Here is a 102,250-nt window from a genome sequence, read left to right on the forward strand (position 1 = left end):
TGACCTCCGATCATCAGGTTAAGTCACACGGATGGAACGATGGTGCCGGAGGGGCCACCTTTGTCGGTGGGACCTGTTAGCTTCCTGCGACATGCGTGTCCTGCACACCTCCGACTGGCACCTGGGCCGGGCCTTCCACCGCGAGAGCCTGCTCGAGGCCCAGGCCGCCTTCGTCGACCACCTGGTGGAGACGATCAGGTCGGAGCGCGTCGACGTGGTGGCCGTCGCCGGTGACGTGTACGACCGCGCGCTCCCCTCGGTCGACGCCGTCGCGCTGTGCAACGAGACCCTGCGTCGGCTCGTCGCCGAGAACGTCCACACCGTCCTGATCAGCGGCAACCACGACTCCGCGCGCCGGCTCGGCTTCGGCGCCGACCTGATGGACGCCTCCGGGGTGCACCTGCGCACCGATCCCGCCCGCGTCGGCGAGCCGGTCGTCGTCGGCGATGTGGCCTTCTACGCCATCCCCTACCTCGAGCCCGAGGCCGTCCGCGCGCCGTGGGCCCTGCCCGAGCGCAGCCACTCGGCCGCTCTCGAGCACGCCATGGGCCTGGTCCGCGACGACCTGGCCGGGCGCGGCATGCCCTCGGTGGTGCTCGCCCACGCCTTCGTCACCGGCGGCAAGGGCAGCGACAGCGAGCGCGACATCAGCGTGGGCGGCGTCGCGCACGTTCCGGTCGCCGCCTTCGACGGCGTCGACTACGTCGCCCTCGGCCACCTGCACGGCCGGCAGCGCATGAGCGAGTCGGTCCGCTACTCCGGCTCCCCGATCGCCTACTCCTTCTCCGAGGCCACGCAGGTGAAGGGGTCCTGGCTGGTCGACATCGGACCCGGCGGGTTCCGGGGCGCCGAGTTCGTCCCCGCCCCCGTGCCGCGGCCGATCGCCCGCGTCAGCGGCCGGCTGGCCGATCTGCTCACCTCAGAGCGCTGGTCGGCGTTGGAGGGCCACTGGCTGCAGGTCACCCTCACCGACCCGGTGCGGCCCAAGAGCGCCATGGAGAACCTCCGTCGGCGCTTCCCCCACACGCTGGCCCTGTCCTTCGACCCCGAGGACGCCCCGCAGGCCGCCCCCCGCGCGCCCCGGCTCGCGGGCCGGCCCGAGATCGAGGTGGCGCTCGACTTCGTCCGCGAGGTGCGCGGCGAGCCGGCCGACGACGGCGAACGCCGCCTGCTGCGCGAGGCCGTCGAGGCATGCCGCGCCAAGGAGGCCCTCGCGTGACCCTCCTTCCCAGGGCGGCCGCCGCCCCCATGCCGCCCTCGGTCACCCTGCGTACGCCCCCGCGACCCTCGGTGACCTGGATCAACGTCCCTACCGGCATGCCGATCACCGGGCCGCGACCGTCCTTCATGGAGGTGGGTGTCCCCGCGGCCGGGTGGCACCCGGACACGCGATCGGCGGTGACGGTGATCGACGGCCCGGCGGTCATGCGGCGTACGGGCGCGTGCTCGTCGGTCAGCCGACGTCAGGGTGCACGCGATCTGCCCGCATACGATCAAGCGGGGACGGGCGGCGGCACTGCCTGGGGAGAGGGGGGCGCGCGATGAGGTTGCACCGATTGCGGCTGACCGCCTTCGGCTCCTTCCCCGGGCAGGAGGAGGTCGACTTCGACGCCCTCGGCGAGGCGGGGCTGTTCCTGGTCCACGGCCCGACGGGCGCGGGCAAGACCACCGTGCTCGACGCCGTCTGCTACGCCCTCTACGGCCAGGTGCCCGGCCAGCGCAACAGCGCCCGCCGCCTGCGCTGCGACCACGCCCCGGCCGACCGCGGCCCCAAGGTCGAGCTGGACGTCACGCTGCGGGGCAGGAGGTTCCGCGTCACTCGCTCGCCCGTCTGGCACCGTCCCAAGCTGCGTGGCGAGGGGCTCATCGAAGAGAAGGCCAAGGTCCTGCTCGAAGAGGTCCTGCCCTCCGGTGAGCGCGTGTTCCTGTCCGGGCGCGCCGACGAGACCGGCGAGCTGATCGGCGGGCTGCTCGGCATGAACGCCGACCAGTTCTGCCAGGTCGCGATGCTCCCTCAGGGCGACTTCGCCCGGTTCCTGCGCGCCGACGGCGACGAACGGCGCAAGCTCCTCGAGAAGCTCTTCTCGGTGAAGATCTACAGCGAGGTCGAGCGGTGGCTGGCCGACCACCGCACCACCGCCGGCCAGGAACGCCAGGAACTGCGCCAGCGCGTCGACTCGGTCGTCGACCAGATGCGCGGCGCCGCCGGCCCCGCCCTCCTGACGGCCGTCATCCCCGACGCGGCGGCGGCTCCCGATCCCCGGGAGGAGCCGCTGGAGTGGGCGCGGGCGCTGCTCGCGATGGCGCATGAGGCGTACGTCACCGAGGCGGGTGCGCAGGTGGCGAGCGAGGCGGCGCTGCGGTCCTCGCGCGCCGCGTTCGAGGCGGCACGCGAACTGGCCCAGCGGCAGCGCGCCCACGCCGAGGCGGTCGCCCGCCGCGACGGCCTCGACCGCACCGCCGACGAGCGCTCCGACCTCGCGTCCATCCTCGCCGACGCCGCCCGTGCCGAGGCCGTGCTGCCGCTGGTCCTGCAGGCCGAGCAGCGAGCGGAGGCCGCCGCCAAGGCCGAGGGCCTGGCCGCGGACGCGCTGGCCCGAGCCCTTCCCCTCACCCGCCGCCCCTCCGCCGATCACGACGGCACCGATCACGACGGCACCGGCCACTCTGATACGCGCCACGATCGTGCGGGCACTCCGCATACAGGTACGGAAGACCAGGACGCGACGCACACGGGCATCGGACGGACACGTCCGCCCCAGCCGGGCGATGGGCAGGCGCGCCCGCCCCGACCGGATGGTCCCGAACGGCTGGCCGAGCTGGCGCGCGCTCGTCGCGACGAGATCGTCCGGCTGGAGGAGCTTCGTCCCGAGGAGGCCCGGCTCGCCGGCCTGCGTGAGCAACTCGCCACGTCCGGCAGGCGGCTCGCGGACCTCACGGCGCAGGAGGCCGAGACGGCCGAACGGCTCGCCGCGCTGCCCGAGCTGCGCCGCCGGACCGGTGAGCGTCTGGCGCAGGCCCGCCTGGCCGCCTCCGGCCTGCCCGGCGCCCGCGCCGCCGTGGCCGCCGCCACCGGCGACCTCGCGGCCGTCCGCCGCCGCGACGCCCTCGCCGGGCGGCTCGCCGCCGCCGCGCGCGACCTGCTGGACGCCCTCGCCGCCCTGCCGGCCGCCCTTGTCGCCGGCTCCCGATCGGGGGAGGCCGGCGCCGGCCCACCGGTGGCACAGACGCGGCGGACGACATCCGGAGCCGCCGACACCGACACCGGTACCGACGCCGGGGTCGATGCCGGGGTCGATGCCGACACCGAGGTCGAGGTCGGTGCCGGGGTCGACCCGTCGGCCGGAGGAGTGGCTCTTGGGGCGGCCCAGGCTTGGGCGGGGTCGCTGGAGGAGGTGGCGCGAGGGGCGATCTCCTCGACGGAGTTCGCGGAGGGCGCGGCCGCGGTGGAAGTGGTCACGCGCGATCTGCGCGACCGGCTCGCCGCGCTCGAACGGGCGCACCGTGACGAGCTGGCCGGGCTGGAGCTCCGCCGGGCCGACGAGGCCCGGTTCGAGGAGACCCGCGCCGCGCTGCGCGCCCTCGACGGGGTGCTCGCCGAGCTGGCCGAGCGTGAGGCTGCCCTGGCCGACGCGCGGGCCGGGCTTCCCGGCCGCCTGGAGGAGGCGTCGGGACGGCTCGCCGAGGCCCAGGCCGGGGCGGCGCTGGTTCCGGCGGCCGCTTCCGCCTGCCAGGCCGCCGCGGTCGTGCTGGAGCAGGCGTCGCGCCGCGACGCGCTCGCGGCCGAGCTGGAGGCCGCCGAGGGCGAGCGGCGCCGGGCCACCGACGAGGCGCAGGAGCTGCGCGACCGTCTCCAGCAGATCAGGCAGGCCCGCATCGAAGGCATGGCGGCCGAGTTGGCGCGCGGCCTGGTCCCCGGTGAGCCGTGCGCGGTGTGCGGCTCCGCCGACCATCCCGCGCCCGCGTCGCCGGCCCTGTCCACGCCGACGCTCGACGACGAGCAGGCGGCCCAGGCCCTGTCCGACGCCGCGCAGGAGACCCGCCAGGCGGCCGAGGGCAGGGTCGCGGTGCTGTCCGCGCGGCTCCAGGACGCCACCCTCCGCGCCGGCGGACGGACGGCCGGCGCGGCGCTGGCGGCGCGCGACGAGGCCGATGCCGAACTGGTCCGTCTGGAGTCGATCGCCGGTCAGGTGCCCGCCATCGAGGCGCGGGTCCGTGGCCTCCAGGACGAGCTGGACGCGGTCACCGGCCGGGCCCGCGAGCTCGACGTCATGATCGCCGAGCGGCGCGCCGGCCAGGCCGGGCTGCGACGCGAGCTCGACCGTCTCGGGGAGCTCCTCGCCGCCGCGCGCGGCGGCGACGACAGCGTGGGCGCCCGTCGCGACCGCGTCACCACCGAGACCGCACTACTGGCCGCCGCCGTCCAGGCCGCCGCAGGCGTCGCCGAGGCGGCCACCGCCTGCACCGAGGCCCGCGCCGCCGTCTCCCGCGCCTGGTCCGAACGCGCCGGCGAGGGTGCGCCGGCCGAAGGCGAGATGACCGCGGCCGCGGCCGAGGAGATGCTGCGCGAGGCCGAGGCGGCGCTGGCTCGGCTGCGGGAGGCGGCCCAGGGGGAGGCCGCGCTGGTCGAAGAGCTGACCGGTGTCGAGGAGCAGCTCGCCAAGCTCGGTGAGAGCCTCACGCGCCTCGGGCTTGAGATCGCCGCGGAGCGCGCGGCCGGGAAGACCGCGGCCGCCGACGCCGAGCGGCTGGCGGCCCGGCTGGCCGAAGCCAAGGGCGAGGACGCCACGCTCGCCGCCCGCGTCGACCGGCTCGCCGACGAGGCCGAGCTGCTGCGGGACGCCGTGGAGACCGCTCGCGCCGCCCTCACCGAAGGCGCCGAACGGGATGCCGCGGTGGCACGCGCCGAGAGCGCCGCCGCGGACGCCGACTTCGCGAGCCTCGCCGACGTGCGGGCGGCGACGCGCCCGGCGGCGAGCCTGGAGTCCATGGCCGCGCGGTTGCGGGAGCTGGACGCCGAACGCGCCGCCGTGACCAGGCTGCTGGCCGATTCTGAACTGGCGGCCGCGGCGGCCGCGCCCGCTCCCGATCTGCCCGCCCTCACGGACGACTTCGAACGCGCCGAACGCGAGCACGCCTCGCGCACCTCCGCGCGCGACCAGGCCGAAGGACGGCACGACGAGCTGCTGGCGCTCACCGCGACGCTGGAAGCCGCCCTGGCCGAATGGCGTCCCGCCGAGGAGCGTTACCGCCTGGCCAAGCGCCTGGCGGAGCTGGCCGTCGGCACCTCCTCCGACAACAGGCTCGACATGCGCCTGTCGTCGTTCGTCCTCGGCGAGCGGCTGCGCCAGGTCGTGGACGCCGCCAACGAGCGGCTCGACCACATGTCCGGTGGCCGTTACCGCCTGCTGTTCGACGTGCGCAAGTCGGCGGCCGACCGCAAGCGCTCCGGCGGCGGGCTCGGCCTGCGCGTCCTGGACGGCTGGACGGGCGCCGACCGCGACCCGGTGACGCTGTCCGGCGGTGAGGCGTTCATGACCTCGCTGGCACTGGCCCTCGCGCTGGCCGACGTGGTGACCGCGGAGGCGGGCGGGGTGGAGCTCGGCACGCTCTTCATCGACGAAGGGTTCGGCACCCTGGACGACGAGACGCTCGACGGTGTCCTCGACATCCTGGACGAGCTGCGCGACGGCGGCCGGGCGGTCGGCATCGTCAGCCACGTCGGCGAGCTGCGTGCCCGCGTGCCCGCCCAGCTCAAGGTCACCAAACAGCGCTTCGGCTCGACCCTGGCGACAGTCGTCCCATCCTGACGCGGCGGTGACCGGCGCCCCGGCCCGCTGGTGATCTTCGCTCGTCAGGTGGCGTTGAGCAGGTCCAGGATCTCCAGAGGGGTGAGCAGGTAGCTGCCGATGACCAGGGCCGCGCCGGAGACCAGCAGGAACAGGAAGACGAAGAAGCCGCCCGGGAACGGGGTGAGCCGCGCGAGCTGGTCGGCGTCGGAGTCGGGCGCCCGGCCGCGCCGGCGCTTGCTCCGCAGTTCGAGGATGGGCCGTACGCCGCCGATCAGCAGGAACCACGCGACGAGCTGTGCGCCGACCGCTTGGACGTGCGCCGGGGCGAACCAGGAAAGCGCGAAGACCGCTCCGCCGATCGTCAGGAGGGACACCACGCCGAAGACGTTGCGGATCATCAGCAGCATGCTGGCCAGCAGCAGCATGATGGTCCAGAGCAGGATCGTGATGTACCCGAGGGCGGTGAGCCACGCGGCGGCCAGCCCGAGCAGCGAGGGGGCGACGTACCCGGCGGCGGCCGTGAAGATCATCCCCGGCCCGGTGGGACGGCCCCGGGTCAGCGTGACCCCGGAGGTGTCGGAATGCAGGCGGATGCCCTGGAGCTTGCGCCGGGTGAGCACGGCCACCAGCGCGTGCCCTCCCTCGTGCGCGATCGTGATCAGGCCTCTGGAGATGTGCCACGACGTGGGGTACACGACCACGCCGAAGGCGACGAGCGCGGCCAGAGCGGCGATCCACGTGGGCGGGACCGGCTGCACGGTGGTCAGCCGTGCCCAGAGAGCGCTGAACGTCTGCAGGGTCCACCTCCATCGACCAGGCCACCGGCGGCCGCGCGCGAGAACGCGCGGACATAGCCTCGCATGTCCGCCGACAGCACACGCGCACTGTCCCGCCAGAACAAGATTCGACTTGGGTGATCCGCATCCCCGCCGGCCGACGGCACGGTGCGCGGCGGCGGTCGGGCGCCGTAGCAGGCGCCGGCATCGCCGTACCACGCCCCGCCGACCCGGCGCCGATCACTGCGGCACGTGGCCCGGGTAGAGAGCCGCGGCCGACGAACGTATGTGGGCACGCACTGATCAGTGCAGCAGGTGGCCGGGTGGAGAGTCGCGCCCGGCGACGTATGTGGGCATGCACTGATCAGTGCAGCAGGTGGCCGGGTGGAGGGTCGCGGCCGACGAACGTATGTGGGCATGCACTGATCAGTGCAGCAGGTGGCCGGGTGGAGAGTCGCGCCCGGTGAACGTATGCGGTCACCGCGCTAGGTGGGGCCTCGCGCGGGACGGGGTGAGCGGCGGGGGGTGGGAGGCGGCGGGGTGAGTGGCGAGGTGAGCGGCGGGGGGTGGGGAGGCGGCGGGGTGGGCCACGGGGTCGGGGGTGCCGGGGGCCCGCGCTGATGCGCTCGGTGTCATCGACGACCGGCTTTCGGAGGATGCCGGCGTAACGGCATCGGCGTTCGGGAAAAAGCCCTCTAAGCTGGAGCAGTGCCCTACTCCCGTACACCGGCGACGGGACCCGCCGAGCACCAGCAGGTGATCCGCGGCTTCTTCGACGCCTTCGCGCGCGGCGACACCGACGCCCTGGGACGGTGTTACCACCCGGAAATCAGCTTCGGCGACCCGGTCTTCCTCGAACTGGAGGGCCGTGACCAGGTCGTCGGCATGTGGAGCATGCTCCTCGCCTCCGTAACCGACCTCAAGATCGCGGCCTGGGACATCACGGCCGACGACCATTCCGGCGGCGCGAGCTGGTCGGCCGACTACGTCCTGCGGCGCAACGGCAGGCAGGTGGTCAACCAGGTGAGCGCGCAGTTCCGGTTCGAGGACGGGCTGATCGTCCGCCATCACGACGACTTCGACTTTCGCCACTGGTCGACGCTGGCGCTGGGCAGGCCCACCGGCGTGCTCGTCGGCTGGGCTCCGGCGCTGCGCCGCAGGGTCCGCGACAGGGCGCGCCACCGGCTCGACGAGTACCTGCGAAATGGGTCACTCATATCGGGTTAAGGTCTGACACGGGCGAGTCGACCCGGTCGTAGGTCCGCGACCGCCCCGAGCGTCCAGGGGAGGTGTCCGATGTCGGATCGTCGTGTGCGCGGGCTGAGGGATCTGATGCGCGTGCCGGTCGTGCGGGGAGGCGACCACGAGGTCGCCCCGGAGCATTCGATGGATCCCCGGCCGAAGGAGAACGACTCTCCGGCCGCGCAGCGGAGCGTCATCGACAACGCCATCTACGTCGACGGCAAGCGGGTGGACACCCCGCCGTCCCTGGCCGAGGCGGTGACGGCCCTGCGCGCCCGGCCGGGCAGCATGGCGTGGATCGGCCTGTACCGGCCGGCCGGCTCGGAGATCCTCAAGGCCGCCGAGGAGTTCGGCCTGCACGAGCTGGCCGTCGAGGACGCCATCGTCGCCCACCAGCGGCCCAAGGCCGACCGGTACGGCGACACCCTGTTCCTGGTGCTGCGGGCCGCGCAGTACCTCGACTCGCCGGAGAAGGTCGAGTTCGGCGAGCTGCACGTGTTCGTCGGCGGCGACTTCGTGCTCACCGTGCGCCACAGCGAGGCCCCCGACCTGAGCAAGGTGCGGCGCCGGATGGAGAACGACCCCGACCTGTTGCGCCAGGGCCCGCAGGCGGTGCTGTACGCGATCCTCGACGCGGTGGTGGACGGGTACGCGCCGGTCGTGGCCGGCCTGCAGAAGGACATCGACGAGATCGAGGTGCAGGTCTTCGGCGGCGACCCGGCGGCGCCGCGGCGCATCTACGCCCTGTCGCGCGAGGTCATCGAGTTCCAGCGGGCGACCCGGCCGCTGCTGGACATGCTGAGCAACCTCATCGCCGGCTCGCCGAAGTACGGCGTCGACGGCGAGCTGCAGCGCTACCTGCGCGACGTGGCCGACCACGCCATCACCGTCGTAGAGCGGGTGGACAACTTCCGCCAGATGCTGCAGGACATCCTCATCGTGAACTCCACCCTGGTCAGCCAGGCGCAGAACGAAGAGATGAAGAACGTCACCCAGGCCAGCTACGCGCAGAGCGAAGAGGTCAAGAAGATCTCCTCCTGGGCGGCCATCCTGTTCGCGCCCACCCTCGTCGGCACGATCTACGGGATGAACTTCACCCATATGCCCGAGCTCGGCTGGGTGTACGGCTATCCGTTCGCCGTCGCTCTCATGGGGGCGGTCTGCGCCACCCTCTACCTGGTCTTCAAGCGCCGCGACTGGCTCTGACCGCCCGCGCCGCGACCGGCTCTGACCGCCCGCGCCGCGATCCGGCCGGACCGGGAGGGACGACCCGCGCATTCGGGGTAGGTCCCCGCGTATGGAGGAACGCCTGCTGGAACTGCACGCCATCGCGATGGACGAGTTCGGGCTCCGGGTGGGGATGGTCGAGGGCGACATGTGGGAGGCTCCGACCCCGTGCTCGGAGTGGACCGTCCGCGACCTGGTGAACCATCTGGTGGTCGAGCAGTCGTGGGTGCCGCCGCTGCTGGCCGGGGAGACGGTGGCCGGTGTGGGGGACCGCTTCGCCGGCGACCGGCTCGGCGAGGACCCCGTGGCCCGCTGGACCGACGCCTCCGTCGCCGCGCAGCGGGCGCTGGCCGAGCCCGGCGCGCTCGACCGGGACGTCCACCTGTCCTACGGGACGGTGAGCGCCCGGCACTACTGCATGGAGCTGACCGCCGACCTCGCCGTTCACGCCTGGGACCTGGCCCGCGCCCTCGGCGCCGACGACCGGGTGGACCCGGGGGTGATGAGCGCGGCCTACGAGCACCTGCTGCCGATGAAGGACGCGCTCGCCGGCAGTGGCATGTTCGACGAGCCCGTGCCGGTGCCCGCCGACGCCGACCCGCAGACCCGCACCCTCGCCCTCACCGGCCGCCACCCCTGAGTCGCCACCCTGGGTCGCCACCCCTGAGCCGCGGCCCGCCGGCGGAGCGCCATGTCCCCGGGGCGCGGTCGTCAGCCGAGGAGCTTGCGGGCGGCGCTTTCGATGTCGTGCTCGGACAGCAGCACGTGGGCGGCGGCGTCGCCGAGCGGGACGAAACTGTCGCGCGAGGTCACCCGGGCGACCCGGCCGGTGTAGCCGGCGTCGGCGAGCGCGGCGAGCACCCCTTCGGAGACCCCGCCCGAGGCGCGCGTCTCGTCGGCGATCAGCACCCTGCCGGTCAGGTCGGCCGCGCGCAGCAGGTCCTCCACCGGCAGCGGCGACAGCCACCGCAGGTCTAGCACGCGGCAGCCGTACCCCTCGGCGGTGAGCCGGATCGCCGCGCGCAGGCTCATGCGCAGGCCGTTGCCGAAGGTCACGATAGTGAGGTCGCGGCCGTCGCCGTAGGAGCGGCCCCGCCCGATCGGCACGTGGGTCTCGGCCCACCGCGAGGGCGGGACGTACGCCGACAGCCAGCCGTTGTCGCCGTCGTCCATCAGGTCGCGGGTGTTGTACAGCGCGATCGGCTCGAGGAACACCGACACCTCGCCGTCGGCCAGGGCCGCGGCGACGCAGGTGCGCAGCATCGCCGCCGCGTCGTCCGGCCGGGCGGGCGAGGCGACGACCAGGCCCGGGATGTCGCGCAGCGCCGCGACGGAGTTGTCGTTGTGGAAGTGGCCGCCGAACCCCTTCTGGTAGGAGTACCCGGCGACGCGCACGACCATCGGGTTGCGGTAGGCCCCCTGGGAGAAGAACCGCAGCGTGGCCGCCTCGCCCCGCAACTGGTCCAGCGCGTTGTGCAGGTAGGCCAGGTACTGGATCTCGGGGATGGGCAGCAGCCCGGAGGTCGCCGAGCCCAGGGCCAGCCCGAGGATGGACTGCTCGTCGAGCAGGGTGTCGAACACCCGGCCCGCGCCGAAGCGCTTGAGCAGCCCCCGCGTCACCCCGTACACCCCTCCTTTGCGGGCGATGTCCTCGCCGAACAGCATGACCTCGGGGTGGGCGGCCATCAGGTCGGCGAGCGTGCGGTTGATGGACTGGGCGAGCGTCAGCGGGCCCTCGCGCTCGGGCGGGGCGTCGCCGAACAGGGGCCCGCGGTCGGCGGCGGGCCGCGCCGCCCCGGCCGCCACCTGGGCGGGGTGGCGGGGCGCGAGCGGCTCCATCACCTCGTGCGCGGAGCTCAGCCGGGGCCGGCGGGTGCATTCGAGGGCGAGCTTCAGCACGTGCTCGCGCAGCGACTCGTAGCGCGCGGCCAGGTCGTCGGGCGTGGCCAGACCGGCCTGCACCAGCAGCCGCGCGGTGGCGACCAGCGGGTCGCGGGCGAGGTCGGCGGCGAGCTCGCGGGGCGTGCGGTAGGCGGACTCGACGTCGGAGCCGGCGTGCCCCATCAGGCGCACGGTGCGAAGGTGCAGGAAGGCCGGCGACCGGCGGGCGCGCACGTGCTCGACGGCCTGCCGGGCGGCGTCGTAGGCGTCCGGCAGGTCGCAGCCGTCGGCGGTGAAGCGCGGGATCAGCGGGTGGCCGGCCGCCTCGACCCAGCCGCCGGGGGTGCGGACGCTGATGCCGATGCCGTTGTCCTCGCAGACGAACAGGATGGGCAGCGGCAGCCCCTGGTAGGCGCAGTACGCGGCGGTGTTGAACCCGGTCAGGGCGCTGGCGTGGTTGGCGGAGGCGTCGCCGAAGCTGCACACCGCGACCGACCCGGCGGGCCAGGGGGAGCCGGCGACGCCGAGCTTGCGGGCCCGTTCGATGGCGAAGGCCACGCCGACCGCCCGGGGCAGGTGGCTGGCGATGGTCGAGGTCTGGGGGATGACGGCCAGGCCGGGGTGGCCGAACACCTTGTGGCGCCCGCCGGCGATGGGCTCCTCGGCGGCGGCGGTCAGCCCGAGCAGCACGTCGCGCAGCCCCTCCTCGGCCAGGCGGCCGGCCTGCGCGGACCGGGTGAGGTAGAACGCCCCGGAGCGGTAGTGCAGCAGCGCGGGGTCGGTGACGCGCAGGGCCGCCGCGACCGCGGCGTTGCCCTCGTGCCCGGCGGAGCCGATGGTGTAGAAGCCCTCGCCCTGCTCGCGGAGCCAGCGGGCGGCGATGTCCAGCATCCGGCTGGCGAGCTGGATCTCGAACAGGTCGCGGCACACGGCGCCGGTGAGCGTCGTGCCGGCCCGCACGGGCAGGCCCGGATCGCGGCGGTTTCCGGGGACCATCGCGGCGACCGACTCGATGAAGTGCGTCTCTACTGTGTCGCGGGCCACAAGGCCGATTATGTCGCCATGAACCGTGTCGCGTCCCGTGGCTTGCCGAGACCGGTCCGGTGTCCGAGTGGATCGGTCCATTTGACCAGCATTACTGACAGTTTGTCAGATCGACCAACCACTGCCACCTCCCGGTCGTCTACCTAGAGGAAATGACGTGGCACCCTCAAGCCGCGTTAAGGCAACGGGAAGGACGGATCCCCGTGTTACAACGCATCCGCGCCATCGTCGTGACGATGGCGTTGGGCGCCGGAGCCCTCGCTCTGGTGTCCACGCCGGCCTCGGCGACGGCACAGGCCGCGCCCACCGTGACCTCGGTGGACGTGAGCCCGAGCACGGTCGTCGTGTACGACAAGGACGGAAAGGCGGTGACCTTCAGCTTCCTGGTCGACGGGGCCACCACGGGCGGCTTCACGCTGAAGCGGCCCGACGGGTCGACCGTCGACGTCGAGGCCAAGAAGGTCGGCGACAGCGACGGCAAGCAGAAGTGGCAGGGCACCCGCACGTTCACCCGGTCGGACGCCTCCGGCAGGTGGAGCGTCACGGCCAAGGCGACCAGCGTCGTCGGAACCGGGACGGCGAGCGAGAGCTTCCGCGTCCTGCAGATCTGGCACACCCACCTCTCGGACTTCCGCATCGGCCCCGACCCGGCCGACGAGGGTGACCGGCTGGTGGCCCGCGGGCGCCTGTCGGTCGAGCGTGCGAGCGGCTGGGACGGCTCCCGGGGCAAGAAGGTCGACCTGCTGTTCAAGGCCGACGGCTCCCGCCGCTGGAAGGTCGTCGGGCACGACTGGACCGACCGCGGCGGCCGGTTCTGGATCAGCACGGAGGCGGTCGAGTCGGGCTGGTTCCGCGCCGCGTTCGACGGCGCCCCCGGCGTTCGGGGGACGAGCAGCCGTCCCGAGCACGTCACGGTGCACAAGGTCGTCAAGCCGGCCGCCACGCGGGTCGTCCGCTTCAACGCCTCGCCCGAGCCGGTGAAGTACGGCAGGTACCTCACCAACCGGGGCACGCTGCAGGTCTGGGACGGCGACCACTGGACGGCTTATGACCACACGAAGGTCGCGCTGTACTTCAAGCGGGCCCACCACTCCAAGTGGGAGTACGTCAAGACGGTCGGCACCAACGGCGCCGGCGCCTTCTCCACCAAGGTGAAGGCCTGGCACTCCGGCTACTGGAAGGTCGTCTTCAAGGGCGGCGATGACACCAAGTCGTCGACCAGCAAGGCCGACTACGTGAAGGTGAAGCGGTAGCACCAGCGGTCGGGGCGATCGCCGGAAACGGTGATCGCCCGTGACGGCGATCGCCGGGAGACGGCGATCATCTGAGATGACGACGGCCCGGGAGCCCTGCTCCCGGGCCGTCCGCGTCCCGCCTGCCGCCCGGAGTGCGCGCGGTCGGTCCGTGCGGTCGGTCCGTGCGGTCAGTCCGTGCGGTCAGTCCGTGCGGCGGAACTGGGCGATGGCGACGCCGAGCAGCGCGACGCCCATCAGCGCGACGATCGCGAGCTCGACGCCGGTGGTGACCCGCCAGCCGAACCAGTGGACGCCGGGGTTGAGCGCCTCGACGGCCCGGGGGCTCACGTTCAGGTGGCTGAAGACGGCGTGGCGCATCGGGTCGACCGCGTAGGTCAGCGGGTTGATCTTGGTGAGCACGGCCAGCCACGCCGGCAGGTTGGCCAGCGGGAACATCGCGCCGGACAAGAAGATCATCGGCATGATCGCCATTTGCATGATCCCAAAAAAGGACTGCATATTTTTCATCCGGGCGGCCAGGCTCACGCCGAACGCGGTGATGGTGAAGGAGGCCAGGAACATCTCGCCGAGCAAAGTGAGGATCAGCGCGGGGGAGTAGGGGACGTGCACCAGGCCCGCGAGGGCCAGGATGATGACGCCCTGCGCGGTCGCCACGATGCCGCCGCCCAGGCACTTGCCGATCACGATGGACGCGCGGCTCACCGGGGCGACCAGCATCTCGCGCAGGAAGCCGAACTCGCGGTCCCACACGATGGAACCGGCCGAGAACATCGCCGTCGTGATCACCGTCATCGCGATCACGCCGGGGTAGATGAAGGTGCGGAAGTCGACCCCTTCGCCCGGTCCCCGCGAGACCAGCGTGCTGAGGCCGGTGCCCATGACGAACAGCCACAGCACGGGCTGCACGAGCGTGGACACCATGCGGGTGCGGTCGTTGACGAACCGCAGCATCTCGCGGTGCAGGACGATCCTGACCGCGCGCAGGTCGTGCCGCACGCTGCGTCCGGGGACGCGCACGCGGACCACTCCGGGAGCGGTGACGCCTGTGGTCATCGGTTACCTCCTCGCCATCGCGCGCATCCACGTCGACGCGCCGCCGCCCTCGGCCTCGGCGTCGCGGATCGTGGAGCCGGTGTAGTTCATGAAGACGTCGTCGAGCGAGGGCCGCGACACGTTGACCGAGCGGATCGGCACGCCCAGCTCGGCGAACAGGCGGGGCACGAACGCCTCGCCGGAGGCGACGGCGAAGGTCACCACGCCCTCCCGCAGGGCGGCGTCCAGCTCGAAGCGCTCCTTGAGCGAGGTGATCGCGAGCTCGTCGTCGGCGGTGTGGATCTGGACGCGGTCCTTGCCGACGCTGGCCTTGAGCGCCTCGGGGGAGTCGACCACGACGATCTCGCCGTGGTCGATGATCGCGATGCGGTCGCAGTACTCCGCCTCGTCCATGTAGTGCGTGGTCATGAAGATGGTGATGTCCTCGGTGCGCCGCAGCCGGTTGATGTAGCCCCAGATGGCCGAGCGGGTCTGTGGGTCCAGCCCGACGGTCGGCTCGTCCAGGAACAGCACCCGGGGGGAGTGCAGCAGGCCGCGGGCTATCTCCAGGCGGCGCTTCATGCCGCCGGAAAAGGTGTTGACCTTGGCGTCCTTGCGGTCCCAGAGCGCGACCATCTCCATGACCTGCCTGATGCGCTCGGCGACCGCCTCGCGCGGCACCCCGTACAGCTCGGCGTGGAAGCGCAGGTTCTGCTCGGCCGTCAGGTAGCCGTCCAGCGTCGGGTCCTGGAAGACCAGCCCGATGTTGCGCCGGACCTCGTCGCGTTCTCTGACCACGTCGTGCCCGGCCACCGACGCCTGTCCGCCGGTCGGGCGGGCCAGCGTGCACAGCATGCTGATCGTGGTGGTCTTGCCGGCGCCGTTCGGCCCGAGGAACCCGAACACCTCGCCGGGCCGCACCTCGAAGTCGACGCCCTTCACGGCCTCGAAGTCGCCGTAACTCTTGCGCAGCCCCCGTACGGCGACGGCGGGCTCCTCGCTTGTCGTCATCGTTCCGTCTCCTCCTCGTCACCGTCGTCGGCGAGGATCGCGAACACCGACCGCCTGGTGCTCTTGAGCAGCTCGCGCGCCGCCGCCACCTGCCGGGGGCTGGCGACCTGGGCGAGCTGGCCGAACGCCTCGCCGAGCCGCCCCCACAGCATCCGCAGTTCCATCATGTCCTCGGGCAGCGTCCGCGCCACCTCCGACCAGGGATCGCCGAGGGCGCGGGCGTCCAGGTGCCGGCGTCCGTCCTCGGTCAGGGCGTAGGTGCGGCTGCCGCCGGACTCCTCGCCGGTGATCAGCCCCTCGTCCTCCAGCTGCTGCAGGGCGGGGTACACCGATCCGGGGCTCGGCCGCCAGACTCCCTGGCTGCGGTGCTGGATCTCCTGGATCATCTGGTACCCGTTGCGGGCCCCCTCGCCCAGCAGGGACAGCAGGGCGGCCCGTACGTCGCCGCGCCGCACCCGCGGCGGGAAGTGCGGACCGTCGGGCAGGCTCCGGGAACCCGCGAAGTTCCAAGCGTCCATCTCACCGATCTTCCAACTATCGAGATACGTTAACGATATATCTAGATAGTTGACGAGACAAGCCCTAATTCGGACATGGGGGAGGTTACGACGCGCCGTGTAGGGCGGGCGTATGGCGGCGAGGCGGGACCGCCGGCCGGGTGGGAGTTAGCGCCCGTTAACGAGGCCGGCCAGGGCGGCGCGGGCCATGTCGTGCAGGAGGGCGGCCATGGCGTCGCGGGGCAGTTCCCCGGCGCTGTGCGGGGTGGAGTTCAGCAGCCCGAACACCGCGTGCGTGGCTGCGCGCAGCCGCGGCGGCGGCACCCGGGGGTACAGCTCGCTCAGCACCGTCACCCACTCCTCGACGTAGAGCCGCTGCAGCCGCCGGATCCGGCGCCGCTCGGGCTCGGGGACGTTGCCGAGCTCGCGGTCGTGCACGGTGATCAGCGCCGGATGGTCGAGCGCGAACTCGATCTGCCCGCTGAGCAGGGCGTCCAGGGCCTCTCGTCCGTCGGCGGCCCGGGTGGCGCGTTCCACGGCCGAGGTGCGCAGCCGCTCGCTGATGTCCAGCAGCATCTCGGCCAGCAGCGACTCCTTGCCGCTGAAGTGGCGGTAGAGCGCCGGCCCCGAGATGCCGACCGCCCCGCCGATCTCCTCGATCGACACCCCGTGGAAGCCCCGGGCCGCGAAGAGCGCGGCCGCCGCGTCGAGGATTTCCCTGCGGCGAGGGCTCGGAACGCGGGTAGGACTCGGCACAGCGGTCATAAAGCGCAATGGTAGACGAATCAGTTAATGGTGACTAACATCCGAGGCGGTGTTAGCGGACGTTAACCCAGGGAGGTGCGTGCGACCATGGCCCCTGTGCTCCGGACGACGGCGGGTCCGGGCGGCGAGGAGTTCAAGCGCAACGCGGAAGTCAACGAGCGACTGGCCGCCGAGCTGCGCGAGCGCCTGGCCGTCGCGGCCCTGGGCGGTCCCGAGCGGTCCCGGGCCCGGCACGTCGAGCGCGGGAAGCTGCTGCCGCGCGACCGCGTCGGCACGCTGCTCGACCCCGGCTCCCGCTTCCTGGAGCTGTCCCCGCTCGCCGCCACCGGCCTGTACGGAGACGAGGCGCCGGCGGCGGGCATCATCACTGGCGTCGGACGGGTCTCCGGCCGCGAGTGCGTGATCGTCGCCAACGACGCCACCGTCAAGGGCGGCACCTACTACCCGATCACCGTCAAGAAGCACCTGCGCGCCCAGGAGGTCGCCCTCCACAACCACCTGCCGTGCGTCTATCTCGTCGACTCCGGCGGCGCGTTCCTGCCCCTGCAGGACGAGGTGTTCCCCGACCGCGAGCACTTCGGGCGCATCTTCTACAACCAGGCGACCATGTCCCGGCGCGGCATCCCGCAGATCGCCGCCGTCCTCGGCTCCTGTACCGCCGGCGGCGCGTACGTTCCGGCCATGAGCGACGAGGCCGTCATCGTGCGCGGCCAGGGAACGATCTTTCTCGGCGGGCCGCCGCTGGTGAAGGCCGCCACCGGCGAGGAGGTCACCGCCGAGGAGCTCGGCGGCGGCGAGGTGCACTCCCGGGTCAGCGGGGTCACCGACCACCTCGCCGACGACGACTCCCACGCGCTCGCCATCGTCCGCGACATCGTCGCCACCCTGCGCCCGGCCGGCCCGGCCCCGTGGGAGCGGGCGCGGGCGGAGGAGCCGGCGCACGACCCCCGTGACCTCTACGGCATCGTGCCCGCCGACACCCGCACCCCCTACGACGTCCGCGAGGTGATCGCCCGCGTCGTCGACGGCAGCCGGTTCCTGGAGTTCAAGGCCGAGTACGGCCCCACGCTGGTCACCGGCTTCGCGCACGTCCACGGCCACCCGGTGGGCATCGTGGCCAACAACGGCATCCTGTTCGCCGAGTCGGCGCTCAAGGGCGCCCACTTCATCGAGCTGTGCGACCAGCGCGCCATCCCGCTGGTGTTCCTGCAGAACATCAGCGGCTTCATGGTCGGCAAGGCCTACGAGCACGGCGGCATCGCCAAGCACGGCGCCAAGATGGTCACCGCCGTCTCCTGCGCCCGGGTGCCGAAGTTCACCGTCGTCATCGGCGGGTCCTTCGGCGCCGGCAACTACGCGATGGCCGGCCGGGCCTACGGGCCGCGCTTCCTGTGGATGTGGCCGAACGCCCGCATCTCGGTCATGGGCGGCGAACAGGCGGCCAACGTCCTGGCGACCGTCCGGCCCGGCGGCGACGCCGGCGAGGAGGCGGAGTTCAAGCGGGCGATCCGCGAGCGGTACGAGGAGCAGGGCAACCCCTACTACTCCACCGCGCGCCTGTGGGACGACGGCGTGATCGACCCGGCCGACACCCGCACCGTCCTCGGGCTGGCCCTCTCGGCGGCGTCCAACGCCCCCCTCGACCCCATCGGCTACGGCGTCTTCCGGATGTGACCATGACCTCGATGTTCGACACCGTTCTGGTCGCCAACCGCGGCGAGATCGCGCTGCGCGTCATCCGGACCCTGCGCCGGCTCGGCGTGCGGTCGGTGGCGGTGTACAGCGACGCAGACGCGGGCGCCCCGCACGTCCGCGCCGCCGACGCCGCCGTCCGCCTGCCCTCGGGCTACCTCGCCGTCGAGGAGGTCCTGGCGGCGGCCGGGCGCACCGGCGCGCAGGCGGTGCACCCCGGCTACGGGTTCCTCGCCGAGAGCACCGCCTTCGCCCGGCGCTGCGCCGAGGATGGCGTCGTCTTCGTCGGCCCGCCCGCCGAGGCCGTCGAGGCCATGGGCGACAAGATCAGGGCCAAGGCCACCGTGGCCGCCGCCGGGGTCCCCGTCGTCCCGGGCGGCGCCGAGCCGGACGACCTGACCGAGGCCGCCCTGCGCATCGGCTTCCCCGTGCTGGTCAAGCCGTCGGCGGGCGGCGGCGGCAAGGGCATGCTGGTCGCCCGCTCGGCCGCGGAGCTGCCGCAGGCCCTGGAATCGGCCCGCCGCACGGCCGCCGCCGCGTTCGGCGACGCCACGCTGCTCGTCGAGCGGTACATCGCCGGGCCCCGGCACATCGAGATCCAGGTGCTCGCCGACGCGCACGGCAACGTGGTCCACCTCGGCGAGCGCGAGTGCAGCCTGCAACGCCGGCACCAGAAGATCATCGAGGAGGCGCCGTCCCCCCTGCTGGATGAGGAGACCCGGCGCAGGATGGGCGAGGACGCCGTGCGCGCCGCCCGCTCGGTCGGGTACGTCGGCGCCGGCACCGTCGAGTTCATCGTCGCCGGCGACGAGCCGGGGCACCCGGCCTACTTCATCGAGATGAACACCCGCCTGCAGGTGGAGCACCCGGTCACCGAGCTGGTCACCGGCCTGGACCTGGTGGAGCTGCAACTGCGCGTCGCCGCCGGCGAGCCGCTGCCGTTCGCCCAGGAGGAGGTGCGGCTGCGCGGCCACGCCGTCGAGGCCCGCGTGTACGCCGAGGACCCGGCCCGCGACTTCCTGCCCACCGGCGGAACGGTTCTCGCCCTGGCCGAGCCCGGCGACCGGCCCGACGTGCGCGTGGACTCCGGTCTTCGGCCCGGCACGGTCGTCGGCAGCGACTACGACCCGATGCTCTCCAAGATCATCGCCTGGGCGCCGGACCGGGGAGAGGCCCTGCGGCGGCTGGACGCGGCGCTGCGCGCGACCACCGTTCTCGGCGTCACCACCAACATCGCCTTCCTGCGCGCCCTGCTCGCCGACCCCGACGTCGCCGCGGGCCGCCTGAGCACCGGGCTGATCGACCAGCGGCTCGGCGCCCTCCTCGACGCCGCCCAGGGCGGCGGACCCGTCGGGGTGAGCTCCCTCTCGGCGGGTTCCCCCGCGAAGAGCCCCATCTGGGCGGGTTCCCGCACGCAGAGCGTTCCGGATGGCCAGGTCGCCGGCGGTCGCGTGCCGGGCGGCGCGCCGCCGGGCGAGGTGCTCGCCGCGGCCGCCCTGGTGCTGCACGACGAGCTGGCCCGGCGCGCCGGGGACGACCCGTGGGAGGTGCCCGACGGCTGGCGCGTCGGCGAGCCCGCCTGGACGACCTGGCTGCTCGCGGCACGCGGCGAGACGGCCGCCGTCCGCGTGCGCGGCCTGCCCGCCCGAGGGTGCGAGGTCGCCGTCGCGGATGGCCCGGCCGTGGGCGCGCGGCTCGCGCGGGACGGCGACGCCGTCCAGGTGACCGTGGACGGCGTGACTTCCCGCTTCGCCTGCGCCCTCGACGGCGGCGTCGTCTGGCTCGGCCGCGACGGCCGGTCCTGGGCGCTCACGCCGCACGAGGCGGGGGAGCGCGGCGCCGGCGCCGGGCCGGGCGGCGCGGGCGACGGGGTGGTGCGCAGCCCCATGCCGGGCACCGTCCTGCTGGTCAAGGTCGTCCCCGGCGAGCAGGTCACCCAGGGGCAGCCGCTGCTGATCGTCGAGGCGATGAAGATGGAGCACACCGTCACCGCCCCCGCCGACGGCATCGTCGCCGAACTCGCCGTGCGCGCCGGCCGTCCGGTCGACATGGACGCGGTCCTCGCCGTCATCCGCCCCGCGCCCGCCGAGCCGGCGGGCGCCCCGGCCGCCGAGGAGGGATCATGATGCGCGCACCGTTCCGGGCGCCCATGGAGGGACTGCCCGCCCGGGTGACGATCTACGAGGTCGGGCCCAGGGACGGCCTGCAGAACGAGGACACCGTCCTGCCGGCCGCGACCAAGGCCGAGTTCGTCGCCCGGCTCGCCCGGGCCGGCCTGACCACCATCGAGACCACCAGCTTCGTCCACCCCAAGTGGGTGCCCCAGCTCGCCGACGCCGAGGAGCTGCTCGGACGCCTCCAGCGCGAGCCCGGCGTCCGCTACCCGGTGCTGGTGCCCAACGAGCGCGGCCTGGACCGCGCCCTCGCCCTCGGCGTCACCGACATCGCCGTCTTCGGCAGCGCCACCGAGTCCTTCGCCCGGCGCAACCTCAACCGGAGCGTGGAGGAGTCGATGGCGATGTTCGCCCCCGTGGTCGAGCGCGCCCGCGCCGGCGGGCTGGACGTCCGCGCCTACCTGTCGATGTGCTTCGGGGACCCCTGGGAGGGACCGGTGCCGATCGAGCAGGTCGTGCGGCACGGCCGGCGGCTGCTGGAGCTGGGCTGCACGCAACTGTCCCTCGGCGACACCATCGGCGTCGGCACCCCCGGCCACGTCAGCGCCCTGCTGCGCGCCTTCGCCGACGCCGGCGTCGGCCCCGAGCGGCTCGCCGTGCACTTCCACGACACCTATGGCCAGGCCCTGGCCAACACCCTGGCCGCGCTGCGCGCCGGGGTGAGCGTCGTGGACGCCTCGGCCGGCGGCATCGGCGGCTGCCCGTACGCGGAGAGCGCCACCGGCAACCTGGCCACCGAGGACCTGGTCTGGATGCTGTCCGGCCTCGGCGTCGAGACCGGCGTCGACCTCGCATCGCTGGTGGAGACCAGCGCGTGGCTGGCCGGGCAACTCGGCCGCCCGAGCCCCTCCCGAGTCGTCCAGGCCCTGGCCGCCGGGCCCGCCACCACGCGGGCCGGCGCGCCGGAGGCCGGCCAGGCCGCCGGACCCCCGGCGGAGCGACCCTCCGAGCCGGCCACGGGGAGACCCCCCGGGCCGCCGGCCCCAGAACAGGAGTGAAGAGCATGCACCGGCTCACCGACGAGTACGAGGCGCTGCGCAAGAGCGTCGAGGAGTTCTCCCGGGACGTGGTCGCCCCCGTCATCGCCGACTACTACGAGCGCTGCGCCTTCCCGTACGACATCGTCGCCCAGATGGGGCGCATGGGACTGTTCGGGCTGCCGATCCCTGAGGAGTACGGCGGCATGGGCGGCGACTACTTCGCCCTGTGCCTGGCCCTTGAGGAGCTGGCCCGCGTCGACTCCTCGGTGGCCATCACCCTGGAGGCCGCGGTCTCCCTGGGGGCCATGCCCGTCTACCGGTTCGGCACCGCCGCCCAGAAGCAGGAGTGGCTGCCCCGGCTGACCTCCGGCGAGACGCTCGGCGCCTTCGGCCTGACCGAGCCGGGCGGCGGCTCCGACGTGCCGGGCGGCATGCGCACGGCCGCCGCGCTGGACGCCGGTGAATGGGTGGTCAACGGCTCCAAGGCGTTCATCACCAACTCCGGCACCGACATCACCGGGTTCGTCGCCGTGGCGGCGATCACCGGCCGGCGTGAGCGGGCCGACGGGAGCCCGGCACCGGAGATCAGCACCGTCATCGTCCCCTCCGGCACGCCGGGGTTCACGGTGTCCAAGAAGTACTCCAAGGTCGGCTGGTCGGCCTCCGACACCAGGGAGCTGTCCTTCGCCGACTGCCGGGTGCCCGAGGCCAACCTGCTCGGCGAGCGCGGCCGGGGATACGCGCAGTTCCTGCAGACCCTGGACGAGGGCCGCGTCGCCATCGCCGCGCTGTCGGTGGGCCTGGCGCAGGGCTGCGTCGACGAATGCCTGCGCTATGTGAAGGAGCGGCGGGCCTTCGGGCAGGAGATCGGGCGCTACCAGGCCATCCAGTTCAAGGTCGCCGACATGGAGGTGCGCGCGCACACCGCCCGCCTGGCCTACTACCACGCCGCCGAGAAGATGCTGGCGGGCGAGCCGTTCAAGAAGGAGGCGGCGATCGCCAAGCTGGTGAGCTCCAACGCCGCCATGGACAACGCCCGCGACGCCACCCAGATCTTCGGAGGGTACGGCTTCATGAACGAGTTCCCGGTCGGGCGCTTCTACCGCGACGCCAAGATCCTGGAGATCGGCGAGGGCACCAGCGAGGTGCAGCGCATGCTGATCGCCCGGCAGCTCGGCATGCCCGCGTAGGGGGCAGATCGCGGGTCAAGGCCTGATCTGCGGGGGGTGTCCGCGCTGTGACCTGCGCTATCGTGCAACATGGGGGCATCGGGGGGTGCGTCCGGCCGGCTCGCCGAGCCGGTCGCGCCCGCCGCGTGCCGCCTTCGTCGGCCCCTGCCGCGAGAAAGGTCCGTCCCGATGTCCGAGGCCAGTGAAATCATGATTCGGCTGACTGAGGCCTACAACAGCCACGACGTCGAGGCGATCACGCGGTGCTACGCGCCCCGTGCGGTCACCGTCGCGCCGGGAGGCATCGCCGAGGGGCTGGACGAGATCTTCTCCTACTACGCCGACTGGATCGGCGCCTTCCCCGATTCCGTGGTGACCCCCTCTTTGCTGGTCACCGCGGGTGAGAGCACCATTTTGGAGTTCATGGTCACCGGCACGCACAAAGGGCCGCTGATCATGGCGGCGGGGGAGGTGGCGGAGGCGACCGGCCGTCCCATCGCCATCCGCTGCTGCTCGGTGTGCACCATCGAGGACGGCGCTGTGGCCAGTCACCGGCTCTACTTCGACCAGCTCGAGCTGGCGGCGCAGCTCGGGTACGCCATGCCCGGCAAGGACCGCGCGTTCTGATGTTCCCGGCACCCCCGGGCTCGATTCCGGCCCGCCCCTTCGTCCCCCGCGGCACTCCCGCGCCAGGCGTCACGGGGCCCGCGGAAGGCCGCCGAATGGACGAACCCGCCATCGACTCCCTAAAGTCCTTTTCATGACTTCTGATGATCTCCTGGTGCGAAGGGCTGAGAAGAAGGACATCGAGGAGATCTTCGGGCTCACCCGCGAGTTCGCCATGTCCTTCCGTCCCCAGCGATCGGCGTTCGACGCGGCCTTCCCCCGCCTGCTGGAGAACCCCGACGCCCTGCTCCTGGTCGTGACGGTGGGCGGCACGGTGCGCGGGTACCTGCTCGGCTTCGTGCACCTCACCCTGTTCGCCAACGGCCACGTGGCCTGGGTGGAGGAGGCCATGACCCAGCACGGCTTCCGCCGGCGCGGGCTCGGCCGGGCGCTGCTGGAGGAGTTCGAGACCTGGGCGCGCTCCCGCGACGCCGGGTACATCGCGCTGGCGACCCGGCGGGCGCCGGAGTTCTACGCGGCACTGGAGTACGAGTCCGCGGGAACCTACTACCGCAAGGTGCTCAAGGCCGACCGCCCGGCCTGACGCGCGACCGCTCCCGGGCGGGCCCGCTCACGGGCCCGCCGGCGGCCCGGCGGCCGGGTCAGGACGTGAGCTGCGCGTCCAGGCGGTAACCCTCCACCGTGACGTACACCGCGTCGCCCGGCCGGGCGTTGAGGCGCATCAGCACCGGCTGGAGCGAGTCGAACACCGGCTGGCGGTCGCGCCAGACCAGCACCACGGCGTTCTCCCCGGGCCCGGTGACCGACAGCAGCGTGCCCGGGCGCATGCCGAGCTGGGTGGCGTACCCCTCGGGCACGGGCACCGGCTCGCCGCGCAGGTGCTCGGGGGTCACGTCGATGCGCTGCCAGCGGCGCGGGTCGGACGCCGGACCGGGAATCGGCGCCTGGGTGGCCGCGCGCGGCTCGGGCACCAGGTGGGGCCGGGGCGGGCCGGACAGCGCCGTCAGCGCGGCCAGAGCCGTCTGGGCGTCGGGCAGGTTGTCGGCGACCGACGGGATGGGCAGGCCGCCGCGCATCTGGTGGCCGTTGGCCCCGGGAGTGCGACGGGGGAGCGGCGCGAACCCGTTGGTCGTGGTGGCCATCGGCTCCGGCGCCCGCGTCATCGCCTTGGGCAGCTCCTCGATCCACGCCTGGGCCGAGTGCGAGCGGATGCCGACCTGGGCCAGCATCTCGACGGCGTCCTCGCCGGAGGTCTTGTCGCCGAGCATCTGCGCCGTCCGCTCGCGCAGGCGGCCGAGGTCGCCGACGACCAGCCAGCCGTCCTGCAGGCGGCGGTCGCGCATGAGCGCCACCAGCACCCGCCACAGCGGCGTGCCCAGCGAGGGGACCTCGATCGGATGCGCCGGGTCGGCCCCGATCAGCTGCTCCTCGGTGGCGGCGACGCCGAGCCATTCGGTGAGCCGGAACAGGTGCCCGGTCACCGCCGTGGACTCCGGCGAGCGCAGCCACTGCAGCACCCGCTCCTCGGCGGCCCGCTGCGCCTGCGAGAGGACGTCGCGGTCGACGTGCAGCTCGTGGGCCAGCGTGCGCAGGCTGACCGGCTGCTCGGCGAACAGCCGCTCTATCGCGACGGCCCGCTCCAGGGGCGTCCATTCGCGGAACACCGCGTCCACCAGCCGGACCAGCGGGTTGTCCGACACCGGCGGCGGCGGAGGCGTCGCGGGGGCGGGCGGCGCCGGAGGTTCGGCGTACGGGGCGCGGGACACGCCGTTCACCGTGGGGTGCGGCCCGGTGTGCTTCCCGGGGAAGGGCCCGGCGGGCGCTCCCGGGCGCGGCCCGGCCGGCCGGCCCTGCGGCCCGGTGGGATGGCCTGCGCACGGCACGGCAGGCTGCCCCGGCTGCCCCGGCTGTGAGGAGAAGACCGGCTGCCCGGGGACACCCTGCGGGGCCGGGCCGGGCTGCCCGGGGACGCCCTGCGGGGGAAGGCCCGGCTGTCCGGGCTGCGGGACGCCCTGCTGGGGCCCGCCGGGCTGTCCGGGAACGGGGCCGGGCTGCACCGGGTGGGGGCCGGTGCGCTGGGCGGGGTGCGTCGCGCCCGGCGCGCCGGCGGGCGGCGGCACCTGCGGCGAGACGGCCGGCATCCGGCCGAGGACCTCGCGGAACAGCGCGGTGATGATCACCTCGGGCGAGGCGGGGACCGCGGGGACGCGCAGGTCGGCGGCGCTGAGCCGGCGCAGGCGCTGGATGCCGCCCATGCCGCTGACGGCCGACCGGGCGGGCTCGGGCCAGCCGGGCAGCGCCGGGTCGCCGGCGTGGACCTGCAGGGCCGGCAGCACGTCCGTCAGCGCCATGTGGTCCCAGCGGCTGACGGCCAGCCGCGAGAGACGGTCGCAGAGCCACTCGACACCGGTCGTGCCCAGGGCACGGCTGAGGGTGACCGACGCCCACCATCCCCCGGGCAGCCGGGGGTCGGCGAGCACCTCGGCGATCTGCTGAGGCCGGCTCCAGCGCAGAGCCGGAACGAGATCACTCAGGCAGATCATTGAATCGGCGTCCATCGGCTGACCGCATCCTCCCGAGTGTGACGCATGTTGCTAATGGTGCAGCTTACGCCGGAGGCTATCAATTAGCGCCATCAAGGGAGAACATAGCGGCTCGCGCGGCGCCCGGGGGCGCACACGGCCCTCATCGCCACCCCGATCCGCCGCCCTGCCCGCCGTTCTCGCCGCGCCTGCCATGCCCTCGTGCCCCGTGCCCGCCATGCCCCTCCACCGCCGTCGGGCCGGTGACGGCGCCCGCCGGCGGGCAGGTCAGAGGGCCGGGGGACGGGAGGGGGGACGGCCGCCGAGCCGGGCGACCGCGGCGGCGCCGGCCCGGCAGCCCTCATCCAGGGCGGCGGGCGCGGGGCGGCCGGCGAGCAGCGCGGTCAGGAAGCCCGCGGCGAAGGCGTCCCCGGCCCCCGTGGAGTCGACGATCCCCGCCGCGCCGGTGGCGGGGACGGCCGCCGCGCGGTGCACGACCCGCCCGCCGACGGCCAGGACCGCTCCGGCGGCGCCGAGCTTCACCGCCGCCATGCCGTACCGCGCGCTCAGCGCCGCCGCCGCCCGCTCCACGGCGCCGGGCCCGCCGCTCTGGTCCCGTTCGCCGTTCCCGGCGGCGGCGTCGTCCCCGGCGGTCAGGGCGAGGGTGCCGTCCCCGGCGTTCCGGGCGACGGTGTCGTCCCTGGAGGCCAGGGCGAGGGCGCCGTCTCCGGCGGTGAGAGGGAGTGCGTCGTCCCCGGCGGCCAGGAGGAGGGCCTCGTCGCGGTTGGGGATGATCAGCGTCGCGGCGGCGGTCTCGCGCAGGAAGCGGTCCGGGCCGAAGGCGCGCAGCGGCCCGGTCGAGGCGGGGTCGACGCTGATCGGCACGCCCCGGCCGCGGGCCGCCCGCACGGCGCGGCGCACCAGGTCCAGCCCCGGCTCGGCGAACAGCGTGTACCCCGAGATGTGCAGCAGGCCGACGTCGTCCAGCAGGGCGTCGTCCCAGTCGGCCGGCCCGATGTGCCCGCCCGCGCCCCGGTTGGTGAGCATGGTTCGTTCCCCGCTCGCGTCCACCATCGCGATCACGACCGCCGTGGGGTGCGCCGGGTCCACCGACGCGTGCGGCCGTACGCCGGCCGCGCGCAGCTCGGAGATGTGCCACTGCCCGGTGTCGTACCCGACGCGGGTGAGGATGCGCGCGTCCGCGCCCAGATGGGCGGCCCAGGACGCGGTGTTGGCGCCCGAGCCGCCCGGGCGCACGGCGATGTCGGCCGGGGTGTCGGTGCCGGTGGCCACCGGTGTCCGGTGCAGGGCGACGACGTCGGTGACGGCGTCCCCGATGACGAGCAGGCCCGCCACTCAGCCCTCCGCCGCCGGGACGGGGACGGCGGGGGCGGCGGCGGAGGACCAGGCCGCGGCGATGCGGCCGGCGAGGCGGGTGTTGCCCCGGACGGCGGCCAGGTTCGCCTCCAGGGAGGCGCCGCCGGTGCCGCGGACCAGGAAGTCGAGCAGGAACGGGGTGATCGCCTGCCCGGTGACCCCTTCGCGGTCGGCCGCCGCGAGAGCCTCGGCCAGCACCCGGTCGTGCAGCGCCGGGTCGAGCTGCTCGTCGGCCGGCACCGGGTTGGCGACGATCAGCGCGGACGCGGGGCCGCCGAGCCCGTCCTGCGCTCGCATCACCGCCGCGGCCTGCTCGGGGCTCTCCAGCCGCCAGTCCACCGGCAGCCCCGAGGAGTGCAGGTAGAAGCCGGGGAAGGCGTCGGTGCGGTACCCCGCGACGCTCACCCCGCGGGTCTCCAGCCGCTGGAGGGTGGCGGGCACGTCGAGGATGGACTTCACGCCCGCGCAGACCACGGTGATCCGGGTCGAGGCGAGCATGTCCAGGTCGGCGGACTCGTCCTGGTCGGTCGTCCAGCCGCGGTGCACGCCTCCGAGGCCGCCGGTGGCGAACACGCGGATGCCGGCCCGGGCCGCGAGGAACGCCGTGGCCGAGACCGTCGTCGCGCCGCTGGCCCCGAGCGCGGCGGCCAGGGCGAGGTCGCGGAACCCGAGCTTGCGCAGGCCCGGCTCGGTGGCGACGCGTTCCAGCATGCCCGCGTCCAGGCCGACCCGGGCCACGCCGTCCAGGACGGCGATGGTCGCCGGCACGGCTCCGGCCTGCCTGACCAGCTCCTCCAGCTCCACCGCGACCTGGAGGTTGCGGGGCTGCGGGAGGCCGTGCGAGATGATCGTGGTCTCGAGCGCCACCACGGGGACTCCCGTGGCGAGCGCCTCGGCGACCTCGCCGGAGGTCTGGATGATCGTCTCGCCGAGGCCGGTCGTACGCATTCTGGCTCTGGGTCCTCTCCGTCTGTACGCTCTGGTGTCTCCCGGGGAAATGTTCCCCTGATGTGCTGTCTCACCGTACTGTCCCGGTTAGGAGCGTTTGTCATGCACCGGTCGCATTACGACGCCGTGATCGTGGGCGGGGGGCACAACGGCCTGGTCGCCGCCGCCTATCTGGCCAAGGCGGGCCGCCGCGTGCTGGTGCTGGAGCGGCAGCCCTACCTCGGCGGGCTCGCGGTGTCCGCGCGGGCCTTCCCCGGCGTGGACGCCCGCCTGTCCCGTTACTCCTACCTGGTCAGCCTGCTCCCCGGCCGGATCGTCGCCGACCTCGGCCTGCCCGTCACCCTGCTGCGGCGCCGTTTCGCCTCCTACACCCCCGTTGGCGCGACCGGTCTGCTGGTGGACAACGCCGACGCCGCCCGCACCGCCGCCTCCTTCGCCCGCGTGACCGGCGGCGCCGCCGACCACGAGCAGTGGGAACGTTTCTACCGGATGACGGCCGAGGTGGCCCGCCGCGTCGCCCCGACCCTGCTGGAGCCGCTGCTCGACCGCGCCGCCATGCGCGAGGCCGTCGGGGACGCCGAGGCGTGGACCACGCTGTTCGAGCGGCCCATCGGCGAGACGGCGGCCGAGCGGTTCGCCGACGAGGTCGTGCGGGGCGTCGTGCTGACCGACGCGCTGATCGGCACCTTCGCCGACCCGGCGTCCGGCCTGCTCGCCAACCGCTGCTTCCTCTACCACGTCATCGGCGACGGGACCGGCGAGTGGAACGTGCCGGTCGGCGGCATGGGCGCGGTCAGCGGCGCGCTCGCCGACGCCGCCCGCCGCGGCGGCGCCGACCTCCGCACCGGCGCCGAGGTGGTGGCGCTCGACCCCGCCGCCGCAGGTCCGGGCGGCGAGCGACGCGCCGCGGTCACATTCCGGGACGAAGGCGGCGCCGAGCATGCCGTGACCGGCGAGCACGTTCTCGTCAACGCCCCGCCCGCCGTCCTGGCCCGGCTGCTCGGCGCGGCGTCCGGCGAGGAGCCCGAGGGCGCCCAGCTCAAGGTCAACATGGTGCTGTCCCGGCTGCCGCGCCTGAAGGACGGCGCCGTCGACCCGGCGGAGGCGTTCGCCGGCACCTTCCACATCAACGAGGCCCGCGACCAGCTCGACCGGGCGTACGCGCAGGCGTCGGCCGGGCGGATCCCCGACCTGCCGCCCGCCGAGGTGTACTGCCACTCGCTGACCGATCCCTCGATCCTCGGCCCGTCGCTGCGCGCGTCCGGGGCGCAGACGATGACGCTGTTCGGGCTGCACATGCCTGCCCGGCTCTTCCGCGCCGATCCGGACGCCTCCCGGCGGGAGGCGCTGGCGGCCACCCTCCGCTCGGTGAACTCCGTCCTGGCCGAGCCGCTGGAGGACTGCCTGCTCCGCGGCCCCGACGGCGTCCCCTGCGTCGAGGCCAAGACCCCCGTGGACCTCGCGACCGAGGCCGGGCTCCCCGGCGGGCACATCTTCCACCGGGACCTGTCCTGGCCGTTCGCCGAGGACGCCGCCGACGCCGGCCGGTGGGGAGTGGAGACGGCGCACGAGCGCGTGCTGCTGTGCGGCGCGGGCGCCCGCCGGGGCGGCGGCGTCAGCGGCATCCCCGGCCGCAACGCCGCCATGGCGATCTTGACCGCGGGCGCCTGAGAACGGCCCGGAGCCGGATGCCGGCGGCCGGGGCGCCGGGAACGTTCCTACGCCGCCCGGTCCCGGTACGAGCTCGCCCGGCGTCTTTCCGCGCCGGCCCGCATCGACGGCGCGATCGCGGGTAGGACGCCGCACTACCGCTCACCGAGGGGATGATCTCGCATGGACCAGCACAGTTTCGTCGCTCTCCTCAACGAGGACCTGGAGAGCGAGTTCCGCTCGATCGTGCAGTACACGCAGCACACCGCCACGGTGAAGGGGGCCGAGTACCAGAGCATCATCGAAGAGCTCAGGGCCCACCTGAGCCAGGAGCTGGAGCACGCCCTGACGCTCGCCACGCAGATCGCCTTCCTCGGCGGGGTGCCGTCGGTGACGATCCCGAAGATCCCGAACGTGCCGGACGGGGCCGAGGCCCTCCAGCTCGACCTGGACCTGGAGGTCACGCAGCTCGAGCGCTACCGCCAGCGGGTCGGCCAGGCCATGGAGCTCGGGCTGCACGACGTGGCCGAGGCGCTGCGCCCGCTCCTGCAGCAGACGCAGGACCACGTGATGGACCTGCAGGGGGCCCTCGGCCGATGACCTCCCCGGGGACGGCGCGGCGGGGACACACCTGCCTTGCCGCGCCGTCCCGCGGCCCTTCTCACGCCGATGGGCGGGGAGAGGCGGAGTAGGATCTGGGCCGTGCGGGGTGCGGAGAGAACACGAGGCAGCCGGGCCGACCAGGCCGACCAGCGCAGGGCCGAGCTGCTGGAGGCCGCGCGCCGGGTGGTGCTCGAACGGGGCATCTCCAGCACCCGCGTCGCCGACATCGCCAAGGCGACCAACGTCAGCGGCGGCCTCATCCACTACCACTTCGCCACCAAGGACGACCTGATCACCGCGATGCTCCGCGCCACCATCGACGGCGAGGTGGCCCGGCTGCGCGAGCTGGTGGAGGGCGCGGGCACGGCCGTCGACCGGCTCGACCAGGTGCTGTCGTTCTACATCCCGCGCTCGCGCACCGACCAGAGCTGGCTGCTGTGGATCGACGCCTTCGCCACCGGCCTCCGCGAGACGGTCGTGCGCGACAACCTGCTCGAACTGGAGACCGCGTGGATCGGCGCGGTCGAGCGGGTGATCCAGGCGGGCGTCGACTCCGGCGAGTTCTCCTGTGAGGACCCGCGCGGCGCGGCCGAGCGCCTCGACGGCATGCTCGACGGGCTGATCATCCGCTACACGCTCCACCCGTCGGTGCTCTCGCGGCCCCGGCTGCTCGAGCACGCCCGCATCGCCGCCGCCCGCGAGGTCGGCCTGCCCCGCTCGGCCTTCCCCGCCCCCTGATGGAGGCGTTCTCGGCCGAGGGGGCCGGACTCGAGCGGTTCCCTGAGGAGATCCACGCCCTGCCGGGGTTGCGCCGCGCCGACCTGGCCTGGAACCGCATCACCGCGGTCCCGCCGGAGATCGGCCGCCTGCGCGAGCTGGCGATCCTGCGGCTGGACGGCAACCGGCTCACCGGCCTGCCGGAGGAGATCGGGCGGCTCGGCGCGTTGCGCGAGCTCCACCTGGACGGCAACGCGCTGGACGCCTTCCCCGCGGCGCTGCTCGGCCTGACCGGGCTGTCCACGCTGTCGCTGTACGGCAACCGCATCGCCGCGCTCCCCGCGGGCCTGGACCGGATGGCCGGACTGCGGCACCTGTCGGCCGGCGGCAACCGGCTGACCGAGACGCCCGAAGGGCTGTGGCGGCTGACCGGCCTGCGCTCGCTCAACCTGGCCGAGAACGCGCTCACCCACATCCCCGACGCCATCGGCCGCCTGCGCGGCCTGCGCATGCTCGACCTCGGGCACAACGCCATCGAGCACATCCCCGCCGCGATCGGCGACCTGGACGGCCTGACCGACTATCTCTACCTCAGCGACAACGGGTTCACCTCGGTGCCGGCGTCCCTCGGGCGGCTGCGGCGGCTGGCGTACCTCAACCTGACCGACAACCGGCTGACCGAGTTGCCCGCGAGCCTCGGCGACCTGGCCGCGCTGGTGGAGCTCAGGCTGTACGGCAACCGCCTCACCGCCCTGCCCGCGTCGTTCGGCCGGCTGTCCTCGCTGCGTGAGCTGCATCTGCGCGGCAACCGGCTGGCCGCGCTGCCCGAGCAGATCGGCCGCCTGGACGGGCTGCGCGTGCTGGACGTGCGGGACAACGTGCTGACCCGCCTGCCGGAGTCGGTGGGCGGGCTGACCGGCCTCACCCATCTGGACCTGCGCAACAACCGGCTCCGCGAGCTCCCGGGCGCGCTCGCCGCCCTGCCGCGCCTGGAGAAGCTCGACCTTCGCTGGAACAAACTGGACGACCCCGGCTCAGAGCCGCTTCACGCGCTGCGCGGCCGAGGGTGCGCCGTGCTGCTGTGAGGACGGCTCAGGCGGGCAGCGCGGCGAGGAGGTAGGCCAGGCGGGCCGCGGCGCCGTCGATGTCGTCGGTGGTGCCGAGCCGGTAGCCCCACGAGGTGAGGAAGACGCCCTGCGGGCTGCAGGTGACGACCTCGGCCAGCGTGTCGCTGAAGCGGTTGCGCACCCGGACGCAGGGCGGGGTGTCGCCGATGACCTGCACCGACAGGTCGATGTGCAGCCGGGTCGCGGAGGCGAACCGTTCGAGGCAGGACATGGTGTCCAGCATGCGCCCCACCTCCGCGTCAGCCCTGTGGAAGGTCAGGATTGCATGATCTTGCCGACCGGGGCAAGCAATTGTGGAGGTCAAGACGCCGATTGTTTCGCGAAGTCGACGAGAACGCGGACGATCACCTCCCTGGCCTCCTCGCGGAACACCGCCACCTCGCAGAGCTCCTCGAAGGCGCCGGCGTAGAAGGCCACGCTGTCGGGATCGCGCAGCAGCAGGTCCTTGGTGCGCGTCGGGACGCCGACCATGGACTCGTTGTAGATCCAGAACCCGTTGAGCAGGGCGGAGGGAAGCTGCGCCTCGAAGGGGATCACGCCGAACTCGACGTTGGGCAGGGTGGTGACGGCGAGCAGCCGGTCGAGCTGGCCGCGCATCACCTCGTCGGGCGCGAGCCGGTAGCGCAGCGCGGCCTCGGGGAGCAGGAAGCGGAACCGCCGGGCCGGATCGTAGAGGATCTCCTGGCGGCGCATGCGCACCCGGATGGCGGCGTCGATGTCGTCGGCGCCGGTGTAGACCCGGTGGACCTTGGTGAAGATGTTGCGCGCGTACTCCGCGGTCTGCAGCAGGCCGATCACCACGCCCGGCTCGAACACCCGGAACAGTGTGACGCGCGCCTCGAGGTCGCGGACGTCCTCCTGCAGCCCGGCCAGCCCGCTCTTGTGCCGCTGGCGCCAGGAGTCCTGCCGGTCCAGCAGCGCGACCGCCCGGCCGACCAGGTCGGACAGCACGTCCGGCGCGGCCTCGACGGCCTGGCACCACTGCATGACGTCGTCCTCGGTGGCGCTCTGCCGGGCGTTCTCGATGCGGGAGACCTTGGAGGCCTGCCAGTGGAGCCGGGCCGCGAGGTCCTTGCCGGACAGCTGGGCGGCCTCGCGCAACTGGCGCAGCCGGGTGCCGAGGTCCATCCGCGCCTGCTGAAAGCCGCTCACGCTCACCTCCCGTCGGCGACAGAACTCGCCCGAGGGTAGACCCGCCGCCGCGGCCATGCCATAGGGATCTCCCTATTCGTGATCAGCGACGCCCGCCGACGGGCCGGGGACGCCGAGCACCCGGCGCGCGATCTCGACGAGCAGCTCACGGGGGACCTCGACGGCCGACTCGCCGTCCAGCACGTGCCGCAGGTCGCCGCGGGCCTCGGGGTCGGTGAGCGTCACGCCCTGCACGACGAAGGTGCCGCGGTCGGTCTCGTAGAGCGAGGGGCAGGCGCCCGCCTCCGAGGTGGAGCCGAGAAAACGCAGACGCATGACCGACCGTCCTTCCCCCCGCGAGGCCCCCATTTGGCCGCAATTGCGCGCAATTGTAGAGGAAAGAGGGCGTCGCTGTCCCCTATGTCCAGTAGATAACCCGCGCTCCCCGGCTGCCGGTCATGTACCTGGCTGGTCAGTCACCGGTGACGCCGTCCAGCATCTCCCGCAGGATGTCGATATGACCGTTATGCCGGGCGGTTTCCTCGACGAGGTGGTGCAGGATCCAGCGCAGCGTGACCCGCGTCCCGTCCCGGAGCGGCTCCTTGGCCACCGTGTCCAGGCTGAGCGGGGCCAGCAGCTCGCGGTAGCGCGCGCACTGCTCCTCGTACTCCGCGAGGAGCCGGCTCAGGGGGATCTCCAGAGCGATCCGCATCTCGCGGTCGGGATCCTCCTCCGTCCACGGCGCGTGCTCCTCCTCGCCCAGGAGCCGGACCTGGATCCAGGAGTACTCGACCCAGCGCAGATGGCTCACCAGCCCGCTGATCGTCGTCAGCGGCGAGGACTGCAGCAGGGCCTTGCGCGCGTTCTCCTCTGACAACCCCTCACACTTGGCGTGCACGGTGGCCCTCACGTAGTCGAGAAGGGTCTCCAGCGTGGCCCGCTCGTCCCAGGCGGACGGAATATCGGTGCGTGTATTCATGGACGGCAGCATTTCGGACGTGGTGCTCGCTGTCGAGCGATTAAATCATCTGACCTGCGCCTTCGCCGGCCCGGTGGCGTGGGTACGCCTTGCGGACGGGATACAGCGGGATCCCTCAGGACCCCGTCGGGCCGGTCGGGCCTCGTCGGGTCGGCTCCGGTCGGGCCTGGTCGAGTCGGTTCCGGTCGGGTCGGTTCCGGTCCGGTCCGTCAGCTCGGGTCAGGTCTGCGAAGGGGCGGCGGGTTCGTCCCGGGGTATCCAGGACGCCGGCCGCTTCTCCATGAACGCCCGGATGCCCTCCTGGCCCTCTGGCGAGGTGAAGCGCTGCGCGGACAGCTCGGCCATCCGGCGCATCCCCTCCTCCACCGGCAGGGACGGCACGGTGCGCACGAGCTGCTTGGTGATCGCCAGGGCTTCGGGGCCGCCGCGCAGCAGCATGCCGGCGTAGTGCTCCACCGTCGCGTCGAGGTCCCCGGCCGGCACCGCGCGGGTGAGCAGGCCGATCTCGGCGGCGCGGGCGGCGCCGAACACCTCGCCGGTCAGGAAGTACTCGGCGGCGGCGCGCGGCTCCACCCGGCGCAGCACGGTGACCGAGATCATGGCGGGGACCACGCCGAGCCGCACCTCGCTGAAGGCGAACGTCGCGGAGTCGGGGGCGATCGCGAAGTCGCAGGCCGCCACCAGCCCGAGCCCGCCCGCGCGGGCGGTGCCGTTCAGCCGGCAGATCACCGGCTTGGGGCTGTCCCAGATCAGGCTCATGACGCCCGGGAAGCTCGCGGTCACCGGCGCGTCGTGCGGCCGGGCGTCCGGGGCGGGCGCCTGTTCCTTCAGGTCGGCGCCCGAGCAGAACACCGGCCCGGCGCCGGTGAGCACGATGACGCGCACGCCCTCGTCCGCGAGGGCCCGGTCCAGGGCCCGCTCCAGCTCGCCGAGCAGGCGGACCGAGAGCGCGTTGCGGTTGGCGGGGGAGTCGAGCGTGACCGTCGCGACGCCGCCGCGGGCCTGGTAGCCGACCAGCGCGGTCATCGGCCCTCCTCGATGACGGCGAGCACGGCCCCGGCCTCGACCTGGCGCCCCGGCGCCACGTTCAGCGCGGAGACGACGCCCGCCGCCGGGGCGGAAATGCGGTGCTCCATCTTCATCGCCTCCAGGATCAGGATCGGCTGCCCCTCGTCGACCTTCTCGCCGGGGGCGACCTCGACGCGCAGAACGGTACCCGGCATGGGGGCGAGCAGGGAGCCGGGGGCGACGCGCGTCACCGGTTCCGGCAGCCTCGGCAGCGCGACCAGCCGCACCGAGCCGAGCGGCGCGTCCACGTGCACGACGTCGTCGTAGCGGGCGACGGCGAACCGGCTCACCACCCCGCCGACGGCCAGGACGACCTGCTCGGGGGCGGCCGAGACCAGCTCCACCTCCGGCAGGCCCTCGGCCGCCAGTCCGTCCCGGGTGAGCCGGTAGGCGACCTCCACCCGGCCCTCCGGCCCGTCGAAGGCCGCCCGCTGCGGCTGGGAGGGCACGTTGCGCCAGCCGCTCGGCAGCCCGCCCAGCGCCGGCGCCGCGGCCCGGTTGGCGGCGGCGGCCGCCAGCGCCGCGGCCAGCGCGAGAACAGGCAGGACGGCGCCGTCCGGGTCGCCGGCGGGGGAGGGCGCGGAGAGCAGGTCGTGCCGGTCGAGGAACCCGGTGTCGGTGTCGCCCGCGAGGAACGCCTCGTGCCGCAGAACGCGCACCAGCAGGTCGCGGTTGGTGGTCAGGCCGTGCAGGCGGGCCCCGGCCAGCGCGGTCGCCAGCCGCCGCGCCACGGCCGTCCGGTCGGGGCCGCAGGCGATCACCTTGGCCAGCATCGGGTCGTACCGGACGCCGACCACCGACCCGCTCTCCACCCCCGAGTCCAGCCGCAGGCCGCACGGCCCGGCCACCCGGCCCTCAGCGGGCCCGCGGCCGTCCACCGGCGGGGCGAGATCTGATTCGCCACCGCCCACCGGCCGGGAGTCAGCAGGGTCGCGGCCGTCCACCATCCGGGCGTCAGCGGATTCGCGGCCGTCCACCGGCCGGGCGACGGGCGCGGTTCGCGCCTCGCGCGCCGCGGCCGGCACCGTGAAGCGGGCGTCCACGCCGGGGATCTCGAACAGGTGGAGGGTGCCGCTCTGCGGGCGCCAGTCATGGGCGGGGTCCTCGGCGTACAGGCGCACCTCGATGGCGTGGCCGCTCGGCTCGGGCGGCGCGGCCGGCAGGCGCGCGCCCTCGGCGATCTGCAGTTGCAGACGGACCAGGTCCACGCCGTACACGCACTCGGTCACCGGGTGCTCGACCTGCAGGCGGGTGTTCATCTCCAGGAAGGCGACCGTGCCGCCCGCGACGAGGAACTCCACCGTGCCCGCGCCGACGTACCCGATGGCCTCGGCGGCCCGGACGGCGGCGTCCAGCAGCACCGCGCGCACGCCGGGGGAGACCCCGGGCGACGGCGTCTCCTCCACGACCTTCTGGTGCCTGCGCTGGATGGAGCACTCGCGCTCGCCGAGCGTCCACACGGTGCCGTGCGCGTCGGCGAGGACCTGCACCTCGACGTGCCGGGCGTTCTCCAGCAGCGGCTCGGCGAACACGGTGCCGTCCCCGAACGCGGCCAGCGCCTCGCGCCCGGCCGCCGCGACCGCCTCCGGAAGCTCCGCCGGGTCGCGCACGACGCGCATCCCGCGCCCGCCGCCGCCCGCCGAGGCCTTCACCAGCACCGGGAACGAAAGGCCGTCGCCGCCCGCCCCCTCCGTGCCGGAACCCACCGGTTCCCCACCCGTGGGTACGGAACCGGCCGGCTGCTCACCCGCGACCGCGGGACCCGCCGGCCCTTCGCCCGCCGGCGCCGGATGGGCGAAGGTCGGCGACGGCAGGACCGGGACGCCGGCCTCGGCCATCAGGCGCTTGGCACCGATCTTGGAGCCCATCGCGGCGATGGCGTCCGGCCCGGGCCCGACCCAGGTCAGCCCGGCCGAGAGCACGGCGCGCGCGAACGCGGCGTTCTCCGACAGGAACCCGTACCCGGGGTGCACGGCGTCCGCGCCCGCCCGCAGGGCCGCCTCGACGAGCGCCGCGGCGTCGAGGTAGGTCTCGGCCGGCCGCTCGCCGCGCAGCCGGACCGCGAGGTCGGCCTCGGCGACGTACGGCGAGGCGGCGTCGTCGCCGGCGAACACGGCCACCGTCTCGATGCCCAGCTCGCGGCAGGTGCGGAAGATCCTGCGGGCGATCTCGGCGCGGTTGGCCACCAGCAGTCGTCTGATCGGAAACCTTGGGCGTGGACCCCCGGATTCATCCGTGGGATCAGCCCATCCCTCTGGACTGTCGATCATTAGATAGCTCCAAGCTGCATACTGTCCAGGTGGCTGTGACCCTGCGGTCCGGCAGTGACGTTGTCCGCCGGTGCGCGTTCCGTGTCGTGTGGTGCCCGAAGTACCGAAAGCGCGTGCTCGGCGGCCGGACCGGCGTACGGTTGTAGGACCTCATCGGTGAGGCGGTGGAGCAGGGAGCGCGGCTGGTGGAAATGGAGGTCGTACCCGACCGCGTCCACCTCTCGCACGTCCGCCTCTTGGTAGGGGTCGATCCGCGATACTGCGTTCACCGGCTTGTCAACGCCATCTGTGGTCGTTCTTCCCGTGTGCTGGGCGAGGAATTCCCGCGTCTGAGGTCGCCGGTTGCGACTCTGCAGAGGAACTCCTGCTCGGTGGCGACCGTGGGTGGTGCGCCCTTGGCTGTGGTGGAGCGCTACCTCGAGTGGCGGAAGAGCCGGTAGATGCTGACCGGTCGCCGTTACCTGCTGGCCTTCACCCCCGAGCAGGAAGCGTTCGCCGAGTTGATCGCTGATGCCTGCCGTGTGGTGTGGAACACCGGCCTGGAGCAGCGGCGCGCCTACCGGCGTCGTGGGGCGTTCATCGGCTACGTGGAGCAGGCCCGGCAGATGGCCGAGGCCAAGAAGGCCTTCGGCTGGCTGACCCAAGCCCCTTCGCACACACTCCAGCAGACGCTGCGCGATCTGGACAAGGCCTGTAGAACCCATGGAACGTGGAAGGTGAGGTGGCGGTCCAAGCGTAGAAGCGCGCCGAGTTTCCGCTTCCCCGATCCTCGGCAAATCGTGGTGGAGCGCCTCTCGCGCGGGTGGGGGCGGGTGAAGCTGCCCAAGCTGGGCTGGGCCCGCTTCAGATGGAGCCGCACGCTTGGCGGGCAGGTGCGCAACGCCACCGTGGTCAAGGACGGCGGACGCTGGTACATCAGCTTGTGCGTGGAAGACGGTTTGGCCGAAGCCGCCCCGAACGGCAGACCCGCCGTGGGCGTGGACCGTGGGGTGAAGGTCGCGGTCGCCACCTCCCACGGCAAGATGCGCGACCGGCGGTTCGTCACCCCCGGCGAGACCCTCCGGCTCAAGCGGCTTGCGCAGCGTCTCGCGCGACAGAAGAAGGGTTCTCGTCGGCGCGCCGCCACGCGAGCGAAGATCGCCAGGCTGAACGCGCGTATCCGCCACCGGCGTACCGACTTTGTGCTCTGGACCGCCGACCGGCTCACCCGTGACCATGGACTGGTCGTGGTGGAGGACCTGGAGGTCAAGAGCATGACGGCCGCCGTGAAGGGCACCGTCGAGGCCCCCGCAACCAACGTCCGGGCCAAGGCCGGGTTGAACCGGGCCATCCTGGCCAAGGGCTGGGGTGGCTTGCTGACCGGCTTGCAACATAAGGCTCGGTACAACGGCTCCCGTATCGTGCGGGTGCCTGCCGCGTACACCTCCCAGCGTTGTTCGGCGTGCGGAGCGGTGGATGCGAAGTCCCGCGAAAGCCAAGCGATCTTCGCCTGCACCTCCTGCGCTTATATCGGCAACGCCGACGTGAACGCCGCCAGGAACATCCTCGCCGCCGGGCTGGCGGTGACAGGGCGTGGAGACCTCGCCGTCGGGCGGTCTGCGAAGCGCCGACCACCCGAGGTCCAGGCAGCGTGAACGCTCCTCAGCCACGGGAATCTCCCGGCTTCGGCCGCGGGGAGGAGGCCAACATGTGCTCACATCCGGAAGACGCCGAAACCGGCGGGCGCGGGATCGGGCGCGCCGGCGATGGCCGACAGGCACAGGCCGAGGACGGTGCGGGTGTCGCGCGGGTCGATCACCCCGTCGTCGTAGAGCCGGCCGGACAGGAAGAACGGCAGCGACTCCGCCTCGATCTGGGCCTCGACCATCTGCCGCATCGCCGCGTCGGCCTCCTCGTCGTACACGTTGCCGCGCGCCTCGGCCGCGGCCCGCCCGACGATCGACAGCACTCCGGCGAGCTGCGCCGGGCCCATGACCGCCGACTTGGCGCTCGGCCAGGAGAACAGGAAGCGCGGGTCGTAGGCCCGCCCGCACATGCCGTAGTTTCCGGCGCCGTAGGAGGCGCCCATGACGACGGTGAGGTGCGGCACGGTCGAGTTGGAAACCGCGTTGATCATCATGGCGCCGTGCTTGATGATGCCGCCCTGCTCGTACTCCTTGCCGACCATGTAGCCGGTGGTGTTCTGCAGGAACAGCAGCGGCGTGCGCGCCTGGTTCGCGAGCTGGATGAACTGGGCGGCCTTCTGGGCCTCCTCGCTGAACAGCACGCCGCGCGCGTTGGCCAGGATGCCGATGGGGTGCCCGTGCAGGGTGGCCCACCCGGTCACCAGGCTCGCGCCGTACAGCGGCTTGAACTCGTCGAACTCGCTGGCGTCGACGATCCGGCCGATCACCTCGCGCGGGTCGAAGGGGATCTTGAGGTCCTCGGGGACGACGCCGAGCAGTTCGTCCTCGTCGTGCAGCGGGGGCCGCACGCCGTGTGGCGCGGGGCGGACGGGCCGGCGCCGGTTGAGCCGGGCGACGATGCGGCGGCCGATGCGCAGCGCGTCGTGCTCGTCGGCGGCCAGGTGGTCGGCGAGGCCGGAGACGCGGGCGTGCATCTCGGCGCCGCCCAGCGACTCGTCGTCGGACTCCTCGCCGGTCGCCATCTTCACCAGGGGCGGGCCGCCGAGGAAGACCTTGGCGCGTTCCTTGACCATGACCACGTGGTCGCTCATGCCCGGGACGTACGCGCCACCGGCGGTCGAGTTGCCGAAGACCAGCGCGATCGTCGGGACGCCGGCCGCCGACAGGCGGGTGAGGTCGCGGAAGATCCGGCCGCCCGGGATGAAGATCTCCTTCTGGGTCGGCAGGTCGGCTCCGCCGGACTCGACCAGGTTGACCAGCGGCAGGCGGTTCTCCAGCGCGATGTCCATCGCGCGCAGGGTCTTGCGCAGGGTCCAGGGGTTGGAGGTGCCGCCCCGCACGGTCGGGTCGCTGGCGATGATCACGCACTCGACGCCCTCGACCACCCCTATGCCGGTGACCACGCTCGCGCCGACCGGGAAGTCGGTGCCCCAGGCCGCCAGCGGCGACAGCTCCAGGAACGGGGAGTCGGGGTCCACCAGCAGCTCGACGCGCTCACGGGCGAGCAGCTTGCCGCGGCGGTGGTGGCGATCGACGTACTTCGGGCCGCCGCCCGCGACGGCCTTGTCCTGCTCGGCCGACAGCTCGCCGAGCCGGGCGAGCATGGCCGCGCGCCTGGCCAGGTAGCCGGCGCTCGCGGAGTCGAGCCGGCCGCCGATCACGCCCATCCGCCACCTCCTCCGCGTCGTCGCCGCCCCGGCAGGGCGTCCCGGGCGGTCGCGCCCGGCGCCCGTACTCGGTGCCTGGGCTCAGAACGTAGTACACCGCCCCGACACCCGGGCCCGCCGGGGGGATCTTCGGCCCGCGCCGCCGGCCGGACCGCCGATGAGGCGCCGGGATGGCCGTGGAGGAGGTCGCGGGATGGGCGTACCAGGCCGCCGGGAAGGGCGGACCAGGCCGCGGGGAAGGACTCGGGCGGGGACGCGGCGCGGCGTCAGCCGCAGTGGGACCAGCCGCTCTTCCAGGAGGCGGTGCCGTAGGAGCCGCCCCAGATGACGCAGACCTGCTTGGCGGCGACCCGGACCGGGCCCGCGTAGGCGGTGTAGGAGCCGCTGTCGGAGCCCGTCGCGCCGCCCTTGACCTGGAGCAGCACGCCCATCTTCACCTTCTGCGGCGTGACGTACTTTCCCATCGTGACCACGCAGTTCTTGCCTGCGGCGCCGCTGTAGAGCAGGTAGACGGTGGCCGATCCGAGTGAGTGGGAGTCCACGGCCTTGTAGCCGGAGCCGCACACCCCGGCCGCCGTGTACGGGTTCGGCTTGGGGGAGGGTTTCGGGGTCGCGGACGGTTTGGGGCTGGCGCTGGGGGAGGGCTTCTTGGTCGGCGACGGGGACGGCTTGGGGGTGGGCGTCGCCTTCGGAGTCGGCGTGCGCGACGGCGCCGCGGAGGGGCCGCGCGAGGGCGTGGCGGAGTGCCGGGGGCCGGTGGACGGCGGCGCGGGCAGGCCGGTGGCGCCCGCCCTGGCCGTGGGGGTGGCGCGCCGGGTGCGGGACGGCGAGGCGGGCGGCGGCTCGGAGGGCGACTCCACCCCGCCCACGGTCGCGTCCACGGTGGGCCCGGCGCCGGGCGACGCCGTGCTCGCCGGCGCGGCCTGGTTGCCGAAGGAGCCCGACTGCGCGAGCACGACGGTGCCCGCGGTCACGACCGCCGCGGCCAGCCCGGAGGCGATCGCGAGGGCGGCCGTGCGCCCGGCGCGCGGCTTGCCGCCGTGCCGGGTGGCGCCCGGACGCCGCGGATCACCCGCCGCCCGGCCCGGCCCGCCGGCCGCGGGCCCCGAGGGACCGCCTCCCTGACCATGGACGGGCGCCGCCCCGGCGGGACCCTGAGCGTGGCCGGGCGCCTGCCCGGCGGGTGCCTGAGCGTGGCCGGGCCCGGCGGCTGCGGGACCCGGGACGGGCCCGTGGTCGGCGGCGAAGGCGCTGCTCGGGGCGGGGGAGGGGCGGCCCAGGAGGTGGGCGACCAGGTCGTCGGCCTGCGGGCGGCGGGCCGGGTCCTTGGCCAGGCAGGCGGCCACCAGCGGGCGCAGTGGACCGTCCAGGGCGGTGAGGTCCGGCTCCTCGTTGAGGATGCGGTTGATCACGGCCGGGATGGAGTCCGCGCCGAAGGCCGGGCGCCCGGTGGCGGCGAAGACGATGGTCACGGCCCAGGCGAACACGTCGACCGCCGGGGTGACCGCCGCGCCGGCGAGCTGCTCGGGCGCGAGGTAGGACGGCGTGCCGAGGGTGTCGCCGGTGGCGGTGGCCCCCGGGGCGTCCAGGGCGCGGGCGATGCCGAAGTCGATGACGACCGGCCCCTCCGGGCCCATCAGCACGTTGGCGGGCTTGAAGTCGCGGTGCAGGATGCCGGCGCGGTGGATGGCGGCGAGCGCGGTGGCCGTGGAGACCGCCAGGCGGTCCAGCGCGGCGCCCCGCCGCGGGCCCTCCCGGTCGACGAGCTGGCGCAGAGACGGGCCGGGGACGTACTCGCTGACGATGTAGGGCTGATTGCCGGCCAGGTCGGCGTGCAGCACCGAGGCGGTGCAGAACCGCGCCACCCGCTGCGCGACCGACACCTCGCGCAGGAACCGCGAGCGCGCCTCGGCGTCCCCCGACAGCCGGGCGTGCAGCAGTTTGATGGCCACGGGCTCGCCCGCGCCGGCGCGGCCGAGGTAGACCACCCCCTGGCCGCCGTCTCCCAGCCGGCCGACGATCTCGTAGGCGCCCAGCCGGCGCGGGTCCTCGTCCGTGAGCCCCTGTGCCACCCCAGACCCCCGATAAAGCGATATGTCAGCACTTCGCGTGATGAACGGTACCAGTGGGGCCCCAGGTAAAGGGCGCTGTCAGATCGCTTTGCCGGGGTTGAGGATGCCGAGGGGGTCGAACACGCGCTTGATCCCCTGCTGCACCTCGGTCACGAGCGGACCGCTCTCCAGGCCGAGCCAGCGGCGCTTGAGCAGGCCGACGCCGTGCTCGCCGGTCAGCGTGCCGCCGAGTTCCAGCGCCGCGCGGAAGACCTCGTCGGCCGCGGCCCAGACGTTGGGCGGCGGCTCGGGCAGGCCGCGGTCGAAGATGAACACCGGGTGCAGGTTGCCGTCGCCGGCGTGCGCGACCGTGCAGATGTGCGCGCCGTGCCGGGCGGCGGCCTCCTCGATGAGGGTGATCATGTCGGGCAGCGCCGAGCGGGGGACGCAGACGTCCTCCACCAGGCAGGCGCCCAGCCGCTCCTTGGCGGTGTAGGCCAGCCGGCGCAGCCCGATCAGCTCCTCGGTCTCCTCCGGCGTCGAGGACACCGCGACGAAGCCCGCGCCGTTGGCCTCGCACAGCCGCTCCATCTCGGCGGCGTCGCCGGGCAGGTGCCCGTCGGCCTGGGCGATCAGCATGGCCCGCACGCCCGGGTCCAGGCCGATGTTCTTCCAGGCGTCTATGGCCTCCAGGGTGCCCCGGTCCATCAGCTCCAGCAGCAGCGGCTGGCAGCCGGCGGCGACGATCGCGGCGACGGCGTCCCCGGCGGCGCGCGGCGAGGGGAACTCGGCGGCGATCGTGACCGGCGGGACCGACGGCGCCCGCCGCAGCCGCAGGGTGGCGGCGGTGATGACGCCGAGCGTGCCCTCCGATCCGACGAACAGCCCGGTGAGGTCGTAGCCGGTGACGCCCTTGATCGTGCGCCCGCCGGTGGCGAGGATCCTGCCGTCGGCCAGCACGACCTCAAGTCCGAGCGTGGAGTCGCGGGTGACGCCGTACCGCACGCACCGCAGCCCGCCCGCGTTGGTGGCCAGGTTGCCGCCGATCGTCGAGATCTCGTAGGAGGAGGGGTCGGGGGCGTACATCAGGCCGTGCGCCCGGGCGGCCCGGTCGAGGTCGGCGGTGATCACGCCGGGCTCGACGACGGCGACCTCGTCGGCGGGGGACAGCTCGCGGATGGCGGTCATGCGGGCCAGAGACAGCATCACGCAGCCCTCGACGGCCGTCGCCCCGCCCGCGAGCCCCGTGCCCGCCCCGCGGGGCACCACCGGGACGCGGTGCTCGCTCGCCCAGCGCATGGTGGCCACCACGTCGGCGCGCGTCTGCGCCGCCACCGCGCACAGCGGCTTGCCCGGCTCCAGGAAGGTCTGGTCGCGGGCGTAGGAACCGGCCACGTCCGGATCGGTCAGAACCCGGCCGGAGGGCAGCGCGTCGATGAGGGAGTCAACGGGATTCACGTCTGTGACTGTACGTTCTCCGGCCGCGCGTGCCGAGCCGGACCGGAATCCCCCGCCCCGGCTCCGGAGGGCCGGTGCGAAAGCGCCGAAGTGATGTGCACCTGGGGTGGGACGAGGGGCCGGATGCCCGGAAACCGCGACAGGAGCGGGGCGGAACCCCCGGAAACCGCAATCGGATCGGACTCGCCAGGATGACGATTTCGCAACATCCGCTGTCGGCTTTACTACTCCTTTACCTTTTCGTCTAACGTCCGCTTTGCCGAATCTGGGGCGTTCGTTGGCTAAGCGCCGCAGATCTCCACCGTTGGCGTGTCCATTCACGGCACGCCTTGACGTCGCCCGGACACCCCGGGCGGAGGAGGAAACCTCGTTGTCACGCAGAGTCAGGCGTCTCGTCGCCGCGCTGCCGGTTCTCGGACTGGCGGCGGCGGGCCTCGCGGTCACGGGTGCCGCGGCACCCGGTGACACCTCGGTCGCCAAATATAAGCCCAGCGCGAGCGACTACTACATCAACTACGCGCCCCCGAGGGTTCAGAGCGAGAGCGCCTCGAAGGCGGAGGAGAAGGTGGACACCGGAGCGGCCAAGCGGCGCCGCGACGTGCCCACCGCCGAGGAGATCGACCACAAGTTCTCCCTGGGCAACCCGGTCGCCGCCCGTGAGCTCACCAAGCGCGAGCACACGGCCGTCCGCACCGGCAAGAACCCCTTCGAGTTCCTGTACAAGAAGGCCAAGGTCACCCAGCAGGCCAAACTGCTCACCCTTCTGGTCGAGTTCAACGAGAACGCCAACGACGACTTCTCGGGTTTCAGCCACCCCAAGAGCACCGACGAGCCGGACGTCTGCGTCACCGAGCCGCCCGGAACCAAGGTGAACGGGCCGCTGCACAACACCATCCCGAACCCCGCCACCGCCGCCGGCGGCGGCAAGGACAACAACTCGATGTGGGTGAAGGACTTCAACAACGCCCACTACAACAACATGCTCTACTCCAGCAAGGGCATCACCCAGCGGGTCCGCACGGACCTGAAGGACCCTCGCGACGGCAAGCCGGGCATCGACATCTCCGGCTACACCATGAAGAACATGTACGAGGAGATGTCCAAGGGCGCCTACACCGTCACCGGTGAGGCCCTGGGCTGGATCAAGGTCCCGCACTCCGAGGCCTGGTACGGCGCGGGCGCCTGCGGCGCCGCCATCCAGGACAGCTCCGGCCACCCGGACAACCCGCGCGGCACCGCCCAGATGGGCGTCGACGCGGTGAACATCCTGGCACAGCAGAACCCGAGCTTCCCGTGGGCCGACTACGACAAGGAAGACACCTCCGACGCCGACGGCGACGGCAACTACAACGAGCCGGACGGCGTCATCGACCACCTCGTGCTCGTGCACGCCGGTGAGGACAAGTCCGGCGGCGGCGGCGCGCAGGGCACCTTCGCGATCTGGGCGCACTCCAGCGCGATCCCCGGCGGCTACACCATCCCCGGCACCAGCATCAAGATCTCGAACTACATCGTGCAGCCGGAGGACTCCGGCGTCGGCGTGTTCGCCCACGAGTACGGCCACGACCTGGGCCTGCCGGACCTGTACGACGCCACCGGCGCCGGCGACAGCGACGTGGAGTTCTGGGACCTGATGTCCACCGGCTCGCACTCCGGGCCGATCTTCCAGTCGATGCCCATCCACATGGGCCTGTGGGACAAGTGGGTCCTGGGCTGGGCCAACCCCAAGGTGCTCAACCCCGGTGACGGCACCAAGCTGCTCACCGTCGGCCAGTCCTCGCGCACGCCGAAGCTCACCGAGGACGGCGTCCGGCTCAACCTGCCCGACAAGGACGTGGTCCTCACCACCCCGCACAGCGGCAGCAAGGTGTGGTGGTCGGGCAACGACCAGGACTGGGCCGACGTGCGGATCACCCGCGACGTGACCGTCCCCGCGGGCACCGACACCAAGTTCCGCTTCTGGAACGACTACACCATCGAGCAGGACTGGGACTACGGCTTCGTCGAGGTCTCCACCGACGGCGGCGCCACCTGGTCCGAGCAGAAGATCTACGGCGAGGACGGCTCGCTCGTCTCCACCGGGGACGACTACGCCGACCCCAACAAGCGCATGAAGGACTACGGCAACAAGAAGTACGGCCTGACCGGCGACTCCGGCGGCTGGCAGCACTACTACGCCGACCTCGCGCCCTTCGCCGGCAAGAGCGTCAAGCTGCGCCTGCGCTACGCCACCGACGCCGCCGCCGAGGAGCGCGGCTGGTTCGTCGACGACCTGTCGATCACCAGCGGCGCGACCACCGTGTGGAGCGACGACGTCGAGCAGGGCGCCAACGGCTGGACCGCCACCGTCGGCACCTTCGTCGACACCACCGGCGCCGGCTGGACCCAGCACTCCGGAGCCCTCAAGAGCGCCCAGTACTACCTGGCCGAGTGGCGCAACCTGGACGGCTTCGACAAGGGCCTCAGCTACACCTACGACACCACCTGGAACCGTGACGGCGCCTGGAAGGTCGAGAAGGTCCCCTACAACGCCCCGGGCATGCTGGTCTGGCTGCGTGACACCTCGCTCGGCTACAACAACGCGGCGTCCAACATCTGGTCGCTGCCGTCGGCCGGCGCGAAGGGCCAGCTGCTGCTGGTCGACTCGCACTTCGACCCGCTGCGCCGCACCGGGAAGGCCGCCGAGGTCGACCCGAGCGTGACCAAGAACATCCCCTCCCGCCCGCAGGCCTCCAACGCGGCGTTCGGCTTCAACAAGACCTACTCCTTCAAGGAGTGCCTGGAGTCGGCGCCGTTCGTCGAGGCGTGCACCTCGTTCAAGCCCCAGGAGCCGGTAAAGGCCTTCACCGACGCCAAGGGCTGGTACCCCGGTCTGGAGTCCCGCGAGGACGGCCTGTACTACCGGTTCCGCGACGGATCGGTGGTCGTCCCCTCCAAGGGCGACCAGCCGTACTCGGTGCGGATCGTCAACGCCGACGGCACCCCGGCGACCGACCTGTACGGCGAGACCGTCAACGGCTTCACCCTCGGCACCGGCAACCCCGGCGACGAGGGCAAGCAGCTCGGCGCGCAGGTCAAGCTGATCGCGCCGCTGCCGGGCAACCTGGGCGTGATCGCCCAGTTCACCGCGCCGAAGAAGTAGATCGGCACGGATGACCATATAGAGCGGCGGCCGGCCCGCGAGCCGGCCGCCGCCACCCGGGACGGGCGCGGCCTCGCCGCGCCCGTCCCGTTCGTTTTCCCCGCCCGCATAGCATGTCCCGGACGGAAACTACGGGACGGGTGATCGGTGAGCGAGCTGCGGACCAAGGCGGAACACACCAGGGCGATCCGCGATCTGCGCAGAGTGGTCCTTGTGGTGAACACCCGGTCCCGCCGGGGCCGCCACCGCTACTTCGAGGCGCTGCGGCTGATGCAGGCCGACGGCTTCCGGCCGCTGCGCACCTACGCCGTCATGGACCCCTCGCGGCTGCCGCAGATCCTGGACGAGGCCCTGGACCTCCAGCCCGACCTGCTCGTGGTCGGCGGCGGCGACGGCACGCTCAGCTCGGCGGTCAAGCACGTCGCCCACCGGGACGTCGCCCTCGGGGTGCTCCCGCTCGGCACCACCAACAACTTCGCCCGCAGCCTCGGCCTGCCCCTCGACCTGGCCATGGCGGTCAGGGTGTTCAGCAGGGGCAAGGTCGCCGACATCGACCTCGGCATGGCGGGCGACCAGCCGTTCGCCAACCTGGCGAGCTTCGGGGTGTCGGTCGAGGTGGCGGGCACGGTCAGGCCGTGGCTCAAGCGGATGCTCGGCCGCGCGGCCTACCCGCTCACCGCGCTCACCGTCCTGCCCCGCCACGAGCCGTTCCGCGCCTACATCACCGTGGACGGCCGCCGCCACGAGCTGCTGACCCACCAGCTCAACATCGCCAACGGGCGCTACCACGGCGGCTGGCAGATCGCCCGCGACATCAGCATCGACAACCGCCGCCTGGTCGCCTACCAGCTCGGTTCGGGCAAGCGGCTGCGGCTGCTCGCCGAGACCCTGGTGCGCGCCGCCGGGGGCCGCTGGCGCAGCCTGGCGGGCGGCCCGTTCGTCACCGGCACCGAGATGCTGCTGGAGACCGAGCCCCCCCTCGCCGCCGACGTGGACGGCGAGGTCCTGCTCCGCACCCCCCTCACCATCAAGGCCATCCCCAACGGCCTCCGCGTCATGGTCCCCCCCGGCTTCATCGACACCTGAGACTGGCCGGCATGACCGCTCCGCCTCTGGAACCTGTCGCGCCCCGTGATCCTGGGGAGGACCCTGCCGCGATCTTCGAAGCGCTTCCGCCGTCGCATCGCGCCCAGTTCCGGTCGGAGTACGACGAGGCTCTGGACGTCGCGCACGACCCGGCCGGGTTCAAGCGGGTGCGGACGCTGTTGCGTCAATGGAGCCTGCGAGCGATCGCCTACGCCCGCCCCGGCTACGAGGAGGCCGTCGAAGACGGCCTCCGAGGCCGCACGGAGATGTTCACCCACTACGGCGAGTGGGGGAGGACGCTCTCGTAAGGGTCAGAGGGCGTCCAGGGCGGTGGGGCGGGGGGTACGGGCGGGGCCGTCCAGGGAGGAGGCCATGCGGGCGATCGCGTCGGTGAGGAGGTCGGGTGGGGTGGCGAAGTTGAACCGGGCGAAGCCGCGGCCTGGCGCGCCGAACTTCAGGCCCGAGTACAGGGCCACCGAGCCGCGGCGCAGGAACCACTCGGCCGGGTCGTCGCCGAGCCCGAGCGCCCGCAGGTCGAGCCACGCCAAGTAGGTCGCCTGCGGCGGCTGGTATCCCACCCCGGGCAGCCGTTCGGCGAGCAGGTCGCCCAGCAGCGCGCGGTTGGCGTTCAGCCCGGCCATCAGCGCGTCCAGCCACGGCTCGCCCGCCGTGAACGCGGCTTCGGAGGCCAGCACGCCGAACATCCCCGAGCTCTCGCTGACCTCGGCGGCGATGGCGGCGAGGTCGCGGCGGGCCTCCGGCCCCGGGACGGCCAGCGCGGCCTTCAGCCCGGCCAGGTTCCACGCCTTGGACGCCGACACCAGCGCGACCGACCGGGCCGCCGCGGGGTCGTCGAGCGACGGGAACGGCACGTGCCGCGCGCCCGCGTAGACCAGCGGGGCGTGGATCTCGTCGGAGACCACCCGCACCCCGTACCGGCCGGCGAGCGCGGCGACGGCGTGCAGCTCTTCCTCGGTGAGCACCAGCCCGGTGGGGTTGTGCGGGTTGCACAGCAGGAACGCGGCGGCTCCGGCGGCGAAGTCGCGCTCCAGCGCCGCGAGGTCCAGCCGGTAGCCGTCCGGGCCGAGCGTGAGCGGGCTCTGCACGACCTCACGGCCGATGCGCGGCAGCCAGTAGAAGTACGGGGGGTAGGCCGGGGTGTTGACCACCACCCGGTCGCCCGGGGCGGTCACCAGGTGCAGCACCTCGATGATCCCCGCCATCACGTCCGGCACCAGGCGGATCGCCGCCGGGTCGGTGTGCCAGCCGAAGCGGCGGGCGGCGAACGCGGCGAAGGCCTCCGGCAGGCCGCACGCCACCGCGTACCCGGTGTCGCCGCGGGCCACGGCCTCGCGCAGCGCGGCGGCGATCGGCTCGGCGAGCGGGGTGTCCATCTCCGCGACCCACATCGGCAGCACCTCCGGCGGGTACTCCCGCCACTTGGCGCTGTGACGTTCGCGCAGCTCGTCGAGGCCGAGCGCGGAGAGGGGCCCGCCGGGGCCGTGGCCGGTGCCGATCAAGGTGATCCTTTCGGGAGGGTGTACCAGGCTCATCCCCACGAGACCCGGTTTCATCCGTCATTGAGGTGATAGCACATGATCTGTCCCTTTGGTGGTTCAGGGTGATCGCCCATCTCCTACCCGATCGGGTGATGTGCCCGCCTTCGGGACGCCCGACCATGGATCTGACGCGGCGCGGCCCGCGGACCGCGCTCAAGAGAGGGGGCATGCCATGAAGGAGCGCCGGCCCGACCTTCCGCGCGGCGAATGGCGGGAGTTCTTCGACGCGATGACCCGCGACTACGAGGGCGTCGAGGTCACCGTCGAAGTGGTCAGCAGGGACCTCGGCGACCTGATCGAGGCCGAGCGGTCGCCGCTGGCCTACCTGGAGTACGACCCCAAGGACGATGAGTTCGCGGTCGGCCTCGGCGGGCCCAGCGGTGACACGGTGACCCGGCACGCCGTCCCCCACCCGCGCCAGATCATGGCGGACACCGTGCAGCAGGGCTCCGTGCGGGCCTTCGACGTCGTCGACGCGGAGGGCGCCCAGACGATCGTGACGCTGCGCCGCCCGCGGCTCGCCTCGCGAGCGACCTGAGCTTCGCGCGCAGGCGCGGGCGTGCTGGAATGGCCGGGACCGGCCCCCTGCCAAGATCGGACGCCCGCATGGACTTCGAGCTGAACGAGGATCAGCGCATGTTCCGGCGCACCCTGCGCGAGTTCGTCGACCAGGAGATCATCCCTGTCGCCTCCGAATGGGAACGCGAGGGGCGCTACCCCGAGGAGATCGTCGAGGGATTCCGGCGGCTCGGCCTGTTCGGCGTCACCGTCCCCGAGGAGTACGGCGGCCTCGACCTCGACCGGGTGTCCTTCGCCCTGGTCTTCGAGGAGATCGCCCGGGGCTGGATGGGCGTGGCCGGCGTCCTCGGCTCCCACACGCTGTCGGCCTGGATGATCGCCCGGTACGGCACCGACGAGCAGCGGGCCGCCTACCTGCCCGACCTGGCCACCGGCGCCCGCCGCACCGGCATCGCCCTCACCGAGCCCGGCGCCGGCACCGACCTGCAGGGCATCCAGACCCGCGCCGTCCGCGACGGCGACGAGTACGTCATCGACGGCACCAAGACCTGGATCACCAACGCCCGGCACGCCGACCCCCTCCCCGTCCTGGTGAAGACCTCCATCGCCGAGCCGCCGCACAAGGGCATGTCGGTGCTGCTCGTCGACGCCGACCGCGGGTTCACCGTCAGCCGCGACCTGCCCAAACTCGGCTACAAGGGCACCGAGACCTGCGAGGTGGTCTTCGACGGCGTCCGGGTGCCCGCCTCGGCCCTGCTCGGCGGGATCGAGGGACGCGGCATGCAACAGGTGCTGTCGGCGCTGGAACTCGGCAGGATCAACATCGCCGCCCGCGCCGTCGGGGTCGCCCAGTGCGCTTACGAGGCGGCCCTGAACTACTCCCGGGAGCGCCACGCCTTCGGACAGCCCATCTCCGGCTTCCAGGCCGTCCAGCTCAAGCTCGCCGACCTGGCCACCGAGATCCAGGCGGCCCGGCTGCTCACCTACTGGGCGGCCGACCGCTCCCAGGCCGGCGCGGTCAACGCCGAGGCGGCGATGGCCAAGTACTTCGCCTCGGAGGTCGCGCTGCGCGCCACCATGGAGTCCATGCGCATCCACGGCGGCTACGGTTACTCTCAGGAGTTCGTGGTGGAACGCCTCTACCGCGACGCCCCGCTCATGGCCATCGGCGAAGGGACCAACGACGTGCAGCGCATGGTCATCGCCCGCGCGCTGCTGTCCGGCGCCGCGAAGGTCGGCTGGTGACGCCCCCCGCCGCCCCGCAGAGCGCCGGAGCCGCCGCCACGGAGACCGCCGGGGCCGCCCCGCAGACCGCTGGGGCCGCCGCCACGGGGACCGCCGGGCCTGCCGCCCCGCAAGCCGCCGGGGCCGCCGTCACCGGGAGCGCCCGAGACTGCCTGTTCTGCCGTATCGCCAAGGGGGAACTGCCCGCCCACCTCGTCCTCGCCGACGAGGTCGCCGTCGCCTTCCTCGACGTCCGGCCGGTGTTCAAGGGCCACGTGCTCGTCATTCCCAGGGACCACGCCGAGACCCTCGGCGACCTGCCGGGGGAGGCCCTCGGACCGTACTTCGCCCGCGTCCAGGCGGTCTCCCTGGCCGTGGAGAAGGGCCTCGGCGCCGCGGGCAGCTTCGTCGCCATGAACAACCGCATCAGCCAGAGCGTCCCCCACCTGCACACCCACGTCGTCCCCCGCCACAAGAAGGACGGCCTGCGCGGCTTTTTCTGGCCCAGAGTCAAATACGAAGACGACGCCGAAGCCGCCACCTACGCCACCCACCTCCGCGAAGCCCTCGAAGCGACCCCATAACCCGCCACACCGGCACCGTCTCCGCCCGAAAATGGGCCTCGCTCCGCTCGGACTGTATTTCCCGAACTCCGCCTCGCCCGCGAAGTCGGAGTCTTGCTCTATGCCAGGAAGGGTGAGAAGTGACAACGGCGACCATGATGCGAGTGATGGAAGACTCGGCCCTCGGTGAACACGGCGAGTTCACGATCGTCGACGCGGGCGACGTCGAGGATCCCGACGCCAAGCCGCTCGCGGAATCATGGGAAGAGCGGGACATCACCGGAGATTGGCTGGCTGCCGCCGATAACGTGCTCATGATCAACGGCGGGTACACGGGCGCGTACCGCATACGGGTCCGTTTCGAACTATGGACCTCCGATCCGGGCTGCGGGCCCGACCGGCACCCCGACGTCGATGAGCTGACTACCTCCTTCTCCAGCACCAGCGGGTCGGTCATGGTCGAGGAGATGTTCTGGGGCCGGAGATCATGAGCCGTTCGAACTCGGCCCACCGAAACAGAGGTGGCACGTCAGAGGGCATCGAAAACAACTCCTGCCACCCGGCTGCTTTCCTCATGACTTCGACGGAGAGTGGGAAAGCCATATTTTCCAGATCTGGCCGTTCTCGTGAAACAACTCAACTGGTTCCCCGGAATCTCGTACACTCTGGTCAATGATCGATCGTTCGTTTTCCGAAGGTCGGCTATATTTGACTTGTTGCCAGCACTTATCGCTATGGATGCAGGGCGAAGCCGTTGATGTGACGTGGACGTACTACCCGAAAGTGGCGGTAATCCAACGTCGCGACGTCTTGAACTCCCAGACGCTCGGCTATCGCGATGACGGAGGCGTCTACCGCCCCAAGTGGGAAGTCGGCATATGATGTGACGAGTTCAGCCATACGGTCTAGATCTTGCGATGTCAGCGCCTCTAGTTGAAGCTCCTCATCCGCGACTGATCGAAGGAAGTTCGCCTCAACGGCGGGGCCGACCCTGGACTCCAGAAGCCAGCAGACCTCGGTCAGAACCGGCGCGGGGACGACCAAAGGCCCGCCGCAGTGTTCCAAGAACTCTAGACAGCGCTTGTGGTCGGCGTCATCGCTGTTGAGGACCGCGACAAGCGGCCCTGTATCACAGAGGATCACGCCGTGTGCCGGCCCAACTCAGCTCGGATGATGTCCTCGGAACGAGCGGCGAGGTCTGGTTCGGCCTTCATGAGACCCGCGAAGGAGAGCCGACGGCGGCGCCCCCCCTCAAGCGTGGGTACAGCCGGTTCGTCGCCGTGGTTCTCGCCGACAAGGTGGAGGACGACGGCCCGTACAGCCTTGGCTTGGTCCGGCGTCAACTGGTCGACCAAGCGGTGTAGATCTTCATCTCTATATGCCAAGCCCATGACCTCCAGCTTACGCAGCGGAGTTGATCGTTTCCGGACTGTGAGGAAACCTATTGAGATCCCGCGTAGTCTGTACGACCTACCCACACGTCTACCCTGACCCTACTGGGACTACGCATGTCGTCGATCCTGCCCAGGAGCGCTGCGCGGCCGCTGCAGGATCACGATCACCATCGAGTCGATCGCTTCGGCGCGATGTCCACAGGCGAACATGCGGGAGGGCGGCGGTTTGAGTAGGTCAATCCGCTCGACTGTTCTCTCCGGGTTCGCCCGGACGTCACTGGGCGCACGCGAGCCGGGATCAGACGGTCTCATCCAACCGCTCGGCCAGTCGTTCCAGGCCGCCCCTGATGAGCTTGCCGTACCCGTCGTCGGCAAGCGCGTCTAGCCCGGCCCGGGCCTGCTGGAGGTGCTCGCGGGCGCGGTCGAGCTCACCCAGCCGGCGATAGCAGTCACCCAGGTTCAGGTGCAGCGACGGGTACAGGCCGGCCACCGGCAGGGCCACTCCGGCCTGCGCCACCTGGTCATCGGTGACCCGGTCAGCGGCGGCGAGGGCCCGCAGATCCCACAGCAGCTCTTGGTTCACGTCGTCCTGTACGTCGGCCATCGAGTGGGCGAGGACGCAAACATGCAAGGGCTCGCCCTGCTCGCCGCCGATGTCCTCCCAGATCTGCGCGAACAGGTCACGAGCGGCGTCACGCTGACCTTGGCCGTGATGCAGTTCCACCGCCTGGCCGATCCGGGTCAAAGTTGTGTCGGCGGTCATCGGCGTCTCCTCCACCATCACAGGGCAACCGCGGTCAGCCTAGCCCTGCCGAAATGGCCCTCGCTCCGCTCGGATGCATGCCCGCCTTTTGGCGAAGATGTGGCGGTCATGCGTCCACCGTCTCGTCCTTGTGGCGGAACAGGGTCCGGTATTCCTGAGGGGAAGTGCCGAGATGCCGGTGGAATGCGGCCCGCATGGAAGCGGGTGCGCCGAGCCCGGTGAGGCGGCCGATCTGCTCGATCGGCACGGTGGTCGCCTCCAGCAGTTCACGTGCTCGGTCGATGCGTGCGTCGGTCAGCCAGGCCATGGGCGGGGTGCCGGTCTCCTTGCGGAAGCGGCGGATCAGTGTCCGCCGCGACATATGGGCGCGTTCCGCGAGGTCGTCGACGGTCACGGGCTTCGCGAGGTTGTCGAGCATCCACTGGCGCAGAGGAGCGAGTTCGTCTCCGCTCGCTTGGGGGCGGAACTGGTCGACGAACTGTGCCTGGCCTCCCCGCCGCCGTGGCGGCGCGACGAGCTCGCGTGCGCGTGTGTTCGCTGCCGCGGCGCCGCGGTCGGTGCGGATCAGGTGCAGGCACAAGTCGATTCCCGCGGTCACGCCGGCGGAGGTGAGGATGTCGCCGTCGTCGGCGTAGAGCTGATTCGGCAGGACTTTGACGCGTGGGTAGCGCTGACGTAGTTGCTCGGCGAGCCGCCAGTGTGTGGTCGCGGGGCGCCCGTCGAGCAGCCCGGCCGCGGCAAGGGTGAAGGCCGCGGTGCAGATGGAGACGAGTCTGGCGCCTCGGGCGTGAGCCGCCTGTAGCGCCGCCAGAAGCTCGGTTGACGGGGCCGTATCGATGTCGTCGTACCCCGGAATGATCACGGTGTCGGCGTCGTCCAGGGCCTCGAGACCAGCCGCGACCGTGATCGCGAAGCCCTGCCCCGGCACTCGTCCGGCCTCGGTGTCGGCGCACACGGTCAGCTCGTAGTGAGGGTCCATGGCGAAGATCTGGGTCGCGATACCGAACTCAAGGGGGAGCACACCGGGCAGCAGGAGCACCGCAACGTGGTGTCTGCCTGTCATAGTGGCACTACCTTAGCGACCATGGCCATCCGTGCCACGTGTGGGAAGTAGGTCTCGCAGCGTCGGGCCATGACCGACACCCTCGCTCTCTCGGAAGGGCTGCGGAACGGGGGACTCGATCTTCCTGGCACGTGACCGTGTCCCGCGCACCGTTCGTGCGGAGGCCGCGCCGCCCCATCCCGGTGAGCAGACCGTGCATCCGCGCCTCGACGGCGTCGAGGGTCGGGCTCGGAGGCCCACGACAGGGTCCAGGCGCGACCGAAGCTTCCGCCGGGCTTCGGACCGTGGTGCCGGAGAAGGCGGATCCGGCGTTGTCGTCCTAGTCGTGATCGGTGGAGAGGGCGACATGCCGCCAGGCGTCCATCTCATAGCGGAAGGTTTCCAGCTTGGTGCCGAAGGCCTCCAGGGTGTCGGCTCCGAGTGGGAGACGCAGGGGCGGCTCGGTGATGTCGGCCATCTCGACAATGGCGCGCGCGGCCTTGACCGGGTCGCCGGGTTGAGCGTGGTTCAGGCTCGCGGCGGCCGCACGCATCGCCCCGGCGGTGGCCGCGTAGTCGTCGATGGTGGCGGGGCCGGTGTGCAGGCTGGCGGGGTCGAGGAAGTCGGTGCGGAAGAAGCCCGGTTCGACGAGCGTCACGTGGATGCCGAGGGGGGCCAGTTCGGTGTGGAGGGTCTCGGTGAAGCCTTCGACGGCGAACTTCGTGGAGGCGTAGATGCCCCAGCCCGGCGCCGTGGCGAAGCCCGCGATGGAGCTGATGTTGATCACGTGGCCGGAACGCTGATGTCGCAGTGCCGGCAACACGGCGCGCTGGACGGCGAGCGGGCCGAACACGTTGGTCTCGTACACCGCGCGGACCGCGGCGTCGTCGGACTCTTCGACGGCGGCGAGCAGTCCCGTGCCGGCGTTGTTGACCAGGACATCGATGCGCCCGAACCGCTCGATCGCCGCGTCGACGGCCGCCTGGATGCTCCGCGGGTCGGTCACGTCCAGCGCCACGGTGTGCAGCGCGTCCCCGGCGTCGGGGAGCTGCTCGCGGACGGTTTCGGTCTTCCGCGCGGTCGCGACCACCTGGTGCCCGGCGGCGAGGGCGGCACGGGCGATTTCCAGGCCGAAGCCCCGGGACGATCCGGTGATGAACCAAACGCTCATTGCTCTTCTCCCGTGTTCAGATGATGGGCGAGGCGAAGGCCGCCCGGTTCTGGGCGACGAACGTCTCGACGTCGAGGGGGTCGGTGCCGCCGATCCTCTTGACCAGGTCGTTGGCGCCGGCGAAGACGCCGTTGCGGTAGTCGACGGCCACGGCGAGCAGGTGCTGGATCAGGTGGTCCGGCGCGCCGCGCCCGTGCAGGATGGCGGCGAATTCGTCGAGTTCGATGGGCACGTAGGTGACCTCGCGGTTCAGCGCCCGCGACATCTTCTCGGCGATCTCGTAGTGGTTGAGCTCCTCGGCTCCGTACAGCGGGTAGATCTGGGCGGCGTGCGGGATGGGGTCTTCGAGGATGGCCGCGATCACCTTCGCCTGGTCGCTTTCCGCGATGGGGGCGTGGCGTCCGTCGGCGAAGGGCAGGCGCAGTTCGCCGGTTCCGTCGGCCCAGGTGTCGATCAGCCACTGGGCGAAGAAGGTCGGCCGGAGGTGGGTGACGGGGACCTGAGAGTGGTCCAGGAGACGTTCGGCGACCCAGTGCTGGCGTGCCGCGTTGCTGGCGGTGTGGCGGCGGGCGGAGACCTGTGACATGTTCACGATCGCCTGGACGCCGTTCTCTTCGGCGGCCTGGGCCACGTTCGCGGTGGCGTCGATGAGGCCGGGGCGGATCGGATAGGTGAAGTACAGGGCGTCGATTCCCTCGGCCGCCCGGGCCAGGGAGTCGAGGTCGAGGACGTCGCCTTCGACGATGTCGGCTCCGAGGGCGGCGAGCCGCTCGGCGCGTGCGTCGAGACCGCGGACGAGTGCGCGGACGCGGTGCCCGCGCTGGAGCAGCAGTTCGGTGGTGTGGCGGCCGGTCTTGCCGGTGGCTCCGATCACGAGGAGGTGGCGTTCCATGAGGTGTTCTCCGTTTCTCGGGAGGGGCTGGCGAGGGCTCCCGCCTGCGGACGGACGGCCGCCTCGCCGAAAAATGGGCTCACAAGCCCTTTTTTTCCCGCCCTCAGAGAGAACACCATCAAGAAGGGGCTGTCAAGCCCTTTTTCCGGTACCATGGTGACATGAGCACTGCCAGGGAAGCGCCGGCCCAGAAGCTGACCGCCAAGGGCCTGGCCACCCGCGAACGCATCGTGCAGGCGGCCGCCGGACTGTTCTACGAACAGGGTGCGCAGAACACCAACAACGAGCAGATCCGCGCGGCCGCCGGAGTCAGCGGCTCGCAGTTGACGCGCCATTTCCCCATCAAGGAGTCCCTCGTGCGCGCGGCGCTCGCCTGGCAGGCCGACACCATCGTCGCCCGCCACCAGGCGCCCGAACTGGGCGAGCTGGACAGCTTCGCCGCACTGCGCCGGTGGGCCGACTCCTCCATCGCCTCGCAGGACATGGTGCGCGGCGGGTGCATATTCGGCTCCCTGGCCGCCGAGGTTGTCAAAACGGAGCCCGCCCACCGGGACGCGGTGGCGGACGGCTTCCAGCGGTGGCAGGAGCTGTTCAAGCGCGGCCTGAGCAAGATGCGCGAACGCGGCGAACTGCGGCCGGAGGCCGACCCGGCCGCACTCGCGCACCTGCTCACCGCCGCGTTCCAGGGCGGAGCACTGCTGGACCAGGCGGCCGGCGAGTCCGCACCCCTGCGTGACGCGCTGTACGGAGCCCTGGCCTACGTCGAGTCGTTCGCCGCGGAACGCTGATCGCGCCGCGGGGTGTCGTCCCCTTCTCTCCCCATGGTCCGTTGATCACGCCACGCTCCATGGATGTGACCAGCGGATGGCAGGATTCGAGGTATTCGTGTCATTGCCGCCATTCGGCTGTCCACTTAGAGTCGGAAGCGAGCCGATGACAGCGCATTCGCGGTCTCCTGGCCGTCGCCGGCCACCGCCGTGCGTCCGGACGACCGCCATATCCGGCACCAGGCGCTTCATTGGCCGACCCGCACAACGATCCCGGCCCTCACGTGCGGCGGCATCTTCAGGGATCCCCCTCCCTGAAGGGCCTGGCAGGTTCCCATCGAACAGTCGTCAAGTGAGGAAAAGATGGATCTCAGCGAGTACGAATTCCGCAGCCAGCCGTGGTTCGATCAGGAGCATTTCCAGGGATTCAACGAGGCGATCCCCATGAAGACCATGGTCGTTCACTGCTTCGACCCGCGAGCGGCGGACATCCCCGACGCGGTCGCCGAGCACTTCGGGGACGAGGTCTTCCCGGGCGAGAACGTCCTCGACGAGAACGGCAACCGGGTCGGCCATACACGCACGCTGTTCTCTCTGGCGAACGCCGGTGGGCGTGCGGTCGACGCGCTGCAGGCGGTCGCGACCATGGACTACCTGTTCCACTTCACGACCGTCGTCGTGGTGCACCACTCGTTCTGCGGTGCGACGGCGTTCCGGCCGGACCAGCTCATCAACCGGTACCGCGACGAGCACAACGTGGACATCTCTGACGCTTTCCGCCGGGATGCCCTGACCATTCCGCACTTCGACGAGTCGATCAAGTACGACCTCGCCCTGCTCCGGAGCCACCCCGCCGTGCCGAAGTCCACCAAGCTCTTCGGGTTCTTCTACGAGATGAACACCGGCGAACTCATCGAGATCGCGCGGGACGTGCCCGCGTAAGCTTCCCGTCCTGCCCTGCGGTGATCGCCACCTGGCCTCGGCCGGCGTGCGCAGGGACCCTTCCGAGGCCCCGCGGTTCCGTCGTCCTGCCGGGCGGCGGCCGGGCGCGGCATGAGCGTGCTCATCGTGGACGGTGCGAAGCCATGGCATAAAATGCAGTATGCCCTCAGAAACGGCCACGGCTGCGGTCGGAGACATCCGGAAGATCGTCGTGGTCGCCTACGACGGCGCGAAGCTCATGGACATCGCCGGCCCGCTGCAAGCGTTCAGCGAGGCGAACTTCCTGGACGGCCCTCCCGCCTACGATGTCGTCCTCGCCTCTACGGACGGCAGAGCCGTCACCACCGACACGGGCGTGCGGCTGGAGACCACACGGCTGGACGATGCCGTCCTCCACGGAGTCGACACCCTGCTGGTGTCGGGCAGCGACTTGAGACTGCCGCCGGCCTCTACGGCCGCACTGCGTTCCTGCCTGGCCGAGCACCTCGCCCAGCCGCGCCGGCTCGGCTCCATCTGCACCGGAGCGTTCGTTCTCGCCGAACTCGGCGTGCTCGACGGGCGGGAAGCGACCACACACTGGGCGTTCTGCCGCCGACTTGAGCGCGAGCACCCCACCGTCAGCGTGGACCCCGACGCGCTCTTCGTCACTTCGGGCCGGATCTGGACGTCAGCCGGTGTGTCCGCGGGAATCGACATGGTGCTGGCGATGATCGAGAACGACCTCGGCCGCGAAACGGCCCTCAATATCGCGCGCTCGATGGTCCTCTTCCTCAAGAGGCCCGGCGGGCAGTCCCAGTTCAGCATCGAACTGCGACAGCAGATGCAGGACGTACGGGGCCGGTTCGACGACTTGCACGACTGGATCCGCGCGAACCTCGACACCGATCTGTCCGTTCAGGCACTCGCCGACGCCGCCCACATGAGCCCCCGGAACTTCGCTCGCGTCTATGTCCGCGAAACCGGGGAGAGCCCGGCACGGGCCGTCGAAAAACTCCGGCTCGAAGCCGCAAGGCGCCTTCTTGAGGCGACGCGTGATCCCGTGCGTCTCGTCGCAAGGCGAACAGGTTTCGGTGACGACGAGCGAATGCGACGCGCGTTCGTCAAAGCCCTGGGCGTGTCTCCTCAGGACTACCGCAGCCGGTTCGGGCAGGTCCGCCAGGACTGACTTCCCGACTTGGACCATCCGACAACTCCCTTCCGGGGATGGTCCTGTCCGAACGCCCAGGAATCCGCCCATCGCCCTGCCCATTCCCTCGGGGTCTGCGAGTGGCGTGTGGAGCGATGGCCTCCCGGCCCTTGTCGACATCCCCGGGCCGCAGCGCCAAGACCGTTCAGTACGGCGGCGGCGAGATCGGCGCCGCCCCTCTCGAACAGGCCCGCCACTCCCCATGGGGAGTGGCGGGCCAGACGCCTGTGCGCCTGTCGGTCAGTAGCCGACGGCGAAGCGCCGCCGGCGGTGGCCGGGCCGCTCGATCTCGTCGAGGAGGGCGACCGCGTAGTCCTCCACGGAGATGGCGCTGTTGCCGTCGCCGTCGATGACGAGGTCGTCCAGGGCGGTGCGGTAGTCGCCGGTGCGGGTGCCGGGCTCGATCATGGCCGCGGGGCTGATGCTGGTCCAGTCGACGTCTGTGACGGTCCGGTAGTAGTCGAGGGCGTCGCCGTGGGCGTGCATGATCTGCAGCAGGAAGTCGGGCAGGCCCGGGGCGTCCCACACCTGCTTGCCGTCGGGAGTGCGCAGGGAGCCGGCGCCGCCGACGGTGATCAGGCGGGGTGCCTGCTCGCCGAGGATCCGCAGTCCTTCGGTGAGGGCGACGGCGGCAGGCTTGATGGTGGCGATGTGGCCGGGGCCGTCACCGCCGCCGACAGCGCTGACGACGACGTCCTGGCCCTTCGCGGCGGCGACGACCGAATGGGTGTCGAGGACGTCGCCGGTGGTGACGGTCAGGTTCGCGTGGCGTTCGGTGACCTTGGCGCGGTCGCGGACGACGGCGGTGACGGTGTGGCCGCGGCCGAGGGCCTCGCGGACGATGGCGGAGCCGATGGTGCCGTTGGCGCCGAAGACGGCGATGTTCGTCATTGCGGTGGTTTCCTTCGTGATCTGTCGTGATCTGTTGTGGTGGTTCCGTGGGTGGTCAGGCGGAGGTGGGAGCCAGGTGCCGGTCGAGGGCCTCGGTGAGCCGGTTCCAGGGCGCGTCCGGGAGCCTGGCGGCTCAGCGCGACCAGGCCGGTGGCGGCGCCGGTGGAGTCCGGCACCACCCCCGCAGCGCAGGGCCCAGGCCGCGGCATCAGCCGCGGTAGGCGTCGAACCCGTACGTCGGACGGACACGGTCTGCCGTTCGGGTATCCCGACATTTGGTAGAAGTCGGTCATCGATATCGGCCGGGAGCCGCGCCGTTCTTGCCATCACGTATGCTCTCGGCCGATTTCAAACGTAGGAGCCGCGAAAGGTGCCGCCCAGGTACGGTGAGGTCTCGTCGTGGTGAAAAACGGACACGAAGCGATCCCGGAGATCCAGTACGTCCCGTCGGAGGCCGGCGCGGTCGGTGTCGAGGTGATGACGATCGCCGAGCTGCGCCGTCGCATGCATCGCCACGGCGAGGCGGAAGGCGCGCGGGACGCCGAGGGAGCCGGCCGCGCACAGCGCCCGGACTTCCACCTGCTCCTCACGGTGGAACAGGGGCTGCTGTGGCACATGGTCGACTTCACCGACCACGCCGTCACCGACGGCACCTGGCTGTGGGTCCGCTCCGCCCAGGTACAGCGTTTCGGCGACCTCAGCGCGTCGACCGGCACTCTGGTGTTGTTCCGGCCCGACTTCCTCGACCCCGCCACCGCCACCGACGTCCGCCTCGACGACCCCTTCGGACGCACCCTGTGGCAGATCACCGCAGAGGACGCCCCAGCCCTGCGCCGGGCCCTCGACCACCTCGCGCACGAATACGGCACCACGCGCGTGCCGGCGCCCACCCGCTCCGCCATCCTCCAGCGACTGCTCGCCGTGCTTCTGCTGCGCCTGACCCACTCGGCCGCACCCGCGGGCACCCCGCCGGCCGAGCACACGGAAACCTTCCAGCGCTTCCGCGCCGCCGTCGAGACCAACTTCACCTGGGCCCGCGACGTCGGCCACTACGCGCGCGTCCTCGGGTACTCGCCGCGCACCTTGACCCGGGCCGCGCTCGCCGCGGCCGGCGTCGGCGCCAAGGAGTTCATCGACCGTCGGGTCGTGCTGGAGGCCAAACGCCTCCTCGCCCATGGCGACGAACCCGTCGCGAGCATCGGGGTGCGCCTCGGCTTCCTCGACACCAGCAACTTCGTCAAATACTTCGGCCAGCGCACCGGCACCACACCGGCCGCCTTCCGCAGCCGGTACCGCCCGGCCCGGACCGGGCGCTGAAGCCGCCGGACGTACCTTCCCGCACGCCGGCGGACGCGGTGCCGTGCCGCGGGGTGTCGTCCATCAAGGACGAGGCGTGGTGCGGCCCTGGACGCGATCACTCACATCTCACTGAGCATCGCCGGCGCACCGGGCAGGACGAGGACCACCACGTGGTGCTGATCGGTTCGTCGAAGCCGTGGCCCGATCCTGGCGATGGACGGCACTCAGGCCGCTTCTCGTTGTCGCGCCGCGCTCATACGGTCGGGGCATGAACGACATGCTCGCTCTTCCCACGGGGTCGCTGGCCGACGCGAGTCTCGCCCTTGTACAGAAGTCCGAGAGCACACCGATCGCCGACCACAGCATCCGCAGCTTCCTGTTCGCCCGCTTGCTGGCCGAGCAGGAGGGCTGTCTGAACGACGCGGCCTACGACGAGAACCTGCTCTTCGCCGCCTGCGCGATGCACGATTTGGGGCTGGGCACCCTCGCCACCGGCCAGGCCCGCTTCGAAGTGGAAGGCGCCGATCTGGCGGCATCCGTGCTGACCGAGCACGGCATCGCCGCGGCGGACGTCGACCGGGTGTGGGAAGCGATCGCCCTGCACTCCTCCCTGGGCATCGCCGACCGGCGCGGACTACTGACCTACCTGACCCACAAAGGTGTCTTCACCGATGCCGGCCACTTCACCGACCTTGGCGTCTCGGTGCTCCAGCCGATTCACGCGGCATACCCCCGGCCCGCCGACCCGCGCTTCATACGGGACGCGATCGTCGAGCATGCCGCCCGCTCCCCGGCCGCGGCACCGCCGTACTCGATCGCGGCCTGGTACCTGCACCAGCGACAGACCGGAGAGTGACCTCTGTCCTGCCGCCCGTTCAACCGCTACCGCCGGTTCACCGGATGAGTCGTCATCTCGGCGCCGCCTGACGGGCGGCCTGCGGTCAGGAGAGCTCTTCCTCGACGCTGTTCACGCCGGGGAGCCTACCGACTGCACGCCTGACGCGGTCGACGGCTTGCGGACCGTCGAGGACCAGGTGGTACGACTCGGGAACGCGCCGGCACGCCCGCTCCCTCACCGGCCGCACGCGGCTCGAAAACCATACGGACAGCACGTTCCCGCAGCTCAGGGGCATACTTCCTCGGTGCTGCCATACTCCTCACCCTTCCAGGTATCTGAGGGGGAGGGATGCCTAGGGAGACGAGTTCCTCGTCTAGGGCGCGGACGTGTTTGTTGGTGGCCCAAGGTTCGAGGCGGGCGCGGGTTTGGCTGACGATGTCGGCGAGGCGTCCGGAACTGTGTCTGACGGTGATGCGTGCTGCCTGGCGGATCTTGTCCGTGGCGGTCGGTATCTCGCGCTTCTGAGTCAGGGCCTCGGCGTAGAACAGCAGGGTTTCCCCGCGCATCAGGGGACTGATCGCGGTTGCCGACAAGGCTTGCTGTGCCGAGTCGATTGCCTCATCGGGACGTTTCCAGGCGATCGCGCAATAGGCGGTGTGCCGTCGCACTCCGGTGGGCGTCCACCAGTAGAGGTAGGAGGGATCGGCCTCGGTCCTGGGGTGTTCCAGCAGTTGCCGTGATCGGGTAAGTGCGTGTTCGCTGTCCAGGACGTTGCCGTGCGCGGCCAGGATTCGCGCAAGGCTCACCGCGTGTACTGATCGGAGCAGGGTGCTCGGGCTTTGTTGTGCCCAGCCTTGGGCGGCGTAGATGTGGTCGAGGGCTGCGCCGGTGTGACCCAGGAAGCGGGACATGTTGGCCAGGCAGGTGTGGAGGTAGGCGATGAGGGTGGGGTCGCGGATCTGGTGGGCGGCGGTGAGGCCTTCTTGGTAGCGGCGGCGGGCTCCGGGGTGGTCGAGGAGGTCGTGGTGGAGCCAGCCGGCGAGTTGGCTGAGTTCGGCGTAGGCGCGGATGAGGCGGTCGCGCAGGCCGGGGACTAGTGACTCGCGGTGGAGCAGGTCGGCGACGAGGGTGCGCTGGCCCTCGACGACGGGCAGAACCTTGGCGGGGCCGAACTCGTCGTCCAGGCGGCGGCAGCGGGCGGTGAGCTTCTCGATCAGCTCCACGGTGGCGGCGTCGACCCGGGTGGAGGAACGGATCGCGGTGGCCAGGCGGTCCTTCTCCGGTGGGGACAGGTGGCGCAGCAGCGCCAGGGCGGGGGTGCCGCCGAGTGCGAGGGCGAGCTCGAACAGCAGATCGCGGCGCTTCACATCGGCCTCCTCGGCTGTGAGGGCACGCAGCAGCGCGGCGCAATCCTTGAAGCCGGGAACCGGGACCGCCGGGCGTGCCGCTTCCACTTCCTGACCCATGGTGACATGCCCCGAGATGGCGACGGGGGCGGCAGAGGGCCGTTGGGCGGTATGGGACGAACGGTGGTCGGTGCGGTCGATGAGGTCGCGGTCGCGGACGCTGTAGGAGGCGTAGACCCGGTCGCTGACCAGGCGGCGGGCGGCGGTCCGGTAGACGTGCGCGAACAGGGCGATGGTGCGGGCCGTCGGGCGCATTCCGCGCTGAGGCCAGTGCTCGAACTCGTACAGTCGTGACTCGCGCAGCGCGGCGGTGCCCGCTGGGTCGAGGTCGTTGTACCGCGCGGCGGCCTCGGCGGCGGTCAGCCCGTAGGCGTACCGGTACAGGCGCAACCGGCTGACGTCATAGCAGACCGAGAACAGGTCGGCGATCTGGTCGACGGTGTAGCCCATGGCGCGCAGTGCCTCGCCGCGACGCCGGCATTCCAGCAGGACGTGAACTCCCTCGCCCGACATGGCCGTCAGCCTCCCCGACTACGACTCGAACAGGTTCCCGGATCACAGAACTTATACGGAAAGTGTCTTGTTGACTACGGAGAATGAGGAAAGCCGGGGGATGTCGGTGGGTTCTGCCGGGTGGTGATCAGGCGAACACCTGTGTTCGCGCACGTCATCGGGCCTTTCGCCTGAAAGATCGCCGTGGAGGAAGGTGGGATCGGAGATGCGTGCTCGCTCGGCGATCGTTGTGGCTCGTGTCCACGAGAACCGACTCCAGCGACGAGGCGCCGCGCGTGGCCGCCGAAGACGTCGCGCCGCCCGGCCCGCCGTACGCCGGTCATCCCTCGCGCGCCGTGCCGGTTGACGAGGCCGCTGATTGGATCGCGCCGCCCGGCCTGTCGTACGCCGGTCACCCTTCACGCGCCGTGCCGGTCGACGAGGCCGTGCGGCTCGGCCCGGAGATTCTGGTCTGGCGGCGCGTCTTTCCGGGCGCGCTGGACCAGGCCGCGGAAGCCAGGCGCTTCACCCGGTTCCTGCTCGGCGGCACGCCGTTCGCCGACGATGCCGAACTGGTCGTCGGGGAGCTGGCCGGCAACGCCGTCCGCCACACCCGGAGCGGATCGCCGGAAGGCCACTTCACCGTGGAGATCGCGCTCGACTCGCCCCGCCGTCGACCGCTCGGCGCCTCCGTTAGAGCGGTGGGCGTCATGGTCACCGTCTACGACCTCGGCGGGGCCGGCGTCCCGGCGTTCGGCGACCATGGCCGGGCGGACATCGCTTGCGCGGAAGGCGGGCGTGGGCTGGCCATCGTGACCGCGCTGGCCGAACGCGCCGGCTTCCAGGGCGCCCCGGCGACCGGCCACAGAGTATGGGCCTACCTCGCCGCGCGCCGACCGTGATGGGTGCGGTCGCGAATCCGGGGGTCAAGCGCCTTGCGAGCTGACGCGATGACCGGCGCGACCTTCTCGGGCTTGAGTCTCAGGTAACCAGAGGCCCCAGGATCGGTGCTGCGAACGGCGAGCACTCGCTTGGAGCGCGTTCCCTCTCACCACCACGATCGAATCCGGCCCTCTTGGAAGAAGGATTTCTCATGTCCCGACAAGCGACACCGTCCGCTGAGGACGGCAAGCGCCTCGTCAACGGCTTCGTCGACGAGATCTTCGGCGATCTGGACGCCAACCCCGACTTCGTCGCCATGATGAGGTCGGCCGTCCCTGAGATGCCCGCCGAGCCGTCTCCCGCGCAACTGGAGGCCTACGCGGAACTGTCCGCCTTGATCCAGGACCCCGGCTTCAGGGCCGGTGTCCGCCGCATGGCCGAACATCAGGCGGCCGAAAGGGCGGACGGAGACCGGACCGGGCTCCACCATGAGGTGACCGACCTGGTCCGCGAGCGAGTCCAGAAGGCCCAGGCCGACGGCATCGAACCGGGCTCACCAGCGGCACGGCCGGTCCTGACGGAGATCATCGCCGGGTATACGACGACGTTCGGCCACCCCGACAGCACCGAGTACCGCCGCAAGCTGCTGACCCGCCTGGAGGTCGCGAACGACCCGCGCGCCGGGCGGTACTTCCATCTGCTGTCCACGATCAACGGCTGGCCGGCACCGCCGAGTCTCACGCCGGTGTTCGACTGGTTCATTCAGGCCCTTCGGCACCACCCCACCCCATAGGAGGATGGCCCCGGCGCGCCGAGTCACCCCGCCCTCCCACAACAGGGAGAGCGGGGTCCTTGCGCCGGCGGCGCCGAGACGGGTGGCGGCCATGTGAAAGAACCTGATGCGCTGTCCACGAACGTGCACCGGCTCAGGCGCCGTAACAGGCGCCGGCATCGCCGTACCACGACCCGCCGACCCGGCGCCGATCACCTCCAGTATGTGGCCTGGGGTGGGGAGCCGTGCCTGGTGGAGGCTTGTGGTGGCCGCGCTGGTGTGCCGCGCCAGGTGTTGGCCCTCTCCAGTATGTGGCCGGGGGGTGGGGAGCCGTGCCTGGTGTAGAAACCGACATGACTCACCCGACGGATCTCCGGCGCGGGACACTAGCGATCGGGTCGGATGCCGGTGGCCGCCTCGAGGGCGGTGAGGAACCAGCGGGCCGCGGGCACCGGGTCGGACTTGGAGGGACGGCCGTTGATCAAGGCCAGCAGACGCCAATACCGCGAGACCTGGGGGTCGGCCCCGATACGGACGCGTTCGGCGAGCCAGATCCGGAACTCGGCGTCATCCTCGCGCCGGTGGGCGGCGGCGAACGCGGCGACCAGTTCCTCCACGATGGCCTGGGCCGGTACAGAGGTCGGAGAGATCCCGTCGGCCATGGCCCCGCCGGCCAGCTCCGCGACGGTCCGCTCGACCTGTCGCCACCTCTCCGGGTCGCCCTGGTCGGCACCGGAGGAACGGTCGGCGGCATGTCGCTCGAACGCCCGGCGAACGCCATCCCGGAAGGAGGGGTCGCTGACGAGGTGCGCCAGTTCCAGCCATGCCTCGATCTGCTCGACCGTGGGGTCGTCCGGCAGGTCCGGCAGCATCGATCGCAGGTGCGCGGCGAAGCCGGGCTCCATGTCGAGCCCGCGAGTCGTCTCGCCTATGAGGTCGGTCACCGTCCGACGGCGCTGCTCGGCGGTCAGCCGGGCGAGCCGGTTGGCGCGCGCGATCCCGGCCGCGTCCGCACCATGAGTGGCGACCTGGCGCAGTACAGCCTGCCGTAGCCGCAAAGTCCGAATCTGGGTCTCCAGAGCCGCGACCTGCCGGTCGGCGACATCGGCCAGGCTCTGCGCATCCGTGAGCACCCGGGTGACCGTCGCGAGATCGACACCGAGATCACGGAGCGTCCGGACCAGTTCCAGCCGGCACAGCGCCGCGTCATCATAGAGACGGTATCCACCAGGTGACCGGCCCACCGGCGGCACCAATCCCTCATCGGAGTAGAAGCGAACCGTCGGCACCGACAGTCCGGTCAGCCGGGCCACCTCGCCGATCGTGTGAAGGCCGTCGTCGTTCACGCGGCCCGGCCCCGCTCATTGACCGGTACCGCCAGACCGGCCGGTACCGCATGAGCGGCCGGCACCCTATGACCGGCCGGCGCGGCATGGCCGGCCGGCCCTCGGACCAGCCGCTCAAGGAAGACGCCGACGCCGCCGCAGCACACGACCTGGGCCGACGACCGACATCGGGCACGCGCAGCGGCCATTGGCGACTCCCCAAGCCTAGGAACAGATGAAGGCGTGAACGACTATGCGGCCTCTCCTCACTTGAGACTCAACCAGGCGACGGCATCGGACGGCACCGGGGAGTCTGATGTTCATGCTGTCGGTTCGAGTGTGTCGTCTTCGGCGAGGATGCGGTTTCGCGGTGGTGGTGGTCGCAGGACTTCTCGCGCCATCGCCTCCCTCCCCAGCACGATAGGGTCGGAGTAGCTCGACACGCTGTAATCCGGCTCGACGGGCGAGCCGCTCATCGCGCTCCGGAGGGGCTCCCGGCCCGGCCGTCGAAAACATCCACGACGCGACAGGGTTGTCGAAGAGCACGGGCATCAAAAATCGTCTGTCGCCGTCGACGGTTGCGAAACAGCATGAGCGACTCAGAGGACGGCGCCTCATCTGGTTCGTCATCGGCGCATCCTTCGGGAACCGAAAGCGGAGGTTGAAAGACACCATGACTTCCCCGGAGAAGGAGCACACCCGCGGTGACGGGCCCGCGCCGATGCGGTGGGATCGCCAGCGCACGGACGCTGTGGACGACGCGGCACTGCCGGGGCTCGCCCGTCTGTCGACCTTGGTTCGCAGTGTGCGCAGCCCGGAATTCCAGGGGGTGACCTTCCACGAGATCTTGGCCAAGAGCGCGCTGAACAAGGTCCCCGACGACGCGCGGATGCTGCCGGGCGAATGGACCCTCAACCCCTACCGGGGCTGTTCGCACGCGTGCCGGTACTGCTTCGCCAGGCCCACCCACACCCGGCTCGCCCTCAACATGGCCGAAGACTTCGACCGCGAGATCATCGTGAAGGTCAACATCGTCGAGGTGCTCAAAGGTGAGCTGGCACGCAAGCGCAAACTGCCGCCGCGCGTCGCGTTCGGCACGAACACCGATGTGTACCAGCGTGCGGAAGGCCGCTACCGGCTGATGCCCGGCATTATTGGGGCACTCACCGCCGCGCGTGTGCCTTTCTCGATATTGACGAAAGGCACACTGATCCGCCAGGACCTGCCCCTGCTGGTCACGGCGAGCGCCGTGACCACGGTGCACCTGGGCATCTCGGTATCCCTGCCGGATGTCGAGTTGCAGCAGTCCGTTGAGCCGGGCACCGCCACCACCCGGGCTCGCCTGGACACCGTGCGGGCGATCCGTGAGGCGGGCCTCGACTGCACGGTCTTCCTCGCCCCGGTACTGCCCGGATTGAGCGACAGCTCCGCCCAACTGGAGGAGATGGTCCGGGCCGTGGCGCAGGCCGGCGCGACGGGCGTGCACTGGACACCGCTGTATCTCGCCTCGGGTGTGAAGGAGGTGTTCTTCGACTGGCTGCGCATCCATCACCCCGAACTCCTCGACACCTACACCACGCTGTACGCGAAGGGCTCAGAGGTCCTCCCGGACTACCGCAAGGACATGCGTGCCCGCCTGTTTCCTCTCTTGACCCGGTACGGGCTGCCGTTGCCGGATCAGGCGACCGAGGACAAGTTCGCCCTGCGCGGCCGACGCGGCCGGCCGGAACCGCCGCGACAGGCGACGCTGTTCTGATCACGCCGAACCCGGGCGGATAGGGACACCATGAGTGATCAAGAGATGGCGGACGTCCCCGCCGGAGGACTGGCTGACGTCCTCGCCGAGAAGCTGACCGTTGTCTTCGTCGGCATCAATCCCGCGCCGCTCTCCGTCGCGGCCGGGCACAGCTTCGCGACGCCGGGAAACCGGTTCTGGCCGGCCCTGTACGCCTCCGGCTGCGCCGTGCGACAGGAATGCCCGACCGATCCGCGCCAGAGGACGTTCGGCAGCGAGAGTGACGTGGGGGTGTGCCGTCCGGCGCAGGGGGAGGGCGGTCCGGCGATGGGTGGGTTATTGGGTGCCGGCAGGCCCGGGTAGGCTCCGGCGGCGTGGAACCGCTGCTCGCCGTGCCGGTGCTGCTGGCCCTCGTCGGGGTGCCGGCCGTGGTGCTGTGGCGGGTGCTGCGCGGCCGGCGCGAGCTCGGCACCAGCCCCGCCGAACGCGCCACCTTCGAAACCCTGCACACCGCCTCCCTGGCCGCTCCGCCGCTGCGGGCCGGGCTGACCGCCGCCGGGGCGCTCAAGGCGTCCCGCTACCTGCGTGAGCTGCTCGGCTCGCCGGGCATCGCCATCACCAACGGCGAGGAGCTGCTGGTCTACGACGGCGCGGGGGAGCACCACGCCAAGGACGCCTTCGCGCACGCCGCCGAGACCCTCCGTGACGGGCGCATCCAGGTGCTCGGCCCCGACGTCGTGTGGTGCCTGTCGCCGGAGTGCCCGGTCAGGTACGCCGTCGTGGTCCCGCTGACCACCGACGACCGGGTGGTCGGGTCCCTTGCCGCCTACGGTGACCACGCCAGCGCCGGGCTGGTCAGGGCCACCGGCGAGGTCGCCGCCTGGGTGGACTCCCAACTGGAGCTGGCCGAGCTGGACCGTTCGCGCACCCTGCTCATGGAGGCAGAGGTGCGGGCGCTGCGCGCGCAGATCTCCCCGCACTTCATCTACAACTCGCTGACCACCATCGCCTCGTTCGTGCGCACCGACCCCGAGCGGGCCAGGGAGCTGCTGCTGGACTTCGCCGACTTCACCCGCTACTCCTTCCGGCGGCACGGCGAGTTCACCACCCTGGCCGAGGAGCTGCGCTCGATCGACCGCTACCTCACCCTCGAACGGGCTCGCTTCGGCGACCAGCTCCGCGTCACGCTGCGCATCGCCCCGGAGGTGCTGCCGGTGGCGGTGCCGTTCCTGTGCCTGCAACCCCTGGTCGAGAACGCCCTGCGGCACGGCCTGGAGAGCAAGGACGGCGTCGGGCGCATCGCCATCACCGCCGAGGACGCCGGGGCCGAGTGCCTGATCAGCGTGGAGGACGACGGCATCGGCATGGACCCCGAGCGGCTGAGGCGCATCCTGTCCGGCGACCCCGACGAGCGGTCGGGCACCGGCGGCGTCGGGCTCGCCAACGTCGACGAGCGGCTGCGCCAGGTGTACGGCGACGAGTACGGACTGGTGGTCGAGACGGCCGTGGGCGCGGGGGCCAAGGTGAGCGTCCGCCTGCCCAAATACCGGCCGGGCGTCTCCGTATAGTTATCAGCGCCGGGCGTCTGACCCGTTGACTTCCCCTGCCCGATTCACCACCCTCTAGGGGGATGAGGAGCAACTTTCGCCAGGTCGGCGCCCCGGTTCGGCGGCCCCTGGGCGAGTCAGGGTGAGTGGCGGTGAGGTGACGGGCCTGCGCGTGCTCGCGGTGGACGACGAGCAGCCGGCGCTTGAGGACCTGGCGTACCTGCTGCGCGCCGATCCCCGCATCGGCGAGGTCGCCCTGGCCCGCGACGGCGCGTCGGCGCTGAAGATGCTCGACCGCGCCATGGCCGACGGCAGGCCGGTCGAGGCGGTCTTCCTGGACATCCGCATGCGCGGCCTGGACGGCGTCGTGCTCGGCCGCCTGCTGGCCCAGTTCGCCCGGCCGCCGCGCGTGGTGTTCGTCACCGCCTACGAAGAGCACGCGGTGGACGCCTTCGAGATCAAGGCCGAGGACTACCTGCTCAAGCCGGTGCGTCCTGAGCGGCTCGCCGAGGCCATCCGCAGGGTCTGCGCCGGCATCCCGGGCGGTCCGGGCGCCGGGGAGGAGGCCGCGCGTCCGGCGCCCGAGGGCGACACCATCCCGGTCGAGCTGGCCGGGGTGACCCGGTTCGTCGCCAGCTCCGACGTCCGCTACGTCGAGGCCCAGGGCGACTACGCGCGCCTGCACACCGCGAGCGGCAGCCACCTGGTGCGCATCCCGCTGGCCGCGCTGGAGGAGCGCTGGGCCGGCGCCGGGTTCATCCGCGTGCACCGCAGCCACCTGGTCGCGGTCAAGCACATCGACGAGCTGCACATCGACTCCGGCCGCTGCACGGTGCGCATCGGCGACACCGAGATCCCGGTCAGCCGCCGCCACACCCGCGAGCTGCGCGACCTGCTCGTCCGCCGCGCCAGGAAAGGCCGCGCCGAGTGACCGCCGACCGGGAGCCGCGCGAGGAACGGCCGCGCGGAGTGAGCGCCGACCGCGAGCCGTCCCCGCCGGCCTCCGCTCGCGGGGACCGGCCGCAGGACGGCGGGTGGCGGCGCATCGCCCCGAAGGTCCCCGAACGGCCGCGGCGGCAGGTGGTCACCAGCCCGCGCACCACCGCCGCCCGCAGGCCCCGCCAGCCCGTCACCCGGGAGATCGACGAGCAGACCAGCCTCGGCGAGGTCTACATGCGCTCGCTGGTGCGCACCCAGTTCCGGCTGGCGCTGTTCGTCTGCACGGTGCTGTCGTGCGTCATCGGCGGCCTGCCGCTGCTGTTCCTGCTGGTCCCCGGCCTGCGCGAGGTGCGCCTGCTCGGCGTGCCGCTGCCGTGGCTGGTGCTGGCCGGGCTCATCTACCCGGCGTTCGTGGCCGGCGCCTGGCTGTACGTCCGCCAGGCCGAGCGCAACGAGCGCCACTTCGCCGACCTGGTCGAGCGCCGGTGACCGGCCGCGCCGCCGGTTGTGCCGGGGACAGCTCCGGGAAACACCGACCCCGGACATGCCGGGGTGGCGGTCTCCGGCGGCGCACCTCGGCGGCGCCGGCTCCGGCGAGCCCGACCTCCGTCCGGGCGGGAGCACGGCGCTGAACGCCGGGCTCGGGGTGGCGGCGGTGGTGGTGGTCATGGTGGCCGCCGTCCTTATCGGGGCCTTCGGCCTGCGGCTCTCGCGCACCACCTCCGACTTCTACGTCGCCTCGCGCACCGTCTCGCCGCTGTGGAACGCCTCGGCGATCGGCGGGGAGTACCTCTCGGCGGCCTCCTTCCTCGGCATCGCCGGCCTGATCCTCGCCTACGGGGCCGACATGCTGTGGCTCCCGGTCGGCTGGACCGGCGGCTACCTGGTGCTGCTGGTGCTGGTGTCGGCGCCGCTGCGCCGCTCGGGCGCCTACACGCTGCCCGACTTCGCCGAGGCCAGGCTGGAGTCGATGGCCGTGCGGCGCATGGCGAGCGTCCTGGTGGTGCTGATCGGCTGGCTGTACCTGATGCCGCAGTTCCAGAGCGCCGGCCTGGTGCTGCGCACGATCACCGGCGGCCCCGCGTGGGTGGGCGGCCTGCTCGTGGCCGTCGTCGTCGCGGTCAACGTCCTGTCCGGCGGGATGCGCTCGATCACCTTCGTCCAGGCCTTCCAGTACTGGCTGAAGCTGACCGCCCTCGCCCTGCCCGTGGTGTTCCTGCTGTTCGCCTGGTACGCGCACGGCAGGCCCGCGCCCGAGGGGGACGCGCCTCCGGTGTTCGCCGCCCCGGTCACCGTGACGATGGGCGTCGACGTCACCATCGGCGTCCAGCGGCCGGTCGAGGTCACCGCGAAGGGCCGGGTGGACGGCCGCGTCCTGCGGGGGGAGCGCCTCACGCTGGCGCCCGGCCCGCACACCGTCACCGCCGACACGACGCTCGGCTTCCCGGCCGGGGCCCTGGTGCCGCACGCCGAGAACCTGCCGGTGCTGACCGACCACGAGTGGGCGCTGCCCCTGCACGGCCGGGAGCACCCGCTGTACGCGACCTACTCGCTCATCCTGGCCACCTTCCTCGGCACCATGGGACTGCCGCACGTCCTGGTGCGCTTCTACACCAACCCCGACGGGCGGGCCGCCCGCCGGACGACCCTGGTGGTGCTGACCCTGCTCGGGGCCTTCTACCTGCTGCCCGCCATCTACGGCGCGCTCGGCCGCCTCTACACCCCCGAGCTGCTGATGACCGGCCGCACCGACGCGGTGGTGCTCACCCTGCCCGCGCGCCTGGTCGGCGGGACGGCGGGCGAGGTGCTCGGCGCGCTGGTCACGGCCGGGGCGTTCGCCGCGTTCCTGTCCACCTCCTCCGGGCTCGCGGTGTCGGTGGCGGGCGTCATCGGCCAGGACATCCTGCGTGGGGGAGTGCAGTCGTTCCGCGCCGCCACGCTGATGGCGGTGGCCGTGCCGCTGGTGCTGGCGACCTCCGCCCGATCTCTCGCCGTCGCCGACGTGGTCGGCCTGGCCTTCGCGGTGGCCGCGTCCTCCTTCTGCCCGCTGCTGGTGCTCGGCATCTGGTGGCGGCGGCTGAGCGCCGCGGGGGCGATGGCCGGTCTGCTCACCGGCGGCGGCCTGGCCAGCGCGGCCGTGATCGCGGTCATCACCGGCGGCCCGTACACCGGCTGGACCGGGGCGCTGCTGGCCCAGCCGGCGGCCTGGACGGTGCCGATCTCCTTCGCCGTCATGATCGTCGTGTCGCTGCTGACGCCCGGGGGCGTCCCGCGCGGCGTCGCCCGCACGATGGTGCGGCTGCACACGCCCGAGACGCTCGACGTCAACCGCGGCGACTGGCGGCCGCGCTCCACCTGAGCCCTACCTGAGCCCCACCTCAGCCCCACCTGAGCCCCACCTGAGCTTCGCCGGGGCCAGGGGCGGGCGACCATTCGTCGCAGGGATCGCGCCTTTGGGCGCAGGTCCGCGCCAGATGAGCGATCCTTCGGTACGACTTGGCGACCGCATGCCCCGCACCCCTGCGCAGCGGCGGGTGGGTGCTTCTACGGTATGGCGTGATTCAGATCACAACGTTGGAGGTCTCGTGACCACTCGACAAGACGAGTCGTCCGAATACGAACAGGTGCAGGCCGGCGCCGATTTCCAGGAGTTGCGCCGCCGTTACCGCAGTTGGGCGTTCCCGGTGACGATCGCCTTCCTGGCCTGGTACCTGCTTTACGTGATCCTGTCCGGCTGGGCGCGCGGGTTCATGGGCACCAAGGTCTTCGGCAACGTCAACGTGGCGCTGATCTTCGGCGTGCTGCAGTTCGTGTCGACGTTCCTGATCGCGTGGGCGTACGCCCGGCATGCCGACAAGAAGCTCGACCCGCTGTCGGGCAAGCTGCGCGACGAGATGGAGACCACGACCCATGAGTGACCACGCGCTGTCGATCACCCTTTTCGTGATCTTCGTCGCCGCGACGCTGGGCATCACGTTCTGGGCGAGCCGCAACACCAAGAGCGCCACCGACTACTACGCGGGCGGACGCTCGTTCACCGGTGTGCAGAACGGCCTGGCCATCGGCGGCGACTACATGTCGGCCGCGTCCTTCCTCGGCATCGCGGGCATCATCGCGCTGTCGGGCTACGACGGGTTCCTCTACTCGATCGGCTTCCTGGTCGCCTGGCTGGTGGCGCTGCTGCTCGTCGCCGAGCTGATGCGCAACTCCGGCAAGTTCACGATGGCCGACGTGCTGGCCTTCCGGATGAGCCCGCGCCCGGTGCGCACGGCCGCCGGCGTGTCGACGATCACGGTCAGCATCTTCTACCTGCTGGCCCAGATGGTCGGCGCGGGCGCGCTGGTCGGCCTGCTGTTCGGCATCACCTCCGACGCCGGCAAGATCGGCACCATCGTGGTGGTCGGCCTGCTGATGATCATCTACGTGGTCGTCGGCGGCATGAAGGGCACCACCTGGGTGCAGATCGTCAAGGCCGTGCTGCTGATGACCGGCGCCGCCCTGGTGACCCTGCTGGTGCTCGGCCACTTCGGGTTCAACCTGTCGAGCCTGCTCGGCAACGCGGCCCAGCAGAGCGGCAAGGGCGACGCCTTCCTCAACCCGGGCCTGAAGTACGGCGTCGAGGCCAAGGGCCTGGTCAGCAAGCTCGACCTGATCAGCCTCGGCCTGGCCCTGGTGCTCGGCACCGCCGGCCTGCCGCACATCCTGATCCGCTTCTACACCGTGCCGACCGCCAGGGACGCCCGCAAGTCGGTCCTGTGGGGCATCGGCATCATCGGCGTGTTCTACCTGCTCACCCTCGTGCTCGGCTTCGGCGCCGCCGCGCTGGTCGGCAGCAAGGCCATCGCCGCGCAGAACAAGGCGGGCAACACGGCGGCTCCGCAGCTGGCGCAGAAGGTCGGCCAGCTCATCTTCGGCGACGTCGGCGGCACGATCCTGCTCGCGGTCATCGCCGCGGTGGCGTTCGCGACGATCCTCGCCGTGGTGGCGGGCCTGACGCTGGCCTCCTCCTCCAGCTTCGCCCACGACCTGTACGCGCACGTCTTCAAGCGGGGCAACGCCACCGAGCAGCAGGAGATCAAGGTCGCCCGCATCGCCGCCTTCGCCATCGGCGCGGTGTCGATCGTCCTGGGCATCTTCGCGCAGAACCTGAACGTGGCCTTCCTGGTCGCGCTCGCCTTCGCGGTCGCGGCCTCGGGCAACCTGCCCGCGATCCTCTACAGCCTGTTCTGGAAGCGGTTCAACACCGCGGGCGCGGTCTCGGCCATCTACGGCGGCCTGGCGTCGGCCGTGCTGCTGGTGATCTTCTCGCCGGTGGTGTCGGGCACGCCGACCTCGCTGTTCCCCGGCGCGGCCTTCAACTGGTTCCCGCTGGAGAACCCCGGCCTGGTCTCGATCCCGATCGGCTTCCTGGCCGGCTACATCGGGACGGTGCTCAGCAAGGAGTACAACGCGGCCAAGTACGCCGAGATCGAGGTGCGGTCGCTCACCGGCGCCGGCGCCGAGAAGGCGACCGGCCACTGAGAACCCTCCGGGGTGGCGCCTTCGGGTGCCTCCCCGGAGCGCTGGGGACATCCTCCCTCAGCCGCCCCGGCCGCGGGTCCGCCCCCAGGAAGACCCCGGCCGGGCTTCGCCGCGGGCGCCCGGCGCCCGTTTCAGGAGATGACCGTCACCGGGTGCTGGACGACGCCGTCGAAGTGGTAGCCCAGCATGTTGAACCGCGCCCGCGCCGGCTGGGTGGCCCCGGTCTCGTCGACGGCCCTGGCCATCAGGATGTGCGCCCCCGGCAGCCTCGGTACCCAGGCCAGGTGCCAGGGCGCCCACGCCCGCGCCGGGCGGGGCCCGCGGGTCTCGGCGCGCTGCCAGCTCAGGCCGCCGTCCACGCTCACCTCGACCCGGACGACGCGGCCGCCCCCCGACCACGAGCGGCCGCGCAGGATGTGCTGCCGCCCGGCCCGCAGCGTGGCGCCCCACGGCAGCTCGAAGGCGCTCTTGACCACCTGGTCGCTCAGCGGGGCGCCGCCGGGCGGGTGGCCGGGCCCGAACATGCGGTAGAAGCGGGTGTTCCACGGCGAGGAGAGCGCGGTGGTGGCGACCTCGACGTCGCCGAGCCACTTGATCGAGGCCACGCCGCTCCAGCCGGGCACCACCAGGCGGGCGGGGAACCCGTGGTCGGGCGGCAGCGGCCTGCCGTTCATCTCGTAGGCCACCAGCACGTCCGACAGCGCCTTGGCGATGGGCAGCGGACGGCGCACGTGCCCGTGGTCGACGCCGTCCTCGACGTACACCGGGTCGAGGCCCCGCGGCATGACGTCGACCGCGTCGGCGCGCACCCCGGCCAGGTCCAGCAGCGTCGACAGCGGCACGCCGCGCCACCGGGCGACGCCGATGGCGCCGAGCCGCCACGGGATGCCCGCCATGCGCTGGTCCTGCTGGAGGTCGAAGAAGGCCCGCCCGTTGCCGGCGCACTCGATGGCGACGTCCGCGGTCGTCGCGGGCAGGGCCAGCAGGTCCTCGTAGGTCAGGGTGCGGGGGGCGCGCAGCCCGTCCCCGTGCAGCCGCAGCCGCCAGGTACGCGCGTCGATGAGCGGCGTGGCGGTGTGGTTACGGACGAAGAAGCGGTCGTTCGGGGTGTGGTACCCCTGACCGTGCATGGCCTCCCAGCGGGTCTCGGCGCTGGAGCCGTAGGTGATGAACAGGTCGGGCGGCAGCGGCTTGACGATGGGCCCCGGCGCCGCGGGGAACGCCGCCGGCGCCTCCGCGGGGGGCGCTGAGGGCGCGCGGCGCATCCGGGGGACCGGCGCGGGGCTCCTCGCGTGTCCCGGGGCGGGTCTGGTCCTGGTGGCCTCGCCGGTCCGGTCTTCGAGTTCCATGGGGGACCCCCGTCCGGTCGAACTTGTACCAATTTCCTACCAGAAAACCATGTTATAGGTCCAGTCTACTCCGCGCGCGCCTCCGGCGGGAGGCCCCCGGGCGCGGAGCGGGGCGCTCAGTCGCGCCCGAGGAACTCCAGCAGCCGGTCCAGCGGCCAGGTGTTGATCACGTCGTCGCCGGTCAGCCCCGCCCGCTGGGCGATGCCGACGCCGAAGCGCAGATTGTCCATGTGCGGCACGGCGTGGGAGTCGCTGTCGATGCTGAACCGGACCCCGTGGTGGCGGGCCAGCCGCACCAGGTCGGAGGGCAGATCGGCGCGGTCGGGATAGGCGTCGATCTCCAGCGCCGTCCCTGTGCGGGCCGCCGCCGCGAAGACGGCCTCCCAGTCGGCGTCCACCGGCGGGCGCTTGCCGATCTTGCGGGTGGTCGGATGGCCGATGACGTGCACGTGCGGGTTCTCGCAGGCGGCGACGAACCGGCGGGTCATCTCCTCGCGCGACTGGGTGAAGTGCGAGTGCACCGAGGCCACGCAGATGTCGAAGCCCGAGAGCACCTCCGCCGGCCAGTCGACCGTGCCGTCGGGCGCGATGTTGAGCTCGGTGCCGTGCAGCAGCCGCATGCCCGGGTGCTCGTCCTGGAGCCGGCGCAGCCGCTCGCGCTGCTCCAGCATCTTCTCCAAGGTCATCCGCTGCATGAACAGGTTCGGCGCGTGGTCGGTCACCGCGTAGTAGGCGTACCCGCGCCGCGCCGCCGCCGCGACCATCTCTTCCAGTGTCGCGATGCCGTCGGTCAGGTCGGTGTGGGTGTGCAGGTCGCCCTTGAGGTCCGAAAGCGTGACCAGCTCGGGCAGCGCGCCGCGCAGGGCCGCCTCGACCTCCCCGCCGTCCTCGCGCAGCGGGGGCGGCACCCACTGCATGCCGAGCGCCGCGTAGATGTCCTCCTCGGACTTGGCGGCGATCACCGTCTCGCCCTCGAACAGGCCGTACTCCGACAGCTTCCAGCCGCGCTTGACGCACATCTCGCGCAACCGCACGTTGTGCTCCTTGGAACCGGTGAAGTACTGCATCGCCGCGCCCCACGACTCGGCGGGCACCAGGCGGAGGTCCACCTGGAGGCCCTGCGTCGTGCGCACCGAGGTCTTCAGCGCCCCGCTCGCGATGACCTCCGCCACGTACGGCTGCGCCTTGAAGTCGGCCATCAGCGACTCGGGGCCCACCGCGAGGACGTCGATGTCGCCGACCGTCTCTTTCATGCGGCGCAGCGACCCGGCGAAGGCGATCTGCTCGGCGGCCGGGAGCGAGGCGATGACCCGCTCGGCCAGCTCCATCGCCACCCCGGCGTGCACCCGCTCGCCGGCCCGCCTGAGCTGCTCGATGCCCTTGAGGAGGTTCTCCTCGGTCTTGGCGCCGAACCCGCGAAGGCCCGCGAGCCGGCCCTGCTCGATCGCCTCCGCCAGCGCCTCGGGCGAGTCGATGCCGAGTTCGCGGAAGAGGAACACGGCCTTCTTGGGCCCGAGGGAGGCGATGCGCGTGAGCTGGCGCACCCCCTCGGGCACCTCGGCGCGCAGGGCGTCGAGCTGGCGGAAGCTGCCCCGCTGCAGGAACTCCTCGACCTTCTTCGCGATCGCCTCGCCGACGCCGGGCACCTCGCGGACGTTCACCCGCGAGATGTCCCCGGGATGGCCGGCGATGGCCTTGGCGGCCTTCTGGTAGCTGCGCACCCGGAAGGCGTCGCCGCCGGTCATCGCGAAAAGATCGGCATACTCCTCAAGCGCCGCCGCAGCGGCGTCGTTGGCCCGCCCCATGGGGGCCAGCTTACGAAGGCCCCCCGACAATTCCGCCCCCGGGACCCGCCGACGCGCCTTGGGCCTTCGCATGGACGAGCCCGCCTCCCGAAGGAAGGCGGGCTCGAGGGACGTTCCGCGCGTGCGGCGTCAGTGGATCACCGAGCGGGTGATGTAGGGCTCGGCGAGGTGGGTCAGTTCCTCTTCGGTGAGCTTCAGCTCGACCGCCGCGACGGCGTCGTCCAGGTGGTGCTCCTTGGTCGCGCCGACGATCGGGGCGGTCACGCCGGGCTGGGAGAGCAGCCAGGCCAGCGCCACCCGTGCCGCGGGGACGCCGCGCTTGCCCGCCGTCTCGGCCACCCGGGTGAGGACCTCGGCGTCGCCCGGCCCGCCGTACAGGTGCTCGATGCGCCAGTCGACGCCCGAGCGCGTCGTCCCCTCCTGCGGCACGTCCGCCCGCGCCAGCAGCCCGCGCGCCAGCGGGCTCCACGGGATCAGCCCGACCCCCTGGTCCAGGCAGAGCGGGATCATCTCCCGCTCCTCCTCCCGGTAGAGGAGGTTGTAGTGGTTCTGCATGGTCACGAACTTCGTCCAGCCGTTGACCTCGGCCACGTGCTGGGCCTTGGCGAACTGCCAGGCGTACATGGTGGAGGCGCCGATGTAGCGCGCCTTGCCCGACCGCACGACGTCGTGCAGCGCCTCCATGGTCTCCTCGATGGGGGTGAAGTCGTCCCACCGGTGGATCTGGTACAGGTCCACGTGGTCGGTGCCGAGCCGCCGCAGCGAGGCGTCGATGCCGTCCAGGATGTGCTTGCGCGACAGCCCGCCGTTGTTGGGCCCCTTCCCCATGGGGAAGAAGACCTTGGTGGCCAGCACGTAGTCCTCGCGGCGCGGGAAGATCGTGCGCAGCAGCCTGCCGGTGACCTCCTCGCTGGCGCCCTCCGAGTAGGTGTCGGCGGTGTCGAAGAACGTCACGCCCGCCTCGGCGGCCCTGCGCACCAGCGGCTCGCTGTGCTCCTCGTCCAGCACCCAGTCCTGCCAGCGCGCCGGATCCCCGTAGCTCATCATCCCGAGGCAGATGCGCGAAACCTTCAGCCCGGTCGTGCCAAGCCTGACATATTCCATAATCGATCCCTCCTCTTGGACATCTCACCACGAACGCCCGGAAGGTCGGCCACCATCGCCGACCTTCGCGGCATCGCTCCGTGGTACCGGTGACGCCCGGGGCGGGCATGAGACTGATCGCTACCATGGCACGGTCAACATGCCGGGGAAGCCGAGCGAGGTGTCATGACGACCGAAGGTCCGCGAGCGGTGAGCCCCTCCGAGCCGCTACGGCCGGAGCCGCTCCCGTCCCAGCCGGTCCCGTCCGGGCCGGTGTCGTCCGCGGAGAGCGCGGCCGGCGCGGTCGCCGCGGCCACCGCCTTCGGGCTCGGGTTGCACCATGTGCAGCTCGCGTCGCCGCCGGGGGAGGAGGAGGTGTGCCGGGGCTTCTACGTGGGCGTGCTCGGCATGACGGAGGTGGACAAGCCGCCGGAGCTGGCCGCCCGGGGCGGGCTGTGGGTGCGCGCGGACGCGCTGGAGATCCACCTGGGGGTCGAGCAGGACTTCCGGCCGGCGCTCAAGGCGCATCCCGGCATCCTGGTGGCCGACCTGGACGCGCTGGCCGAACGGCTCACCGCCCACGGCGTCGCCGTCACCTGGGACGACGCCTTTCCCGGGTACCGCCGCTTCTACGCCGCCGACTGCCACCGCAACCGCCTGGAGTTCCTCACTCCCCGCACCGGCTGACGCCCGGCCCTCCGTCGCCACCGGCCCCCACCCCCTCCCCGGCCTTCCGCTGATCAGAGGGTGGCGTGGACCTCGCCGACAGGGCGTCCGCCGCCGAGGACGGAGACGGTGGTGAGGGACTCGGCGCCGGCGGTCGCGGCGCCGATCTCCGCCAGGGCGGCCAGGGCGATCGCCGAGGTCGCGCGCGGCCCGCCGTCGATCACCTTGACGGCCACCGCATGCCCCTGCGAGGTGGCGGCCACCAGCACTCCCTCCGCGCCGCCCTTCACCACGGTCCCCGGCAGGGCGCGCATCAGCTCGGTGTTGACGTGCCCGGTGCCCCCGACGTACTCGGGGTGGGCGCGCATGGCGTCGGCCACGGCGCGCTCGGGTGTGCCCTGCGGGGCGATGGCGAGCGCCCGCACGGCGCGGGCCAGGCCGGCCAGGGAGAGCGCGAACAGCGGGGCGCCGCAGCCGTCCACGGCCGTGTGCGGGCTCTTCTCGCCCGACAACCGCTCGACGGCCGAGCGCACCCGCCGCTGGAGGGGGTGGGCGGCGGTGAGGTAGGAGGCGGTGTCCCAGCCCGCGACGGCGCAGGCCATGAGCATCGCCGCGTGTTTGCCCGAACAGTTCATCCGCACCCTGGCGCGGTCCTCACCGGCCCTGACCATGGTGTGCCGGGTGGCCTCGTCCTCGGGCCAGTCGGCGGGGCAACCCAGCGCGGAGGGGTCGAGTCCGGCCTCGGCGAGCATCGCGCGGACCAGTTCGGCGTGGAAGTCCTCGCCGGTGTGGCTCCCGGCGGCGATCGCCAGGCGCGGGCCCGCGAGGGCCGCGCCGGACTCCAGGCAGGCCAGGGCCTGGAAGGGCTTGGCCGAGGACCGGGGGAGCATCGGCTCGTCCACGGCGCCGCGCGCGAGCGCCAGGGCGCCGTCGGGCGCGAGGGCGGCGACGCTGCCGAAGTGGACGCTCTCGGTGAAACCGGACCTGACGACCTCCGCCAGACGCGCGTACATATGGTGCCTTTCTCGAAGGGGAAAAGGGGGGCGGGGGGCGCCGGTCAGGCGTGGAGGGCCGCCTCCGGGGCGCCGGAGGCGGCCGCGGCGGCGCGCCGGGCGGCGCCGGCCTGGCGGGCCTCCAGCGTACGGGCCAGCTTGGACAGCGAGGCGTTGACCACCAGGTACACCAGGGCCACGACGATGTAGGTCTGGATGAGCAGGTGGTTGAAGTTGGCCAGGATCTTGCCGCTGTAGAGCAGTTCGGCGTAGCTGACGACGAAGCCCAGCGAGGTGTCCTTGAGCAGCCCCACCGACTGGCTGACGATGGACGGCAGCACGCGCCGGGCCGCCTGGGGCAGCACGATGAGACGCATGGTCTGCCCGCGCGTCAGCCCGACCGCGAGTCCGGCCTCGCTCTGGCCCCGCTCCACCGACAGGATGCCCGCCCGGAAGATCTCGGCGAAGGCCGCCGCGTTGGACACCGACAGCGGCACCGCGAGCTTCCAGAACAGCGGCAGGTCCAGCCCGTACCGGGGGAGCGCGAACAGCACCACGTAGACCAGCAGCAGCGCCGGGATCGTCCGGACGACCTCGACGTAGCCCCCCGCGGCCCAGCGCACCGGGCGCCGCGGCGACAGCCGCCCGAGCGCGAGCACCAGCCCGCCGGCCATGGCCAGGACGGCGCAGACCGCGGCCGCCAGGACGGTGGACCACAGGCCGCCGAGCAGGTAGCGCCACATCGGCCAGGTGGCGTAGGGCTGCCAGCGGGCGGCGTCGAGCTGGCCGTTGGCGGCGAACTGGCGCACGGCCAGCGCGAGCAGGGCCAGCAGCGCGAGCGCCGTGAGGTAGGTGGCGGCGCGGGTGCGCCGCCGGGCGCGCGGCCCGGGCTCGTCGAACAGCAGGCGGCCGCCGCTCATCGGCGCACCGCCCGCCGGGCCGGGAGCGCGTCCGCTCGGGGGCGGACGGGCGACGCTTCGCGCGAGGCCGAGGTGAGGCCGCTCATCGGTGCACCGCCAGTCTGCGTTCGAGCACGCCGGTGACGAGGCCCGCCAGCGACGACAGCAGCATGTAGGCCACTCCGGCTCCCACGAAGATCGGGATCGGCCGGGCCTCGACGAGGTTGACCCGGTTGGCGGCGGCGGTCAGCTCCACCACGCCGACCGCCGCCGCCAGCGAGGTGTTCATCGTGAGCATGATGAAGATGTTGCCGAGCGGCTGGACGACCGTGCCGAGCGCCTGGGGGAGCACCACGTGGCGCAGCGACCCGGTGAACCCCAGCCCGAGCGCCCGCGCGGCCTCGCCCTGCCCGGAGGGCACGGCGTTGATCCCCGAACGCAGCGCCTCGGCGACGTACGCGGCCTGGTACAGCGCGATCACCACCACGGCCGTCGTGAACAGCCCCGCCTGCACGCCGATCTCCGGCAGCCCGAAGACCGCCAGGATCAGCAGCACCAGCAGCGGGATGTTCTGCAGCGTCTCCACGTAGACCGTCCCCGCCGCGCGCAGCACCGGTACCGGGCTGACGCGCGCGGCGGCGACGAGGGTCCCGGCCACGGACGCGCCCGCGAACGCGAGCAGCGTGAGCTGCAGGGTCACGAGCAGGCCGTCCCACAGCGCCGGGAGGTTGCCGGTCAGGGCGTCCATCGGCGGCGGCGCCTAGGAGCCGGGGACCGAGCCGATGGCCGGCGGCGCCGGCGGCTCGCCCTGCACGACCGTGCCGATGGACTTCTTCCACGCCTCCTGCCACAGCCCGGCGTCCTGGATCTTCTTCAGCCAGTCGTTGACGAACTTCTTCATCTGGTCGTCGCCGTGCTTGAGCCCGATGCCGTAGGGGTCGGTGGTGAACGGCTCGCCGACCACCTGCACCTCGGGGTCGCTCTTGCCGTCGGCGACCAGCAGCGACTGGTCCTGGACGTAGGCGACGCCGCGGTCCTGCTTGAGGGCCTGGATGCACTCGGGGTCGCTGCCGAAGGTCACGATTTTGGCGTTCGGGGCGACCTTCTTGATGGCGGGGATGGCCGGGGTGTTGGCGCCCGCGATGACCGTCTTGCCGTCGAGGTCCTCGGGCTTGGCGATGCCCGTCGTGCCCTTCTTCACCGCGACGGCCAGGCCGGAGGTGTAGTACGGCCCGGCGAAGGCGACCTGCCGGGCGCGCTCGGGAGTGATCGTGTAGGTCTGGAAGACCACGTCCACGGTGCCGTTGGACAGCAGCGCCTCGCGGGTCTCCGACGCCGAGTTGACGATCTTGACGCTGGGCTTGCCGATGATGTACTTGGCCAGCATCTTGCCCAGGTCGGCGTCGAAGCCCTCGACCTGGCCGGTCGCCGGGTTCTGCTGGGAGAGCAGCGGCGCGTCCAGCGAGCCGCCGACGAGCAGCTCGCCGCGCTTCTTGATCGTGTCCATCGTCGAGCCGGCCGGGATGTCGGCGGCCGTCGCGACCGGCGCCGAGGGATAGGGGTCGCCCGCCTGGGCGCCGGCGTCGCCCGCGGGGGCGGGCGGGACGGCGGGCGAGCCGTCGCCGCCGGAGCAGGCCGCCGCCCCGGCCAGCGACGCCACGGCCATGACGGTGAGCGCCGCGCGGCGCGTGCGGGACAGTGCTGAGGCGTTTCCGCGCAGCTGGATCATCACTTACCATCCGACTTCATTCGGAATCGAATTTTGATCGGACGATAGAGGTCGATGTCGGCCGAAGTCAATCGATTGCCGCATTAAGTAACATCGTGGTATTCATCTCGTTGTGTCAGGCAAAGGAGAGCTGCTCCGTCTCGTCGCGCTAGGCCAGGCCGAGTCCCGCGCCGAGCTGGCCCGGCATTCCGGCCTCGCCCCCTCCAGCGTGTCTCTGCGGGTGGAGGAGCTCATCGACGCCGGCCTGCTCCAGGAGGAGGGCGCCGGGCTGTCCACCGGCGGCCGGCGGCCCCGGCGCCTCAAGCTCGCCCCCAAGGCAGGGCTGCTCGCCGTCGCCGACCTCGGCAGCCACCACGCCCGGCTCGGCCTGGTCGACCTCGCCGGCACCCCGCTCGCCGTCGTCGAGCACGCCTGCGACATAGGGGCCGGGGCGGCCCCCACCCTCGACTGGCTCGCCGCCCGGGTCGAGGAGCTCGTCGCCGCCTCCGGCGGCGGCCTGCCGGTGCGGGGCGTCGGCGTCGGGGTCCCCGGCCCGGTCGATCCGGTGGACGGCACGGTGATCTCCCCGTCCCGCATGCCCGGCTGGAACGAGTTCCCCGTCGGCGCCCACCTGGCCGAGCGGTTCGACGTCCCCGTCCTGGTGGAGAACGACGCCAACCTGATGGCCGCGGGCGAGCACCTGGCCTGGCCGGGATGCGCGAACCTGATGGTGCTCAAGGTGGGCACCGGCATTGGCTGCGGCATCATCGCGGACGGCAGGCTGCATCGCGGGCGCGGGGCGGCCGGCGACATCAGCCACGTCAGCGTGCGCGCCGACCGGTCGGTGATGTGCTCCTGCGGGCACTCCGACTGCCTGGAGGCCTACGCCAGCGGCGCCGCGCTGATGGCCGCCCTGGCCGGCCAGGGCATCGAGGTGGACCATCCGGCCCGCATCGCCCGGCTGGCCGCCGACGGCGTCCCCCAGGCCACCAACCTCGTGCGCGGCGCCGGGCGGCTCATCGGCGACGTGCTCACCGCGCTGGTCAACTTCTTCAACCCCGACGCCGTCGTGATCGGGGGCAGCCTGTCGGCGGCCGAGCAGCTCATCGCCGCCGTGCGGGGAGCGGTCTACGAGCGGTGCCTGCCGCTGGCCACGCGCGACCTGCGGATCGACGTCACCCGCGCCGGGCCGAACGCCGCCATCCTCGGCGCGGGGTCGCTGCTGCGCGACGTGGTGCTGTCGGGCGACTGGGTCGAGGAGGCCGCCGCCCGCCCCTGACCGGCCGCTGACCGGCCCGCTGACCGGCCTCGCTTCTGACCGGCCCCGCGCGAGGGCCGCTAGATCCAGTCCTTCTTGCGGAACACGACGTACAGGATCGCCGACGCCACCACGATCAGCAGGCTGGAGGTCCAGAAGCCCTCGGCGTGGGAGAACCCCGGGAAGGGGATGTTCTGCCCGTAGAAGCCGGTGATCAGCGTGGGCACGGCGATGATCGCCGCCCAGCTCGTCACCCGCTTCATGATGTCGTTCATCCGGTAGCCCTGCAGGTTCAGATGGGTCTCGTAGACGTTGCCCACCAGGTCGCGCAGCGACTCGGTCCATTCGGACACCCGCAGCACATGGTCGTAGACGTCCTGGTAGTAGGGCGCCATCTCGGACTCCACCACGCCCAGGTCGCGGCGCATCAGGCTGGTGAGCACCTCGCGCATCGGCAGCACGACCCGCCGGAACCGCACTGTGGTGCGGCGGACGTCGAACATGCGCCGCTGCATGCCCCGGTTGTTGCCGGGCCGCTCGGTGAACAGCCCGTCCTCCAACGCCTCCACCCGGTCGTCGAGCGCCTGCGCGACGTCGAAGTGACCGTCCACCACGTAGTCCAGCAGGGTGTGCAGCAGGAAGGACACCCCATGCCCCGCCTTGCCCGGGCTGGCGTCCCAGCGCGCCGTGATCGCGTCGATGTCGCACGAGTCGTCCGAGCGCACGGTGACCAGCGCGTTCTTGGTCACGAAGACCGAGAGCTCGGTGAGGTGCAGGGCCGTCGCGTCCTCTCCCAGCCGGACGGCGTACAGCGTGAGGAACAGGTGGGTCTCGTAGATGTCCAGCTTGGGCCGCTGATGGGGGTGCAGGACGTCCTCGACGGCCAGCTCGTGCAGCCCGAGCTCCTCGCTGATGACCGCGAGCTTCTCCGGCGTGGGGGACAGCAGGTCGAACCACACGGTCGCCGAGGGGTCCTTGAGGTGCTCGGAGACATCGGCGTAGGGGAACCCCTCGGCCTCCAGAACGCCATTGCGGTACAGGCGGGTGCGCACCATGCCCGCCACCCTAGACCCGCACGTCAAGAGCGGCGCAGACCGGCCCGCAACACGAAGACGATCAGAGCCAGACCGGCGAGGATCTGCGCGCCGAGCACGATGCGGTTGACGTCCACGGCCGGCGCCCACGAAACCTCGCCGTCCCTGACGACGTACGCGCCGACCGGGCGGGCGATCGCGCCGCCGCCCCCGCCCATGCCGCCGCGCACCTGGCTCCCCACGTCGCCCTGGCCGAAACCGCCGCCGGCGCGTACCGAGACCGCCGGGATGACGGTGGCGCCGTCCTTCTCGTACGGCTGCCCGTACACCCGCTGCGCCCCGGAAAGGTGCTCGAAGAACTCCCGCAGTTCCATGCCCGCCTCCGTGATCGAATCGCCTCTAGGGTCATCATGCCTCTCCCGGCCGGCACGCACTCGGGATCGAGCCGGTACGGATAGAAAGGGGATGTGAACGAGCACGAGAACGCGGACGGCGTCCGCCCAGGGGTACCAGGGCCCGGGGACGGCGCCCTCACGCGCGCGTACGAGATCCGCCGGCCGGCGCCGCACGACGCCTCCGCCGTCTACGAGGTGGTGTCGGCCTGCGACACCGCGGTGCTGGGGCATCCCGACATGACGCCCGACGACGTGGCCGACGTGCTGGCCGACCCTGCGCTCGACCTGGAACACGACGCCTGGCTGGTCCTCCGGCGCGAGGACGGCGGCCCGGCCGGCTGGGCGTACGCCCTGCGCCAGGGGGAGGACGTCGTGGAGATCGAGGTCTGCTCCCGCGAGGAGGAGGTCCGGGCCTGGCTGTGGGACACCGTGCTCGACCGCGCCCGGCGCGTCACCGCCGAGATCGCGGTCTACCGGCAGGACGGGGCCAAGCGGGCCGAGGCCGCCGCGCGCGGGTTCGCGCCGGCGACGAGCTTCCACCGGCTGCGCGCCGACCACGCCGAGGTGGAGCCGGGCTCCCTCCCCGGCGTCACCGTCCACCCGGCGGCCGGGTCGGAGGAGCGGATGCGCGCCGCCCACCGCGTCCACCAGGAGGGTTTCGCGGAGCATTTCGGGTTCGTCCCCAAGGAGTACGCCCGCTGGAAGGCCGACTTCGAGGCCTCCAGCACCCACGACTGGTCCCAGCTCCTGCTCGCCGAGGTGGACGGCGTGCCGGCGGCCATGCTGCTCGGGTCGGACATGTTCGCCGCCGACGAGAACTGCGGGTACGTCCGCATCCTGTCGGTGCTGCCGGAGTTCCGCGGCCGGGGGCTCGGCCGGCTGCTGCTCAAGCGGGCCTTCGCCGCCGACGCGCGCCGGGGGAGGGCCGGGACGTACCTGCACGTGGACGCGGGCAACACCACCCCGGCGCTCGACCTGTACCTGTCGGTCGGCATGCGCCCCGTCCTGGCCATCGACGTCTGGCGCCGACCCCTCTAGGAGACGCGGGAGCGGCGCAGCAGGGGCAGCACGCACGCCGCGCCCACCAGTGCGCAGGCGGCCAGGCCGAACCCGGTCACCCCGATCGCGTGCGAGGAAGGGGTGAGGCTCAGGTACAGCGAGCCGAAGGTCGCCACGCCCATCACCTGGCCGAGCTGGAGCGTCGTGGACATCAGCCCGCTCGCGTCCGGCGCGTCCCGCGGCTCCACGCCGGCCAGGGCGACGGTGAACAGCGGGCTGTAGGCCAGCCCGAGACCGGCGCCGGTCACGGCGAGCAGGATCTCCAGCAGCGGCTCGCCCCGGCCGCCGCCGCCGAACACCAGGGACAGGCCCGCGTAGCCGAGGGCCGCGAGCGCGAACCCGGCGAGGATCAGGCCGCGGTGCAGCCGGGCGGGCAGACGCCGCCAGGTGAGGCTCACGACCGCGAACCCCGCCGCGCCGGGCACGAAGGTCAGGCCCGCGCGCAGCGGCCCGTCGCCGATCCCGCCCTGCAGGTGCAGCGCCACGGTGAACAGGAACCCGCCCCAGGTGACCATCGCGAAGAAGACGCCGAGCACGCCGGGGAGCAGGCCGGGGGTGCGCAGGAGCCGGCCGGGCACCAGGGGATGCCGGGCGCGCCGCTCCGCGACGGCGAAGACGCCGAGCAGCGCCACGCCGGCCGCCATCGAGCACCAGCCCCACAGCGGCCAGTGCTGCTCGTGCCCGAGGACCAGGGGGATCACCAGCAGCGACACCGCCGCCGACAGGGAGAGCAGTCCGGGCAGGTCGAGCCCCTGGTCGCGCGGCACGTGGTCGGAGGGCAGCATCCGCGCGCCGGCGGCGAGCAGCGCGAGGCCGATCGGCACGTTGACCAGGAAGACCGGGCGCCACTGGGTGCCGAACAGGTCGGCGGTCACCAGCAGGCCGCCGAGCACCTGCCCGGCGACGATGCCGCCGGCCAGCACCGCCGAGTAGGCGCTGAGCGCCCTGGCCCGCGCGGCGCCCGTGAAGTTGAGCTGGATGATGCTGAGCACCTGGGGCACCATGAAGGCGGCGCCCGCGCCCTGCGCCAGGCGGAACCCGATCAGCGCGCCCTCGGAGCCGGCCAGTCCGCAGGCCAGGGACGCGGCGGTGAACAGGGCCAGGCCGAGCAGGAACATCCGGCGCGGGCCGGACAGGCCGCCCAGCCGGGCCCCGGTGATGAGCAGCATGGCGTAGGCGATGGTGTAGCCGGAGATGATCAGTTGCAGGCCGGAGCCCGAGGCGCCGAGGGCGGCGCGGATCGTCGGGGCGGCGACGTTGACGATCGACACGTCGAGGACGGCCATGAACTGTCCCGCCAGGACCACGGCGAGCGTCCATCCCGGGCCGCGCCGGGACCGCGGGACGGCGGGGGCGAGCGTTGCTACGGAGGTCATGTCAGGAATCGTCGGGCCGTTCCGGTACCGGTAACGAGAGCCTGCCGATCCTGGTAGCGGCACTACCTGGCAAGACGCCGCCCTCCGCGCCATCATGGACCCCGTGACGAGGACGGTTTCCAGGCGGGGTGAGCTCGCGGCGTTCCTGCGCAGCCGGCGTGAGCGCATCGCCCCGGCCGACGTGGGCCTGCCGCCGGGCCTGCGCCGCCGCACGCCGGGGCTGCGGCGCGAGGAGGTGGCCCAGCTCGCCGGGGTCGGCGTCACCTGGTACACCTGGCTGGAGCAGGGCCGGCCGATCAACGCCAGCGTCCAGGTGCTGGACGCCATAGCCCGCACGCTGAGACTCGACACGGCCGAGCGCGAGCACCTCTACCGGCTCGCCGATGTGCCCGAGGTGCCGCAGAACGACAGCTGTGGCCGGCTGGAGCCCGAGGTGCACACCATCCTGGGGAACCTCGACCCGCTCGCGGCCGTGGTCTACAACAGCCGCTACGACGTGCTCGCCTGGAACTCCACCTACGCCCTGCTGTTCCCGGTGCTGGTCGTCGGCGACCCGCCCGAGCGCAACGCCATCTGGCAGTGCTTCACCTGTCCCGAATGCTGCAACCCGGTGCGCAACCTCCAGGACGAGCGCGGTCTCATGGTGGGCATGCTGCGCGCGGCCTTCGGACGCCACCTCGGCGAGCCGTCGTGGGTCGACTTCGTCCGCAGGCTCTCGGCGGCCAGCCCCACCTTCGCCCGGATGTGGGCCAGCCACGACGTGGCCAAGCCGGGCACGCGCATGAAGATCTTCCAGCGGTCCGGCGTCGGCCTGGTCCGCATGGCCTCCACCAGCCTGACCCTGGCCACGCCCCCGGAGACCCGCGTCGTCGTGTACACGCCCATGGACGACGAGAGCCGCGGGCGCATCGAGTGGCTTCGCGCGCACCCGGACGTTGCGGCCGGCGACCACACCCACTGACCGGGGAGAACGACGGCCGGTGCCGGGTCTGTCGTGGTTTATCCGATCGTGACTTGACGGTGGATGTGTCGCGCGGGTTACATGAACCTACCCCCGTAAACGTTTTCAGTGGTCTTCCCGGAGATCTGTAAACGTTTACTTTCCCCCTGGACCGAGGTGACACGTGAGTGACGGGCCTACCATCACGACGATCGCCCAGCGCGCCGGCGTCTCCATCGCCTCGGTGTCGCGCGTCCTCAACGGCCTGCCCACCAAGGCCGAGACCGAGCGGCGGGTGATGAGCGCCGCCCGCGAGCTCGGCTACGTGCCGAACTCGGTGGCCAGGTCGCTGAAGTCCCGCCGCAGCAACCAGCTCGGGTTCGCCATGGCCGACATAGGCAACCCGGTGTACCTGGCGATGATCCGCGAGATCCAGCCCGTGCTGAGGGCGGCCGGCTACCGCCTGGTCCTGCACTCCACCAACGCCGACACCGATGACGAGATCGACGTGCTGCGCGGGCTCGGCGAGCGGTACATCGACGGGCTCATCATGATCCCGCTGCGGGTGACCGGCGAGCACCTGAAGATGTTCGCCGCGGCCCGCGCGCCCGTCGTCGTCATCGGCTCGGTCCCCGAGGGCACCCCGGTCGACAACGTGCGCACCGACTCCCGCGAGGGCGTGCGGCTGGCCGTCGAGCACCTGCACGGGCTCGGCCGCCGGCGCATCGGCTTCGTCAACGGCCCGCTGGACACCGTGCCCGGCGCCGCCCGCGCCGCGGCCTACGCCGAGGCCGTGCGCGAACTCGGCCTGCCGTACGACCCGGCGCTTGCCGAGGTCGGCGACTTCTACCGCGCCGACGGCGCCCGCGCCACCGCCCGGCTGCTCGAACGCGCGCCGGACGTGGACGCGCTGCTGTGCGCCAACGACCTGATCGCGCTCGGCGCACTGGACGTCCTGCGCCGCGAGGGACGCCGGGTGCCGCAGGACGTCGCCGTGGCCGGCATGGACGACACCGACCTGGCCACGCTCGCCTGGCCCCCGCTGACCAGCGTGTCGCTCGGCTCGCCCGAACGCGGCCGCGCCGCCGCCGAGCTGCTGCTGGACCGGCTGGCCAGCAGGGACCGCGAGCCCCGCGTCGTCACCGTCGAGCCCCGCCTGGTCGTCCGCGCCTCCACCGCGGGGGACGACGCCCCTGGCGAGCCGCCCGCCGTAGACGCCTCGACCGTAGACGCCGCGGCTCGCGACACTTCGGCTCGCGACACTTCGGCTCGCGACGTTTCGGCCGTCGACGCCTCCGCCGTCGGAGAGACCGTCGGCGACTCGGGGAGGGAGGCGCCGTGACCATGACCGCGCGGACGACCCGGCGGCCCACGGCGGGCCGGCGCGCCGGCGGCGGCGAGGCCCGGCGCGGGCGCGAGACGCTCGCCCTCATGCTGCCCGCCCTGGTCCCGGTGCTGGTGTTCAGCGTCGGCCCGCTGCTCTACGGCATCTTCCTGGCCTTCACCGACGCCCGCTCCGGGCGCAACTCGGTGACCTCGTTCGTGGGCCTCGCCAACTTCGGCGAACTGTTCGCCGACGGAGACTTCTGGGAGTCCTTCCGCATCGGCCTGGTCTGGGCCGTCTCGGTGACCGTGCTGCAGTTCGCCGCCTCCCTCGGGCTGGCGCTGCTGCTCAACGAGAACCTGCGGTTCCGGGCGTTCGCCCGGGTGCTCGCCCTGGTGCCCTGGGCCATGCCGCCGGTCGTCATCGGCCTGATGTGGCGCCTGGTCTACCACCCGAACGCGGGCATACTCAACAGCGTCCTGCAGCAGGCCGGCCTGCTGGGCCACAACATCGACTGGCTCAACGACTTCTCCATCGCGCTGCCTGCGGTGATCGTCGTCGGCGTGTGGACCGGCATGCCGCAGACCACCGTCGTCCTGCTGGCCGGCCTGCAGAACGTCCCCGGGGAACTGCACGAGGCCGGCCACATGGACGGCGCCTCCACCTTCCGCCGCTTCTGGAGCATCACCCTGCCCCAGCTGCGCCCGATCATCGTCACCATCACCTCGCTGGACTTCGTCTGGAACATCAACCAGTTCGGCCTGGTGTACGTGCTCACCCAGGGCGGCCCCGGCGGGCGGACGCGGCTGCCGATGCTGTTCGCCTACGAGGAGGCGTTCCGCTACGGCTTCTTCGGGTACGCCGCCACGCTCGGCGTCGCCTTCGTCATCGTCGTGCTGGCCCTGCTGAGCCTGTACATCGGCCGGCAACTGCGGGAGGCGGAGTAAGAGATGCGCAGGCCCCTGCAGTACCTCGCCCTGCTGGCCTACATGGTCTTCCTGGCGTTCCCGCTGGTCTGGCTGCTGTCCACGGCGCTGAAGACCTCGCGCGAGATGGCGAGCCTCACCCCGTCGTGGATCCCGCACCACCCCGTGCTGAGCAACTTCGCCGACGCCTTCGCCGAGCAGGACATCGTCGGCAGCGCCCTGCGCAGCCTCGGCGTCGCCGTCGCCACCTCGCTGCTGACGATCGTGCTCGCGCTGCCCGCCGCGTACGCGATGGCCCGCCACCGCTCGCTGCTCAACCGGCTCGCCGTCGGGTGGGTGCTGGTCAGCCAGGTCTTCCCGTTCATCCTGATCATCATCCCGCTGTTCATGGTGCTGCGGACCCTGGACCTGGTCAACACGCTGCCCGGCCTCACCATCGTCCACGTCACCTTCGTCCTGCCGTTCGCGCTGTGGATGCTCCAGGGCTACGTGCGCGCGGTGCCCCGCGAGCTGGAGGAGGCCGCGGCCGTCGACGGCGCCGGGCGGGTGCGCGCCATCGTCCGGGTCGTCGCGCCGCTGCTGGCTCCGGGAGTGGTCGCGACGGCGCTGTTCGCGTTCATCTCCTCCTGGAACGAGTTCCTGTTCGCGCTGGTCGTCCTCAAGGACCCCGGCGTGGCCACGCTGCCCCTGACCCTGGTGAAGTTCACCGGCGCGGAAGGCGTCGTGCGCCTCGGCCCGCTCGCGGCGGCCTCGCTGCTCGCCACGATCCCGAGCCTGGCCTTCTTCGCGATCATCCAGCGGCGGCTGAGATCCGGCCTCATGGCCGGCGCCGTCAAGGGATGACCGGCCATCCTCCGGCCCGAGCCGAGCACCTGCGAGGCGAAGCCCACAGCCACGGCACCCCCTGATAGGAGAGTCTCTTGCGTACCAGAACCGCACTCGCGGCGGCGGCGGCCGCGATCGCCGCGCTGACGGCCGGCTGCTCGTCCGGCGCCGGCACCACCACCACCGGCGGCGGCGACGGCGGGACGGTGACCCTGAAGTTCCTCAGCCTCGCCTGGCAGAAGGAGTCCATCGCCGCCAACAAGCAGATCGTCGACGAGTGGAACAAGGCCAACCCCGCCACCAGGGTCGAGTACGTCCAGGGAAGCTGGGACAACGTCAACGACCAGCTCGTCACCTCCTTCGAGGGCGGCGACCCGCCGGACGTCATCCACGACGACTCCCCGGCGCTCGCCGGGTTCGCCTCGCGCGGTTACCTGCTCGACCTGTCGGCCAAGCTGCCCCCCGACCTCAAGAACGACATCCCGCAGCCCGCGTGGGACACCGTCACCTTCGGCGACGGCAAGGGCGGCCAGGGCGTGTACGGCGTGCCGTTCCTGCAGGAGTCGCAGGTGCTGATCGGCAACAAGAAGCTGCTCGACGCCGCCAAGGTGCGCATCCCCACCCCGGACGCCCCCTGGACCTGGGACGAGTTCGCCGAGATCAGCAAGAAGCTCACCAAGGGCGGGAACTACGGCGTCGCCTGGCCGCTGAAGTCCCCGGTCAACAAGGTGCTCAACCTGGCGCTCAACTTCGGCGGCACCTTCTTCCAGGTGGACGGCGCCAAGGCCACCGTCAAGGTCGGCCCCGGCGAGCGCGAGGTCATGCAGCGCATCCACGACCAGCTCTACAAGGACAAGTCGGCCGACCCCTCCGCGCTCGGCATGGGCACCGCCGACCCGCTGCCCGGCTTCTACGCCGGCAAGTACGCCCTGCTGCCCGCAGGCGTCTACCTGCGCCAGCAGGTCGCCGAGCAGGCGCCGGAGGGCTTTGACTGGATCACCATCCCGCCGCTCAAGGGCACCACCTCCGAGCAGGGCGCCACCTCCCAGACGCTGTCGGTCGCCGCCGACAGCGAGTACCCCGAGCAGGCGACGAAGTTCATCTCCTTCTTCCTCGACAGCGCCAACCAGGCGAGGCTCGCCAAGGGCGACTGGCTGCTGCCCACCAGCGTCAAGGCGGCGAGCGACCCCTCCATGACGACCAAGGAGAACGGCTGGGACGTCGCCACCGCCTCGGCCAGGAACCTCGTCGTCGCGCCGTACCTGAAGGTCAACGGCTTCGACGAGTGGAAGAGCAAGGTGGCCACCCCCACCCTGCAGCAGTACTTCGCCGACAAGATCACCCTCGACCAGGCGGCGAAGACCCTCACCGACGAGGGCAACAAGGTGCTGGAGCGGTACGGCAAATGAGCCTGACCCGCGCCCGGGGGTGCCTGCTCGGCCTGGCGGCCGGCGACGCCCTCGGGCGGCCCGCCGAGAACCTCCCGCCCGAGGAGATCGCCCGGCGTCACGGCCGCCTCACCGAGATCGAACCGGGCAAGGGCGGCACCGACGACACCGAGTACACCATCTTCGCCGCGTCGCTGCTGTGCCGGTACGGCGCGGCCATGACCCCGGCTGACGTGGCCAGGGAGTACCGCGAGCAGATCATCCCGTCCATCGACGGGCCCATGCGCGGCGCCGGGTTCTCCGAGCTCGGCGCCGTCCAGGCTCTGCGCCGCGGCCTGGCGCCGCCGATGTCGGGCGAGTGGCACCAGCACGGCTGGTCGGACGGCCTGGCCATGCGCGCCGCGCCCTACGGGATCTTCGCGGCCGGCGACCCAGGGGAGGCGGCGCGGCTGGTGGCCGTGGACGGAGTGGTGAGCAACGGCGTCGAGGGCGTGTACGGCGGCCAGGCGGTCGCCGCCGCGGTCGCCGTCGCGATGACCGGCGCCGCGTCCGCCGAGGTCGTCCAGGCGGGGCTCGCCGCCGTACCCGAGGACTCCTGGACCTCCCGGAACCTGCGCGCGGCGGTGGACGCCGTCGCCGCCGGGTCGGTGGAGCGGCTGTACGCGGCCGTCGTCGTGCGCCACTACCCGTGGACCGACCTCGCGCCCGAAGCCGTCGCGCTCGCCTTCGCCGGCTACCTCATGGGCGCCGGCGAGGTGGAGGAGTCGGTCGTGTCGGCCGCCAACCTGGGCCGCGACGCCGACACCACCGCGGCCATCGCCGGCGCCCTCGCGGGGGCGGGGCGCGGCGAGGCCGCCGTCCCCGCGCGCTGGGCCAGGGAGATCGGCCCCGCCACCGGCCGCTGCCTCCCCGTCGTCGCCGGCCGCCACGTCCTGGACGTCGCCACCGCGCTGTACGCGGCATCCCAGAACGCCCACGCAGCCGACGACGAGGCCCCGCGATGACCGCTTCGGCGGGATAGATCGGGATAGAGGAGAGACATGCAATCGGGGGACAGGACCAAGGACGCGCCCGGCACGGCCGCGGACCGGGTCGCGGGCGCCTTCGTCGGGCTGGCCATCGGTGACGCCGCCGGGTGGCCGTCCGCGCGCCATCGCTCAACGCTGCTCGCGCCGTGGACCAGGCGGCTGGAACGCGAGCTGGACGCCTTCGCCGAGGAGCACCGCCTCACCACGCTCCCCGTGCCGTTCACGCTGAACCAGCCCGTCGAGCCGCTCGCCCTCGGCCCGTCCGACGACGCCGAATGGCTCGCCTGGACCGCGCTGACCCTCCACCAGGACCGCGCCGAAGCCTTCACCGCCCTCGCGGGACGCTCGGACCTGCGGGTGCGCATCTCGGTGCGCTCGGCCCTCGCCAACCTGGCCGCGGGCAAGCCGCCCCCGGTCAGCGGCCACGACAACCCGCACCACTTCGACGACGCCGCCGCCGTGCGCGCCGTGGCCTTCGCGGCCGCCGCTCCCGGCTCCGCCGCCCTGCCGGACCTCGTGCGGGCCGACGCCTCGGTCACCAACTCCGGGGACGGGGTCCTCGGCGCGCTCGCGATGGCCGCCGCGATCGCGGTGCTCGTCGCGGGCGGGACGATGGGCGCGGCGGTGGAGGCGGCGCTGGCCGAGCTGCCCGGGGACACCGCCATCGGCCACGCCGCCAGGGCGGCCCTCGCGGCGGCCCGCCGGGCGGGCGACCCGTTCGCGGCCGTCCCGGCCCTGGACGCCGCGCTGGTCGACCACGTCTACAGCTACGGGGTCGCCGCCGCGCAGACCGTCCCCGCGGCGCTCGCGCTCGCGGAGGTGTCCGGCGGCTCGCTCACCGCGGCCGTCCCCGCCGCCGCCTGCCTGTCATCGCTCGCCGACTCCGCCCCGGCCCTCACCGGCGCGCTCACCGGCGCCCGCACCGGGCTCCGCGCGCTCCCCGAGGGCTGGTGCGCCGCGGCGCGCACGCTCACCGGCTGCGGCCTCCCCGAGCTGGCCGGAGCCGATCTCATCGACATCGCTGGAGGACTGGCATGACGCCGCTGGAGGACCTGCTGACCGACAAGGCCGTCGGATGCGTGACGGGCGCGGCGGTCGGCGACGCCATCGGCGGCGCCACCGAAGGCTGGACGCCCGGCCAGATCCAGGAACGGTACGACGGGTACGTGACGGGCATCGTCCCGCCGTACTTCGAGGACTGGCGCAACGCGCGCCCCATCGCGCCCTACCACAAGGGCGACGGCCACATCACCGACGACACCCTCATGACGCACGCCCTCATCCGCGTGTACGAGAAGGTCGGCGGTCACCTGGACGCCTACGCCGCGGCCGACCACCTGGTGCCGGAGATGATGGGCGAGAAGCGCTGGATCCCCGAGCTGGAGGCCGAGGCGCTGCCTCTGCAACGGGTCTTCCTCGCCGAGAAGTGGCTGGTCCTGCGCCTGCACTACGGGCACATCGACCCGCGCGAGGCCGGGGTGGGCAACATCGTCAACTGCGGCGCCGCGATGTACATGGCGCCGGCCGGCATCGTCAACGCCGCCAACCCCGACGGCGCGTACGCCGAGGCCGTCGACCTGGCGGGCGCCCACCAGTCCAGCTACGGCCGGGAAGCGGCCGGCGTGCTGGCCGCCGCCGTCGCCGAGGCGATGCGTCCCGGCGCGAGCGCCGACTCGGTCGTGGCCACCTGCCTGCGGCTGGCCCGCGACGGCACCCGCGCCGCCATCGACGCCGTGTGCGAGCGAGCCCGCGGCCTGGACCACTGGGAGGGGTCGTTCGACGCGCTCCGCGAGGCCGTCAAGCCCTACGACACCGTCGCCGACACCTACCGCGACCAGGGCCTCGGGGCACGGCGGCCGAGCCGGCTGCACAGCATCGAGGAACTGCCGCTGGCGCTCGCCTTCCTGGTCATCGCCAAGGGCGACTATCGCGACACCGTGCTCGGCGGCGTCAATTACGGGCGCGACGCCGACTCCATCGCCAGCATGGGCGGCGCGATCGCCGGCGCCCTCGGCGGAGCCAAGGCGGTGCCCGCCGAATGGCTCGACCCGGTGTCCGAGGCCAGCCGCATGGACCTGGTCGCCCCCGGCCTGGCCATCGCCGAGGTCGCCCGGCGCGTCCACGCCGGCGACCTCGCCGCCCGCCGCGCCCACGAGGCCGCCTTCACCGCCCTGACCTGGGACAACACCCCCGGACTCCCATCATGAGCGGCGACCGGCCGATCAGGCTGACCTGGGTGCAGCCGGAGGATCTGGTGGGACACGAGCTGCGGCAGGCCGGCGAGGACGGCCGGGGCGCACAGGCCGCCCCGATCGCCGACCGGTGGCACGCCGCCGGAGGGCACGACGCGCCGCCCCGCGCCGGGGCTTCGCCCGAGCCGCCCGCCCCCGAGCTGCGAGCGCTGGCCGCCGAGCTGCTCGACGAGCTGGCGGGCATCCCCTCCCCGCTGCCCGAGCCGACCGGTCTCGCCGGCATCCGCGCGGCCGCTTCCGCCTGGGCGGCGTCCGGCACTCCGGACAGCGCGGCCACCCTTGCCCGGGCGGGGTCCGGCGTTCCGGACAGCGCGGCCACCCTTGCCCGGGCGGCGTCCGGCGCTCCGGAGCGTCCGGGCGCCCACCCCGACGAGCTGGGCGAGCGGCTGCTGGGGGCGTGGCGCGGACGGGCGGCGGGGTGCGTGCTGGGCAAGCCGGTGGAGAAGATCCCCCGCCAGGGCATCAGGGAGATCGCCGAGGCGACCGGCAACTGGCCGATCCGCGGCTGGTTCACCGCCGAGGGGCTGCCGGCCGAGGTGGCGGCCCGCTGGCCGTGGAACCGGCGCAGCGCCGCCACCTCCCTCGCCGAGACCCTCGACGGCGTCCCCGAGGACGACGACCTGAACTTCCCCCTGCTGGCCCTGTCCCTGCTGGAGCGGCACGGCCGCGGGTTCACCACGGCCGACGTCGCCGCCCTGTGGCTGGAGGAGCTGCCCGCCGGCCGCGTCTTCACCGCCGAGCGCGTGGCCTACCGCAACCTGCTCGACGGACTGGAACCGCCGCGCACGGCCACGTGGCGCAACCCGTTCAGGGAGTGGATCGGCGCGCTGATCAGGGCCGACGTGTACGGTTGGGCCAACCCCGGCGACGTGCGCACGGCGGCGGAGTTCGCCTGGCGGGACGCGCGCCTCAGCCACACCGCCAACGGGGTCTACGGCGCGATGATGGTCGCCGCCATGTGCGCCCGGTCCCTGGTCGTGCCCTCCGGCGACCCGGCCGCGGCGGTGGAGGAGGTCGTGGCCGCCGGACTGTCGGTCGTCCCCGCCGGTTCCCGGCTCTCCCGGGCCGTACGGGACGCCGTCGCCGACGCGCGCGCCGAACCCGACTTCGAGCGGGTCGTCGACCGCCTGTACGAGCGGCACGGCGGGCTGCACTGGGTGCACACCGTCAACAACGCCGCCCTGGTGGCCGCCGCGCTGACGCACGGCCGCGGCGACTTCACCGCCTCGGTCGCGGGCGCGGTCGCCGCCGGATGGGACACCGACTCGGCCGGCGCCACGGTGGGCTCCATCGCCGGCGGCCTGCTGGGCGCCTCGCGCATCCCGTCCGGGTGGGCGCTCGGCGACCGGCTGGCGAGCAGCGTGCGCGGCTTCGACGGCATCGGCTTCGACGAGCTCACCCGCCGCACGCTCGCCGTGGCATCGTGACCACCACAGCGGCGCGGGACGGGCGGACTCGTATAGCGGCGCCGGACGGGCGGACCCGTACAGCGGCGCGGGACGGGCGGACCCGTACAGCGATGCCGGACGGGCGGACCCGTACAGCGGCGCGGGACGGGCGGAGCCTCACTGAGGTGCCGGGCAGGGGAGAGGACAGACCATGATCTCGGTATTCGGCAGCGCGAACATGGACCTGGTGGCCTACACCGCGGTCGTGCCCAGGCGCGGCGAGACCGTCACCGGGCACGCATTCCGCACGATCCCGGGAGGCAAGGGCGCGAACCAGGCCGTCGCGGCGGCGCGCGCCGGAGCGGCCACCTGCTTCGTCGGCGCGGTCGGGGACGACGCGTTCGGCCCCGTCATGCGCGACACGCTCGCCGGTGCCGGCGTCGACGTGAGCCGCCTGCGGGTGGTGCCCGGGTCGTCGGGCATCGCGCACATCGTCGTGGACGACGACGGCGGCAACTCCATCATCGTCATCCCCGGCGCGAACGGCACGATCACCGCCCCGTCCGACGAGGACCTCGCCGTCATCGACCGCTCCGACGCGCTGCTGCTGCAACTGGAGCTGCCCATGGAGGCCGTGGTGGCCGCCGCGCGACGGGCCAGGGTCCCGGTCGTCCTCACCCCCGCCCCGGTCCAGGACCTGCCCCGCGAACTGCTCGACGCCGTCGACCTCATCGTCCCCAACGAGCACGAGGCCGCGGCGATCACCGGACTGGCCGACCCCGAGGAGGCGCTGAAGGCGCTGCTCGACCTCGTCCCCGAGGCGGTGATCACCCTCGGCGCGGAGGGGGCGCTGTACGGCGCCCGGACGGGCCGCCCGCTGCGGGTGCCGGCGGTGCCGGTGCGGGCCGTCGACACCACGGCGGCCGGCGACACCTTCGTCGGCGCGCTCGCCGTGGCCCGCGCCGAGGGCCGCCCACAGGAGCAGGCCCTGCGATTCGCCGCCACGGCCGCCGCCCTGTCGGTCCAGCGCCCCGGCGCGAGCACCTCGATGCCCACGCGCCCCGAGATCGAGGCGGCCCTCGCGTGACCGGGCCGGAGCCCTCCGCGGCGGCGACCATCGTCACCACGCGGAACCACCGAGGAGCCGCCACGAAGTTCCGCGGCGGAGTCGTCACACGGACCACGGAGCAGTCGTCACGCAGGACCCCGGAGGAGTCGTCACACGGGTCCCCGGAGGAGTCGTCACACGGGTCCCCGGAGGAGTCGTCACACGGGTCCCCGGAGGAGTCGTCACACGGGA

Annotated in this window: 90 protein-coding genes and 1 pseudogene; 54 read left to right on the forward strand and 37 right to left on the reverse strand. The window is 72.3% G+C overall.

Features of this window, described 5'->3' with window-relative positions:
* The first annotated feature begins 91 nt into the window (after positions 1-91).
* Positions 92-1,219 (forward strand): exonuclease SbcCD subunit D, encoded by a 1,128-nt coding sequence (locus tag ABZT47_RS11950; RefSeq protein WP_354839393.1) that lies wholly within the window; start codon positions 92-94, stop codon positions 1,217-1,219.
* A gap of 322 nt (positions 1,220-1,541) precedes the next feature.
* A complete protein-coding gene (locus tag ABZT47_RS11955; protein WP_354839396.1) occupies positions 1,542-5,810 on the forward strand; it encodes an AAA family ATPase in 4,269 nt (1,422 codons plus the stop codon).
* Between the two features lie 44 nt (positions 5,811-5,854).
* Here the strand turns inward: ABZT47_RS11955 and ABZT47_RS11960 are convergent, their stop codons facing one another.
* Entirely contained in the window at positions 5,855-6,550 is a 696-nt protein-coding gene (locus ABZT47_RS11960) for a M50 family metallopeptidase (RefSeq protein ID WP_354839399.1), read from the reverse strand.
* Positions 6,551-7,276: 726 nt separating this feature from the next.
* Here ABZT47_RS11960 and ABZT47_RS11965 point away from each other — a divergent pair.
* From ABZT47_RS11965 to ABZT47_RS11975, 3 genes are all read left to right on the forward strand, one after another.
* Positions 7,277-7,795, forward strand: coding sequence for a nuclear transport factor 2 family protein (locus ABZT47_RS11965; RefSeq protein ID WP_354839402.1), 519 nt, complete (start codon positions 7,277-7,279; stop codon positions 7,793-7,795).
* A 69-nt stretch (positions 7,796-7,864) separates the two neighbouring features.
* The gene (locus tag ABZT47_RS11970; protein WP_354839405.1) at positions 7,865-9,016 is read left to right on the forward strand and encodes a magnesium and cobalt transport protein CorA; all 1,152 of its coding nucleotides are present in this window, start codon (positions 7,865-7,867) and stop codon (positions 9,014-9,016) included.
* Positions 9,017-9,107: 91 nt separating this feature from the next.
* Positions 9,108-9,677 (forward strand): TIGR03086 family metal-binding protein, encoded by a 570-nt coding sequence (locus ABZT47_RS11975; protein ID WP_354839407.1) that lies wholly within the window; start codon positions 9,108-9,110, stop codon positions 9,675-9,677.
* Positions 9,678-9,748: 71 nt separating this feature from the next.
* Here ABZT47_RS11975 and ABZT47_RS11980 read toward each other — a convergent pair whose 3' ends face one another.
* Positions 9,749-11,962: a thiamine pyrophosphate-dependent enzyme gene (locus ABZT47_RS11980; protein WP_354839409.1), complete on the reverse strand. Its 2,214-nt coding sequence runs from the start codon at positions 11,960-11,962 to the stop codon at positions 9,749-9,751.
* Between the two features lie 203 nt (positions 11,963-12,165).
* On the opposite strand from ABZT47_RS11980, the gene ABZT47_RS11985 reads away from it, so the two are divergent.
* Positions 12,166-13,215 (forward strand): hypothetical protein, encoded by a 1,050-nt coding sequence (locus ABZT47_RS11985; RefSeq protein ID WP_354839412.1) that lies wholly within the window; start codon positions 12,166-12,168, stop codon positions 13,213-13,215.
* A gap of 183 nt (positions 13,216-13,398) precedes the next feature.
* On the opposite strand, the gene ABZT47_RS11990 is transcribed toward ABZT47_RS11985, so the two are convergent.
* The 4 genes from ABZT47_RS11990 to ABZT47_RS12005 all read right to left on the reverse strand — a co-directional run bounded on the left by ABZT47_RS11990 (position 13,399) and on the right by ABZT47_RS12005 (position 16,523).
* Positions 13,399-14,271, reverse strand: coding sequence for an ABC transporter permease (locus ABZT47_RS11990; RefSeq protein ID WP_354839415.1), 873 nt, complete (start codon positions 14,269-14,271; stop codon positions 13,399-13,401).
* Positions 14,272-14,274: 3 nt separating this feature from the next.
* On the reverse strand, positions 14,275-15,261 hold the full coding sequence (locus ABZT47_RS11995) for an ATP-binding cassette domain-containing protein (RefSeq protein WP_354839417.1): 987 nt from the start codon (positions 15,259-15,261) through the stop codon (positions 14,275-14,277).
* Positions 15,258-15,779 carry a PadR family transcriptional regulator gene (locus ABZT47_RS12000; RefSeq protein WP_354839420.1) on the reverse strand — a complete coding sequence of 174 codons (522 nt, stop codon included), beginning with the start codon at positions 15,777-15,779 and terminating at the stop codon, positions 15,258-15,260. Before ABZT47_RS12000 ends, ABZT47_RS11995 begins: the two co-directional genes overlap by 4 nt.
* Positions 15,780-15,926: 147 nt before the next feature.
* The gene (locus ABZT47_RS12005) at positions 15,927-16,523 is read right to left on the reverse strand and encodes a TetR/AcrR family transcriptional regulator (RefSeq protein WP_354839422.1); all 597 of its coding nucleotides are present in this window, start codon (positions 16,521-16,523) and stop codon (positions 15,927-15,929) included.
* An 87-nt stretch (positions 16,524-16,610) separates the two neighbouring features.
* Here ABZT47_RS12005 and ABZT47_RS12010 point away from each other — a divergent pair, with 87 nt between their 5' ends.
* From ABZT47_RS12010 to ABZT47_RS12035, 6 genes are all read left to right on the forward strand, one after another.
* Complete coding sequence (locus ABZT47_RS12010; RefSeq protein WP_354839425.1) at positions 16,611-18,197, forward strand: carboxyl transferase domain-containing protein; 1,587 nt, start codon at positions 16,611-16,613, stop codon at positions 18,195-18,197.
* Between the two features lie 11 nt (positions 18,198-18,208).
* Positions 18,209-20,341, forward strand: a complete 2,133-nt coding sequence (locus ABZT47_RS12015) for a biotin carboxylase N-terminal domain-containing protein (protein WP_354839428.1) — start codon at positions 18,209-18,211, stop codon at positions 20,339-20,341.
* Positions 20,338-21,387, forward strand: coding sequence for a hydroxymethylglutaryl-CoA lyase (locus ABZT47_RS12020; RefSeq protein WP_354839431.1), 1,050 nt, complete (start codon positions 20,338-20,340; stop codon positions 21,385-21,387). The genes ABZT47_RS12015 and ABZT47_RS12020 overlap by 4 nt, the downstream gene beginning before the upstream one ends.
* A 5-nt stretch (positions 21,388-21,392) precedes the next feature.
* Positions 21,393-22,559 carry an acyl-CoA dehydrogenase family protein gene (locus tag ABZT47_RS12025; RefSeq protein ID WP_354839434.1) on the forward strand — a complete coding sequence of 389 codons (1,167 nt, stop codon included), beginning with the start codon at positions 21,393-21,395 and terminating at the stop codon, positions 22,557-22,559.
* Between the two features lie 189 nt (positions 22,560-22,748).
* Entirely contained in the window at positions 22,749-23,165 is a 417-nt protein-coding gene (locus ABZT47_RS12030; RefSeq protein WP_354839437.1) for a nuclear transport factor 2 family protein, read from the forward strand.
* A 133-nt stretch (positions 23,166-23,298) separates the two neighbouring features.
* Positions 23,299-23,748 (forward strand): GNAT family N-acetyltransferase, encoded by a 450-nt coding sequence (locus ABZT47_RS12035; protein WP_354839439.1) that lies wholly within the window; start codon positions 23,299-23,301, stop codon positions 23,746-23,748.
* Between the two features lie 58 nt (positions 23,749-23,806).
* Here ABZT47_RS12035 and ABZT47_RS12040 read toward each other — a convergent pair whose 3' ends face one another.
* From ABZT47_RS12040 to ABZT47_RS12050, 3 genes are all read right to left on the reverse strand, one after another.
* Positions 23,807-25,723 carry a hypothetical protein gene (locus ABZT47_RS12040; RefSeq protein WP_354839442.1) on the reverse strand — a complete coding sequence of 639 codons (1,917 nt, stop codon included), beginning with the start codon at positions 25,721-25,723 and terminating at the stop codon, positions 23,807-23,809.
* Between the two features lie 252 nt (positions 25,724-25,975).
* A complete protein-coding gene (locus ABZT47_RS12045; protein WP_354839445.1) occupies positions 25,976-27,043 on the reverse strand; it encodes a PfkB family carbohydrate kinase in 1,068 nt (355 codons plus the stop codon).
* The gene (locus tag ABZT47_RS12050) at positions 27,044-28,012 is read right to left on the reverse strand and encodes a pseudouridine-5'-phosphate glycosidase (RefSeq protein ID WP_354839447.1); all 969 of its coding nucleotides are present in this window, start codon (positions 28,010-28,012) and stop codon (positions 27,044-27,046) included. It abuts the gene before it with no gap.
* A gap of 102 nt (positions 28,013-28,114) precedes the next feature.
* On the opposite strand from ABZT47_RS12050, the gene ABZT47_RS12055 reads away from it, so the two are divergent.
* The 4 genes from ABZT47_RS12055 (at position 28,115) to ABZT47_RS12070 (ending at position 32,067) form a co-directional block, all read left to right on the forward strand.
* Entirely contained in the window at positions 28,115-29,683 is a 1,569-nt protein-coding gene (locus tag ABZT47_RS12055; RefSeq protein WP_354839449.1) for an NAD(P)/FAD-dependent oxidoreductase, read from the forward strand.
* A gap of 162 nt (positions 29,684-29,845) precedes the next feature.
* Complete coding sequence (locus tag ABZT47_RS12060) at positions 29,846-30,262, forward strand: ferritin-like domain-containing protein (protein WP_354839452.1); 417 nt, start codon at positions 29,846-29,848, stop codon at positions 30,260-30,262.
* Positions 30,263-30,364: 102 nt separating this feature from the next.
* Complete coding sequence (locus ABZT47_RS12065; RefSeq protein ID WP_354839454.1) at positions 30,365-31,003, forward strand: TetR/AcrR family transcriptional regulator; 639 nt, start codon at positions 30,365-30,367, stop codon at positions 31,001-31,003.
* Positions 31,003-32,067, forward strand: a complete 1,065-nt coding sequence (locus tag ABZT47_RS12070; RefSeq protein WP_354839457.1) for a leucine-rich repeat domain-containing protein — start codon at positions 31,003-31,005, stop codon at positions 32,065-32,067. Before ABZT47_RS12065 ends, ABZT47_RS12070 begins: the two co-directional genes overlap by 1 nt.
* Positions 32,068-32,074: 7 nt before the next feature.
* Here the strand turns inward: ABZT47_RS12070 and ABZT47_RS12075 are convergent, their stop codons facing one another.
* The 6 genes from ABZT47_RS12075 to ABZT47_RS12100 all read right to left on the reverse strand — a co-directional run bounded on the left by ABZT47_RS12075 (position 32,075) and on the right by ABZT47_RS12100 (position 37,473).
* Entirely contained in the window at positions 32,075-32,332 is a 258-nt protein-coding gene (locus tag ABZT47_RS12075; protein ID WP_354839460.1) for a hypothetical protein, read from the reverse strand.
* A gap of 77 nt (positions 32,333-32,409) precedes the next feature.
* Entirely contained in the window at positions 32,410-33,261 is an 852-nt protein-coding gene (locus ABZT47_RS12080) for a helix-turn-helix transcriptional regulator (protein ID WP_354839463.1), read from the reverse strand.
* A 72-nt stretch (positions 33,262-33,333) separates the two neighbouring features.
* Complete coding sequence (locus ABZT47_RS12085; protein WP_354839466.1) at positions 33,334-33,576, reverse strand: hypothetical protein; 243 nt, start codon at positions 33,574-33,576, stop codon at positions 33,334-33,336.
* A gap of 136 nt (positions 33,577-33,712) precedes the next feature.
* Entirely contained in the window at positions 33,713-34,219 is a 507-nt protein-coding gene (locus ABZT47_RS12090) for a DinB family protein (protein ID WP_354839468.1), read from the reverse strand.
* Positions 34,220-34,438: 219 nt separating this feature from the next.
* Entirely contained in the window at positions 34,439-35,245 is an 807-nt protein-coding gene (locus ABZT47_RS12095; RefSeq protein WP_354839471.1) for an enoyl-CoA hydratase-related protein, read from the reverse strand.
* Positions 35,242-37,473 (reverse strand): biotin carboxylase N-terminal domain-containing protein, encoded by a 2,232-nt coding sequence (locus tag ABZT47_RS12100; RefSeq protein ID WP_354839473.1) that lies wholly within the window; start codon positions 37,471-37,473, stop codon positions 35,242-35,244. Before ABZT47_RS12100 ends, ABZT47_RS12095 begins: the two co-directional genes overlap by 4 nt.
* 113 nt (positions 37,474-37,586) lie before the next feature.
* Between ABZT47_RS12100 and tnpA the strand changes: the two are divergent.
* Together tnpA and ABZT47_RS12110 are read left to right on the forward strand one after the other, a co-directional pair.
* A pseudogene (gene tnpA, locus ABZT47_RS12105) lies at positions 37,587-37,997 on the forward strand (IS200/IS605 family transposase).
* The gene (locus ABZT47_RS12110) at positions 37,998-39,191 is read left to right on the forward strand and encodes a transposase (protein ID WP_354839476.1); all 1,194 of its coding nucleotides are present in this window, start codon (positions 37,998-38,000) and stop codon (positions 39,189-39,191) included.
* 59 nt (positions 39,192-39,250) lie between these two features.
* Here the strand turns inward: ABZT47_RS12110 and ABZT47_RS12115 are convergent, their stop codons facing one another.
* The 3 genes from ABZT47_RS12115 to ABZT47_RS12125 form a co-directional block, all read right to left on the reverse strand.
* A complete protein-coding gene (locus ABZT47_RS12115; protein ID WP_354839479.1) occupies positions 39,251-40,849 on the reverse strand; it encodes a carboxyl transferase domain-containing protein in 1,599 nt (532 codons plus the stop codon).
* Positions 40,850-41,115: 266 nt separating this feature from the next.
* On the reverse strand, positions 41,116-42,921 hold the full coding sequence (locus tag ABZT47_RS12120; RefSeq protein WP_354839481.1) for a protein kinase: 1,806 nt from the start codon (positions 42,919-42,921) through the stop codon (positions 41,116-41,118).
* 78 nt (positions 42,922-42,999) lie between these two features.
* Positions 43,000-44,358 (reverse strand): FAD-linked oxidase C-terminal domain-containing protein, encoded by a 1,359-nt coding sequence (locus ABZT47_RS12125; RefSeq protein WP_354839484.1) that lies wholly within the window; start codon positions 44,356-44,358, stop codon positions 43,000-43,002.
* A gap of 370 nt (positions 44,359-44,728) precedes the next feature.
* Here ABZT47_RS12125 and ABZT47_RS12130 point away from each other — a divergent pair, with 370 nt between their 5' ends.
* The 3 genes from ABZT47_RS12130 to ABZT47_RS12140 all read left to right on the forward strand — a co-directional run bounded on the left by ABZT47_RS12130 (position 44,729) and on the right by ABZT47_RS12140 (position 48,894).
* A complete protein-coding gene (locus ABZT47_RS12130; protein WP_354839487.1) occupies positions 44,729-47,500 on the forward strand; it encodes an immune inhibitor A domain-containing protein in 2,772 nt (923 codons plus the stop codon).
* Between the two features lie 147 nt (positions 47,501-47,647).
* Entirely contained in the window at positions 47,648-48,586 is a 939-nt protein-coding gene (locus ABZT47_RS12135; protein WP_354839489.1) for a diacylglycerol kinase family protein, read from the forward strand.
* Positions 48,587-48,597: 11 nt separating this feature from the next.
* Complete coding sequence (locus ABZT47_RS12140) at positions 48,598-48,894, forward strand: DUF6247 family protein (RefSeq protein WP_354839492.1); 297 nt, start codon at positions 48,598-48,600, stop codon at positions 48,892-48,894.
* Positions 48,895-48,897: 3 nt separating this feature from the next.
* Here ABZT47_RS12140 and ABZT47_RS12145 read toward each other — a convergent pair whose 3' ends face one another.
* Positions 48,898-50,106 carry an aminotransferase class I/II-fold pyridoxal phosphate-dependent enzyme gene (locus ABZT47_RS12145; protein WP_354839495.1) on the reverse strand — a complete coding sequence of 403 codons (1,209 nt, stop codon included), beginning with the start codon at positions 50,104-50,106 and terminating at the stop codon, positions 48,898-48,900.
* Positions 50,107-50,317: 211 nt separating this feature from the next.
* Between ABZT47_RS12145 and ABZT47_RS12150 the strand changes: the two genes are divergently transcribed.
* From ABZT47_RS12150 to ABZT47_RS12165, 4 genes are all read left to right on the forward strand, one after another.
* Positions 50,318-50,683, forward strand: coding sequence for a DUF5335 family protein (locus tag ABZT47_RS12150; protein WP_354839498.1), 366 nt, complete (start codon positions 50,318-50,320; stop codon positions 50,681-50,683).
* Between the two features lie 68 nt (positions 50,684-50,751).
* On the forward strand, positions 50,752-51,909 hold the full coding sequence (locus tag ABZT47_RS12155; protein ID WP_354839501.1) for an acyl-CoA dehydrogenase family protein: 1,158 nt from the start codon (positions 50,752-50,754) through the stop codon (positions 51,907-51,909).
* On the forward strand, positions 51,906-52,472 hold the full coding sequence (locus ABZT47_RS12160) for an HIT family protein (RefSeq protein ID WP_354839504.1): 567 nt from the start codon (positions 51,906-51,908) through the stop codon (positions 52,470-52,472). The genes ABZT47_RS12155 and ABZT47_RS12160 overlap by 4 nt, the downstream gene beginning before the upstream one ends.
* A 146-nt stretch (positions 52,473-52,618) precedes the next feature.
* Positions 52,619-52,942: a hypothetical protein gene (locus ABZT47_RS12165; RefSeq protein ID WP_354839506.1), complete on the forward strand. Its 324-nt coding sequence runs from the start codon at positions 52,619-52,621 to the stop codon at positions 52,940-52,942.
* Positions 52,943-53,183: 241 nt separating this feature from the next.
* Here the strand turns inward: ABZT47_RS12165 and ABZT47_RS12170 are convergent, their stop codons facing one another.
* The gene (locus tag ABZT47_RS12170; RefSeq protein WP_354839509.1) at positions 53,184-53,594 is read right to left on the reverse strand and encodes a PIN domain-containing protein; all 411 of its coding nucleotides are present in this window, start codon (positions 53,592-53,594) and stop codon (positions 53,184-53,186) included.
* Positions 53,595-53,599: 5 nt separating this feature from the next.
* Between ABZT47_RS12170 and ABZT47_RS12175 the strand changes: the two genes are divergently transcribed.
* A complete protein-coding gene (locus ABZT47_RS12175) occupies positions 53,600-53,815 on the forward strand; it encodes a hypothetical protein (RefSeq protein WP_354839512.1) in 216 nt (71 codons plus the stop codon).
* A 328-nt stretch (positions 53,816-54,143) separates the two neighbouring features.
* Here the strand turns inward: ABZT47_RS12175 and ABZT47_RS12180 are convergent, their stop codons facing one another.
* The 4 genes from ABZT47_RS12180 to ABZT47_RS12195 form a co-directional block, all read right to left on the reverse strand.
* On the reverse strand, positions 54,144-54,608 hold the full coding sequence (locus tag ABZT47_RS12180) for a tetratricopeptide repeat protein (RefSeq protein WP_354839514.1): 465 nt from the start codon (positions 54,606-54,608) through the stop codon (positions 54,144-54,146).
* 106 nt (positions 54,609-54,714) lie between these two features.
* Entirely contained in the window at positions 54,715-55,647 is a 933-nt protein-coding gene (locus tag ABZT47_RS12185) for a helix-turn-helix domain-containing protein (RefSeq protein ID WP_354839517.1), read from the reverse strand.
* Positions 55,648-55,990: 343 nt separating this feature from the next.
* On the reverse strand, positions 55,991-56,821 hold the full coding sequence (locus tag ABZT47_RS12190; protein WP_354839519.1) for an oxidoreductase: 831 nt from the start codon (positions 56,819-56,821) through the stop codon (positions 55,991-55,993).
* Positions 56,822-56,837: 16 nt separating this feature from the next.
* Complete coding sequence (locus tag ABZT47_RS12195) at positions 56,838-57,713, reverse strand: NAD(P)H-binding protein (RefSeq protein ID WP_354839522.1); 876 nt, start codon at positions 57,711-57,713, stop codon at positions 56,838-56,840.
* A gap of 161 nt (positions 57,714-57,874) precedes the next feature.
* Between ABZT47_RS12195 and ABZT47_RS12200 the strand changes: the two genes are divergently transcribed.
* The 3 genes from ABZT47_RS12200 (at position 57,875) to ABZT47_RS12210 (ending at position 60,587) form a co-directional block, all read left to right on the forward strand.
* Positions 57,875-58,501 carry a TetR/AcrR family transcriptional regulator gene (locus ABZT47_RS12200; protein ID WP_354839525.1) on the forward strand — a complete coding sequence of 209 codons (627 nt, stop codon included), beginning with the start codon at positions 57,875-57,877 and terminating at the stop codon, positions 58,499-58,501.
* A 342-nt stretch (positions 58,502-58,843) separates the two neighbouring features.
* Positions 58,844-59,422, forward strand: coding sequence for a carbonic anhydrase (locus ABZT47_RS12205; RefSeq protein ID WP_354839528.1), 579 nt, complete (start codon positions 58,844-58,846; stop codon positions 59,420-59,422).
* 160 nt (positions 59,423-59,582) lie between these two features.
* On the forward strand, positions 59,583-60,587 hold the full coding sequence (locus tag ABZT47_RS12210) for a helix-turn-helix domain-containing protein (protein WP_354839531.1): 1,005 nt from the start codon (positions 59,583-59,585) through the stop codon (positions 60,585-60,587).
* A 261-nt stretch (positions 60,588-60,848) separates the two neighbouring features.
* Here ABZT47_RS12210 and ABZT47_RS12215 read toward each other — a convergent pair whose 3' ends face one another.
* Positions 60,849-61,499, reverse strand: a complete 651-nt coding sequence (locus ABZT47_RS12215) for an NAD(P)H-binding protein (protein WP_354839534.1) — start codon at positions 61,497-61,499, stop codon at positions 60,849-60,851.
* Positions 61,500-61,898: 399 nt separating this feature from the next.
* Here ABZT47_RS12215 and ABZT47_RS12220 point away from each other — a divergent pair, with 399 nt between their 5' ends.
* On the forward strand, positions 61,899-62,816 hold the full coding sequence (locus ABZT47_RS12220) for a helix-turn-helix domain-containing protein (RefSeq protein ID WP_354839537.1): 918 nt from the start codon (positions 61,899-61,901) through the stop codon (positions 62,814-62,816).
* Positions 62,817-63,066: 250 nt separating this feature from the next.
* A complete protein-coding gene (locus ABZT47_RS12225; protein WP_354839540.1) occupies positions 63,067-63,654 on the forward strand; it encodes an HD domain-containing protein in 588 nt (195 codons plus the stop codon).
* A 125-nt stretch (positions 63,655-63,779) separates the two neighbouring features.
* Here the strand turns inward: ABZT47_RS12225 and ABZT47_RS12230 are convergent, their stop codons facing one another.
* On the reverse strand, positions 63,780-65,555 hold the full coding sequence (locus tag ABZT47_RS12230) for a hypothetical protein (RefSeq protein ID WP_354839542.1): 1,776 nt from the start codon (positions 65,553-65,555) through the stop codon (positions 63,780-63,782).
* Positions 65,556-65,791: 236 nt separating this feature from the next.
* On the opposite strand from ABZT47_RS12230, the gene ABZT47_RS12235 reads away from it, so the two are divergent.
* Positions 65,792-66,436, forward strand: a complete 645-nt coding sequence (locus ABZT47_RS12235) for an ATP-binding protein (protein ID WP_354839545.1) — start codon at positions 65,792-65,794, stop codon at positions 66,434-66,436.
* 191 nt (positions 66,437-66,627) lie between these two features.
* A complete protein-coding gene (locus ABZT47_RS12240) occupies positions 66,628-67,209 on the forward strand; it encodes a hypothetical protein (protein WP_354839548.1) in 582 nt (193 codons plus the stop codon).
* Positions 67,210-67,574: 365 nt separating this feature from the next.
* On the opposite strand, the gene ABZT47_RS12245 is transcribed toward ABZT47_RS12240, so the two are convergent.
* The gene (locus tag ABZT47_RS12245) at positions 67,575-68,534 is read right to left on the reverse strand and encodes a MerR family transcriptional regulator (RefSeq protein WP_354839550.1); all 960 of its coding nucleotides are present in this window, start codon (positions 68,532-68,534) and stop codon (positions 67,575-67,577) included.
* A gap of 511 nt (positions 68,535-69,045) precedes the next feature.
* Between ABZT47_RS12245 and ABZT47_RS12250 the strand changes: the two genes are divergently transcribed.
* The 8 genes from ABZT47_RS12250 to ABZT47_RS12285 all read left to right on the forward strand — a co-directional run bounded on the left by ABZT47_RS12250 (position 69,046) and on the right by ABZT47_RS12285 (position 77,255).
* Positions 69,046-70,269, forward strand: coding sequence for a radical SAM protein (locus tag ABZT47_RS12250; RefSeq protein ID WP_354839553.1), 1,224 nt, complete (start codon positions 69,046-69,048; stop codon positions 70,267-70,269).
* Between the two features lie 45 nt (positions 70,270-70,314).
* Complete coding sequence (locus ABZT47_RS12255; RefSeq protein ID WP_354839556.1) at positions 70,315-70,611, forward strand: uracil-DNA glycosylase family protein; 297 nt, start codon at positions 70,315-70,317, stop codon at positions 70,609-70,611.
* A gap of 11 nt (positions 70,612-70,622) precedes the next feature.
* Entirely contained in the window at positions 70,623-71,816 is a 1,194-nt protein-coding gene (locus ABZT47_RS12260) for a histidine kinase (RefSeq protein ID WP_354839559.1), read from the forward strand.
* 136 nt (positions 71,817-71,952) lie between these two features.
* Positions 71,953-72,726, forward strand: coding sequence for a LytTR family DNA-binding domain-containing protein (locus ABZT47_RS12265; RefSeq protein ID WP_354839562.1), 774 nt, complete (start codon positions 71,953-71,955; stop codon positions 72,724-72,726).
* Positions 72,723-73,223: a hypothetical protein gene (locus ABZT47_RS12270; RefSeq protein ID WP_354839564.1), complete on the forward strand. Its 501-nt coding sequence runs from the start codon at positions 72,723-72,725 to the stop codon at positions 73,221-73,223. Before ABZT47_RS12265 ends, ABZT47_RS12270 begins: the two co-directional genes overlap by 4 nt.
* Positions 73,224-73,278: 55 nt before the next feature.
* Positions 73,279-75,093, forward strand: coding sequence for a cation acetate symporter (locus ABZT47_RS12275; protein WP_354839567.1), 1,815 nt, complete (start codon positions 73,279-73,281; stop codon positions 75,091-75,093).
* Between the two features lie 226 nt (positions 75,094-75,319).
* Positions 75,320-75,652: a DUF485 domain-containing protein gene (locus tag ABZT47_RS12280; protein WP_354839570.1), complete on the forward strand. Its 333-nt coding sequence runs from the start codon at positions 75,320-75,322 to the stop codon at positions 75,650-75,652.
* On the forward strand, positions 75,645-77,255 hold the full coding sequence (locus ABZT47_RS12285; protein WP_354839573.1) for a cation acetate symporter: 1,611 nt from the start codon (positions 75,645-75,647) through the stop codon (positions 77,253-77,255). The genes ABZT47_RS12280 and ABZT47_RS12285 overlap by 8 nt, the downstream gene beginning before the upstream one ends.
* A 131-nt stretch (positions 77,256-77,386) precedes the next feature.
* Here the strand turns inward: ABZT47_RS12285 and ABZT47_RS12290 are convergent, their stop codons facing one another.
* The 3 genes from ABZT47_RS12290 to ABZT47_RS12300 all read right to left on the reverse strand — a co-directional run bounded on the left by ABZT47_RS12290 (position 77,387) and on the right by ABZT47_RS12300 (position 81,513).
* Positions 77,387-78,604 (reverse strand): sulfite oxidase, encoded by a 1,218-nt coding sequence (locus tag ABZT47_RS12290; RefSeq protein WP_354839576.1) that lies wholly within the window; start codon positions 78,602-78,604, stop codon positions 77,387-77,389.
* Positions 78,605-78,720: 116 nt separating this feature from the next.
* Entirely contained in the window at positions 78,721-80,409 is a 1,689-nt protein-coding gene (gene polX, locus ABZT47_RS12295; protein WP_354839579.1) for a DNA polymerase/3'-5' exonuclease PolX, read from the reverse strand.
* Between the two features lie 129 nt (positions 80,410-80,538).
* On the reverse strand, positions 80,539-81,513 hold the full coding sequence (locus tag ABZT47_RS12300) for an aldo/keto reductase (RefSeq protein ID WP_354839582.1): 975 nt from the start codon (positions 81,511-81,513) through the stop codon (positions 80,539-80,541).
* Between the two features lie 165 nt (positions 81,514-81,678).
* Between ABZT47_RS12300 and ABZT47_RS12305 the strand changes: the two genes are divergently transcribed.
* Positions 81,679-82,179 carry a glyoxalase gene (locus tag ABZT47_RS12305; protein WP_354839585.1) on the forward strand — a complete coding sequence of 167 codons (501 nt, stop codon included), beginning with the start codon at positions 81,679-81,681 and terminating at the stop codon, positions 82,177-82,179.
* Positions 82,180-82,232: 53 nt separating this feature from the next.
* Here the strand turns inward: ABZT47_RS12305 and ABZT47_RS12310 are convergent, their stop codons facing one another.
* The 4 genes from ABZT47_RS12310 to ABZT47_RS12325 form a co-directional block, all read right to left on the reverse strand.
* The gene (locus ABZT47_RS12310) at positions 82,233-83,171 is read right to left on the reverse strand and encodes an asparaginase (protein ID WP_354839588.1); all 939 of its coding nucleotides are present in this window, start codon (positions 83,169-83,171) and stop codon (positions 82,233-82,235) included.
* Positions 83,172-83,215: 44 nt separating this feature from the next.
* On the reverse strand, positions 83,216-84,070 hold the full coding sequence (locus ABZT47_RS12315; RefSeq protein ID WP_354839591.1) for an amino acid ABC transporter permease: 855 nt from the start codon (positions 84,068-84,070) through the stop codon (positions 83,216-83,218).
* An 82-nt stretch (positions 84,071-84,152) separates the two neighbouring features.
* On the reverse strand, positions 84,153-84,797 hold the full coding sequence (locus tag ABZT47_RS12320) for an amino acid ABC transporter permease (protein ID WP_354839594.1): 645 nt from the start codon (positions 84,795-84,797) through the stop codon (positions 84,153-84,155).
* Positions 84,798-84,809: 12 nt separating this feature from the next.
* The gene (locus ABZT47_RS12325; protein WP_354839597.1) at positions 84,810-85,778 is read right to left on the reverse strand and encodes a glutamate ABC transporter substrate-binding protein; all 969 of its coding nucleotides are present in this window, start codon (positions 85,776-85,778) and stop codon (positions 84,810-84,812) included.
* Positions 85,779-85,890: 112 nt separating this feature from the next.
* On the opposite strand from ABZT47_RS12325, the gene ABZT47_RS12330 reads away from it, so the two are divergent.
* On the forward strand, positions 85,891-87,036 hold the full coding sequence (locus ABZT47_RS12330) for an ROK family protein (RefSeq protein WP_354839600.1): 1,146 nt from the start codon (positions 85,891-85,893) through the stop codon (positions 87,034-87,036).
* A 59-nt stretch (positions 87,037-87,095) separates the two neighbouring features.
* Here ABZT47_RS12330 and ABZT47_RS12335 read toward each other — a convergent pair whose 3' ends face one another.
* The gene (locus tag ABZT47_RS12335; protein ID WP_354839603.1) at positions 87,096-88,070 is read right to left on the reverse strand and encodes a magnesium transporter CorA family protein; all 975 of its coding nucleotides are present in this window, start codon (positions 88,068-88,070) and stop codon (positions 87,096-87,098) included.
* Between the two features lie 23 nt (positions 88,071-88,093).
* Entirely contained in the window at positions 88,094-88,423 is a 330-nt protein-coding gene (locus ABZT47_RS12340; RefSeq protein ID WP_354839606.1) for a spore germination protein GerW family protein, read from the reverse strand.
* Between the two features lie 93 nt (positions 88,424-88,516).
* Between ABZT47_RS12340 and ABZT47_RS12345 the strand changes: the two genes are divergently transcribed.
* On the forward strand, positions 88,517-89,482 hold the full coding sequence (locus ABZT47_RS12345; protein ID WP_354839609.1) for a GNAT family N-acetyltransferase: 966 nt from the start codon (positions 88,517-88,519) through the stop codon (positions 89,480-89,482).
* Here ABZT47_RS12345 and ABZT47_RS12350 read toward each other — a convergent pair.
* Positions 89,479-90,879 (reverse strand): MFS transporter, encoded by a 1,401-nt coding sequence (locus tag ABZT47_RS12350; protein ID WP_354839612.1) that lies wholly within the window; start codon positions 90,877-90,879, stop codon positions 89,479-89,481. The genes ABZT47_RS12345 and ABZT47_RS12350 overlap by 4 nt on opposite strands.
* A gap of 103 nt (positions 90,880-90,982) precedes the next feature.
* Here ABZT47_RS12350 and ABZT47_RS12355 point away from each other — a divergent pair, with 103 nt between their 5' ends.
* From ABZT47_RS12355 to ABZT47_RS12400, 10 genes are all read left to right on the forward strand, one after another.
* Entirely contained in the window at positions 90,983-91,840 is an 858-nt protein-coding gene (locus tag ABZT47_RS12355; RefSeq protein WP_354839614.1) for a helix-turn-helix transcriptional regulator, read from the forward strand.
* Positions 91,841-92,003: 163 nt separating this feature from the next.
* On the forward strand, positions 92,004-93,161 hold the full coding sequence (locus ABZT47_RS12360; protein WP_354839616.1) for a LacI family DNA-binding transcriptional regulator: 1,158 nt from the start codon (positions 92,004-92,006) through the stop codon (positions 93,159-93,161).
* A gap of 2 nt (positions 93,162-93,163) precedes the next feature.
* Complete coding sequence (locus tag ABZT47_RS12365; protein WP_354839732.1) at positions 93,164-94,090, forward strand: sugar ABC transporter permease; 927 nt, start codon at positions 93,164-93,166, stop codon at positions 94,088-94,090.
* Positions 94,091-94,093: 3 nt separating this feature from the next.
* Entirely contained in the window at positions 94,094-94,912 is an 819-nt protein-coding gene (locus tag ABZT47_RS12370; protein ID WP_354839619.1) for a carbohydrate ABC transporter permease, read from the forward strand.
* Positions 94,913-94,989: 77 nt separating this feature from the next.
* The gene (locus ABZT47_RS12375) at positions 94,990-96,303 is read left to right on the forward strand and encodes a sugar ABC transporter substrate-binding protein (protein WP_354839622.1); all 1,314 of its coding nucleotides are present in this window, start codon (positions 94,990-94,992) and stop codon (positions 96,301-96,303) included.
* Complete coding sequence (locus tag ABZT47_RS12380) at positions 96,300-97,286, forward strand: ADP-ribosylglycohydrolase family protein (RefSeq protein ID WP_354839625.1); 987 nt, start codon at positions 96,300-96,302, stop codon at positions 97,284-97,286. The genes ABZT47_RS12375 and ABZT47_RS12380 overlap by 4 nt, the downstream gene beginning before the upstream one ends.
* 36 nt (positions 97,287-97,322) lie before the next feature.
* Positions 97,323-98,348, forward strand: coding sequence for an ADP-ribosylglycohydrolase family protein (locus ABZT47_RS12385; RefSeq protein WP_354839628.1), 1,026 nt, complete (start codon positions 97,323-97,325; stop codon positions 98,346-98,348).
* On the forward strand, positions 98,345-99,517 hold the full coding sequence (locus ABZT47_RS12390; RefSeq protein ID WP_354839631.1) for an ADP-ribosylglycohydrolase family protein: 1,173 nt from the start codon (positions 98,345-98,347) through the stop codon (positions 99,515-99,517). Before ABZT47_RS12385 ends, ABZT47_RS12390 begins: the two co-directional genes overlap by 4 nt.
* Positions 99,514-100,989 (forward strand): ADP-ribosylglycohydrolase family protein, encoded by a 1,476-nt coding sequence (locus ABZT47_RS12395; RefSeq protein ID WP_354839633.1) that lies wholly within the window; start codon positions 99,514-99,516, stop codon positions 100,987-100,989. Before ABZT47_RS12390 ends, ABZT47_RS12395 begins: the two co-directional genes overlap by 4 nt.
* A gap of 172 nt (positions 100,990-101,161) precedes the next feature.
* The gene (locus ABZT47_RS12400; protein WP_354839635.1) at positions 101,162-102,037 is read left to right on the forward strand and encodes a ribokinase; all 876 of its coding nucleotides are present in this window, start codon (positions 101,162-101,164) and stop codon (positions 102,035-102,037) included.
* Positions 102,038-102,250: the final 213 nt, after the last annotated feature.

This window comes from Sphaerisporangium sp. NPDC005289 (assembly GCF_040607455.1).
Taxonomy (GTDB): domain Bacteria; phylum Actinomycetota; class Actinomycetes; order Streptosporangiales; family Streptosporangiaceae; genus Sphaerisporangium; species Sphaerisporangium rhizosphaerae.

Excerpts from the sequence above, each read along its gene's own strand:
- ABZT47_RS12055 (WP_354839449.1), top strand. The coding sequence starts at position 28,115 with ATGCACCGGTCGCATTACGACGCCGTGATCGTGGGCGGGGGGCACAAC.
- ABZT47_RS11990 (WP_354839415.1), bottom strand. The coding sequence starts at position 14,271 with ATGACCACAGGCGTCACCGCTCCCGGAGTGGTCCGCGTGCGCGTCCCC.
- ABZT47_RS12075 (WP_354839460.1), bottom strand. The coding sequence starts at position 32,332 with ATGCTGGACACCATGTCCTGCCTCGAACGGTTCGCCTCCGCGACCCGG.
- ABZT47_RS12335 (WP_354839603.1), bottom strand. The coding sequence starts at position 88,070 with ATGGTGCGCACCCGCCTGTACCGCAATGGCGTTCTGGAGGCCGAGGGG.
- ABZT47_RS12150 (WP_354839498.1), top strand. The coding sequence starts at position 50,318 with ATGAAGGAGCGCCGGCCCGACCTTCCGCGCGGCGAATGGCGGGAGTTC.
- ABZT47_RS12165 (WP_354839506.1), top strand. The coding sequence starts at position 52,619 with ATGGAAGACTCGGCCCTCGGTGAACACGGCGAGTTCACGATCGTCGAC.
- ABZT47_RS12030 (WP_354839437.1), top strand. The coding sequence starts at position 22,749 with ATGATTCGGCTGACTGAGGCCTACAACAGCCACGACGTCGAGGCGATC.
- ABZT47_RS12290 (WP_354839576.1), bottom strand. The coding sequence starts at position 78,604 with ATGGAACTCGAAGACCGGACCGGCGAGGCCACCAGGACCAGACCCGCC.
- ABZT47_RS12115 (WP_354839479.1), bottom strand. The coding sequence starts at position 40,849 with ATGGGCGTGATCGGCGGCCGGCTCGACTCCGCGAGCGCCGGCTACCTG.
- ABZT47_RS12010 (WP_354839425.1), top strand. The coding sequence starts at position 16,611 with ATGGCCCCTGTGCTCCGGACGACGGCGGGTCCGGGCGGCGAGGAGTTC.
- ABZT47_RS12085 (WP_354839466.1), bottom strand. The coding sequence starts at position 33,576 with ATGCGTCTGCGTTTTCTCGGCTCCACCTCGGAGGCGGGCGCCTGCCCC.
- ABZT47_RS12285 (WP_354839573.1), top strand. The coding sequence starts at position 75,645 with ATGAGTGACCACGCGCTGTCGATCACCCTTTTCGTGATCTTCGTCGCC.
- ABZT47_RS12230 (WP_354839542.1), bottom strand. The coding sequence starts at position 65,555 with ATGTCGGGCGAGGGAGTTCACGTCCTGCTGGAATGCCGGCGTCGCGGC.
- ABZT47_RS12110 (WP_354839476.1), top strand. The coding sequence starts at position 37,998 with ATGCTGACCGGTCGCCGTTACCTGCTGGCCTTCACCCCCGAGCAGGAA.
- ABZT47_RS12210 (WP_354839531.1), top strand. The coding sequence starts at position 59,583 with ATGCCCTCAGAAACGGCCACGGCTGCGGTCGGAGACATCCGGAAGATC.
- ABZT47_RS11950 (WP_354839393.1), top strand. The coding sequence starts at position 92 with ATGCGTGTCCTGCACACCTCCGACTGGCACCTGGGCCGGGCCTTCCAC.
- ABZT47_RS12240 (WP_354839548.1), top strand. The coding sequence starts at position 66,628 with ATGTCCCGACAAGCGACACCGTCCGCTGAGGACGGCAAGCGCCTCGTC.
- ABZT47_RS12015 (WP_354839428.1), top strand. The coding sequence starts at position 18,209 with ATGTTCGACACCGTTCTGGTCGCCAACCGCGGCGAGATCGCGCTGCGC.
- ABZT47_RS12365 (WP_354839732.1), top strand. The coding sequence starts at position 93,164 with ATGACCGCGCGGACGACCCGGCGGCCCACGGCGGGCCGGCGCGCCGGC.
- ABZT47_RS12095 (WP_354839471.1), bottom strand. The coding sequence starts at position 35,245 with ATGACCGCGCTGGTCGGCTACCAGGCCCGCGGCGGCGTCGCGACGGTC.
- ABZT47_RS12020 (WP_354839431.1), top strand. The coding sequence starts at position 20,338 with ATGATGCGCGCACCGTTCCGGGCGCCCATGGAGGGACTGCCCGCCCGG.
- ABZT47_RS12070 (WP_354839457.1), top strand. The coding sequence starts at position 31,003 with ATGGAGGCGTTCTCGGCCGAGGGGGCCGGACTCGAGCGGTTCCCTGAG.
- ABZT47_RS12390 (WP_354839631.1), top strand. The coding sequence starts at position 98,345 with ATGACGCCGCTGGAGGACCTGCTGACCGACAAGGCCGTCGGATGCGTG.
- ABZT47_RS12205 (WP_354839528.1), top strand. The coding sequence starts at position 58,844 with ATGGATCTCAGCGAGTACGAATTCCGCAGCCAGCCGTGGTTCGATCAG.
- ABZT47_RS12090 (WP_354839468.1), bottom strand. The coding sequence starts at position 34,219 with ATGAATACACGCACCGATATTCCGTCCGCCTGGGACGAGCGGGCCACG.
- ABZT47_RS12035 (WP_354839439.1), top strand. The coding sequence starts at position 23,299 with ATGACTTCTGATGATCTCCTGGTGCGAAGGGCTGAGAAGAAGGACATC.
- ABZT47_RS12325 (WP_354839597.1), bottom strand. The coding sequence starts at position 85,778 with ATGATCCAGCTGCGCGGAAACGCCTCAGCACTGTCCCGCACGCGCCGC.
- ABZT47_RS12315 (WP_354839591.1), bottom strand. The coding sequence starts at position 84,070 with ATGAGCGGCGGCCGCCTGCTGTTCGACGAGCCCGGGCCGCGCGCCCGG.
- ABZT47_RS12225 (WP_354839540.1), top strand. The coding sequence starts at position 63,067 with ATGAACGACATGCTCGCTCTTCCCACGGGGTCGCTGGCCGACGCGAGT.
- ABZT47_RS12320 (WP_354839594.1), bottom strand. The coding sequence starts at position 84,797 with ATGGACGCCCTGACCGGCAACCTCCCGGCGCTGTGGGACGGCCTGCTC.
- ABZT47_RS12255 (WP_354839556.1), top strand. The coding sequence starts at position 70,315 with ATGGCGGACGTCCCCGCCGGAGGACTGGCTGACGTCCTCGCCGAGAAG.
- ABZT47_RS12385 (WP_354839628.1), top strand. The coding sequence starts at position 97,323 with ATGCAATCGGGGGACAGGACCAAGGACGCGCCCGGCACGGCCGCGGAC.
- ABZT47_RS12305 (WP_354839585.1), top strand. The coding sequence starts at position 81,679 with ATGACGACCGAAGGTCCGCGAGCGGTGAGCCCCTCCGAGCCGCTACGG.
- ABZT47_RS12040 (WP_354839442.1), bottom strand. The coding sequence starts at position 25,723 with ATGGACGCCGATTCAATGATCTGCCTGAGTGATCTCGTTCCGGCTCTG.
- ABZT47_RS12310 (WP_354839588.1), bottom strand. The coding sequence starts at position 83,171 with ATGTACGCGCGTCTGGCGGAGGTCGTCAGGTCCGGTTTCACCGAGAGC.
- ABZT47_RS12300 (WP_354839582.1), bottom strand. The coding sequence starts at position 81,513 with ATGGAATATGTCAGGCTTGGCACGACCGGGCTGAAGGTTTCGCGCATC.
- ABZT47_RS12155 (WP_354839501.1), top strand. The coding sequence starts at position 50,752 with ATGGACTTCGAGCTGAACGAGGATCAGCGCATGTTCCGGCGCACCCTG.
- polX (WP_354839579.1), bottom strand. The coding sequence starts at position 80,409 with ATGGGGCGGGCCAACGACGCCGCTGCGGCGGCGCTTGAGGAGTATGCC.
- ABZT47_RS11975 (WP_354839407.1), top strand. The coding sequence starts at position 9,108 with ATGGAGGAACGCCTGCTGGAACTGCACGCCATCGCGATGGACGAGTTC.
- ABZT47_RS12400 (WP_354839635.1), top strand. The coding sequence starts at position 101,162 with ATGATCTCGGTATTCGGCAGCGCGAACATGGACCTGGTGGCCTACACC.
- ABZT47_RS12215 (WP_354839534.1), bottom strand. The coding sequence starts at position 61,499 with ATGACGAACATCGCCGTCTTCGGCGCCAACGGCACCATCGGCTCCGCC.
- ABZT47_RS11955 (WP_354839396.1), top strand. The coding sequence starts at position 1,542 with ATGAGGTTGCACCGATTGCGGCTGACCGCCTTCGGCTCCTTCCCCGGG.
- ABZT47_RS12000 (WP_354839420.1), bottom strand. The coding sequence starts at position 15,779 with ATGGACGCTTGGAACTTCGCGGGTTCCCGGAGCCTGCCCGACGGTCCG.
- ABZT47_RS12275 (WP_354839567.1), top strand. The coding sequence starts at position 73,279 with ATGCCGGGGTGGCGGTCTCCGGCGGCGCACCTCGGCGGCGCCGGCTCC.
- ABZT47_RS12350 (WP_354839612.1), bottom strand. The coding sequence starts at position 90,879 with ATGACCTCCGTAGCAACGCTCGCCCCCGCCGTCCCGCGGTCCCGGCGC.
- ABZT47_RS12340 (WP_354839606.1), bottom strand. The coding sequence starts at position 88,423 with ATGGAACTGCGGGAGTTCTTCGAGCACCTTTCCGGGGCGCAGCGGGTG.
- ABZT47_RS12190 (WP_354839519.1), bottom strand. The coding sequence starts at position 56,821 with ATGAGCGTTTGGTTCATCACCGGATCGTCCCGGGGCTTCGGCCTGGAA.
- ABZT47_RS11970 (WP_354839405.1), top strand. The coding sequence starts at position 7,865 with ATGTCGGATCGTCGTGTGCGCGGGCTGAGGGATCTGATGCGCGTGCCG.
- ABZT47_RS12140 (WP_354839492.1), top strand. The coding sequence starts at position 48,598 with ATGACCGCTCCGCCTCTGGAACCTGTCGCGCCCCGTGATCCTGGGGAG.
- ABZT47_RS12180 (WP_354839514.1), bottom strand. The coding sequence starts at position 54,608 with ATGACCGCCGACACAACTTTGACCCGGATCGGCCAGGCGGTGGAACTG.
- ABZT47_RS12005 (WP_354839422.1), bottom strand. The coding sequence starts at position 16,523 with ATGACCGCTGTGCCGAGTCCTACCCGCGTTCCGAGCCCTCGCCGCAGG.
- ABZT47_RS12395 (WP_354839633.1), top strand. The coding sequence starts at position 99,514 with ATGAGCGGCGACCGGCCGATCAGGCTGACCTGGGTGCAGCCGGAGGAT.
- ABZT47_RS12195 (WP_354839522.1), bottom strand. The coding sequence starts at position 57,713 with ATGGAACGCCACCTCCTCGTGATCGGAGCCACCGGCAAGACCGGCCGC.
- ABZT47_RS12060 (WP_354839452.1), top strand. The coding sequence starts at position 29,846 with ATGGACCAGCACAGTTTCGTCGCTCTCCTCAACGAGGACCTGGAGAGC.
- ABZT47_RS12200 (WP_354839525.1), top strand. The coding sequence starts at position 57,875 with ATGAGCACTGCCAGGGAAGCGCCGGCCCAGAAGCTGACCGCCAAGGGC.
- ABZT47_RS11995 (WP_354839417.1), bottom strand. The coding sequence starts at position 15,261 with ATGACGACAAGCGAGGAGCCCGCCGTCGCCGTACGGGGGCTGCGCAAG.
- ABZT47_RS12025 (WP_354839434.1), top strand. The coding sequence starts at position 21,393 with ATGCACCGGCTCACCGACGAGTACGAGGCGCTGCGCAAGAGCGTCGAG.
- ABZT47_RS12380 (WP_354839625.1), top strand. The coding sequence starts at position 96,300 with ATGAGCCTGACCCGCGCCCGGGGGTGCCTGCTCGGCCTGGCGGCCGGC.
- ABZT47_RS12370 (WP_354839619.1), top strand. The coding sequence starts at position 94,094 with ATGCGCAGGCCCCTGCAGTACCTCGCCCTGCTGGCCTACATGGTCTTC.
- ABZT47_RS12050 (WP_354839447.1), bottom strand. The coding sequence starts at position 28,012 with ATGCGTACGACCGGCCTCGGCGAGACGATCATCCAGACCTCCGGCGAG.